General features: G+C 63.6%; 109 protein-coding genes and 1 pseudogene (1 of these 110 only partly in view). 65 read left to right on the plus strand and 45 right to left on the minus strand.

The annotated features are described in order from the left end of the window. Positions 1-148: 148 nt before the first annotated feature. Together AB7C87_RS03675 and AB7C87_RS03680 are read right to left on the minus strand one after the other, a co-directional pair. On the minus strand, positions 149-1,153 hold the full coding sequence (locus AB7C87_RS03675; protein WP_369728037.1) for a hypothetical protein: 1,005 nt from the start codon (positions 1,151-1,153) through the stop codon (positions 149-151). A gap of 135 nt (positions 1,154-1,288) precedes the next feature. Continuing rightward, positions 1,289-2,497, minus strand: coding sequence for an alpha/beta hydrolase family protein (locus AB7C87_RS03680; protein WP_369728038.1), 1,209 nt, complete (start codon positions 2,495-2,497; stop codon positions 1,289-1,291). Between the two features lie 91 nt (positions 2,498-2,588). On the opposite strand from AB7C87_RS03680, the gene AB7C87_RS03685 reads away from it, so the two are divergent. Beyond that, the gene (locus AB7C87_RS03685) at positions 2,589-2,921 is read left to right on the plus strand and encodes a GYD domain-containing protein (RefSeq protein WP_369728039.1); all 333 of its coding nucleotides are present in this window, start codon (positions 2,589-2,591) and stop codon (positions 2,919-2,921) included. Positions 2,922-3,199: 278 nt separating this feature from the next. Here the strand turns inward: AB7C87_RS03685 and AB7C87_RS03690 are convergent, their stop codons facing one another. After that, the gene (locus tag AB7C87_RS03690; RefSeq protein WP_369728040.1) at positions 3,200-4,183 is read right to left on the minus strand and encodes a beta-ribofuranosylaminobenzene 5'-phosphate synthase family protein; all 984 of its coding nucleotides are present in this window, start codon (positions 4,181-4,183) and stop codon (positions 3,200-3,202) included. A 205-nt stretch (positions 4,184-4,388) separates the two neighbouring features. Beyond that, positions 4,389-4,718: a hypothetical protein gene (locus AB7C87_RS03695; protein ID WP_369728041.1), complete on the minus strand. Its 330-nt coding sequence runs from the start codon at positions 4,716-4,718 to the stop codon at positions 4,389-4,391. A gap of 219 nt (positions 4,719-4,937) precedes the next feature. Here AB7C87_RS03695 and ilvD point away from each other — a divergent pair, with 219 nt between their 5' ends. After that, a complete protein-coding gene (ilvD, locus tag AB7C87_RS03700; protein WP_369728042.1) occupies positions 4,938-6,659 on the plus strand; it encodes a dihydroxy-acid dehydratase in 1,722 nt (573 codons plus the stop codon). A gap of 162 nt (positions 6,660-6,821) precedes the next feature. Further along, positions 6,822-6,989 carry a hypothetical protein gene (locus tag AB7C87_RS03705; RefSeq protein ID WP_369728043.1) on the plus strand — a complete coding sequence of 56 codons (168 nt, stop codon included), beginning with the start codon at positions 6,822-6,824 and terminating at the stop codon, positions 6,987-6,989. A gap of 142 nt (positions 6,990-7,131) precedes the next feature. On the opposite strand, the gene AB7C87_RS03710 is transcribed toward AB7C87_RS03705, so the two are convergent. The 3 genes from AB7C87_RS03710 to AB7C87_RS03720 all read right to left on the minus strand — a co-directional run bounded on the left by AB7C87_RS03710 (position 7,132) and on the right by AB7C87_RS03720 (position 9,745). Next, positions 7,132-8,514 carry a YncE family protein gene (locus AB7C87_RS03710; protein WP_369728044.1) on the minus strand — a complete coding sequence of 461 codons (1,383 nt, stop codon included), beginning with the start codon at positions 8,512-8,514 and terminating at the stop codon, positions 7,132-7,134. Positions 8,515-8,744: 230 nt separating this feature from the next. Then, positions 8,745-9,251 carry an FAD synthase family protein gene (locus AB7C87_RS03715; RefSeq protein WP_369728045.1) on the minus strand — a complete coding sequence of 169 codons (507 nt, stop codon included), beginning with the start codon at positions 9,249-9,251 and terminating at the stop codon, positions 8,745-8,747. Then, the gene (locus AB7C87_RS03720; protein ID WP_369728046.1) at positions 9,248-9,745 is read right to left on the minus strand and encodes a Mov34/MPN/PAD-1 family protein; all 498 of its coding nucleotides are present in this window, start codon (positions 9,743-9,745) and stop codon (positions 9,248-9,250) included. Before AB7C87_RS03720 ends, AB7C87_RS03715 begins: the two co-directional genes overlap by 4 nt. 234 nt (positions 9,746-9,979) lie before the next feature. Here AB7C87_RS03720 and han point away from each other — a divergent pair, with 234 nt between their 5' ends. Beyond that, on the plus strand, positions 9,980-11,884 hold the full coding sequence (gene han, locus AB7C87_RS03725; RefSeq protein ID WP_369728047.1) for a Hef-associated nuclease: 1,905 nt from the start codon (positions 9,980-9,982) through the stop codon (positions 11,882-11,884). Positions 11,885-12,105: 221 nt separating this feature from the next. On the opposite strand, the gene AB7C87_RS03730 is transcribed toward han, so the two are convergent. Then, entirely contained in the window at positions 12,106-12,429 is a 324-nt protein-coding gene (locus tag AB7C87_RS03730) for a ribbon-helix-helix protein (protein WP_369728048.1), read from the minus strand. 887 nt (positions 12,430-13,316) lie between these two features. On the opposite strand from AB7C87_RS03730, the gene AB7C87_RS03735 reads away from it, so the two are divergent. Beyond that, positions 13,317-13,805: a DUF8097 family protein gene (locus tag AB7C87_RS03735; protein ID WP_369728049.1), complete on the plus strand. Its 489-nt coding sequence runs from the start codon at positions 13,317-13,319 to the stop codon at positions 13,803-13,805. 18 nt (positions 13,806-13,823) lie between these two features. Here the strand turns inward: AB7C87_RS03735 and AB7C87_RS03740 are convergent, their stop codons facing one another. Continuing rightward, the gene (locus tag AB7C87_RS03740; RefSeq protein WP_369728050.1) at positions 13,824-14,576 is read right to left on the minus strand and encodes a tRNA-dihydrouridine synthase; all 753 of its coding nucleotides are present in this window, start codon (positions 14,574-14,576) and stop codon (positions 13,824-13,826) included. Continuing rightward, a complete protein-coding gene (gene cofD / locus AB7C87_RS03745; protein WP_369728051.1) occupies positions 14,576-15,568 on the minus strand; it encodes a 2-phospho-L-lactate transferase in 993 nt (330 codons plus the stop codon). The genes AB7C87_RS03740 and cofD overlap by 1 nt, the downstream gene beginning before the upstream one ends. 203 nt (positions 15,569-15,771) lie before the next feature. On the opposite strand from cofD, the gene dpsA reads away from it, so the two are divergent. From dpsA to ppc, 3 genes are all read left to right on the plus strand, one after another. Further along, complete coding sequence (gene dpsA / locus AB7C87_RS03750; RefSeq protein WP_369728052.1) at positions 15,772-16,317, plus strand: DNA starvation/stationary phase protection protein DpsA; 546 nt, start codon at positions 15,772-15,774, stop codon at positions 16,315-16,317. A 180-nt stretch (positions 16,318-16,497) separates the two neighbouring features. Continuing rightward, the gene (locus AB7C87_RS03755) at positions 16,498-17,691 is read left to right on the plus strand and encodes a pyridoxal phosphate-dependent aminotransferase (protein WP_369728053.1); all 1,194 of its coding nucleotides are present in this window, start codon (positions 16,498-16,500) and stop codon (positions 17,689-17,691) included. A gap of 139 nt (positions 17,692-17,830) precedes the next feature. Next, the gene (gene ppc, locus AB7C87_RS03760; RefSeq protein ID WP_369728054.1) at positions 17,831-20,521 is read left to right on the plus strand and encodes a phosphoenolpyruvate carboxylase; all 2,691 of its coding nucleotides are present in this window, start codon (positions 17,831-17,833) and stop codon (positions 20,519-20,521) included. Between the two features lie 121 nt (positions 20,522-20,642). On the opposite strand, the gene AB7C87_RS03765 is transcribed toward ppc, so the two are convergent. Continuing rightward, on the minus strand, positions 20,643-20,840 hold the full coding sequence (locus AB7C87_RS03765; protein WP_369728055.1) for a DUF5800 family protein: 198 nt from the start codon (positions 20,838-20,840) through the stop codon (positions 20,643-20,645). Positions 20,841-20,996: 156 nt separating this feature from the next. Between AB7C87_RS03765 and AB7C87_RS03770 the strand changes: the two genes are divergently transcribed. The 6 genes from AB7C87_RS03770 to AB7C87_RS03795 all read left to right on the plus strand — a co-directional run bounded on the left by AB7C87_RS03770 (position 20,997) and on the right by AB7C87_RS03795 (position 27,534). Beyond that, positions 20,997-21,854: a polymer-forming cytoskeletal protein gene (locus tag AB7C87_RS03770; RefSeq protein WP_369728056.1), complete on the plus strand. Its 858-nt coding sequence runs from the start codon at positions 20,997-20,999 to the stop codon at positions 21,852-21,854. Between the two features lie 238 nt (positions 21,855-22,092). After that, positions 22,093-22,959 carry an electron transfer flavoprotein subunit beta/FixA family protein gene (locus tag AB7C87_RS03775; RefSeq protein WP_369728057.1) on the plus strand — a complete coding sequence of 289 codons (867 nt, stop codon included), beginning with the start codon at positions 22,093-22,095 and terminating at the stop codon, positions 22,957-22,959. Between the two features lie 2 nt (positions 22,960-22,961). After that, the gene (locus AB7C87_RS03780) at positions 22,962-24,542 is read left to right on the plus strand and encodes an electron transfer flavoprotein subunit alpha/FixB family protein (RefSeq protein WP_369728058.1); all 1,581 of its coding nucleotides are present in this window, start codon (positions 22,962-22,964) and stop codon (positions 24,540-24,542) included. Next, a complete protein-coding gene (locus AB7C87_RS03785; protein ID WP_369728059.1) occupies positions 24,542-26,224 on the plus strand; it encodes an FAD-dependent monooxygenase in 1,683 nt (560 codons plus the stop codon). The genes AB7C87_RS03780 and AB7C87_RS03785 overlap by 1 nt, the downstream gene beginning before the upstream one ends. A gap of 28 nt (positions 26,225-26,252) precedes the next feature. Then, positions 26,253-26,630 (plus strand): DUF8055 family protein, encoded by a 378-nt coding sequence (locus AB7C87_RS03790; protein WP_369728060.1) that lies wholly within the window; start codon positions 26,253-26,255, stop codon positions 26,628-26,630. A gap of 97 nt (positions 26,631-26,727) precedes the next feature. Next, positions 26,728-27,534, plus strand: coding sequence for a helix-turn-helix transcriptional regulator (locus AB7C87_RS03795; protein WP_369728061.1), 807 nt, complete (start codon positions 26,728-26,730; stop codon positions 27,532-27,534). Here AB7C87_RS03795 and AB7C87_RS03800 read toward each other — a convergent pair. From AB7C87_RS03800 to AB7C87_RS03815, 4 genes are read right to left on the minus strand one after another with little or no spacing between them, the layout of a single operon-like run. Beyond that, a complete protein-coding gene (locus tag AB7C87_RS03800; RefSeq protein WP_369728062.1) occupies positions 27,528-28,439 on the minus strand; it encodes an ABC transporter ATP-binding protein in 912 nt (303 codons plus the stop codon). The two genes, AB7C87_RS03795 and AB7C87_RS03800, sit on opposite strands and share 7 nt — an antisense overlap. Positions 28,440-28,475: 36 nt before the next feature. Continuing rightward, positions 28,476-29,405, minus strand: a complete 930-nt coding sequence (locus AB7C87_RS03805; protein WP_369728063.1) for an ABC transporter permease — start codon at positions 29,403-29,405, stop codon at positions 28,476-28,478. Further along, complete coding sequence (locus AB7C87_RS03810) at positions 29,402-30,322, minus strand: ABC transporter permease (RefSeq protein ID WP_369728064.1); 921 nt, start codon at positions 30,320-30,322, stop codon at positions 29,402-29,404. The genes AB7C87_RS03805 and AB7C87_RS03810 overlap by 4 nt, the downstream gene beginning before the upstream one ends. A 56-nt stretch (positions 30,323-30,378) precedes the next feature. Beyond that, complete coding sequence (locus tag AB7C87_RS03815) at positions 30,379-31,101, minus strand: hypothetical protein (protein ID WP_369728065.1); 723 nt, start codon at positions 31,099-31,101, stop codon at positions 30,379-30,381. A 329-nt stretch (positions 31,102-31,430) separates the two neighbouring features. On the opposite strand from AB7C87_RS03815, the gene AB7C87_RS03820 reads away from it, so the two are divergent. Beyond that, positions 31,431-32,072, plus strand: a complete 642-nt coding sequence (locus AB7C87_RS03820; protein WP_369728066.1) for a helix-turn-helix domain-containing protein — start codon at positions 31,431-31,433, stop codon at positions 32,070-32,072. A 53-nt stretch (positions 32,073-32,125) separates the two neighbouring features. Then, the gene (locus AB7C87_RS03825) at positions 32,126-32,458 is read left to right on the plus strand and encodes a HalOD1 output domain-containing protein (protein ID WP_369728067.1); all 333 of its coding nucleotides are present in this window, start codon (positions 32,126-32,128) and stop codon (positions 32,456-32,458) included. Between the two features lie 29 nt (positions 32,459-32,487). On the opposite strand, the gene phoU is transcribed toward AB7C87_RS03825, so the two are convergent. The 5 genes from phoU to AB7C87_RS03850 all read right to left on the minus strand — a co-directional run bounded on the left by phoU (position 32,488) and on the right by AB7C87_RS03850 (position 35,936). Beyond that, on the minus strand, positions 32,488-33,159 hold the full coding sequence (gene phoU, locus AB7C87_RS03830) for a phosphate signaling complex protein PhoU (RefSeq protein WP_369728068.1): 672 nt from the start codon (positions 33,157-33,159) through the stop codon (positions 32,488-32,490). Positions 33,160-33,387: 228 nt separating this feature from the next. Continuing rightward, positions 33,388-34,932, minus strand: a complete 1,545-nt coding sequence (locus AB7C87_RS03835) for a replication factor C large subunit (protein ID WP_369728069.1) — start codon at positions 34,930-34,932, stop codon at positions 33,388-33,390. A 42-nt stretch (positions 34,933-34,974) separates the two neighbouring features. After that, positions 34,975-35,349 carry a type II toxin-antitoxin system VapC family toxin gene (locus AB7C87_RS03840; protein ID WP_369728070.1) on the minus strand — a complete coding sequence of 125 codons (375 nt, stop codon included), beginning with the start codon at positions 35,347-35,349 and terminating at the stop codon, positions 34,975-34,977. Then, a complete protein-coding gene (locus AB7C87_RS03845) occupies positions 35,350-35,580 on the minus strand; it encodes an AbrB/MazE/SpoVT family DNA-binding domain-containing protein (RefSeq protein ID WP_369728071.1) in 231 nt (76 codons plus the stop codon). A 218-nt stretch (positions 35,581-35,798) separates the two neighbouring features. Then, complete coding sequence (locus AB7C87_RS03850; protein WP_369728072.1) at positions 35,799-35,936, minus strand: hypothetical protein; 138 nt, start codon at positions 35,934-35,936, stop codon at positions 35,799-35,801. A gap of 139 nt (positions 35,937-36,075) precedes the next feature. On the opposite strand from AB7C87_RS03850, the gene AB7C87_RS03855 reads away from it, so the two are divergent. Then, positions 36,076-37,188, plus strand: coding sequence for a peptidase (locus AB7C87_RS03855; protein ID WP_369728073.1), 1,113 nt, complete (start codon positions 36,076-36,078; stop codon positions 37,186-37,188). A 110-nt stretch (positions 37,189-37,298) separates the two neighbouring features. Here AB7C87_RS03855 and AB7C87_RS03860 read toward each other — a convergent pair whose 3' ends face one another. Then, positions 37,299-37,571, minus strand: a complete 273-nt coding sequence (locus AB7C87_RS03860) for a DUF7521 family protein (protein WP_369728074.1) — start codon at positions 37,569-37,571, stop codon at positions 37,299-37,301. 33 nt (positions 37,572-37,604) lie between these two features. Continuing rightward, positions 37,605-37,955, minus strand: coding sequence for an ArsR/SmtB family transcription factor (locus tag AB7C87_RS03865; protein WP_369728075.1), 351 nt, complete (start codon positions 37,953-37,955; stop codon positions 37,605-37,607). A gap of 264 nt (positions 37,956-38,219) precedes the next feature. On the opposite strand from AB7C87_RS03865, the gene AB7C87_RS03870 reads away from it, so the two are divergent. After that, on the plus strand, positions 38,220-38,420 hold the full coding sequence (locus AB7C87_RS03870) for a DUF7835 family putative zinc beta-ribbon protein (RefSeq protein ID WP_369728076.1): 201 nt from the start codon (positions 38,220-38,222) through the stop codon (positions 38,418-38,420). 336 nt (positions 38,421-38,756) lie between these two features. Further along, positions 38,757-39,041: a hypothetical protein gene (locus tag AB7C87_RS03875; RefSeq protein ID WP_369728077.1), complete on the plus strand. Its 285-nt coding sequence runs from the start codon at positions 38,757-38,759 to the stop codon at positions 39,039-39,041. Between the two features lie 37 nt (positions 39,042-39,078). Here the strand turns inward: AB7C87_RS03875 and AB7C87_RS03880 are convergent, their stop codons facing one another. Continuing rightward, a complete protein-coding gene (locus AB7C87_RS03880; protein ID WP_369728078.1) occupies positions 39,079-39,732 on the minus strand; it encodes a metal-dependent hydrolase in 654 nt (217 codons plus the stop codon). 247 nt (positions 39,733-39,979) lie between these two features. On the opposite strand from AB7C87_RS03880, the gene AB7C87_RS03885 reads away from it, so the two are divergent. Both AB7C87_RS03885 and AB7C87_RS03890 read left to right on the plus strand, forming a co-directional pair. Next, positions 39,980-40,690, plus strand: a complete 711-nt coding sequence (locus tag AB7C87_RS03885) for a helix-turn-helix domain-containing protein (RefSeq protein WP_369728079.1) — start codon at positions 39,980-39,982, stop codon at positions 40,688-40,690. A 43-nt stretch (positions 40,691-40,733) separates the two neighbouring features. Continuing rightward, complete coding sequence (locus AB7C87_RS03890; protein WP_369728080.1) at positions 40,734-40,931, plus strand: hypothetical protein; 198 nt, start codon at positions 40,734-40,736, stop codon at positions 40,929-40,931. 107 nt (positions 40,932-41,038) lie between these two features. Here the strand turns inward: AB7C87_RS03890 and gcvH are convergent, their stop codons facing one another. The 3 genes from gcvH to AB7C87_RS03905 form a co-directional block, all read right to left on the minus strand. Next, positions 41,039-41,422, minus strand: coding sequence for a glycine cleavage system protein GcvH (gene gcvH, locus AB7C87_RS03895; RefSeq protein ID WP_369728081.1), 384 nt, complete (start codon positions 41,420-41,422; stop codon positions 41,039-41,041). A gap of 2 nt (positions 41,423-41,424) precedes the next feature. Beyond that, entirely contained in the window at positions 41,425-42,522 is a 1,098-nt protein-coding gene (gene gcvT / locus AB7C87_RS03900) for a glycine cleavage system aminomethyltransferase GcvT (RefSeq protein ID WP_369728082.1), read from the minus strand. 91 nt (positions 42,523-42,613) lie between these two features. Then, complete coding sequence (locus AB7C87_RS03905) at positions 42,614-44,815, minus strand: S8 family peptidase (RefSeq protein WP_369728083.1); 2,202 nt, start codon at positions 44,813-44,815, stop codon at positions 42,614-42,616. A gap of 262 nt (positions 44,816-45,077) precedes the next feature. Here AB7C87_RS03905 and AB7C87_RS03910 point away from each other — a divergent pair, with 262 nt between their 5' ends. The 7 genes from AB7C87_RS03910 (at position 45,078) to AB7C87_RS03940 (ending at position 54,178) form a co-directional block, all read left to right on the plus strand. After that, positions 45,078-45,548 (plus strand): NYN domain-containing protein, encoded by a 471-nt coding sequence (locus AB7C87_RS03910; protein ID WP_369728084.1) that lies wholly within the window; start codon positions 45,078-45,080, stop codon positions 45,546-45,548. Between the two features lie 96 nt (positions 45,549-45,644). Then, positions 45,645-46,475 carry an alpha/beta fold hydrolase gene (locus AB7C87_RS03915; protein WP_369728085.1) on the plus strand — a complete coding sequence of 277 codons (831 nt, stop codon included), beginning with the start codon at positions 45,645-45,647 and terminating at the stop codon, positions 46,473-46,475. Positions 46,476-46,565: 90 nt separating this feature from the next. Beyond that, a complete protein-coding gene (locus tag AB7C87_RS03920) occupies positions 46,566-47,417 on the plus strand; it encodes a TatD family hydrolase (RefSeq protein ID WP_369728086.1) in 852 nt (283 codons plus the stop codon). 76 nt (positions 47,418-47,493) lie between these two features. After that, a complete protein-coding gene (locus AB7C87_RS03925) occupies positions 47,494-48,072 on the plus strand; it encodes a DUF2150 family protein (protein WP_369728087.1) in 579 nt (192 codons plus the stop codon). Between the two features lie 89 nt (positions 48,073-48,161). After that, on the plus strand, positions 48,162-51,089 hold the full coding sequence (locus AB7C87_RS03930; RefSeq protein WP_369728088.1) for a DUF7827 domain-containing protein: 2,928 nt from the start codon (positions 48,162-48,164) through the stop codon (positions 51,087-51,089). Positions 51,090-51,138: 49 nt separating this feature from the next. Next, the gene (locus tag AB7C87_RS03935; RefSeq protein ID WP_369728089.1) at positions 51,139-53,523 is read left to right on the plus strand and encodes a hypothetical protein; all 2,385 of its coding nucleotides are present in this window, start codon (positions 51,139-51,141) and stop codon (positions 53,521-53,523) included. Positions 53,524-53,584: 61 nt separating this feature from the next. Beyond that, positions 53,585-54,178: a helix-turn-helix domain-containing protein gene (locus AB7C87_RS03940; protein ID WP_369728090.1), complete on the plus strand. Its 594-nt coding sequence runs from the start codon at positions 53,585-53,587 to the stop codon at positions 54,176-54,178. 166 nt (positions 54,179-54,344) lie between these two features. Here AB7C87_RS03940 and AB7C87_RS03945 read toward each other — a convergent pair whose 3' ends face one another. Continuing rightward, positions 54,345-55,454, minus strand: a complete 1,110-nt coding sequence (locus AB7C87_RS03945; RefSeq protein WP_369728091.1) for a M24 family metallopeptidase — start codon at positions 55,452-55,454, stop codon at positions 54,345-54,347. A 153-nt stretch (positions 55,455-55,607) separates the two neighbouring features. Between AB7C87_RS03945 and AB7C87_RS03950 the strand changes: the two genes are divergently transcribed. The 4 genes from AB7C87_RS03950 (at position 55,608) to AB7C87_RS03965 (ending at position 58,697) form a co-directional block, all read left to right on the plus strand. After that, positions 55,608-56,492, plus strand: coding sequence for a COX15/CtaA family protein (locus tag AB7C87_RS03950; protein ID WP_369728092.1), 885 nt, complete (start codon positions 55,608-55,610; stop codon positions 56,490-56,492). 65 nt (positions 56,493-56,557) lie between these two features. Then, complete coding sequence (locus AB7C87_RS03955; RefSeq protein WP_369728093.1) at positions 56,558-56,950, plus strand: CopG family ribbon-helix-helix protein; 393 nt, start codon at positions 56,558-56,560, stop codon at positions 56,948-56,950. Between the two features lie 217 nt (positions 56,951-57,167). Beyond that, positions 57,168-57,899: a helix-turn-helix domain-containing protein gene (locus tag AB7C87_RS03960; RefSeq protein WP_369728094.1), complete on the plus strand. Its 732-nt coding sequence runs from the start codon at positions 57,168-57,170 to the stop codon at positions 57,897-57,899. Positions 57,900-58,064: 165 nt separating this feature from the next. Further along, positions 58,065-58,697, plus strand: a complete 633-nt coding sequence (locus AB7C87_RS03965; RefSeq protein ID WP_369728095.1) for a uracil-DNA glycosylase family protein — start codon at positions 58,065-58,067, stop codon at positions 58,695-58,697. A 14-nt stretch (positions 58,698-58,711) separates the two neighbouring features. On the opposite strand, the gene AB7C87_RS03970 is transcribed toward AB7C87_RS03965, so the two are convergent. Both AB7C87_RS03970 and dinB read right to left on the minus strand, forming a co-directional pair. After that, positions 58,712-60,217 carry a DnaJ domain-containing protein gene (locus AB7C87_RS03970; protein WP_369728096.1) on the minus strand — a complete coding sequence of 502 codons (1,506 nt, stop codon included), beginning with the start codon at positions 60,215-60,217 and terminating at the stop codon, positions 58,712-58,714. 157 nt (positions 60,218-60,374) lie between these two features. Beyond that, positions 60,375-61,652, minus strand: a complete 1,278-nt coding sequence (gene dinB / locus AB7C87_RS03975) for a DNA polymerase IV (protein WP_369728097.1) — start codon at positions 61,650-61,652, stop codon at positions 60,375-60,377. A gap of 333 nt (positions 61,653-61,985) precedes the next feature. Between dinB and AB7C87_RS03980 the strand changes: the two genes are divergently transcribed. After that, positions 61,986-63,386 (plus strand): hypothetical protein, encoded by a 1,401-nt coding sequence (locus AB7C87_RS03980; RefSeq protein ID WP_369728098.1) that lies wholly within the window; start codon positions 61,986-61,988, stop codon positions 63,384-63,386. A gap of 146 nt (positions 63,387-63,532) precedes the next feature. On the opposite strand, the gene AB7C87_RS03985 is transcribed toward AB7C87_RS03980, so the two are convergent. The 4 genes from AB7C87_RS03985 to AB7C87_RS04000 all read right to left on the minus strand — a co-directional run bounded on the left by AB7C87_RS03985 (position 63,533) and on the right by AB7C87_RS04000 (position 66,167). Further along, positions 63,533-63,862: a transcription factor S gene (locus AB7C87_RS03985; protein WP_369728099.1), complete on the minus strand. Its 330-nt coding sequence runs from the start codon at positions 63,860-63,862 to the stop codon at positions 63,533-63,535. A 118-nt stretch (positions 63,863-63,980) separates the two neighbouring features. Further along, the gene (locus tag AB7C87_RS03990; RefSeq protein WP_369728100.1) at positions 63,981-64,403 is read right to left on the minus strand and encodes a DUF8135 domain-containing protein; all 423 of its coding nucleotides are present in this window, start codon (positions 64,401-64,403) and stop codon (positions 63,981-63,983) included. Continuing rightward, entirely contained in the window at positions 64,400-65,248 is an 849-nt protein-coding gene (locus AB7C87_RS03995; RefSeq protein ID WP_369728101.1) for a hypothetical protein, read from the minus strand. The genes AB7C87_RS03990 and AB7C87_RS03995 overlap by 4 nt, the downstream gene beginning before the upstream one ends. Before the next feature lie 82 nt (positions 65,249-65,330). Next, positions 65,331-66,167: an RAD55 family ATPase gene (locus AB7C87_RS04000; RefSeq protein WP_369728102.1), complete on the minus strand. Its 837-nt coding sequence runs from the start codon at positions 66,165-66,167 to the stop codon at positions 65,331-65,333. A 228-nt stretch (positions 66,168-66,395) separates the two neighbouring features. On the opposite strand from AB7C87_RS04000, the gene AB7C87_RS04005 reads away from it, so the two are divergent. Further along, positions 66,396-67,295: a polysaccharide deacetylase family protein gene (locus tag AB7C87_RS04005; RefSeq protein WP_369728103.1), complete on the plus strand. Its 900-nt coding sequence runs from the start codon at positions 66,396-66,398 to the stop codon at positions 67,293-67,295. Positions 67,296-67,384: 89 nt separating this feature from the next. Here AB7C87_RS04005 and AB7C87_RS04010 read toward each other — a convergent pair. Next, a pseudogene (locus AB7C87_RS04010) lies at positions 67,385-67,789 on the minus strand (hypothetical protein); the annotation flags it as partial. Between the two features lie 148 nt (positions 67,790-67,937). On the opposite strand from AB7C87_RS04010, the gene dnaJ reads away from it, so the two are divergent. The 9 genes from dnaJ to AB7C87_RS04055 all read left to right on the plus strand — a co-directional run bounded on the left by dnaJ (position 67,938) and on the right by AB7C87_RS04055 (position 75,852). Continuing rightward, complete coding sequence (gene dnaJ, locus AB7C87_RS04015) at positions 67,938-69,092, plus strand: molecular chaperone DnaJ (RefSeq protein WP_369728104.1); 1,155 nt, start codon at positions 67,938-67,940, stop codon at positions 69,090-69,092. 265 nt (positions 69,093-69,357) lie between these two features. Beyond that, positions 69,358-69,951 carry a DJ-1/PfpI family protein gene (locus tag AB7C87_RS04020; protein WP_369728105.1) on the plus strand — a complete coding sequence of 198 codons (594 nt, stop codon included), beginning with the start codon at positions 69,358-69,360 and terminating at the stop codon, positions 69,949-69,951. A gap of 250 nt (positions 69,952-70,201) precedes the next feature. After that, a complete protein-coding gene (locus tag AB7C87_RS04025; protein ID WP_369728106.1) occupies positions 70,202-70,978 on the plus strand; it encodes a hypothetical protein in 777 nt (258 codons plus the stop codon). A 183-nt stretch (positions 70,979-71,161) separates the two neighbouring features. After that, the gene (locus AB7C87_RS04030) at positions 71,162-71,746 is read left to right on the plus strand and encodes an NAD(P)/FAD-dependent oxidoreductase (protein ID WP_369728107.1); all 585 of its coding nucleotides are present in this window, start codon (positions 71,162-71,164) and stop codon (positions 71,744-71,746) included. Between the two features lie 189 nt (positions 71,747-71,935). Next, on the plus strand, positions 71,936-72,601 hold the full coding sequence (locus AB7C87_RS04035; RefSeq protein ID WP_369728108.1) for an HAD family hydrolase: 666 nt from the start codon (positions 71,936-71,938) through the stop codon (positions 72,599-72,601). A 134-nt stretch (positions 72,602-72,735) separates the two neighbouring features. After that, positions 72,736-73,116: a sensory rhodopsin transducer gene (locus AB7C87_RS04040; RefSeq protein ID WP_369728109.1), complete on the plus strand. Its 381-nt coding sequence runs from the start codon at positions 72,736-72,738 to the stop codon at positions 73,114-73,116. Further along, positions 73,113-74,369, plus strand: a complete 1,257-nt coding sequence (locus tag AB7C87_RS04045; protein WP_369728110.1) for a D-arabinono-1,4-lactone oxidase — start codon at positions 73,113-73,115, stop codon at positions 74,367-74,369. The genes AB7C87_RS04040 and AB7C87_RS04045 overlap by 4 nt, the downstream gene beginning before the upstream one ends. Next, complete coding sequence (locus AB7C87_RS04050) at positions 74,362-74,805, plus strand: sensory rhodopsin transducer (protein ID WP_369728111.1); 444 nt, start codon at positions 74,362-74,364, stop codon at positions 74,803-74,805. Before AB7C87_RS04045 ends, AB7C87_RS04050 begins: the two co-directional genes overlap by 8 nt. A gap of 126 nt (positions 74,806-74,931) precedes the next feature. Next, positions 74,932-75,852, plus strand: coding sequence for a DUF7983 family protein (locus tag AB7C87_RS04055; RefSeq protein ID WP_369728112.1), 921 nt, complete (start codon positions 74,932-74,934; stop codon positions 75,850-75,852). A 134-nt stretch (positions 75,853-75,986) separates the two neighbouring features. On the opposite strand, the gene AB7C87_RS04060 is transcribed toward AB7C87_RS04055, so the two are convergent. After that, a complete protein-coding gene (locus AB7C87_RS04060; RefSeq protein WP_369728113.1) occupies positions 75,987-77,219 on the minus strand; it encodes an RNA-guided endonuclease InsQ/TnpB family protein in 1,233 nt (410 codons plus the stop codon). A gap of 3 nt (positions 77,220-77,222) precedes the next feature. Continuing rightward, complete coding sequence (locus AB7C87_RS04065) at positions 77,223-77,372, minus strand: DUF2080 family transposase-associated protein (protein WP_369728114.1); 150 nt, start codon at positions 77,370-77,372, stop codon at positions 77,223-77,225. 355 nt (positions 77,373-77,727) lie between these two features. Here AB7C87_RS04065 and AB7C87_RS04070 point away from each other — a divergent pair, with 355 nt between their 5' ends. The 3 genes from AB7C87_RS04070 (at position 77,728) to AB7C87_RS04080 (ending at position 81,026) form a co-directional block, all read left to right on the plus strand. Further along, positions 77,728-78,330, plus strand: a complete 603-nt coding sequence (locus AB7C87_RS04070) for a GNAT family N-acetyltransferase (protein ID WP_369728115.1) — start codon at positions 77,728-77,730, stop codon at positions 78,328-78,330. A gap of 109 nt (positions 78,331-78,439) precedes the next feature. Further along, entirely contained in the window at positions 78,440-80,122 is a 1,683-nt protein-coding gene (locus tag AB7C87_RS04075) for an acyl-CoA mutase large subunit family protein (RefSeq protein ID WP_369728116.1), read from the plus strand. 34 nt (positions 80,123-80,156) lie between these two features. Beyond that, complete coding sequence (locus AB7C87_RS04080; protein ID WP_369728117.1) at positions 80,157-81,026, plus strand: aldo/keto reductase; 870 nt, start codon at positions 80,157-80,159, stop codon at positions 81,024-81,026. Positions 81,027-81,055: 29 nt separating this feature from the next. On the opposite strand, the gene AB7C87_RS04085 is transcribed toward AB7C87_RS04080, so the two are convergent. Beyond that, complete coding sequence (locus AB7C87_RS04085) at positions 81,056-81,370, minus strand: YbjQ family protein (protein ID WP_369728118.1); 315 nt, start codon at positions 81,368-81,370, stop codon at positions 81,056-81,058. A gap of 123 nt (positions 81,371-81,493) precedes the next feature. Here AB7C87_RS04085 and mce point away from each other — a divergent pair, with 123 nt between their 5' ends. From mce to AB7C87_RS04115, 6 genes are all read left to right on the plus strand, one after another. Further along, the gene (mce, locus tag AB7C87_RS04090; protein WP_369728119.1) at positions 81,494-81,877 is read left to right on the plus strand and encodes a methylmalonyl-CoA epimerase; all 384 of its coding nucleotides are present in this window, start codon (positions 81,494-81,496) and stop codon (positions 81,875-81,877) included. A gap of 334 nt (positions 81,878-82,211) precedes the next feature. Further along, positions 82,212-84,281: an ABC transporter substrate-binding protein gene (locus tag AB7C87_RS04095; RefSeq protein WP_369728120.1), complete on the plus strand. Its 2,070-nt coding sequence runs from the start codon at positions 82,212-82,214 to the stop codon at positions 84,279-84,281. Positions 84,282-84,297: 16 nt separating this feature from the next. Then, a complete protein-coding gene (locus tag AB7C87_RS04100) occupies positions 84,298-85,254 on the plus strand; it encodes an ABC transporter permease (protein ID WP_369728121.1) in 957 nt (318 codons plus the stop codon). A gap of 3 nt (positions 85,255-85,257) precedes the next feature. Continuing rightward, entirely contained in the window at positions 85,258-86,274 is a 1,017-nt protein-coding gene (locus tag AB7C87_RS04105) for an ABC transporter permease (RefSeq protein ID WP_369728122.1), read from the plus strand. Further along, positions 86,274-87,344 carry an ABC transporter ATP-binding protein gene (locus AB7C87_RS04110; protein ID WP_369728123.1) on the plus strand — a complete coding sequence of 357 codons (1,071 nt, stop codon included), beginning with the start codon at positions 86,274-86,276 and terminating at the stop codon, positions 87,342-87,344. Before AB7C87_RS04105 ends, AB7C87_RS04110 begins: the two co-directional genes overlap by 1 nt. Further along, positions 87,337-88,707, plus strand: a complete 1,371-nt coding sequence (locus AB7C87_RS04115) for an ABC transporter ATP-binding protein (protein WP_369728124.1) — start codon at positions 87,337-87,339, stop codon at positions 88,705-88,707. Before AB7C87_RS04110 ends, AB7C87_RS04115 begins: the two co-directional genes overlap by 8 nt. A gap of 106 nt (positions 88,708-88,813) precedes the next feature. Here the strand turns inward: AB7C87_RS04115 and AB7C87_RS04120 are convergent, their stop codons facing one another. Together AB7C87_RS04120 and AB7C87_RS04125 are read right to left on the minus strand one after the other, a co-directional pair. Further along, complete coding sequence (locus tag AB7C87_RS04120; protein WP_369728125.1) at positions 88,814-90,085, minus strand: ethylbenzene dehydrogenase-related protein; 1,272 nt, start codon at positions 90,083-90,085, stop codon at positions 88,814-88,816. Positions 90,086-90,301: 216 nt separating this feature from the next. Continuing rightward, positions 90,302-90,886: a DUF8054 domain-containing protein gene (locus AB7C87_RS04125; protein WP_369728126.1), complete on the minus strand. Its 585-nt coding sequence runs from the start codon at positions 90,884-90,886 to the stop codon at positions 90,302-90,304. Positions 90,887-91,105: 219 nt separating this feature from the next. Between AB7C87_RS04125 and AB7C87_RS04130 the strand changes: the two genes are divergently transcribed. Together AB7C87_RS04130 and AB7C87_RS04135 are read left to right on the plus strand one after the other, a co-directional pair. Next, a complete protein-coding gene (locus AB7C87_RS04130; RefSeq protein ID WP_369728127.1) occupies positions 91,106-91,657 on the plus strand; it encodes a DUF7974 family protein in 552 nt (183 codons plus the stop codon). A gap of 162 nt (positions 91,658-91,819) precedes the next feature. Further along, positions 91,820-92,509 (plus strand): helix-turn-helix domain-containing protein, encoded by a 690-nt coding sequence (locus AB7C87_RS04135; protein ID WP_369728128.1) that lies wholly within the window; start codon positions 91,820-91,822, stop codon positions 92,507-92,509. A gap of 393 nt (positions 92,510-92,902) precedes the next feature. On the opposite strand, the gene AB7C87_RS04140 is transcribed toward AB7C87_RS04135, so the two are convergent. Beyond that, positions 92,903-93,355, minus strand: coding sequence for a hypothetical protein (locus tag AB7C87_RS04140; RefSeq protein ID WP_369728129.1), 453 nt, complete (start codon positions 93,353-93,355; stop codon positions 92,903-92,905). A gap of 825 nt (positions 93,356-94,180) precedes the next feature. Continuing rightward, entirely contained in the window at positions 94,181-95,641 is a 1,461-nt protein-coding gene (gene xacF / locus AB7C87_RS04145) for a 2,5-dioxovalerate dehydrogenase (RefSeq protein WP_369728131.1), read from the minus strand. Between the two features lie 161 nt (positions 95,642-95,802). On the opposite strand from xacF, the gene AB7C87_RS04150 reads away from it, so the two are divergent. Next, positions 95,803-96,657, plus strand: a complete 855-nt coding sequence (locus tag AB7C87_RS04150) for an NAD-dependent epimerase/dehydratase family protein (protein ID WP_369728132.1) — start codon at positions 95,803-95,805, stop codon at positions 96,655-96,657. A 691-nt stretch (positions 96,658-97,348) separates the two neighbouring features. After that, positions 97,349-98,365, plus strand: coding sequence for a Gfo/Idh/MocA family protein (locus AB7C87_RS04155; protein ID WP_369728133.1), 1,017 nt, complete (start codon positions 97,349-97,351; stop codon positions 98,363-98,365). Positions 98,366-98,442: 77 nt separating this feature from the next. Here the strand turns inward: AB7C87_RS04155 and AB7C87_RS04160 are convergent, their stop codons facing one another. Then, positions 98,443-98,658 (minus strand): hypothetical protein, encoded by a 216-nt coding sequence (locus AB7C87_RS04160; RefSeq protein ID WP_369728134.1) that lies wholly within the window; start codon positions 98,656-98,658, stop codon positions 98,443-98,445. Positions 98,659-98,751: 93 nt separating this feature from the next. Here AB7C87_RS04160 and AB7C87_RS04165 point away from each other — a divergent pair, with 93 nt between their 5' ends. The 5 genes from AB7C87_RS04165 (at position 98,752) to AB7C87_RS04185 (ending at position 105,484) form a co-directional block, all read left to right on the plus strand. Further along, positions 98,752-100,581 carry an ABC transporter substrate-binding protein gene (locus AB7C87_RS04165; protein WP_369728135.1) on the plus strand — a complete coding sequence of 610 codons (1,830 nt, stop codon included), beginning with the start codon at positions 98,752-98,754 and terminating at the stop codon, positions 100,579-100,581. A 277-nt stretch (positions 100,582-100,858) separates the two neighbouring features. Further along, a complete protein-coding gene (locus tag AB7C87_RS04170; protein WP_369728136.1) occupies positions 100,859-101,854 on the plus strand; it encodes an ABC transporter permease in 996 nt (331 codons plus the stop codon). Next, entirely contained in the window at positions 101,841-102,896 is a 1,056-nt protein-coding gene (locus AB7C87_RS04175; protein ID WP_369728137.1) for an ABC transporter permease, read from the plus strand. The genes AB7C87_RS04170 and AB7C87_RS04175 overlap by 14 nt, the downstream gene beginning before the upstream one ends. 37 nt (positions 102,897-102,933) lie before the next feature. Beyond that, positions 102,934-105,183, plus strand: coding sequence for an ABC transporter ATP-binding protein (locus tag AB7C87_RS04180; protein ID WP_369728138.1), 2,250 nt, complete (start codon positions 102,934-102,936; stop codon positions 105,181-105,183). A gap of 70 nt (positions 105,184-105,253) precedes the next feature. After that, positions 105,254-105,484, plus strand: coding sequence for a hypothetical protein (locus AB7C87_RS04185; protein WP_369728139.1), 231 nt, complete (start codon positions 105,254-105,256; stop codon positions 105,482-105,484). 86 nt (positions 105,485-105,570) lie between these two features. Here AB7C87_RS04185 and AB7C87_RS04190 read toward each other — a convergent pair whose 3' ends face one another. Then, positions 105,571-107,190: a pectate lyase gene (locus tag AB7C87_RS04190; RefSeq protein WP_369728140.1), complete on the minus strand. Its 1,620-nt coding sequence runs from the start codon at positions 107,188-107,190 to the stop codon at positions 105,571-105,573. 143 nt (positions 107,191-107,333) lie between these two features. On the opposite strand from AB7C87_RS04190, the gene AB7C87_RS04195 reads away from it, so the two are divergent. Further along, positions 107,334-108,911: a glycoside hydrolase family 28 protein gene (locus AB7C87_RS04195; protein WP_369728141.1), complete on the plus strand. Its 1,578-nt coding sequence runs from the start codon at positions 107,334-107,336 to the stop codon at positions 108,909-108,911. Here AB7C87_RS04195 and AB7C87_RS04200 read toward each other — a convergent pair. Continuing rightward, complete coding sequence (locus AB7C87_RS04200; RefSeq protein ID WP_369728142.1) at positions 108,851-109,264, minus strand: hypothetical protein; 414 nt, start codon at positions 109,262-109,264, stop codon at positions 108,851-108,853. The two genes, AB7C87_RS04195 and AB7C87_RS04200, sit on opposite strands and share 61 nt — an antisense overlap. A gap of 495 nt (positions 109,265-109,759) precedes the next feature. Here AB7C87_RS04200 and AB7C87_RS04205 point away from each other — a divergent pair, with 495 nt between their 5' ends. Next, positions 109,760-111,646, plus strand: coding sequence for a DUF8034 domain-containing protein (locus AB7C87_RS04205; protein ID WP_369728143.1), 1,887 nt, complete (start codon positions 109,760-109,762; stop codon positions 111,644-111,646). Between the two features lie 136 nt (positions 111,647-111,782). Beyond that, on the plus strand, positions 111,783-112,223 hold the full coding sequence (locus tag AB7C87_RS04210) for a PPC domain-containing DNA-binding protein (protein WP_369728144.1): 441 nt from the start codon (positions 111,783-111,785) through the stop codon (positions 112,221-112,223). A 109-nt stretch (positions 112,224-112,332) separates the two neighbouring features. Here AB7C87_RS04210 and AB7C87_RS04215 read toward each other — a convergent pair whose 3' ends face one another. Beyond that, the gene (locus AB7C87_RS04215) at positions 112,333-113,469 is read right to left on the minus strand and encodes a mandelate racemase/muconate lactonizing enzyme family protein (protein WP_369728145.1); all 1,137 of its coding nucleotides are present in this window, start codon (positions 113,467-113,469) and stop codon (positions 112,333-112,335) included. A gap of 110 nt (positions 113,470-113,579) precedes the next feature. On the opposite strand from AB7C87_RS04215, the gene AB7C87_RS04220 reads away from it, so the two are divergent. Continuing rightward, positions 113,580-114,020: the start of a dihydrodipicolinate synthase family protein gene (locus AB7C87_RS04220; RefSeq protein WP_369728146.1), read on the plus strand. The gene runs 732 nt beyond the window's last position; the window shows 441 of its 1,173 coding nt (coding positions 1-441); it begins with the start codon at positions 113,580-113,582; its stop codon lies beyond the right edge, outside the window.

Genomic DNA, 114,020 nt, shown 5'->3' on the forward strand with positions numbered 1-114,020 from the left:
CGGAGCGAGGAGACCGTGTCGACAAAATTGAGATGGCAGTTTGAACCAGACGAGGCGCGCGCAGCGGAGCGAGCACGTCTCGGAAAGGTTCAAATCTGCCCCAACCCACCCACCCTTCCTCGTCGATACCCCGATACTCGGATCACGGTCAGGAGTCCTCCAAGACTGACGTCGTTTCGGGATTCGCACGTAACGCCGACGCGGATACGTAACGGTGGCCCTGAACAAACGCAACTGTCCGGTCGCTGCCCTTGGCCGTCTTGTCGTTTCTGACCGACCCCTCGAGGGTAATGCCGTCGTCTTCGTCGAGAAAGATGACCTTCTGATCGCTTTCGTATCTGTCGGCTCCATCGTCGCGAAGTCGGTCAACGATGTCGCGTAACGTCTTCCGCTGTCTCTTCGAGAGGGAGTCGACTGCTGCTACGCCCTTTGGTGTCAGTTCAACGCTCTCGATCGAGTTGACGATCTTCGGAATCTCCGGCTGGATCGCGCCGTCGGTGTAGAATGCGAGGTACCGAGCCGGTTTGAACGACCTCTGGGGCTGACAGAAGTAGAGACCGTATTCCTCGTACTCGGGCCAGGCTTTCCGTGCACCGACGACCAAAACTCGATCCTCCTTGCCGCTAACCAGCTCTTCCTCGTACAGGAATCGGACCATTTCCCGAAGGAGGAAGGCTTCCCGCTCCGTTGGAACCGCAAGCGACTGCTCTGTGTTGCCTCGATTGCGATCGAGGATCGACTCCGCCGCATCAACGACGCCATCGAAGCTGGTCCACACTACCCGGTCGTCGTCTAGTGCGGCTACCGCCCTCGGGAGTTCGTGATCAGGGGTCAACACGACGAGCCGTTCGGTGTCTGCGGCCTCCTCGCAGAGGTAGGAGAGATGCCCTCTGAGCTGATCTGTCCTCACCTCGTCTCGTCTCGTCTTCGTCTCGAACAGCAACGATGTCGAACTTCGGACTCCGGCGTCGGGGACCGATCCATCCCCGACGAGCTGGTTTTCGAACGTCACGAGCGAGATGTCTGACTCGTCCAAGAGGGCTTCGAGGAAGTCCTCCGCGAGTTGGTTGTTGACGTTTTCGAGAACGGCGATTAGCGTCGACGTCACTCGGTTTTCACCCTGCGTGTAGGTCGAGAACAGTGGGTTGGTCATAACCCACACACTCTCCTGGAGTGACAAGTGTGTACTCCATCGTAGGTGCGGTTCAACCGGACAGTGGTGCGGAGTGCATACTCGCTCGAGCGCCCCCATCATTTCACGGGCCGACGGTACGTTTGTCTGCTTTCGTCACGTCGCTCTGGCGTTAGACCGCTCGAGCGTCTCGTCCAGCCAGTCGAACATCCGCCGGTGAAACACCGACTGTCCCATCCCCTCACAGTGGCCGCCGGCCCCTTCCGCGTCGGTGAACTCGAGGAACTCCGTCGGCGCCGAGAGCGAGGAAGCGAGGTCTCGAGACTGAACCGCGAGTCGATCGGACTCGTTGGCGGTGACGAGCGTCGGACACCGAATCTGGTCGACGCGATCCTCGAGCGTGTACCGCTGAAGTTCGCGGACGTACTCGCCCAGCGAGTCGATGCCGTGGGCGGCCATTCGCGAGCCGAAGAACTCGAGGGCGTGTGGGTCCTCGAGGCGTTCGTCGAGCGCCGCGTCGGCGTCGGGGTCGCCCTCGAGGACGTCGTCGCGAAGCTCCTCGGGGACAAGCTGTCCCACGAGCGAGCCGAGGTCGACCATGCCGGGGTCCGCGACGAGCGCGGCGAGGCGGTGCTCGCCCGTCGCCGCCCGGGGAGCGAGGTAGCCGCCGAAGCTTCGGCCGACCAGCGCGAGACGGGAAGCGTCGACGTCGGTCCGTCTGGCGGCGTAGTCGACGACGGGACGAACCACGGTCTCGTACTCCGGACGGAAGTACAACCGCTTCTCGTAGAGCGTGCCACCCTGTCCCGGTCCCTCGAACAGCAGGCAGTTGTAGCCGCGGGCGACCGCGGGTGCCACAAGCATCGGATACGACTCCTCGACGGGGGAGTCGTAGCCGGGAAAGCCGATTACGGTCGGTCGGACCCGCCCCGATGCGTTCGGCGCGAAGAAGTAGCCGTCGAGGGTCGTCCCCTCGAACGGAACGTCGACGACCTCGCAATAACGGTCGAACAGTGAGGTCGCGTCCCGGAAACACTCGCGCTGTCGGCGCCAGGCTTCGTGCAACATCGGGTCGTCGAGATCGTGTCTGTGAAAGAAGTACGCCGACCGGTAGTACTCGGCCCCGCGGAGAAACGCCTCGCGTGCGCTCACCCGGTGATCCCTGTCGAGCGAGTGGTGTGCGGCGGTTTCGACTGCCTCGGCCGTCGCGAACCACTCGTCGTACCAGCTGTCGTACTCCCCGTCGTCGATTCGGTCGGCGGTGGCGAGACACTCGCCGACCTCCGCACAGCCGTAGACCGCCTTCGCGAGCGCGCGCTCGAGCTGGGCCTCGAACTCGTCGTCGTCGAACTGAGCGAACGACATGGCCTTCGGACCACGACGGCGCCAATAAATCTGACACGTGACGCGATCAGGATCACGATCGACTTACCCCGGAGAGGGTGTACGTCGGTGGATGGGATTTATCTTCGACGACGGTGGCAGTAGGCGTGCCATGTCGACGTACGTCACGCTCTGGCAGTTCACCCAGCACGGCGCCCAGGCGATCCGAGAGAGCCCGGATCGCATCGACCGACTCGAGGAGTTGTTCGACGAGATGGGCGGCGAACTCCTCGAGTTTCACATGCTGATGGGACAGTACGATACGATCACGATCAGCGAGTTTCCGGACGACGAGACGGCGTCGCAGGCGGTACTCGCCGTGACGGAGGAGGGAAACGTCAGCTCCGAGACGCTCAAGGCGTTCTCGCGCGAGGAGACGCGGGAACTGATCGACGGAATTCCGTAGCTCGAACGTTGGATAGCCGATCACGGCGGTCCAGTACTGATCGCGGTGTTTAGAGCCCACCGCGGCCATTTGTCGCACATCGAACCCATATAGCGCCGCTCGAGGTGGTCGGGAGGTGGTCGTTGGGAGGTGGTCGTTGGAGTGGTGGTCGTTGGAGTGGTGGTCGTCCGGAGACGATCGCCGGAGTGGTGGTTGTCGTGGTGACAACGGCCGGTCTGCAGACGGCGGCCGCCCACCGAAAAGTGGCCGTTTACGGTCGGCTACCGAATTGTGTCCGGTTACGGCTGGCTAGCCGTATGGACGTTCGCACCTTCGGTGGCGGGTGCCGAGAGGAGGACCCGCCCATCGAGTCCCCTGTCGGTGAGTGCGTTCTCGGCCGCCGCTCTCGCTTCCTCGGCGTGGTCCTCGTCGGTCACGCCGTAGACGACCGGCCCCCACGACGACTGGCCGACGCCCGAGAGGACGCGACAGCCCTCGAGCGCTTCGACGAGTTCGCCCGCTGGCGGGCGAAAGACGCCCCCCTGGGCGTCCGCGTACCAGCTTCCGTTCTTGCGTCCGATCTCGGCGACGGCCTCGCCGAACTCCTCGAGGCGTCCCTCCGCGGCGGCCGGAAGCAGTTTTCGCGTGACGACGCCCGCGATTTCGTCGGCGACGGCCGGATCAGCACGTTCGACGACGGCTCGCATACTTCGATCCTCGTCGTCGCCGCTTCGTCCCGGCTCGGCGTCGGGAACGACGACGACGAATCGCCACCCGGAGGGAAGGTCGTGGCGAGAAACCACGGGCGGAACCGTCCAGTCGCCTTCCGCTGGCGGCTCCGTCGTAAAGCGTGTCGTCGGGTGACCGGCGTCGACGACGAACCCGCCCGCTTCGAACGTCGCGACGCCGACGCCGCTTCGCCCGCCACGGCCCAGTCTGGGAGCACGCTCACGGATCCTGGGATCGAGACCGTGTGCTCGGGCCGTCCCCGCGAGGACGGCGAGGGCGAGCTGGGTGCCACTCCCCAGGCCGACGTGTCGCGGGAGGCGTTCCTCGAGGGAGATCGCGACGCCGGGGAGATCCAGTAATTCGATCGCGTGGCTTGCGTACTTGCGGACGAGCGGGTCTTTTGTCGCAATCTCGTCGGCGGGATCGGCGACGAGGGCCACCCGGGGCTCCTCGAGTCCGACGCCGATTCCGCCGTACAGCCGACGGCGGGCGAGCGAGAGGTTCTGGAACCCGACGTGAAGGCGTGCGCCCGCGGTGACGGTAGCGGTCGGCATCTTTGTTCGCCGGTTGGATCGCTCGAGGGAAGGGGGTTTCGACGTTGGCAACGACTGACGAAGTTACTGGAAAGAGATGCGACGGGCCGGTGGAGTCGACGGGATGGACGTCTCTGGGCACCTACGGACGTCAACACACCGTGCAGTCAGTTCGCCTCGGATGACCGTCGCGGGTCGAGAACGCGTCGGTCGACGGCTCTGAGAACTATCGTTCGGGAACGCCGTACTCGACGTGGACGGTTGGCGTGCTCGGAGACTCGGGGGCGGGAACGCCGTTCCAGTCGACGAGACTGACGTTCGCCATCTGTCCGGAGAATCTGAAGCGTCGCACGCCCACGTCGATCGTTCCTTCGGCGACGTGTTTCGAGACGATCGTCGCGTCCGCTAACGGATCGTCCGCCATCATCTCGATCTCGCCGTTGACGGCGATTTCGAACGACGAGGGAACCCCGCGACCGACGATGGTTACGAGATTGGGGAGGTGGTCGTCTTCGGTCGATGCTGTCTGGCTGTATACCGGATCGTCGCGTGCCATGCTTCGATGAGCCGGGTGGTTCGGTATAAGCTTTCTTGCTCGAGGAACAGTAGGATCGCGAGAAATAGAGCCGCTGATGTATAAATTTCGCAATAGACCGGGTTTTCCGAACGGACGACTATCCCCGGGTATTAGACGAACATGTTCGCCATATTCGGCCGTGACGGAGCGATCGGCCGGGAAGGGGTGACTTATAGTGCGCCGACGTAAGGTCCGACCATGAGCAGCGACGAGTTCGATTACGGAAAAGACGAGCAGTTGCCGAGCCACGAGGTAACACAGGGTGCCGAGAAAGCCCCTCATCGAGCGATGTTCCGTGCGATGGGATTCGACGACGAGGACTTCTCCTCGCCGATGATCGGCGTTGCCAACCCGGCAGCGGACATCACGCCGTGTAACGTGCATCTCGACGACGTCGCCGACGCGGCCCTCGAGGGCGTCGACGAGGCCGGCGGCATGCCGATCGAGTTCGGGACGATCACCATCTCCGACGCCATCTCGATGGGGACCGAGGGGATGAAGGCGTCGCTGATCTCTCGGGAAGTCATCGCCGATTCAGTTGAACTGGTGGCCTTCGGCGAGCGCATGGACGGTCTGGTGACGATCGGCGGCTGTGACAAGAACATGCCCGGGATGATGATGGCCGCCATCCGGACCGACCTCCCCTCGGTGTTCCTCTATGGCGGCTCGATCATGCCCGGCGAACACGACGGGCGGGAGGTCACGATCCAGAACGTCTTCGAGGGCGTCGGCGCCGTCTCCCAGGGTGAGATGAGCGAGGACGAACTCAGCGAGATGGAACACCACGCCTGTCCCGGTGCCGGGTCCTGCGGTGGCATGTTTACGGCGAATACGATGTCGTCGATCTCCGAGGCGATCGGCTTTGCGCCGCTCGGATCGGCTTCCCCGCCCGCCGAAGACGATGATCGGTACGACGTTGCCCACGAGAGCGGCGCACTCGCGGTCGAGGCGGTCGAGCGCGGTCTGCGACCCTCCGATTTCCTCTCGAGAGAATCCTTCGAGAACGCGATCGCCCTACAGGTGTCCGTCGGCGGATCGACCAACGCCGTCCTCCACCTCCTCGCGATGGCCGCGGAAGCCGGCGTCGACCTCGACGTCGAGGACTTCAACGAGATCAGCGCTCGAACACCGAAGATCGCCGACCTCCAGCCGGGCGGCGAGAAGGTGATGAACGACCTCCACGAGGTCGGCGGCGTGCCCGTCGTCCTCCGCGAGTTGCTCGAGGCCGACTTACTCCACGGTGACGCGCTGACCGTCACGGGCGAGACGATGGCCGAGGCGCTCGAACGCCTCGACCCGCCTCGAATCGAGAATCTCGACGCAGAGTTCCTTCACACCGTGGACGACCCCATCCACGAGCGCGGCGCGATCCGGATCCTCACGGGCAATCTCGCTCCCGAGGGTGCGGTGATCAAGATCACCGGTGAGGATCACCTCCGCCACGAGGGGCCGGTTCGGGTCTTCGAGGAAGAGGAGAACGCGATGGCGTACGTTCAGGAGGGCCGCGTCGAGTCCGGCGATGTCCTCTGTATTCGCAACGAAGGCCCCCGCGGCGGACCCGGCATGCGCGAGATGCTCGGCGTCACGAGCGCCGTCGCCGGACAGGGCCACGCCGAGGACGTCGCGCTGTTCACCGACGGGCGGTTCTCGGGAGCCACTCGAGGCTTCTCTATCGGCCACGTCGCCCCCGAGGCCTTCGTCGGCGGTCCGATCGCCGCCCTCGAGGACGGCGACGTCGTCACGATCGACATCGACGAACTCGAGCTCTCGGTCGACCTGACCGACGAGGAGATCCAGAGCCGGCTCGAGGAGTACGAACCCGAGCCAACGTACGACACCGGCGTCTTAGCGAAGTACGGTCGGGCGTTCGACTCCGCGGCCAACGGCGCCGTCACCAATCCGGGAGCGACTCGAGAATAGCGACGGTCGAACGGCCCCTTCTGTCGCAGGTTCGACTCGAGCACGTGATTGGGGCCTCGTTTTCGGGTCCATCGTCCGTTCGCCGCGGACGAGGCGAGGGGCCCCCTTCGATGTCCTGCACGACGCTTTCCCCCACATACCACAGAGAGTCGATAGAGACGAATGTACAAGTACTGCCTCGAGTGTGGGTGGCAGGTCAGTACGAGCGACGACCTCACAGAACGGGAGGCGTCGAAGATGGCTATCGAACACTTCGTCGAAACCGGCCACGCCGTCGAGTCACTCCGTCTTCCGCCGCCTGTCGTGCTCGAGGAGTACCGCAGGCGGTGAGAGGGTCAGGAGTACCGCAGGCGGTGAGTCCGTCTGCTGTAACCGTCCGCGAGACGTCTTGATATGCCGATTTACTGGTTTGTCGATCGGCCGCCGGTCGACGAGAAAAAAACCGTGGTCGTCGGACGACCCTGCCCGCGCCTTAGAACGGCGGCGAAGTCGGGATACCGGTCTCGAAGTCGTCGATCGGCCGGACGCCGATGCCGTGGAAATCGGGCGTCGAGATGTGGTCGTCGTCGATCTCGTCTTCGGAGTAGTCGTCGATCGGGTCGGGTTCGACGACGTCGACGATCTCCCGCGTCTCGGTGTCCAGCACGGAGAAACCGGGCGTCACGCCGGTCGCGGCGTGGGGGTCACCGGACTGCGGGGCAGGGCCGCGAAGGGTCACGAACATGTACTCGCCGTCGGGCGATGCCCACATGATGTCCGGTGCGTCGCGCTCGCCGGGTTCGTCGGACTGGTCAGGACCGTAGGCGTCGATCTCCTCGATGACCTCGTCCGTCTCGGGGTCGAGGATAACGCCGTCGTTCGTCTCGCGGTTGAGGACCCACAGTTCCTCGCCGTCGGGGGTGAACCAGAAGCCGTGAGCGTCGTTGCCGGCCGTGCTCGCGCCGTCGACGACGACCTCGTCCTCGGCCGTGTCGTAGACGTAGTAGTCGCCGACACCCTCGCCGTCGCTCGAGGGGAGGCCCGCGGTGAGGTAGAACTTCTCCTCGGAGGGATGTGGCATCGTTCCGCAGTTGGTCGGCAGTTCGTCCCCGGAGTACGCCCGGTCGACCGAGAAGTCATCGTGATCGACGATGATGAGCGCGCCGTCGTGGTAGCTCGGTCCGACGGTGTGAAGCGAGCGCCCGTCCTGGGCGTACTGATGACAGATCGGAGCACCCTCGTCGATGCCGGCGTCGACGATCGTGTCGTCCTCGCGAAGCTCGATGTAGTCGACGATTTCGAACTCCTCCGCGTCGAGGTCTGCGTCGACTCGGACGATCTTCGCGTCGCCGATGACGTCGACGTGGATGTACTCGTCGTCGGGCGAGAAGCCGGCGAAGTGAGAGCTCGGTCCGGTCTCGATGTTCCCGACGAGTTCGTGGTCTTCGGTCCGGAAGACGAGCGTCCGTGCACCGGCCGTACAGGCGACGGCGGCGTACTCGTAATCGGACGTGTAGTCGATCATGTGCGGAACGACGCCGTCGTCCGGCACGCCCTCGAGTTCGTTCAGATCGATCGTATCGGTGTGATCGAACTCGTCGTCGCCGTCTCCGGGCTGATAGAGATGGATGTTGTCCCGACCCTGATCGAGCGCCCAGACTTCGTACTGGAGCGTCTCGGGTTCCTCGGGTTCGTCGTCTTCGTCCCCGTCGTCGGTCTGTTCTTCCTGGTCGTACGTGCCGTCGTCGTCAGCACCCGCGTCGTCGTCCTGGGTGTCTACGTCGGTCTCTTCTTCGTCCGCACAGCCGGCGACCGCGATGACGCCGGCAACAGCACTCCCCGCGATGAATTTTCTGCGAGTCGGATCTGGCTTCATACCGACGTACTCGGGTCTAGGGGTTCAAAAGTTTGCGGGTTTCAGGCCGTCTCCCTGGCAAATTTGGCACTTACGGGAGATAGCGGCAATAGTTGACTGCGGTTTCTGAGCGGTCTCGAGAGATCCGTCGGAAGCTCCAGTTACCCGTCAAACGTTGGTGAATTATACGGGAAGAGTGAGCAAATATCTCCGCGTTCTACGTCGCCATTTCTCCCAATTCCGAAATGAGATTACAGGCGGCGCTCGAGTACCCGTTCGACGATCAGCCGAGTCGAGAGCAACTCCTCGTCGTCGCTGGGTTCGCGTCCGCTCGCGCGTTCGACCTCGCAATCGATGCCACGGCGCTCGAGTTCGGCCGCGATGGCGGACTCGTCGTGATACTGGTCGTGGCCCAGCGCGATCACGTCGGGGTCGATCTCCTCGATCGGAACGAAGATGTCCTCGCGGTGGCCAAGAATGGCCTCGTCGACGGCCTCGAGGGCCCCCACGACCTCCCGGCGTTGGGTGGCCGGACAGATCGGCGCTTCCTTGTGATCGACGTTCGTCGCACGCGAGACGATGACGTAGAGACGATCACCCATCGCGGCCGCCTCCTCGAGATAGTGGACGTGGCCGGGGTGGATGATATCGAACGTCCCCTGGGCGATGACCGTTCTCGTCGTCGGTTCTTCGTCCGGTTCGTTCGTCGGTTCCTCGAAGCTCTCGCCTGGTTCGTCTGCGGTGGTCCGGTTGGTCATCCGCGAAGCTCCTCGTCGATGTCCGCTTGGGTAAAATCGAAGAACTCCTCGTTGTCGGGAAGGTCGACGTCGAGTACGTTCAGATTCGTGGGCCGTCCCTGCGAGTCGAATGCCTTCCAGTCGGTTCGTCTGTACGGTGCGCCGACGATAATGTGGACGCTTCCGCGACCGAACGTCTCGAGGTCGGCGTCGCTGGGTCTGATCACGCCGTTCGGGTGGGAGTGAATACTCCCCAGCGCCTTTACGTCGTTCGGAATCTGGCTCGTCTTGACCGTCGCGCTGACGCTGTTGGACTCGGTTCCGGGCACCACCAGAATGTCGGTGATGATGAGCCCGTCCCGGTCGAGTCCCAGTCGGCTCGCCTCGGTCCCGCGAAGGAACCCCATGTACTCCGCCGGATGAGTCGCCTCGGAAGACTCGATGGCAAACTCGAGGGTTTCCTCGGCGATACCGAGGATCTCGTTCGAGCGAAACAGCGCGTCGAGCAGCCCCATACCCATACCTGTGGGCTTGCCGTTGCTAAACGTTCCGATACTCTGGTTTGCATCCGCTATAGTAGCCACTGAACATCACTGTACACCCGATCGCCAGACGGATCGGCGATCGGTGTGTACATCGTTTCAGTTGTTACTATGGCCTCGACGGAGAAGCGATGTGTCGTCTCGAGGCTCCTGCCGGAACCTCCTTGGCAAGGGTTATACGCGGCCACCACCAAACGCCGAACCAAGATGACACGTGAGTCCGCCGAGGAACTCGGCGAGGACGACGGGGGTTCCGTCGTCTACGATCTCGATGCTGATTGTACCGCCGACGACGTCGAGCAAGACACACCCTATCTGGCCGAAATCAACGGTATCGTCGACTACGGCGTCTTCGTCGACCTCTCCGAATCCGTCTCCGGTCTCGTCCACGAATCCGTCCTCGAGGGCACCTACCGCGTCGGCGACGAACTCGTCGTCGAACTCGAGGCCGTCCGCGACAACGGCGATATGGCGTTCGAACCCGCGGACGTCGACGAGTACGAACTCGAGGCGATCTCCCACGACTACGCACTGACGGGCACGAACCGTCTCGAGGCCAACGTCGGCGAGCAGATCCACCTCGAAGGCACCGTTATTCAGGTCAAACAGACCGGCGGGCCGACGATCTTCCACGTCGCCGACGAGTACGGCGTCGTCCCCTGTGCCGCCTTCGAGGAGGCCGGCGTCCGCGCGTACCCGTCGATCGAGATCGACGACGTCATCCGCGTCACCGGCACGCCCGAATACCGCGAGGGGTCGGTCCAGATCGAAGTCGACGGCCTCTCGAAACTCGAGGGCGAGGACGCCGACGAGGCACGCGAGCGAATCGAGGAGGCCCTCGATACCCGCGCAGAACCCCACGAGGTCGACCCGCTGATCGACTGGCCAGCTTTCGAGAAGCTTCGACCCAATCTCCGCGAGGTGGCGAAACTGCTTCGCCGAACCGTTCTCGAGGGTCGTCCCATCCGCGTCCGCCATCACGCCGACGGCGACGGCATGTGCGCCGCCGTCCCCGTCCAAATCGCCCTCGAACGCTTTATTTCGGACGTCCACGAGGACGACAACGCGCCGCGACACCTCATCAAGCGACTGCCCGCGAAGGCGCCGTTTTACGAGATGGAAGACGCCACGCGCGACCTGAACTTCGCACTCGAGGACCGCGAGAAACACGGCCAGCAGTTGCCCCTCCTGTTGATGCTCGACAACGGCTCGACGGCCGAAGACGTCCCGGCCTACGAGACGCTGTCTCACTACGACATCCCGATCGCCGTCGTCGACCACCACCACCCTGACCCCGAGGCCGTCGAACACTTACTCGACGCCCACGTCAACCCGTACCTCCACGACGAGGACTACCGGATCACGACGGGGATGTGCTGTGTCGAACTCGCGCGGATGATCTACCCAGACATCACGGACGAACTCCGTCACGTCCCCGCCGTCGCCGGCCTCTCGGACCGGTCGAAGGCCGACGCGATGAACGACTATCTCGAGCTCGCCGCCGAGGAGGGCTACGACGAGGAGCGCTTACAGGACGTCAGCGAGGCGCTCGACTACGCCGCCTTCTGGCTCCGGTACAACTCCGGCGACCAGCTCATCCAGGACCTCCTCCAGATCGACAACGGCGACGACGACCGCCACCGAGAGCTCGTCTCCTTTTTCGCCGACCGCGGCCGTGCGGAGGTCGACGAACAGCTCAAGGCCGCGATGCCCCACGTCGAACACGAGGACTTAGAGAACGGCGCCCACCTCTACCGGATCGACGTCGAGAACTACGCCCACCGCTTTACGTACCCCGCACCGGGGAAGACCACCGGCGAAATCCACGACCGCAAGATCGAGGAGACCGGCGACCCCGTCATCACCGTCGGCTACGGCCCCGACTTCGCCGTCCTCCGGTCCGACGGCGTCCGGCTGGACATCCCGCAGATGGTCTCCGAACTCGAGGATGAAGTGCCCGGCGGCGGCGTCTCCGGCGGCGGCCACCTCGTCGTCGGCTCGATCAAGTTCGTCAAGGGCAAACGCGAGGAAGTTATCGACGCCTTAGTCGAGAAGATGGAAGACGCAGAGATCGACGAAGCGCTCTCGAGTGCGGCCCCGATCGACGACTGATCGACTCGAGGGGTCTCCGTCACCGGCCGAGGCGGCTAAAACCGACCGATATTCGTGTGCCGACTTCTACACCGTCAGAGAGTTCAGTGACGACGATGGGATCTGCGGGGGCGTGCGCTGGATCAGGTGAGTCGTCGAAGGACGCACGGTCACTCGAGCCTGCCGACGCGGACGGGTCCACAAAAGCGCTCCCAACCGATTGCCCACTCGTCGAATTCCTCCTAGAACTGATACCGGCGCTCGTCGTCCATCGTCGGATACTGGTCCGCACCGGTCATCTCGTCGAAGGTCATCCCCGAGAGATACTCGTCGTAGGTGACGTCGAACCCCGAGCGCAGGTGAAAATCCATCTTCCCCGTCTCGACCGTCGTCTGAAACAGCATGTGGATCGCCCGTCGCACCAACTCGTCGGTCTCCTCGGGCTCGAGAGCCGTCTCGAGGACGGATAGCTCGTTTCGGGTCTCCCGGTCGAGCGAGACCGCGAGTTCGTCGTCGAAGTCCGTGTACGATTCTTCGATCTCCTCGGTTAGCTCCTCGAGGGTCATGGCGGAGTGCAAGCGGCCTCGGTGGAAAGTCCTTTCGTGCTCGCTCGAGCGCCCTGCCCGTCGTGTAACTATATATTTGAGAGACATATTATGATTACTAAAGGAGTTCAGAACTATGCCCCCTACACAATTTCAAGAGGATATCACAACACCACAAGGGTTGCTTGCACTGTTGATCGCGCTGATAGGCGTCAGTATTGCCGTTCTCAATCCCGGACTTACCGTGGTTCTACTGGTTCTGTTCCTGCTCGTCAATCTGTGGTTGCTGTATCTTGTATACAGGCTGGTAGTTGCAGTAGAGGGGTTCACATATCAGTCCTAATCCTTCGGCGCTTAACCTGTACTGAACACCGTATTCCTTGTAAGAAATAATGAAACGAAACGCACCGATTCGATCACTACAGGTGCATACTGAACGAGGTGTTCGAGTTGGATTGTGGTATAGTAGCCACTGAACGTCACTGCACACCCGATCGTCAGATAAATCGGCGATCGGTGTGTAAATCTTTCAGTTGTTACGATAATACGAAGAACTCTGCTATCGTGGACACGGGAAGTAGCCACATCCTCCCCAGCCGATTCGCTCACTGCGTTCGCTCATCCCTCGCACAGTTTCGGTCGAGCATCCTCCCGCTCGGTCGGCCACTCGACAGCGCGCGCCACCGCACGTGGTTGGTCAGATGCCCAACGGTAACGACACTGCCTGTACGTCCCGATCCGTCGGACAGTCACGGAGAGGGTATGCGAACCGTTCTGTGACACCCTCGACCGAGCTATAGTAACAACTGCAACTATTTACACACTGATCGCCGACACATCTGGCGATCAGGTGTGCAATGACTTGCAGTGGCTACTATATTACAAGCACATCGCCCGTACGATCGGGTATGTTCTCACGTCGAACGCGTGCCGTACTCGACCTGCTCGGGAACTTGTTCGTCCTCGCCCCCCTCACGTTCCTCCGACTCGAGTCGAGGAGGATCGAACGACTCCGACAGGACGGGGCGCTCGAGGGGATCGACAACGTCGAATCCGTCGACGAATCCCGCCTCGAGAACGCGAATCTCGATGCTAGAACGGCGTTCGCGCTCGGACTGGTCGAGGGGATGGAGGACGTGCGACTCAGGCACTGGTGGGCGCTCGTCGGCGCGGCCAGCGCGATCGGGTACCGGACGGTGTACGACCGCGATGTCGGCGGAATTCGGCGCTCGCTGGAACGGCGACTCCTCCTGCTCGCATCGATCTGGGCGATCTGGATCCGTCTCAGTCTCGGGAATCGCAGTGTCTCCCACAGCCTCGGCGTGGGCTCTTCGGTCGGCGCGGTCGCCTACCGGACGAGGTACGGGCTGCTGTCGGAGCCGCCGCCCGAGAACTGACCGAACGGGTCAGCGACCTTACTGTTCTGCCGCGATTCCGAACTGTCGGTCGACAGCCCGCCTGACGCGTTCGAGCACCCGCTCGTCGTCGCTCGGACGGCCGACGCTGACGGCGTCGGCACCGTACTCGACGTACTCGCGGACGGTTTCGTCGTCGCGGACGCCGTTGTTCGCGACGACGAACAGCTCCGTCGCCTCCGTAATCTCGGCGATCACCGACTCGGAGTCCATCGCGTCGACGTGGACGAACGCCGCGCCGGCGTTCTCGAGCGTGCGTGCGAGCGCGGGGAGGTCCACCTCTGGAACCTCCGCCCGGACCTTGACGCCGACCGTCGCGCCGGTCACAGTCGCCGTCTCCACGTACGTTCGAAGCCGGTCGGCGTCCCGCAGGAGCGTCTCGCCACAGCCGACCGCACAGAGTTCGTCCTGGCGACAGTGGGCGTTGATCTCGAGGAACGCCCCCCGATCTCGGCAGACCCGTGCCGCCTCCGCGATGGGTTCGGACGTCGCACTCCGGACGTTGAACGCCGGCTGAATCGCCGCGTCCTCGAGCGCGGCGAGTTCTCCGTCGAGGAACGCGATCGGATCGGACGGCAGGAACTCGTTTCTGTCGCGGTCGACGAGCGCTCGGGCGGCGGCTCTCGAGTCGTCGTCGATGGCGATTCCGCCGAGAAACGCGGCGCCGGCGTAGGCGGCGCCCGCCCGCGCCCAGTCGGCGTCGGATTCGCCGCTCAAACTGGCGAGCGCGAGCGGTGGGTCGATCCGGACCATCACTCGACGAGCTCGATCGCCTCGTCGACGGCTCGAACGACGCGTTTTGCGTCCTCGCTCGAGTCGATCCGGATGTCCGTTCGCACCGTCGGCCGGTCGAACTCGATCGCGTCGTCCTCGTCGACGACGAAGGCGTCGGCGAACGGGTAGGCGCTCGCCAGCCCCGCGGTGCTGGGCTCGGCGTTGACCGCCTCCATCAGCGGGCCGGCGGGTCCGGAGAAGGCGTCGTCACCGAGAAACGGCGAGACGGCGACGACCGTCGTCTGGGCGAGTGCGTCCGCGAACCCGGGCAGTGCGAGCATCGGCCCGATGCTCGTCACCGGGTTCGAAGGACCGATCACGACCGTGTCAGAAAGCGCCTCGAGGACGCCGGGTGCGGGTTGGGCCGACGAGGAGCCACGGAACTCGACGGTGTCGATCGCGGGTTCGCCGCGGTGGGCGACCCAGTACTCCTGAAAGTGCATCATTCCGTTTTCGGTGTGGATCAGACTCGCGATGGGATCGTCGCTCATCGGGAGGAGATCGATCTCGAGGCCGAACGCGGCGGCGAGCCGTTGGGTTGCCTCGCTCAGCGTGTAACCCTGATCGAGGAGACTGGTTCGCGTGATGTGGATCGCTCGATCGCGGTCGCCGATCGTCATGAACTCGGCGATGCCGGAAAAGCGCCGCCAGTTCGCCAGGTCGCGGCCGTCGGTCTGTTTCTCTTTCGGAAGATACTGCGGGCCGGTCGGGAGATCCGCCGCCGAAGCGAGATCTGTAAGCGCCGCGTTCGTCCGGTGGGTGTCGCCGTCGATCCCCCACCACGTCTCTCGATCGAGGACACCACCGCCCTGAAACAACAGCGTATCGACGTCCGGCGAGACGAACAGTCCCCCGAGTTCGATATCGTCGCCCGTATTGGCGACGATCGTGGTCTCCTCCGGCGAGAACACGGCACCAGCACCGTCTAACAGTTTCGGCGTTCCGGTGCCCCCGGAGAGGAAGGTTACCATACGATACACTTCTCGACCGAGGATACTTAATCGCTTGCGCCGAGCGGAAAGATGTTTCCGGTTTTACACGATAGCGGGGTACCATCGGGATCGGTGTTCGCCCCATCGAACACCAAAAGTAGAAATATTATTTACTGATTAGAAAATTTTGTTTTGTGATGGGGGAAGCTTTAAGTGGTTCGCGGGTGTACGAATGAACTACGATGAGCACCCAGAAAACCGTCCGACAGTCGGCTGACGTCGTCGAGGAGAACGAACTCCGACTCGACCAGGAGAAGGCCGAACAGATCGTCGACGCGTTGAACACGGAGTTGGCGAACTCGTACGTGTTGTACCACCAGCTCAAAAAGCACCACTGGGTCGTCGAGGGTGCCGAGTTCCTCCCGCTTCACGAGTTCCTCGAGGAAGCGTACGAACACGTCGAGGAGGGAGCAGACGTGATCGCCGAGCGCGCCCAGGCGCTGGGCGGCGTCCCCGTTTCCGGGCCGACGAACCAGGAGCGTCGCGCGACCGTCGAGTTCGAGGGCGAGGACGTCTACGACGTCCGAACGATGTTCCAAAACGACCTCGAGATGTACGGCGACATCATCGAATCGATGCGCGACAGCATCGAACTCGCGGATAACCTCGGTGATTATGCGACCGCCGAGATCCTCCGTGAAATCCTCGTCACCCTCGAGGAGGACGGCCACCACTTCGAACACTACCTCGAGGACGACACCCTCGTCCTCGAAGAAGCGACGAAGTAACCCGACTGCCGACAGCGACGTTTTTCGCCGACAACACGCCGTTTTTCCCGTCCGTCGACTGGACCGTGTCCTCGAATCCGATCCACCTGTGGTGAATGCAACTCGACGTCCGTGGCCGACCCGCGTCCCGTTGTCGGCTCCAGCAAACGCTTTCCGGCTGGCGACGGAACCCGACTATCGATGCACTCGAGCCCCCCGCACGGGGAACGTATTTCCGGGCGCGTCGCCGAAATCGAGCCACAGCAAATCCGGGTCATGTTCGACCTCGCGGCGGAGGCCGACGGCGACCTCGTCCACCTCGAGGTCGGCGAGCCGGACTTCGATACCCCCGAACACGTCGTCGAGGCAGCGTTCGAGGCGGCGAGACGCGGCGAGACGCGGTACACGGCGAACGCCGGCGTCCTCGAGCTTCGTCGCGCGCTGGCCGAAAAGCGCTCTCAGGAGACCGGCTCGGCGGTCGATCCCGACTCCGAACTGATCGTCACGAACGGCGGCGTCGAGGCGCTTCACCTCGCGATCCACGCGGTCGCCGATCCGGGCGACGAGGTCGTGATTCCGACGCCGACGTGGCCGAACCCGATCTCTCAGACCAGACTCGCCGACGCGGTCCCCGTCGAACTTCCGATGGCCGCGGCGGACGGCTTCGCGCCCGACGCCGGCCGCGTCGTCGAGGCGATCGGTCCGGACACCGCGGCGGTCGTGGTCACGTCGCCGTCGAACCCGACCGGGAAGCTGATGTCCGAGACGGCGATCGACCGGATCGCGACAGCCGCCGCCGAGCACGGGGCGTACGTCCTTGCCGACGAAGTCTATCGCGAACTCACCTACGGCGAGACGCCGCGGCCGGCGGCGAGCGTGACCGACCACGACGAGTGGGTACTCTCGATCGGCTCGTTCTCGAAGACGTACGCCATGACTGGCTGGCGCGTCGGCTGGCTCCACGGTCCCGCGGACGTCGTCGGCGACCTCGTGAAGATCCGCGAGAGCACGACCTCCTGTGTCAACACACCAGCCCAGTACGCCGCGATCGCCGCACTCACCGGGCCCAACGAGCCGATCGACGAGATGAAAACCGCGTTCCGCGAGCGACGGGACTACGTCGTCGACCGTCTCGAGTCGATCCCTCACGTCTCGGCCGATCGACCCGAGGGCGCGTTCTACGCGTTCGTCGACGTGAGCGCCCTCGAGGGCACGAGTATGGAGATCGCCCGGCGCTTGCTCTCGGAGTACGACGTCGTCACGGCACCCGGAACGGCCTTCGGCGACGGTGGCGAGGGCTACCTCCGGCTGAGCTTCGCGAACGATCGCGAGCGTCTCGCGCTCGGACTCGATCGCATCGAAACGATGGTTCGGAGAGAACTCGAGAGGGAGTGAATTTTAGCGTCCGTCGATACTACCCCACGACAACCGTGGTCATACGACCCCGAATTCGGGCGTAATCGTCACGGAAAACGATTATTATCGCCGTCTCGGTTCGCCGGGGTTTTTTACGGTCGGATCCGATGGCCGTGATATGAAACTTCACAACAGGGGTGTGCGACAGGACGTTCGCGAACTCGGCGCATTGCTCGGCGAGGTACTCGAGGGCCAGACCTCGCGTAAGGCGTTCGAGACGGTCGAAACCTGTCGGCGGGAAGCGATCGATTACCGGGCCGGCGAACTCGACTCCCGGGAGACGCTGGTCGCGGAACTCGAGGGGCTGTCGCCCCACCAGCAACGAATCGTCTCCCGTGCGTTCACGACGTACTTCGAGTTGATCAATCTCGCAGAGGAGCGAGAACGCGTCCGCTCGATCCGGACGGAATCCGACGAGGGAACCCTCGAGGATAGCCTCGAGACGGCGGCCGAGGAACTCGCGGAGGCCGATACCGAGACGGTCGAACAGGTCCTCGAGGACGTCCTGATCGAGCCGACGTTTACGGCTCACCCGACCGAGGCTCGCCGAAAGACGGTGAAATCGAAGCTTCGGCGGATCTCGACTCTACTCGAACGGCTCGACGAACAGCTGTTGACCGAGAAAGAACAGGACCAGATCTGGCGGGACATCGACGCCGAGGTGACGAGCCTCTGGCAGACGCCACAGGTGAGAAATCGCCAACCAGAAGTCGAAGACGAGGCGCGAAACGTCCAGTGGTACCTCGAGAACACTCTGTTCGACGTCGTCGGAGAGGTCTACGACGAGCTCGCTGACGCCATCGACGAGGAAGTCGGCGGGAATCTCGATATTCCGAAGCTGTTCGAGTTCCGCTCGTGGGCTGGAAGCGACCGTGACGGTAATCCCTACGTGACCCCCGAGGTGACCGCGAATACCCTCGAGCGCCAGCGCTCGGTGGTCCTCGAACGCTACCGCGAACAGCTCAAACGTCTCTCGGGCGTCCTCAGCCAGGACGGCAGTCGAATCGACGTCGGCGCCGAGTTCGAGGCTTCGCTCGAGGCCGACCGTGAGCGGCTTCCGGGAAGCGCCCGCACCGCCGAACAGCGATATCCGGGCGAACCCTACCGGCAGAAGCTCAAGCTGATGCGCGAGCGCCTCCAGCGCGTCGGCGACGTCCGCCCGGGCGGCTACGACACCGTCGACGAACTGCTCGACGACCTCGAGGTCATCGCGAAGAGCCTCCGGGCGAACGGCGGTGAGAGCGTCGTCGACGCCCACGTCGATCCGATCCGTCGCCAGGTCGCCACCTTCGGTTTCTCGCTCGCGAGCCTCGACCTCCGCGAACACCAGCAAAAACACACCGACGCCATCGCGGAGGCACTCGACGGAGAGGGACTCGATTACCACGCGCTCTCCGAAGACGAACGCGTGGAGTTTCTCACCGATGCGGTCTTGCAAGAGGAGAAAGTCATCGATCTGACGGAAACAGACGGTCTCTCCGACGCGTCGGCACGCGTCCTCACGCTGTTCGATTGTCTCGGCGACTGGCATACGGAGTACGGCGTCGAGGCGATCGACACCTACGCAATCTCGATGACCGACGAGCCGAGTCACGTCCTCGAGGTGTTGTTCTTAGCCGACCAGGCAGGTGTCGTCTCCTTGCCCGAACACTGCGGGCTCGACATCGTCCCGCTTCTCGAGACCGAGTACGCCCTCTCCGGCGCCCGACGGATCATGGGGACCTTATTCGAGAACGAGGCCTACTCGCAGGCGCTTTCGGCCCGCGGGCAAACCCAGGAGATCATGCTCGGTTACTCCGACTCGAACAAGGAAAACGGCTTCCTCGCGGCGAACTGGTCGCTGTACAAGAACCAGCGTCGACTCGCCGAGATCTGCGACGACTTCGACGTGAAGATGCGGCTGTTCCACGGCCGCGGCGGCTCGATCTCTCGCGGTGGCGGTCCGATGAACGAGGCGCTTCTCGCGTTGCCGAACTCCACCGTCACCGGACAGGTCAAGTTCACCGAGCAAGGTGAGGCGATCGCCGAGAAGTACGGCAACCCGCGAATCGCCGAGCGGAACATCGAGCAGATGTTGAACGCACAGCTTCGATCGCGACTGCACGCGATCGACCAGCCGGAAGAGGAGGTTCACGACGAGTGGGTCGAGGCGATGGAGACGATGGCGGACACCGCCCGCCGGGAGTACCGCGACTTACTCGAGACCGACGGCTTCGTCCGCTACTTCGAGCAGGCGACGCCGATCACCGTCATCGAGGATCTCGATCTCGGCTCGCGGCCGGCCTCGCGCTCGGGCGAGCGAACGGTCGAGGATCTCCGGGCGATCCCGTGGGTGTTCTCGTGGACCCAGTCGCGGTGTATCCTCCCGGGCTGGTACGCCGTCGCGACCGGGCTCGATGCGTACCTCGAGGACGGCGGCGACGTCGAGACCCTCCAGGAGATGTACGACGAGTGGCCGTTCTTCCGGACGACGCTCGACAACGCGGCGCTGTCGCTGTCCCGAACCGAACTCGAGATCGCGGCCCAGTACGCCGACCTGGCCGACGAGGAGCTTCGCGAGCGGTTCTTCCCCCGCGTCTCCGAGGAGTATGAGCGCGCGAGCGAGCTGATCCAGACGATCGGCCAGCGCGACGAGCTTCACACCCGCGACTGGCTCGGCGAGAACTTAGAGCGCCGAAACCCCTACGTCGACCCACTGAACGTCCTGCAGACGTACCTGCTCGATCGTACCCACCGAACGGACGTCGAGGAGCGAACGCTTCGCCTGACGGTCAAGGGGATCGCCGCCGGGATGAAAAACACCGGGTGATCGGGCGGTAGCCTCCGACTCGACGCCCATTCGAGCCGGTGAAACGCCCGACGTCCGGAAGGCGATATCGAAACGAACGGTGCGGAAGCCGGCTCGCCGGCACTCGTTACAGCAAACCGTCTCAGTCGAGAATGTCGCCGATTCGTCGCGGTTCGCCCTGCAGGTCCGGCTGTTCGGCGACGATCTTCAGGACTTCGTGGTCGGTGACGTCGTGGTAAGATTTTTCGGTCGCCTCCTCGATCAAATCCCGCTCGAGGCGAAATTCGGTTCCTTCGTAGACGACCTCGACGCCGTCGTCGTCGAACGCGAGCGTTGTCATGGCCGGCCGTATGCGGTGGGGGCCTAAAAGGGAGACGCTCTGGCGCTCCTCGAGTTTGGGCGTCGTGGTGTCGACTGTGGCTGTCGTCAGACGGGCGACAGACGGTCTCGAGCCAACGACGAAGTTTATTACGAGGGGGTCACATTGGATCCGAGTGTGGCCGTACGCAGGGACCCGCTGGACGAACTTGTCGTCCCCGACGGGACGGAAGCGAAAGAAGTCGCCCTCGAGACCGACGGAGACGTGCTCGTCGGCGCGCGCTCGACGATCGAGTTCGGCGTGCGCGGCCGAAACGTGATCGCCGGCGAGAGCGTCGAGTTCGGCGGCGAGATCGAAGCCGGCGCGGATTGTCGACTCGATATGTGGTGTGACGTCGCGGAGAACGTCCTCGTCGGCCAGGACGCCTACATCGGCGAGCGCGTCCACATCGGCGGACGGTTGAAAGTCGCCGGCGACCTCGATATCGGCGACGACGTCGACATCGAGGAGGGATTCGAGGCCAACGGCTGGATCGTCATCCGCAATCCGATGCCGACGATCGTTTTCCTGTTCGTCTACCTCAAGCACCTGCTTTTGATCGGCGAGGAAGACACCGCCCAGCGGCTCATCTCCGAGATGGTCGACGACGAAGCGGGTGAACCCGACGCCGAACCGCTGGTCATCCCGCGGAACGCGACCGTCGGCGACGAGGCCTGGCGCGTCTCGACGCCCGCGACGATCGGCGACGGCTGTCGACTCCACGGGAACGTCAGAGCCGAGACGATCGACGTCGGCGACGACTCGAACGTCTTTGGGAGCCTGCGGGCTCGAGGCGAGGTGTTCGTCGGCGACGGCACGCGAATTCACGGTGATTTGACGACGCGAAACGGCGACGTCGTCGTCGGCGAGGACGCCAGAATCCTCGGCGACGTCTCGTGTGGCGACCTCGAACTCGGCCCCGGCGCGGAAGTCGACGGCACGATCCGCGCGGACGGCGAGATCACGATGGGGACGACCGAACGCGACCGAGAGTGATCGTCCTGGCGGACCGCGACCCATCTCGCAATCGTACCCGCACTGCCTGACAGCAGACGGCCTCAGCCGAACCTGTTCGTGATTGGTCTCTCGGCTAAACCTGTCCGTCATCGATCTTCTCCGGCGCTCGATCCGTCGCTTCGGTTGGCGATTTTTACCCCTATTCTTAATAGATGTTGTCACGTTAGGGAAAGACAGGCATGAGAACGATAGACACATCACGAGGACGGAGGTGGCCATGCGATCGATCGCGCTGACCAAGGGTGTCCCCGACTTCTCGGAGGGGGCGGTCTCGTTCAACGAGGAAGGACACTTAGAGCGCGGGAAGACGCCGACGGTGATGAACCCGAACGACGCGTTCGCACTCGAGGCGGCGCTCCAGACGAGGGTCCGACACGGCGGCCACGTCAGCGCCATGAGCATGGGGCCGCCGGGATACGCTTCCGTGCTCGAGGAGGCGATGGAGGCGGTGTACGCCGACGACACGTACCTGCTTTCGGATCGCGAACTGGCGGCCTCCGATACGTGGGCGACGGCGATCACGCTCAGCGCCGCCCTCGAGAAGTACCAGGAAGAGGTCGACGACGTCGACCTCGTCTTCGCGGGGTTCAAGACGGCCGACGGCGAGACGGGCCAGACCGGCCCCCAGACCGCCTGGGCGATGGAGTGGCCGATCGTCACGCACGTGATCGCACTCGACATCGATCCGGACGAACGGATCCTGCGAGCGAAACGGCTCGTCGAGGGAGATATCGACGAGATCGAGACCGTCGAGGCGCCGCTTCCCTGTTTCGTCGTCACTGACCCCGAGTTCGAACCGACCTACCGGAAGGCTTCCCACCGATTGGCGCACAAACAGCTTCGGGCCGAAACCCAAGAGCGGGCGGCCGACCACGAAGACCAGCTCACGACGTGGGACCACGCCGATCTGAATCTCGATCCCGACTACATCGGACTCGACGGCTCGCCGACGATCGTCTCCTCGGTCGACCCGATCCCGAAAGCACCCTCCGAACGCGAGGCGACGATGATCGACGCCGGCGACGAGGGCGGAATGTCCGAACTGCTCGAGGAGATGCAGCCGTTCGCGGCCGGAGGTAACTGACGATGACGGAATTTGACCCGACCGAACACACGGTAGACGAACTGGACGATCACCTCGAGACGGTCGACGACGAGGCGGTCTTGCAGACGATTCTCGAGGCCGAACAAGCCGGACAGGACCGCAAGACGGCTCGCGAGGCAGTCCACCGCCGGCTCGAGGCGATCGGCGCCGTCGACGACGACCGTGAGGGCGTCGAGGAGGGAACCGAGACCGAAGGCGAGTACGAGGAGACGCGAGAGGACGTCGGGGAAGATGCGGAAGGCGAGGAGAAAGCGGACGAAGGCGAGATGGCGGCCGAGGAAGCCGAGGCCGATGCCGAGTCAGAGGACGAGGAGGACGACGGCCTCTCCCACCCGACCCGCGACAAAAAACACGTCCGCGCGCTCGCCGACGGGCGCTACGAGGACATGTGGGTCTTCTGTGAGACCCAACAAGGGGAGTTGCTCGAGGTCTCGAAGGAGATGCTCGGGAAAGCACGCGAGTTGATGGACGGGTTCGCCGAGGAACACGACGAGGAACGCGTCGTCGCGTTCCTGATGGGCGACGACTGCGAGGAACTCGCCCAAGAGTGTATCGCCTACGGCGCCGACGTCGCGCTCTATCACGACGACTCGCGTCTCGAGCGGTTTCTCCACAAACCGTACACCGAGATTTCGGCACACATGGCCCGCGGCGAGGGGACGGTCGAGAGCACGGACTGGCGCGAGTACGACAAACCGCGGTACGTCCTATTCCCGGCGACGAACAACGGTCGGGACCTCTCGGCGAAGGTCCAGGCGGAACTCGACTCCGGGCTCGCCTCTGACTGTTCGGACCTGTTCATCCAGGAAGAGAAGGTTTCGAACCCGGTGAAGACGGGCGAACCCGGCGTGAAGAAGACCTTCGAGAAGGTGCTTCACATGAAACGACCCGACTTCTCGGGCTTCGAGTACTCGACGATCCTCTGTCTCGACAACCCCGGACGGGAGTTCCACCCGCAGGGCGCCTCGATAATTCCGGGCAGTTTCGACCCCATCGAGCCCGACGACGAGCGGGAGGGGCTCGTGATCGAACACGACATGGAACTCGAGGAGGAGTGGTTCCGCGTCGAAATCACCGAGTACGACCAGCTCGAAGCCGGGATCGATCTGACGGACCACGAGGTAATCGTCTGTCTCGGGCGGGGTATCGCCGACGATCCGACCGAGGGAATGGAACTCGGCCTCGATCTGGTCGACGCCTTCGAGGACGCCGAACTCGGGATCACGCGGGGTATCGTCACCTCGTCCTACCAGTTCGAGGGCCACGTCGAAGAGTACGCAAAAGAGGAACGCCAGATCGGCGAAACCGGCCAGGTCGTCGCGCCGGCTCTCTACATCGCCGCGGGCGTCTCCGGGGCGGTCCAGCACAAAGTCGGAATGGACGAATCGGACACCATCGTCGCGATCAACACCGACACCGACGCTCGCATTCGAGACTTCAGCGACTACTTCGTCGAGGGCGACCTCTTTTCGGTCCTCCCGCGGCTGACCGACGCCGTCGAATCGGGCGAGATCGAACTCGAGGCAATCGCGGACGGAAGCGGCGACGGAGGTGACGACTGATGGCGGCCGACTCGAGCGAACGCGAACACTACGAGGCGGTCGTCGTCGGCTGTGGACCCGGTGGCGCGGCCGCGGCCGCACGGCTCGCCGACCACGGCATCGAGACGCTCGTCCTGGAGCGCGGCACGGAGGCGGGCTCGAAGAACGTCTCCGGTGGCCTGATCTACGCCGAGGACTCGGCACCGTACACGATCGACGATCTCTTCGACGGCTTCCGCGAGGAGGCCGCCGAACGGCCGGTCACCGACTACCGGATCCACAACGTCGCAGGTAACAGCGTCAAAACGTACGATCTCACGGACCTCCACGAACACGACACCGACTGGTGTGACGCGGTGCTCCGTCGGAAGATGGATTCCTGGCTCGAAGACCGCGTCCACGAGAAGACGAGCGAGACGGGCGGCGGCGTGCTGACGAACGTCCGTGTGAACGGTCTCCTCAGAGAAGACGGCGAGATTGTCGGCGTCACCTGTGACGAACTCGACCCGATCGAGGCGGACCTGATCGTCGCGGCCGACGGCGTCAACTCCGAACTCGCCCGCGACGCCGGGCTGATGGACTGGGAGGAGCCCGACGAGTGGTTCCAGGGCGTCAAAGCCACCGTCGAGATGGATCCCGATGTGATCGACGACCGGTTCGGGCTCGAGCCCGACGAGGGGGTTGCCCACCTCTTCTCGGGCGATCTCTTCTCCGACGTCCGCGGCGGCGGCTTCCTCTATACGAACGAGGACAGCCTATCGATCGGCACCGTCTTCCACTTGGATAGCCTCGTCGAACAGCGCGCGGAACCCCACGAACTGCTCGACGCGTTGCTCACCCATCCGTTACTCGCCACCTGGCTCGGCGACGAGTACGACGAGCGCGAGTACGCGGCGAAACTCGTCCCCGATTCGAAGAAGGTGGCCCACCGCGAACCCCACCAGGGTCGGCTCGTCCTCGTCGGCGACGCCGGCGGACAGATGCAGGCCCAGGGGCCGATCATCAAGGGAATGAACCACGCCGTCACGGCCGGCGCGCTCGCGGCCGACGCCTTCGCCGTCACCCGGGGCAACGCAGACCCTGCCGCGGCCGGGCGACGGTACGCACAGATGCTCGAGGACTCCGGAACGATGGACAAACTCCGCCCCCGTCGGTACGACCTCGCGCGAACCGTCGGCGAACGCGACCTCGTGACGAGCGTCGTCGACACCGTCCTCGAGTCGCCGGTCGGTTCGGTCGCGGTCGGCAATCCGATCTCGAATCGCCTGCTCAAGCGAGCGTACAACTCACCGTTTCTCGTCTCGATGCTTCCAGACACCGCCACGGGATACGTCACGCTCCCGAGTGTCATCGGCGAGACCCAGGGGCGGACGATCCACTGGGAGAACGAGGTCGAGCCGCCGACGCTCGAGGAGCGGATCGGCGACCTCACCTACGATACGGACGTCGGCAACCCCCACATCGAACTCCTCGACGAGTCCTACGAGGCAAGCGGCGCGGCGGTCGCCGCCTGCCCGGTCAGCGCCGAGGACTTCGGCGGCGGCTGTTACCGCTCGGAGACCGTCCAGACGAACGGCACTGAGGAGACGCTCGTCAGCCTCGACACCCAGCCCTGCGTCGAGTGTGGCACCTGCGCGATCGTCGCCGACACCGAGTGGGAACACCCCCGCGGGGGCAAGGGCGTCGAGTACCGGGAGGGATGAACGGACGACCTGTCGTTCACACCCGATCGTGACCGCAAGTCGATACGGCCCCCGGATCGCCGCCCTCGAGCGCCGGGCCGAACGCGACCGGAAACGACTCGAGTCCGAAGACGAGCGGCCGGAACCCAACGACGCACCCTCCTACCTTCGGGAGGGTGTTGGGAGAGCGATCTGGCTCTACGTCGAGGGCCGAACCGGCGGACGGATGGTTCGTTTCTCGCCCGCGGAGTTGGACGCACTCGAGCGCGCGATGAACGCCTGGCTCGAGTGTTACACCCGGTGTTACGGCGTCGAACTCGAGGCGAACTTCTCGATTCGCGAGGCGGCCGAACTGTTACTCGAGACGCGAAACGTAGACGACGTCGGTCAGTTGCTCACGGGCGTTCCGTCGCGGGAATCGGAGTGATTTGATCGTCGCCCTATTGGAATAATTTTATTGATAATGATTGAATTAGCCTGGCAAATCCGCACGGTTATGGTATTGAAAATTAAACACTTCTCCGATGCCCTCCAATAGCGACTGCTTGTTACCGACCATTTCGAAACGATCGTCTATCATGGCGCTGATCTGTGATGGAACGACCGAAAAACGAGAGTTAGCAGCATCCGTTTCGGTTTCCCGTCCGACACTTGACCGTGCTATTCGAGAACTCGAAGAGGAGGGATTGGTCCTCCGCCAGGGCACCGATTGTCGGCCGACATTGTTGGGCCGACTTGCGATGGAACTTTATCACGACGTGGATGCGAAATTCGACAGTTTGCAGCGGGCCACTCCGCTATTCGAGTCACTCTCTGCAGATATTTCGATCGAGATGCTCGTTATTGAGGACGCAAACGTGTATCTGAATCGTAGCGATGGTCCACACAGATCCTACAAGGCGCTCGAATCACGAATCACACAGGCAGATACTATTCGTGGAATGCTGACCGTCGCTTTGCCGTCCTTCGTGGATCTGGTTTGCTCACAGATACTTGAGAACGGCACAACCATCGAGGTCATCATTGATTCCGGCCTCTGTACGACTCTTCACGAACACTACTCCGACCAACTCACTGACAGTGCCCGTCGGGAGGACATCTCCCTCTATACGATCGATAGGGAATTACCGTTCAATCTGTTGTTGATCGATGAGACGGATGTTTTCGTTTCGGTCTTTACGGATGAAGGGGCGCCACTTGGTATGATCCGAAACGAAACACCTGATGCCCAAGAGTGGGCACGTATCCAACTGCAGAAACACAAAGCGAACGCAGGTCGATTTTCAGTAGACGACAGGGTTGCTACCGACAGCGTCGACGCCGATTACTGAGCGTCGGTGTACGAGACGAAAATGTCTTCGACGGACGGCTCTCGGATCGAGAAACGGTCGACGTCGCTCGAGGAAGCGAGGTGTTGAACGACGGGAAGACGAGCCTCGGGTGAGTCCGTACGAACCGAAATTTGGTCCCTAGCGGAGTCCACCGCAGTAACCCCGTCGATCTCCGCAAGCCGGTCGAGGCGTGAATCGTCAATCTCTGTTGGAGAGAGTGGGAAACGAAGCGTCGATTGAACGCCCGCCCGCTCGCGGAGCCCATCGATCGTCCCTTCCGCGAGTAGTCGCCCCTCGTCGAGGATGCCGATCCGGTCACAGACGAACTCGACCTGGCCGAGAACGTGACTCGAGAAGAACACGGTAGCACCACGTTCGTTTTCCTCGTAAACGATCTCTCGAATCCGTCGAGCACCGTGAGGATCGAGTCCCGAAAACGGTTCGTCGAGGATCAAGAGGTCGGGCTCACCGACCAGTGCCATCGCCAGCGCGAGACGCTGTTGCATTCCTCGCGAGTAATCGCTCGCTCGCTGATCGCCAGCATCCGCGAGTCCGACCCGCTCGAGAAGCGTGGCCGGGTCGTCGTCGGCGGATTTCGAGTCGATAACGTACTCGAGATGGGCGCGACCGGTCAACCGATCGTACACCTGAAATCGATCCGGGAGTATTCCAACGCGTCGGTGGACCTCAACGACGTCGTCCCGTGGATCGAAACCAAGGACGCGTACGTCGCCGCTGGTCGGACGTACGAAGTCCATCAGAACGTCGATCGTGGTCGACTTGCCGGCCCCGTTCGGTCCGAGAAAGCCGTAGACTTCGCCGTCAGCGACGCTGAGTGTCAATGCGTCGAGGGCAGTCGTCGTTCCGTACCGTTTCGTGAGCTCGTGGATTTCGATTGCAGTCATGCTGGCAGTGGTCGTGTTCTTCGATCGTTCGCTGTACTATCGCGTGAGGTCCGTTCGTTCGAAGCGATACGTTGCGATGGTGAACATCACCACCGTCCACGAAATCCAGATGACGACGCCACCCCATTCACTGAGATAGAATGGCGCATCGGAGCCGACAGTCGTCTCGACAGCAAGAGGCTGGCTCAAATGGGTTCCCCCCTCGACGAGATAAACGTAGGACTCGGCGGAGTTTTCCAGCCCGAGTGCCCAGTTCGTCAGGAGGTTGTAACTTCCATCAGGAGTGGATCGCTGGATCAGAAGTGCGGGGACAGGATCCGACGCGGAAACGAACGGGAGTCCACTGACGGCAGCGTATGCGAGGTTCCAGACCATACCTGACCAGAGTTGACAGAGGAAAAGCGCGTATACAAATCCGATGCCGACCGCCGTCGTGGTCGTCCGGACTGCCGCCGACAGAGAGACGACCAACGCGACCGTTACGAACACATACACCATCGAAATTGCCCACATGCCACTCATCGGGAGAACCGGAACGAAATCGAACCGAATCGTCCCGACGATCCAGACGACTACGATGGCGGCCGTACACGCTAGCCCGAGACCTATTGACCGACCGACGATCGTTCCAACGAGAACGTCCCGACGTTCCAGAGGCATTCCAGCGGTAAACGCGATGCTCCCCGTTTCCCGCTGTCCGACGACCGATCGGTAGCACGTAAAAACCGCGGCGTACGGTAATACGAGCGATACGGCCGTCTGGAGGTCTGCGACGACTTCCGTGGGACCGAGTGCGGACGTTACCGTCTCCGATTGGCCGGTCGCCCAACTGTGAAAGAGGACGATCAACAGTCCGAAGAGCCACGTGCCCCACGACCGAGCGAGAAGGTTCGCTTCGCGACGAGCCAACGGAAGCCAGTTCGGACGTTCGACTCGCAGGAGATGTTCGGTAACGGTCAATTTCACGTGAGATCCCTCCGAGCGAAGAAGACGTATCCAATCACTCCCGGAACGACGATCCACGCCGCCAGAATGACCAGTGCAAACGACTCGTGGAGGTACCAGGGAACGTGCTGGCCCTCGAATGTGTTGTCGACGACGAACACATACCAAATGGAACCGCTTGACTGTGCCTCATAGAGTGCCGAATTCGGAAACCCATCCGAGTTCGCGGTCCCTAGTGACCAGTTGATCAGCGTATTCGTCGCACCGGTTGGTGTCGCTCGGTGAATTCCGAACAGTGGGCCGGACGCTGGTGGATCAGTTGGAACCACCGAACGTCCCGACAAGAACGTATAGAGACGAATTGCGAGACCCTCGTGCCAGAAAAAATCCAACAGGAGAAAATAAACGCCCAGAAGCACTGCAATTACCCGCCTCGGGTGTACAATCACCGCCGAAACGGAGATGGAAATTGTAACGAGCGTGAACACGTACAGTACAACCAGAGAGAGGGTAACGAGAAAGCTGGAGATAGCGAATCCCCCGTATCGTAGCGATTCGACGACAAATACGACGATGGACGCCGACGCGACGAGCGTCGCAATGCCGACCGTTCGGCCGACGATCTTCCCGGCAAATAGCTCACCCCGAGTGAGCGGCATGGCAGCCGTCGTTACGAGTTGCCCATTGAGCCGTTTCTCTGCAATCGCCCGGTAGCTCAAGAGTATCGTGCCGATTGCGACAACTAGACCCGCGCCGTGCAGATAGGTGACAACGTATGCTGCTCCGAGTTGGGACTGGATTATATTGTGTCTCCCACTTGGTGTGAGATATAGTATCAAATAATATTCTCCGACGAGAGCGACGGCGAACAACCATGCTCGCTTACTCGTCACCAAGGGTATCGCCTCATATCGGAGTAAGGTTTTCTGAGCGTTCATTAACACATATATAAAAATCTCCGACTTCAATTACATAAAAGCATGTCGGATGGTCGTTACAATTCTATAATCTGTTTATTAACAGTTTCGATAGTTCCGTCAGCGTGGCCACGAAGGTCGATTACAGTCGCTTCTCTTCTGACTTCGACACCGGGTTCGTGCCTGTACTCGTGAACACGACTTGAGACCACCTCGTCACCTAATACGTTGAGGTGACTGGATCGAAGCCCTTCGTGATACCATGCGGGTGCCGGGGCAGTACCTGATGAATCGTTGTCCTCATTTCTAATACCACTGCCATTATACTCGAACTCAAGAGTGTGTTCGGTCTCATGAACTGTGTAATCACCAATGTCCCGATGATAATCATCGCCACCGCTTACTTTTTCCCAATCGGAGAGCGTAACATTCTCCCAATCGGATGCCGTAATCTCGTCGGAGTTGTACAGTTCTTCGCGCTTCTCGATGACCTCCTCCAACGACGTGTCGGTCACGAGCGGTTCACGAAGGACCTCCATGACGAGGTCGAACTCGTCGTCCGAAAGCCGTTCGTAGGCGTTATGCACCTGCTCGGCATTCTGAGCAGTTCTGTACAGTCGTTCGAGAAATCTCTCTGCCGAGGCACTATCAGAAACGGTCACAGCCTCGGGAGCGGCCGTTCCCGATTCGGCAGCACCGCTACTCGAGAAACCGGCGATTCCGAACACGGCAACACCAGTCGTTTTGAGGGCCGTTCGTCGGTCTACAGTCCGTTTTGATCGAGTGTTCTCTGGGTTCATCGTACGACCCATTTCGAGAGACGATGCAAATTCTATTCACATTACTTGATTTTCACTATTTCGAACTATTTCGAGCAATCAGGCTGTGAGTCGTATTCGGTCGTTGATTCGTGACTCAGATGGCAACCACGCAATCGATCTACGATACCCATCGTCTGTTCCGATCACCGGCGAGAAACGAAGTGTCGCTGACGAAAACCGGCAAATTGCTGATTTCGGCGATTTGTGTGATGTGTTCTACTGGCCGATCGGCACCTCCCTCGAAACGGAGGAGCGACTCGATAATCGTTAGGGGAAACAGTCAGGGGACTGGATAGGGTATCGAACCCGTGACCCTCATCGTCGAGTTCGAACTGGACACGCCGATCCTCCGGATCGCCTCGGACGCGATCGACCGCATTCGACTCGAGGAGGTGTACGAAACCGAGTCCGGCGATTCCAAACTTCTGTTCTGTGCGTTCGGATCGGAGTTCGACCGGTTCGAGTCCGCGCTCGCGGATGACCCGACCGTTCGGGAGTTTACCGGTATCGAGGAGGCGCTGGACCGACAGCTGTACAGCGTCGTCCTCACGGAGCAGGCGACGGAGCGACTGACCTACCCCGTCGCCGCCGAGTACGACGTCTCGGTCCTCGAGATCGTCATCTCCGCCGAGACGGTCGTTCGTGCACGCGTCCCGTCCCGGGAAGCGCTCTCCGCCTATCGCGAGCGCTGTCTCGAGAAAGGCGTCGGGTTCCAGGTTCGCCGCCTCTACCGGGAACAGAACGTCGAGGCCGGACGTTACGGGCTCACGGACCCCCAACACGAAGCGCTCCGTCTCGCCCTCGAAGCGGGCTACTTCGACGTTCCGCGCGAGACGACGCTGTCGGAACTGGCCACCGATCTCGAGGTATCCTCGCAGGCGCTGTCTGCACGCCTCCGTCGCGGCCAGGCGTCGGTCCTCGAGCGTGCGCTGAGAGACGACCCCACTTAAGCCGTTGACCACTCAATGTGGTTCCTTTCCGGCGTCAGCGGCGTTCGATAAGTATGAACACAAACCAGCGCACCTCGGACCAGCACCCGACCACCGGAGCGACGGACCACGACACCGAGCCGTTCGTCCACCATGGTGAGCCGGATCGACCGCTCAGCGAAACCATCACCATTGCGGTCGCCGAGAAAACGGGACTCGACGACCCGATTGCCGTCGCCAGTGAGTTCGGACCCCTGTACGACTCGATCGATCCCGCCGCACTCGACGGGCTGTTCGAATCCACGCCGACGAGCGACCGCTCCGCTGGAACGATCACGTTCACGTACGCCAGCCACGCCGTCGAAGTCGATACGAGCGGTCGGGTACGCCTGTCTCGATTCGAGTAGACGCCCCGCGAACCGGTCGGGAGAGAAGATCAGTAGATCAGTTCGTCGTCGTTCTCGACCATGTAGAGCGTCCGCGCGGCGATGTTGACCGCGTGATCGCCGACGCGCTCGAGATCCCGGATCGTAAGCAGGAGTCGTGAGACGTCCTGGAGCAGGCGTTCGACCTCGTCGGGCGACTCGAGTTCGCGCTCGATCAGGTCCCGGACGACGATCTCGCTCGCACGTTCGGCGAAGTGATCGAGATCGTCGTCGCGGGCGGCGAGTTCCCGGCAAGCCTCGACGTCCTCGGTGTCGTAGGCCTGCATCGCGTCGTCGACCATCGCGAGCGTCAACGTCCCCATCTCCTGGACGTCGACGTCCGGAAAGAGGTCGTGTTCGGCTTCCAGGGTGTACTCGCCGAGGTTGACAGCGAGGTCGCCGATCCGTTCTAAGTCGGTGATGATCTTGAACGAGGCGGCGATGAACCGAAGATCGGAAGCGACGGGCTGTTGGAGTGCGAGCAGTTCGATACAGTCCTGCTCGAGGTCGAGGTACATTCGGTTGATCTCGCCGTCGCCGGTGATCACCTCGTGGGCGAGATCCCCGTCTTTCTGTTCTAAGGCGTCGAGCCCCATGCGAAGTCGTTCCATCACGACCTCGCTCATGTAAAGGATATCCTCGCGGAGTTCCGCGAGCTTCTCCTGATAGGATTTTCTGGCCATAGTTCAGCCACCCGTCCGGGTGGAGATATAGCTTGTGCCAACTGCAATATGGACGTCTCCGAACGAGCGTGTGGAGTGCTGTCCCGCTGTCCCGACCATCCGGCCCAACCGCTTGTCGTCGCGGTTGGGGCGGGGACACCGGGACAGCAAACCGTATTACGGATCACCACGGCAGAGCCGACACCGAGAGATGACGGACCCTCTCACTCGAGTTCCCCGGCGAACGAATTAGAAAAAGTCGTTCAGGCCGGACTGTCCGTCGCCGGTCTCGTCGGCCTCATCGCGTTGGTCCGTTTCGTCCTCGCCGGCCGTTTCGTCCGACGCCGGCTCGACGTCCGTCTCCGACGTATCGTCGTCGTCAGCCGTCGACGTGAGCGTCGCCTGCCCGTTCGGCTCCGCGTCCTCGGTCCCGGAGCCGTCCTCCGGGTCGGCGTCGTCGACCTGGTTGGCGCCGTCATCGCCCGCGTCGAAAAACGCGGAACCGGAGTGTTCGACCGCCTCCTCCTCGAGTTGCTCTTCGGCGTCCGCGACGATCGACTGGACCTTGTTGGTGTTTTTCCCACTGCCGGTGACGAACGAGACCTCCGACTCGTCTAGCTCGTAGATCGCGGCCATCCGAGTGGTGAGCTCGCGGTTTCGGCAGTGGTGAGTCATCGCCGAGAGGTACGGGAGGACTTCCCGTCGCGCGGTCGCCACGCTCGTCCCCTCGCGCTCGGCGATGCGTTCGGCGATCGCGTCGCGGGTGTTTCGCGTCCCCTTCGTGCGCCCGAGTTTCGACCAGTAACTCGGCGGCCCGTAGCGAGTCCAGCCGCCTTTCTCCTCGCGACGGGAAGCGGCGACACCCGCGGTCATGTTGTCCGTCGCGTACCGCCAGAACGAGTAGTCCTGGGTCGCCCGAACCCGACCGAGCCAGCGGTCGGCGTTCGAGAGGTAACCGTAGGCGTCGGCGAGTTCTTCGCCCGCGTAGTCTTTCGGAACGTTGTCTTCGATCCAGTTGAGCAACTCGTCGGGCGTCTCGTCGACGTCGTACGACGCCCGCAGTGCCCCCTCGGCGTCTTCTTCCTTGATGAGCGCATCGAGGAAGTCGAAGATCCCCTCGGTCCGGTCGCGCTGGCCCGTCACGACGTCGTCGACGGTCAACCGCTCGGCTTGCTCTGCGACCGCCTGCAGGTCGTTGACCGCCGACCGGAGATCGCCGCTGGTCGACTCCGCGATCTTCTCTAAGGCATCCTCCTCGTACTCGACGCCCTCACGGCGGCAGATGTCTCGCAACACGGGGACGATCGAGCGCTTCGAGACGTCTCGAAACTCGATCGTCTCGCAGGCCTTGCGAAGTGATTGGCTCATATCGTAGAACTCGTTGGCCACGAGGACGACCGGCTGGTTGGCCTCCTTGACGACGCGGGTAACCTCTCGAGAGCCGCCGTAGTCGGCGTTGCCGTGGAAGTTGTCGGCCTCGTCTAAGATGACGAGTCGACGCCCCGACCCGCCGCCGGTGAGCGTTCCGCTCTTTGCGGCCTCGCCGGCGACCCGTTCGATCACGTCGGCCCCGCGGCTGTCGCTGGCGTTGAGTTCCATCACCGGCCAGCCCATGTCGTTCGCGAGCGCGTGCGCGGCGGAGGTCTTCCCGATCCCGGGACTCCCGTGGACGATCACCGCCTCCCGATGGTCGTCCCACGTCTTCGCCCACTCCTCGAGTTTGTCGCGGGCCTTGTTGTTCCCCCGGACCTCCGACAGCGTCGTCGGCCGGTACGTCTCGGTCCAGTCACTCATTGTCGGTGGTAGGTGAAAGGCGCGTTTAGTGGTTGCGGAGCGTTACTCCTCGGCGACTGTCTTCAGGTCGAGACGAGACGTAACGTTTGCATACGTATCGTCACTCGAGACGATAGTATCGCCGTTGGATTCGACGAGGTGAAGTGCGTCGAACGGTGTGAATCCGTGGTCTTCCACGTACGTCGCCGCTGTTATGACGGTTTCTACGTCACCGCGTACTTCGACGAGACTGGCCGCGTTCGAAACGACGCGTTCGGTATCACGGTCCTCCCGGTAGGCAACCATCAGGAGTTCGATGAGCGTGAACTGTGAGGTCCACAACTCCTCACGGTGGTCCCGGTACACCGACTCGGCGGCCTCACCAAGCCAGTCATCACCTTTAATCAGTGCGAGAAGAAAATCGGTTTCAGCATACATTTATCGTCCGGCCTCGTCAAGCGCCGCTTTACGTGCTTCTTCACGAAGTTCGTCAGCCGACTTCTCGACGTCCGCGAACTCGTCCCTGAGTGCCTCGAGCGGGTCGTCGGCGACCGGAACCAGTTTGACACCGTCGGGAAGCTGAACGACGTGATATCGGTCCCCGTATCGCTCTCGAACCTCCTTCGGGAGCGTGAGACGACCGCGGTCGTCAAGCGCTACGTCTGACATACTTCGATGTATGGTGGGCAAGAGTAAAAGCATTCCCCGATATATGGAGATGCCCATTCATCGTCCACTTGTCGGAGCCTGTCTCTGTAGTCCACTCGACCGACGGTGCATATTCGACGTTCTCAGTACATCGAATCCACATCGTATTTGCTCGACTTCTCGGTCCAGTCACTCATTGTCGGTGGGAGGTGAAAGGCGCGTTTAGTGGTTGCGGAGCGTCACTCGGCATCGATTCCCTTCAGGTCCAGATAGGACGTGACGTCTGAATACGTCTCGTCGCTCGAGCGGATTACGCCATCGCCACCGTCGGCTTCGATTGCTGACCGTCCGGCCTCCTCGAGCGCCTCGGTAGCCACGAGTGGATCGTACGACGCGAGGTCACAAAACAACGAGTTCCGACGAACGTGGGTCGAAGACTGGACACGGTGTCGGTGAACGTCCGTGCGGACCGCTCGAGCAAAATACATATATTTCCACAGTTTCCACCGTCCGGATATGTCCCTCCCGCTTACCATCGCCCTCTGGATCGTGCTCGCGGTCGGTGTCGGAATCGCCGCGGGTATCGCCGCCGTCGTCGGCCATCTCTCGGGTCGACTCGCCCGAGGCTGGACCGACGAGTCCGCCGCTCGAGCGGCCAACGTCGTCACGTTAGGGTCGGCGTTCGTCGCCGGCCTCGTCATCTGGCTCGTCGTCGGGGCGAGTGCGGACGTCGAGTCCGTGATCTCGCCGGAATCCGCGGTCGTCGCGGCGGTCGTCGCTGCTGTCGCTGGCGGCGTGACCGCCGGCGTCGTCGGTGCCGCGGCGATCACCGGATTCGCCCGTCCTCGGCCAGACCTACCCGGCGTCGGCGAGCCCGCGACCGTCCGACGACAGTACGCGCGATACCTCTCGGTGCTGTTTCTTCTCGTTCTCTTGCTGGTCGCCGCACTCGAGCCGGCGATCCGGGCCGGCCCTCTCGCGATCGGCGGCGTCGTCGCGGCGGTCGGCGTCGGCCTCTGGGTTCTCGGTCCGTTCCTGCTCGTGGTGAGTTCCAGCACTCGCGCGCCGACCGACGCGGAACGCGAACGTCTCAAGCGGGTGCTCGGAGCCGCCGAGTTCCACCCGCGGAGCGTCCGCATTCTCGAGGGCGGTGACGAGTACGTCTCAGTTCGACTGCTGGGTGCACCGGGCGGACGGACGCTGTTCGTCTCGAGCGGTGCGCTCGAAGCCGTAGACGACGAGACGGTGTGTGCGATGGTGACGACGCGGCGCGCGCAGGCGGCCTACTACCACCCCCTCGCCGTCGTGGCAGTGCTCGTGGCCGTGACGGTGCCAGCCGTCGCGACGGTGACCGGCGATCTGCCGGTTCCCGTCGGTCTGGCGATTTCCGCGGTCTTCGTCCTGGGCGGATTGTGGGCGATACGCCGTCTTCGGTTGGCCGCCGACGACCGCGCCGCGGAACGCGTCGGCGCCGAGGGACTCGCCACGGCGTTCGAACGCGCGGCCGACGCGGCGGGATTCGACCTCGAGGGAAATCCCGGTCGAAACTGGCTTTCGACCGCTCCGGCGTTTTCGACCCGAATCGAGCGCCTCCGTGCTCGGAGTGAGGCGGCGTCGGATCGGGAGTAATCACGTAGGGCGCGGGGTCGTCCGCGTACGGACCGTCGCGTTCGACGGCTACTCGAGCGGAGACGTTTGGCGGCGAGACGGCGCGGATAGCGGTCGAGCCGGGGGCGGCGTCACCGGTAGAGCGAGAGGTAGAGCATCCCGAATCCGACGATGAAGGGAACCGTTTCGGCGATGTGAAACGCCGTCAGCGGTTCGGACAACTGCGAGACGATCGTCGTCAGCCCGACGCCCATACTGAGAAACGCGAAGCCGATGAACGCCGACTCGAGTCGCTTCGATTGGTTCCGTCGATACGATTGAAAACTGATGAGAGTCAGCCCGAGGGCGAGAGCGAAGACGACCATCTGCATCAGCATCAACAGGACTTCTATCAATTCATTCATACTGACACCCGTTCGGCAACGTTCGCATCGCCCCTACTTAACACCAAGTTCGTCCCAGAGCTGGGTAAATCGATCCGGGAGGTTCTCCTTTCGAAAGATACGGACGTCGTACTCGTCGTCTTCGAGGGATATCACCGTACTGTCGAAGTTACACCGGTACTCCTTGTAGTGGTTCCCGTCGTCTGCGACGAGCGTTCGTTCCTTGACGAGATCGTGTTCCTGGAGAACGTCGAGACGTCGATAGATCGTGGGTTGAGAGAGGTCGAGCCGATCGGCCAGCTCCTTTGCGGAGCCAGGTTCGCGGCTGATCGAGGCGAGCACGGTGCGCGCGTGCTCGTCCCCGATCGTATTGAGGACCTCTTCGATGGGAGTTTCATCCACCATGTATATTTGATACTGGAATCCTCATGCAAAAGGTTTTCCGGGTTGGTGAAATAATCGCCCCGTCTTGCGATTTCGTTGACGGTTTCTGATTCAATCTGCGTCGTGGATACGGCTATCCAACAGACCTACCCGAATGCCGCTTCCCGTCGGCGAACATCTCAACGAGTCTGGCGTTTTCAAATCGAGAAAATACCTTTATATATCCATTATCCGCCGACGAAGTCACTGACGGTGATATATGGTGGGTAGGTGTAATACGTAGATATGGCAACGACTGATGGCGTCTCAAACGGGATGACCGAACCATGTGAAGTGTGCGAGATGGATACGTTACACGAAGTGACGGTCCAGCTCATAACCGAAGGCGGTGAGGGGGAAAACGCGCGGTACTCCCGCGAACCTTACCGCGTTCGAGAGTGCCAGCGGTGTGGGAACCGCGAGAGCCAGCGGATGAACAACGCCTAATAGGGATTGTTGTAAGTCAGTTCCGCCGCGCCCCGTCCTGCGGTCGCGCCGGGAGATCGTTACAGCATTCCGTACGAGTATCGACTCGCGGACGGCCGGCGGCCCCCTGTCGACGGCCCAACGGCCTACTGCCGTCGTCGTCCGCACGAAACGCTCCATTGTACCCCTCGGCCGACGCGCTCACGCGCCATCGGCCGTTTTCCATTCCGTCGAACGCCCCGTTAGCGACGCCCTTGAGCGTCGGTACGCTCGAGTCGGTTCGAACTCATCGCTTGCGTTCGATCGAGTCCGGTCGGAACGTTGATACGCGAGCGAGCCGAACGCGTTATCGAACCGATGGTGAGCAAATCCACGGCCAACCGCGTGGCGTTCGTCGGTCGAGACGGCGTTCGGCGCCTCTGGTCGCTCCTGCTCGTAGTCACGATGGGCCTGTGCGCGGTCGTCTTTCTCCGGGTCGAACCCGCGTTCTCGCTTCTGTACGGGGTCGTCGCCGTGCTCTCGGCCGCGGGGTTCGCATCCGGCCGGTTCCGAACGTTCGTCGACGAGAATCGGTGGACAGTGTTCGGATCGCTCCTGTTGTTCGTCGGAATCGTTCTCGCCACAGTCGCCATCTCGAGTTAGGTGCCGACCGTCGGTCCGACTGTCGCCGAGCCACGTCCTACTCCTCGTTTCGCAGGTCCTCGGCGATCCGGAAGAGCACGGTTCCGATGCCGGCGACGGTGAGGACGAACCGTTCGCCCGTCCCCGCGATGGGGAAGATACGCTCGACGTCCTCGGGTGGCTCGTCCCGTGTGGGGTCGAACCCGGTCGAGTAGTGCATGTCCTCGGTCGTCCCCCGAGTCGTCGACTCGGCGACCCCGCCGGTGCTCGAGTCGAACTCGACGAACGTCTGGACGATTCCGCGCTGATTGGTGACGATCAGCTTTCCGGAGAGGTCGTAGAACCGGTCGTGGACCGGCCAGAAGAGGTTGACGCCGTTGAAGAAAGCGTCGAGCAGAATGTGTGCGAACAACACCGCGACGAGGGTCACCCACGCGACTCGATAGCCGTATGCACCCCATCGGTTCAACACGTACGATTCCTCGCGGAATTTGACGTCCCAGAGGAGGAGTACACCCGGAACCACGACGATCCAGACGTTGTGTAACGCCGCCCGATGCGCCCCCGGTACGTAGATCCCGATCACCGTATCGAGGTCGATCAACGCCGTCGCCCCCATCACGACGAGGATCGCCTTCGTGTCGAACCGATCACCCAGTAACGCAACCCCGAGCAGGCCCGCGACTGCGACGTGGACCACTGTCGATGGCATACCAGCCGTCTCGAATCGAGACGGCTTGATACTGCCGGACAGAACTACGTGAAGCCGGTCGCATACGTGCGGCCGTTCCGCGTCAGAACGGCCGCGAATTCGCGACCGGCATCGTATTGAGTTCTGTCCCGGCGTCGTACGGTATATTGAGTTCTGTCCGGTAGTATGACCGTTTGCTCGAGTCGCGTCGGCGTTCGACTGGTAACGCTTCGGTAGCTACTTGGGTCGACCGCGCAACCGCTCCATCATGAGCGGACGTGGACCGAAACGAGAACTCGCCGAGAAGATCGCCGGCGAAATCACACTCAGCGACGATCCCGGTGCGACGCTTCGCAAGTGGCGGACCGACTTCGACGTCTCCCAGACCGATCTGGCCGCCGAACTCGAGGTCTCCTCGTCGGTGATCTCCGACTACGAGAGCGGTCGACGGGAGAGTCCCGGAATCGGCGTCGTGAAACGGCTCGTCGACGGCCTGCTCGCGATCGACGAGCGCCGCGGCGGCGATCGCATCCGCCAGTACGGCCGCGTCCTCTCGGCGGGGTTCGAAAGCGACGTCGTCCTCGATCTCCGCGAGTACGCGACGTCGATCCACCTCTCCCGGCTGTACGACGAGATCGGCGCGAGCGAGGTCGCCTCCGGCAGTACCGATCGGATCAGCGGCCACACCGTCATCGACAGCATCGAGGCGATCACCCGCCTCTCGAGCGAGGAGTTCTTTCGGCTGTACGGCCAGAGTACGAATCGCGTCCTCGTCTTTACGAACGTCACCCGCGGCGAGGGCGTCGGCATCGCACTCAGGGTGTTGAACCCGACGCCCAACGCCGTGATTCTCCACGGAATCGAAGAAGAAGAGCTGTGGGAGTACGCCCGCGACTTAGCCCGGATCGACGACTACTCGCTTGCGGTGACGAACGAACCGCTCGAGGAGGTCCTCGAACGTCTGGTCACCCTCGAGTGAGCGCCCGGGAACGGAGAATCGATACGAAACCGACGAGACACCGATGAAATCGACGATGCTCGGGACCCGGCTGGATCGCACGGAACGGCGTACGCTCGGACTGTTCGTCGTCTACGTGCTCTCGCTTGCGGTCGTTTACGCGGTCGGCGACATTCGGCTCTGGCTCGCGTGGGCCACCGGGGCGATCGCCCTGGTCGGGCTGGTGATGATCGCCTACAACCGCTCCACACCCACCGAGTAACGACCACGCAGGTACTGGACCGAGACGATCAGTTGCCCGCGACCAGCCACAGGATGGCAAAGCCGACGTCGGCGACGGGTTCGCCCATCCCGTCTCGTCCCGCGAGCTCAGGCGATCTGGTCCTCGTACTCCTCGGCGGAGAGCAACGCCTCGAGTTCGCCCGCGTCGTCGGGATCGATCTCGAGCATCCACCCCTCGCCGAATGGGTCGTCGTTGACGAGTTCCGGCGAGTCGAACAGCGCCTCGTTGACGGAGACGACCTCGCCGCCGACGGGCGCATAGAGGTCCGAGACCGCCTTGATCGACTCGATGACGCCGAACTCCGTTTCCCGTGTCAGCGAATCGCCCTCGTCGGGGAGTTCGACGAAGACCACGTCGCCCAGTTCGTCCTGGGCGAAGTCCGTGATCCCGACGCGGACGACGTCGTCCGCTTCGTGTGCCCACTCGTGCGATTCCAGATACCGTCGGTCTTCGGGTACGTCGAATGTCATTGTTATACTGTCTCGATGAAGGGTGTGATTTCGACTCGCGTCTTTTTCGATTGGCCGCGGACGACCACCTGCAAGGTCGTTCCTGGCTCTGCGTACTCCGTCGGCACGTAGCCCAGCCCGATCGGTTGCGCTAACGACGGGCTCATCGTCCCGCTGGTCACGGTTCCGACGACGCGACCCTCGGTGTTCGTGATGTCGTAGCCGTGACGAGGGACGCCCCGATCGATCAACTGGAAGCCGACCAGTTGCTCCTCGAGTCCCGCCTCCGTCGCCCGCTCGAGGGCGTCGCGGCCGACGAACTCGGTCTCGAGGGCGACCGTGAAGCCGATGCCGATCTCGTAGGGGGTTCGCGGATTCGACTCGTGATCGAACTCCTGGCCCGCGAGGACGAGCCCGGCCTCGATCCGGAGGGTATCCCGGGCACCGAGCCCACAGGGTTGGCAGTCGAACAACGACCAGACGCGCCCAGATTCGCCTTCCGGAACGAGCAGTTCGAAGCCGTCCTCGCCGGTGTAACCGGTGCGAGCCACCCAGCAGTCGACGCCGTCGACGGCCGTTTCCGTGGCCTCGAACCGGCCGAGTTCCGTCACCGGCTCCTCTGTGACCGCGTCGACGAGTTCGGGGGCGTTCGGTCCCTGAACCGCGAACATGGCGTACTCGTCTGTTCGGTTGTCGACGGTCGCCTCGAGATCCCACTCGTTTCGGTAGCTCACCCAGCGTTCGTGGGTCGCCTCGTCGGTTCCGGCGTTCGGAACGAACAGGTAGGTGTCCTCACCGTCCTCGTCGGGCAACCGGTAGACCACGGTGTCGTCGAGGACGATACCCTCCTCGTCGGTGATCGCCGCGTACTGGGCGTCGCCGACGTCCAGCCTCGTGACGTCGTTCGTCGTGAGCCGTTGCATCAACGCCGTCGCGTCCGGGCCGGTGACGTGAATCTGCCCCATGTGCGAGACGTCGAAGATTCCCGCGTCCTCGCGGACGGCCGCGTGCTCGGTCCGAATCGAATCGAACTCGACGGGCATGTCCCAGCCGCCGAACTCGGTGAACTTCGCACCGCGTTCGTCGTGGATCCCACGCAACGGCGGCGTCTGAAGCGGCATACTCGGCTCCACACCCCGGGTACAGTAATGTCTTTTGTCGCCGCGTCGGTCCAACGTGTCGGAAAGACGAGCGGTTTGCAGGGAACCGTCCCTATTGCCCGCGTTCCTCGATCGTCAACGTGTACTCCCCGCCGCCGTCGACGGCTCGGACGAGAATTCTGATCGGGTCGTCGCCCTCGAGGTCGACGGTGACCGCTTCGTCGGCCCCCGACCCCGTCGAGGATTCGTCGTAACTCGTCCGAGAGGGCTGGCTCCCGTCGGTTGTCACGTAGAGATCGAAATCAGCGTCCCTCGGACCCTCGAGCGTGACGGTTCCGCTACAGGGGCTGGCCGTCCGGAGATCGTACCGCCAGGCGTCCCGGTCGACCCACCAGAGCCGTCGCAGGCTTCCCTCGGCTCGAGCGGTCCGCGTCTCCGCACCGCAGTGACTCTCCGATTCGTCTTCGTCGTCCCCGTCCTCGCGGTCGTTATCGTCGTCTCCGTCGTCCCCGTCCTCGCGGTCGTTATCGTCGTCTCCGTCGTCCCCGTCCTCGCGGTCGTTATCGTCGTCTCCGTCGTCCCCGTCCTCGCGGTCGTTATCGTCGTCTCCGTCGTCTCCGTCGTCTCCGTCGTCATCGTCGTTTCCACCAGTTTCCTCGATGACTTCTTCGGGTGAGCGTTCCTCGCCGTCGAGTTCGATCCACATTCCCTCGGGCTGTTCGACGTCGACAGAGGTAACGGGGCCGTCGACGCGGAACGCGTCGCCGAAGCCACCGCCGGTGACGCCGCCCGCGTGCCAGACGCCGTCTTCCTCCTCAATGAAGTCCTCCGCGACGTACGTCCCACCCTCGATGTGACGGCCGGATGGACTCTCGTACGGCGCCTCGGCGAACTCAACGGGTCCTTCAGCCGTGAACTCGTAGCCGGCGGATCTGGCGTCGGGTTCGGTGATGAACGCCAGGAGACGTCCCGCCGACTCCTCATCGTCGCCGTCGTCGGTCTCCCCTTCGTCGCCGTCTGATTCGTCTTCGTCGCCCGGTTCGTCGTCGCCGTCGGTCTCCCCTTCGTCGCTCGATTCGTCTTCGTCGTCACGCTCGTATCCTTCGGGAACCGTGTTCACCGCGGCGTTCGCGTCGATACGACCGTGTCCCTGCCGGGAACTCGAGAGACCGACGTCGGTGGCCGTCCGGCGCAGGTGATCGCGCAGTTGGGAAACCGACAGGTCGGGATATGCGGACAGGACCAAGCCGGCGACGCCGGAGACGACGGGCGTCGCCATCGACGTTCCCGATGCCCGCGAGTACCTGTCGTTGAGATCCGTCGAGAGGACGCGACTCCCGGGCGCGGCGAGTTCGATCGCGGAGCCACGGTTGGAGTACGAGGCGAAACGGCCGTTCGAATCGAGCGCCGAGACGGCGATCACGGAGTCGTACGCCGCGGGATAGAGGACGCGTCCGCCGTTGTTTCCGGCACCGGCGACGAGCAGACAGCCCCGGCTGACCGCGTACTCGCAAGCGTTCTCGAGCGTGTGCCAGTCGCTCGAACTGCCGAGTGAGAGATTGATCACGTCCACACCCTGGTCGGTGGACCACTGGATCGCGTCGGCGATGTCCGCAAGCGAACCGCGTCCGGTCTCGTCGAGCGCGCGGGCGCTCAGGAACGAACAGTTGCTGATGCCGGCGTGACCGGTTCCGTTGTCGGTTACACCGTTCGCGATTCCGGCCACGAGCGTCCCGTGGTTCTCCCGGCTCGAGGCGGGATACGGCCTCCGCATGTTCCCGACGAAGACCTCACCGACCCGGTCGTCGGCGTTCGCCGCCAGATTCTCGTGGTCGTGTTCGACGGCCTGATCAACGATCGAAATGACGACGTCGTCGTCCCCGAGCGTCTCCTCCCAGGCACCCTCACAGCCGACCTGCTGTGGCGCGTGTTGGCTTCCGTAGTGGGGGTCGTTCGGGGGAGAGAGCGTTTCGATCGTCGCGTTTTCCTCGGCGTACTCGATCTCGTCGATCCGATCGAGGCTCTCCTGAATCCGCCGTTTGGCACGTTCTGGCGTCCGTTCTGGGAGCGTGACGGTAACGTATCCGAGCGCCTCGTTCGAGTGAACGACCGTCCCGTCGGAAAGCGCCCGCTCGACCGTTCGCTCGGGGTCCCGCGCGGCCGCGGAAACGCCGACCAACAACTCCGTCCTCGGCGAATCGGGCTCTCGATCGGTGGATGCACTCGCCAGCCCCGAGGACCCCAAAAATGCACCGAGAGCGGTCGTCTTCAAAATAGATCGGCGATCCGGCGTCGGGATGTCGTCCTGTGACATGCAGTAACAGTCACCAGTGACTGAAATTAGTAAAATATTCCCGAACTCGAAGTTGTTTTTGCCGAATTATTTTTTGGATTTCCGTGTCGGTCAATAACAACGTTGGAGATATAGCGTGTCAGTGTGAAGGTCTCTGTTAATGTGTCGCATCCCGAGGCGATGAACTCGAGTCCAGTTTTCGACGCTCGCGGAGGGTCACGCTTGCCAGCGGCGGCCGGACCGTTTCGCTACACATATCCGCCGGGGCGGGTATCGCACAGATATGTTCGATTCCGCCCGCGCTCGTCTCGCCGATTTCGGATCCGCCGGAACAGGCGGTGAGCCGAGCGTCGGGCTGTTCGTCGACGGGCCGAACGTGTTCCGCGACGAGTTCGACGTCGACCTGGACGACCTCCGAGACGTCGCCCGCGACCTCGGCCGCGTCGGCGTCATCCGCCTCTACCTCGACGAGCACGCGACGCCGGGGCTCATTCAGGCGGCCGAAGCACGCGGCTTCGAAGTCGTCATCACGAGCGGCGACGTCGACGTCAAACTCGCCGTCGACGCAACTGCACTCGCAAGCGACGGCGCGATCGACCGACTCGCGATCGCCTCGCGAGATACGGATTTCAAACCAGTACTGGAGTACGCGGGCGCGGTCGGTATCGAAACCGTCGCGGTGGCCCCCGGTTCCCACGGTCGCTCCGACGCCCTCCAGAACGCGGCCGACGAGGCGATCACGCTCGAGGCGTGATGCTCGGGTGGAGATGACGCAGTCACAGGAGTTTCCCCTATCAGGAGAGGGTCCGACTCCCGCACGCTTTTCGTTTCGGGAGACGTTCAAATCCGTATGACCGACGCGGATGGACTCGAAGGCTGGATTGCGAACGATCTCGAGTCGAACGGGATCCGACTGCGCTACTACCGAAGCGGCGGCGACGGCCCGCCGCTGGTGGTCGCCCACGGCATCACGAGTAGCGCCCGCGCGACGCTCCCCCTCCTCGAGGGACTCGCGGGGCAGTACGACGTGATCGCCTACGACGCACGCGGCCACGGCCGCTCGGGAGCCCCGAAGAAGGGCTACGCCGTCGCCGACCAGGTGGACGATCTCGTCGGGCTCGTCGACGGACTCTCGCTCGAGGAACCGATCCTCTACGGCCACTCGATGGGCGGGACCACGGTCGCCGCCGCGGCAGCGAGGCGACCGGATCTGCCGCGGGCGGCGATCCTCGAGGACCCAGCGCTTATGCTGGTCCACGACGCCGACTCCGGAGAAACGGCCGATGTGGTCGATCCGCTCCGGAATCGAATCGTCGATCAGTCGGCATCCTCGTCCGAGGAACTGCTCGAGTCCGATCCCGAACTCCGGGAACTGGTCGCGGCGGGGCGGGAAGGGCTCGCGAGACGGCTCGCGGACGCCTACCTCGCGGTCGATCCGAGCGTCGAGAACGTCCTCGAAGCCGGCCAGCCCGACCCGGACGCGGTGTTCCCCGAAATGGCCGTACCGACGCTCGTCCTCAAGGCCGACGCCGCGCCGCCGGTTCGGCAAGCCGACCGCGAGATCGCCTCACAACTGCCCGACGGTGACCTCGTCCACGTCGACGGCGCCGGCCACTGCGTGCTTCGTGACGAGTACGATCGTACGCTCGAGGTGGTTCGAGGGTTCCTCGAGGGCCGGTGACGCCGGGTGGGGTGACGAACGCGTTCCGCGTCCCGATACCCACTCGAAGCATTCGACGACCTTTCCTGACCGCCGCCGTTACGGGACGGTATGATCGACGACGAGACGCCGGTGCTCGACAACCACCTCCACCTCGATCCGGACAACCACCGCGGGATCGACGCGGTCAGGGACTTCGCCCGGCTGGGCGGTACGCACCTGCTCGTGGTCAACAAGCCCTCCTGGCACCTCGAGGTCGAGGCCGAGGCCGGCGAGGAGTTTCGGCCGGTGTTCGAGCGGACGATCGAGATCGTCGAGGACGCCACCGAGGAACTCGAGGGGCGGGCTTGGCCGGTGCTCGGCGTCCATCCCGGGCTGATCTCGCGACTGGTCGACGACCGCGGCTACGATCCGGACGAGGCCCGCGAGATCATGCACGGCGGGATCGACGTCGCCGCGGAGTACGTCGCACGCGGGGAGGCGCTTGCGCTGAAGTCGGGTCGACCCCACTACGAGGTAAGCGAGGCCGTCTGGGAGGCCTCGAACGCGGTCATGCGCCACGCGTTCGAACGCGGCGCGGAACTCGACTGTGCGGTCCAGCTTCACGCCGAGGCCGGCGAGGAGATGACCGAAGTCGCCGAGTGGGCCAAAGCGGCCGGCCTCCCCGCCCACAAAGTAGTCAAACACTACGCGGGCGGCCGCCTCGAGGGGCCAGTACCGAGCGTAATGAGCGAGAAAGATCGCCTCGAGGTCGCGGCCGAGCGCGGCGAGCCGTTCCTGATGGAGACCGACTACGTCGACGATCCGGATCGGCCGGGCGCCGTCCTCGGCCCGAAGACCGTCCCGCGTCGCGTCGCCTGGATGCTCGAGAACGGTCTGGACGAGGCAGTTCGAATTGCCCACATCGAAACGCCGAAGATGGTGTACGGGATCGACACCGTGGAGACGCTGGAACGGGCCTAAACGCGGGAGTTCGGGTTCAGTCGGATCGTCGTACAGGTAGAGAAAGGCATTTCAAGCGGCCGGTGTAGGTGTTCGTATGAGCAATCCGCCGACCGAGTTCTACTCGGAGGAACGTTGGCAAAACTGGATCGATCGCATCAAAGACGAAGAGATCGATCCGGAAGACGAATCGTCGGCTCGGCTGCTGTTGAACTTGCAGGACGATACCGCGATCGCCATCGCGAAGATCGTCGCGGCTTACGACGACGGCGAACTCGAGGCCGAACAGGCGCTGTCGGAGATCGACGACGTCCGCGAAATCGTCTTGGGGGAGGTCGACATCGAGGACGAAGAGAAGCTCATTCTGGTCGACGGCGTACAGACGAGTCTCGTCTGCGTCTTCTTTGCGGCCGAAGAGTACGTCGCGGGCGGGCCCGCTGAGGACGGAAGCGTGGCCGACTACCTCGGCGCCGCGGCGGACGCCGAAGCGGAAGAGGAACTCGACGCGGCACTCGGCTACGCGGCACAGGCCGGGACGCTGATCGTCGACGGGGAGGAACTCGACATGGAGGTGGCTGAAGGGCTCGAGTACGGGCTCGTCACCGAGTGGATCAACGGTCTCGACAGTCTCCAGAGCGCGATGAGCGACCCCGAAGTCGTCGAAGAGGACGAGTGAGCCTCCAGACGCGCGAGTGACCGCCGGCACAAACCAGAACGTTTTCCGTTCGACGTGCAGACGGGGTAGATACTTCACCGGACCAGCTCATGATACGCGTCTCTCCCCCGGAATACTGTCGTTCGATCCTTTTGATCGTCGTTCTCTCGTGTGTCGTCGCCGGCGGCGTCCTCGCCGTCACCGCCTCGGTCGGGGCGACCGAACCGGTCGTCCTCGAGGAGGGCGAGGACTTCGTCTACGAGGGCCAGGACGTCAGGATCGACGTCGCCGATCGGTTCGACGTCTCCGAGGGGGATGAGCTGTACGTCTACGAACTCGACGGCGGTGATATCGAGACGGTCGCGGAGCGTCCGACGGTCGACGACGACGGCACGATCTTACTCGAGACGAGCGAGATCGACGAGGACGGGCCGCAGTTCGCGATCACGCCCGACTCGGGACTGGACGGCGACGAGATCGTACTGACGATCGACGAACAGGAGTTCGACGTCGAGTGGGCGAGCGAAACGGTGACGAGCGGAACCAACGCCGTCGCCCTCGAAGTCGACAGCACTCGTGCGGGCGGCTACAACGTGACGATCAGCGCCGACGACTTCGAGTACGAGGAACTTCGTGCGACGTTCGTCCACGAGGGCAGTGACGTCGAGGAGGTGACCGATCCGGCCCACCTCCCGCTCGAGGAACTCGGCTACGACCGGGACGACGGCGACGACGTGGCGGACCTTCGCGGCGACGACTACATCACGCTGAACGTGGCCGACTCCGAGGCGTTCAGGGACGACGACGAGATCGTCGCGAACCTCATGAGTCTGGACGAGCAAGAGGGACTCCCCGACGAGGGCGAATACGAGTTCGACGTCGTGGTCACGGATACGGGCGTCGAGGACAGTTCGACCCTCGAAATCGGCGAGACCGCGGCGTCGTTCGACGAGAACATGTACGTTCGGCCGGCCGGCGACCTCCTCGAGATCACCGTCGAACTCGAGGCGGCCGAGGAGGCGTGGCTCCAACTCGGCGACGAGAACGTTGGCTTCGTCGACGTGTTGTACGTCACGGACGACTCCGACGACGACGAGGTGACGTTTACGATGAACACGCGCCTCGCCGGCGTCGACCACGGCGCGGTCGACGGGCTCGGACCGACGGACGCGGATGCGGTCTACTACTCCGAGGACGACGTCGTGGAGAGCTACATTCACCACGAGACGGTCGCCGGCGAGGAGACCCGCGTCTCGGATGCGAGTTTCTACGACGGATCGAACCTCGAAGAGGCATCCCAGCTGTCGTTTTCGGAGTATCTCGAACGCCTCGGGACGATCGACGCCGGCCAGGAGCCCACCGAACAGATCGACCGGCCGATCCAGCCCGGAAATTACGATCTGGTGGTCGATAGAGGGCAGAACTTCGTCGTCGAGGACGGCGAATCGAGCGCGGACGACGCCATCGGCTCGGCGGAGCTGGGACTGATTCAGCCGTCGATCGGGGACGTCGACACGTGGACCGCACCGCAAGCGGAGGCAAACGCGGAGGGCGACATCGAGGAGCTGTCGGACGTGCTGGCGGAACGCGCTACGGTCGCGATCGGGGACCGTGCGGTCGCCCGGTTCGAGGCGACCGGGATCACCGGTGCGCTGGCGACGATCGACTACGCCGAGAACGGCAACGACATCACGGACGGGGTGGAATCGGGATTCTCGGCGAGCGTGCTCGCCGAACTCGCGAGCGACGAGACCGACTGGCTCGGCGAGGGCGTCGAGTTCACCTTCGACGGCCCCGACGTTCCCAATCAGGAACCCAACGCCGTTGCGCTCGAGGACGCCGCGAACACCGAGACGTACGTCCTCGCATCGCCGCCCGAATCGGACGACGACGACGGCGAACTCTACGTCGTCGTCGACACCGAAGACGGGTTCGTCCAAGATGTCGACGATGGGGACGAGTTCACCGTCTCCCTCGAGTACGAGGGGAGCGAGAACCGGTACCAGTTCGACGGCGAGAGCGGGTCACTCGGTGGTGCGGATGGCGACGCGGACGCCCCCGCCTACCCGTACTTCTCCTCGGAGCGGACGGAGAGCGCCGCGACGACCCTTACGTTCGAGCGGGCGTCGATAACGTTCGACCGGACGAACGATGGTCTCATCGCCCTCCCGATGGATTCGGACGGGAACGTGACGGGAACGACCAACGTCGCGCCGGGAACCGAGGCGACGCTCAACGTCCGGAGTGGGCCACCCGAGGAGGTCGCATCCGACGGGGACTCGAGTTACCTCGACCGCCAGTCGATTACGGTCGAGGAACGGGGCTCGTTCGCGACCAATCCGGGTTTCGACGAGTACGGCTCGTTCGAGGTGAGTCCGGCCGTCGGTAATCGGACCGAGGGGGAACGAGCGTACGTCGAGTTCCGCCTCTGGGGTGAGATCGTCGCCGAGGGGAATGCCGTCTTCGCGGACCTGGCGGGCGACCGTCCGGCGTACTTCGAGCCGACGATCGACGTACCAGCGTCGGTCTCCGCGGGGGAGACGTTCGACCTGAACGCGACGATCCGAAACGCGGGCGACGAAGACGGCACCCTCGAGGTGCGGACGACGGCCGGATCGGTCGTCGAGTCGAACGACGAGATCGAACTCGGTCCCGGCCAGAACGAGACGATCGAAGAAATCGTCGAGGTGACGAACGAGACCGAGGAACTCCTCGTCACGGTCAGCACGCAAGACGAGGTCGCATTCGCGACGGTGGCCGTCGACGGCGCCGGCGAGTCTGCGTCGAACGCGAGTGACGAACTCGACGAGGCGAACGAGACCGACGACGAGACCGACGCCTCGGGGGCGTTCGACGACGACGGAGTCGGCTGGGACGACTCGAGCGACGAGGCTGATTCCGGTGGGGACGACTCCTCGAGCGACGACGAATCGCCCGGCTTCGGCCCGATCGCCGTGGGGGTCGCCCTCGCCGCGTCGCTGGCACTGCTGGCGGCGCGACTCGGCGGCGAGAGAGAAGGGCGGAATCGGTCGTCCTGACGCCGGGGGCCAGCAGAGGTATACGTCGGTACGATTATTCGATATCATGATGCGTCGCGGGGGCGACCGGGCCGTCACGGTCCAGATCGGGGCAGTGTTGCTGCTCGCGATCCTCTTTTCGGCGCTGGCGCTCTACCAGGTCAACGCGGTCCCCGCGGAGAACGAAGTCGTCGAGATCGAGCACAATCAGGACGTCCACGACGAGATGCAGGATCTCCGAAACGCCGTTCGCACGGTCGGCGCGGGCGGAGGCTCCCAGCCCACCGCGGTGAGTCTCGGCACCCAGTATCCGACGCGGACGCTGACGGCGAACCCGCCCGCCCCACGGGGAACGCTCGAGACGAACGAGCCGGAATCGCTGGAGATCGAGAACGCGGCGGTGAGCGACCGCGTCGGCGAGCACGACGAGAGCGAACTCGAGGCGCTCGTCCTCGGAAGCCACGAAACCAGCACGCTCTCGTACGAACCGGGGTACAACGAGTACCGGAACGCGCCGACGACACGGATCGAACACTCGCTCGCGTTCAACGACTTCGGGGATGCGGCGGTCGTTCTGCGGGGGACCGACCAGCGACTCGTCGACGACGACTCGATTACGATCGTCTTACTCGAGGGGAACCTCTCGGCGACCGCGGCGGGGTCTGTGACCGTCGATCCCGTCGCCGACGGGCCGACGGATCCGGTTCCGATCGAGCGCGCGTCGACGGAGCCGATCGCGATCACGCTCCCGACCGAGACGCCGACGGCGTGGAACGAGACGTTCGCGGACGATCCGGCCGTCGACGTCGACTCCTACGACGACGGGGCCGGCACGCTCACGATCGAACTCGCGGACGACGAGTACGACCTTCGGGTCTCGAGGGTGGCCGTCGGCGACGGCGACGCGGGAAGCGAGTTCGGCGCCGTCGAGGCCGCGCAGTCGTCGGGCGAGGGAAGTGAGGTTCTGCCCGGACCTCGAGTCGACGCCGAGATGGAGGACAACGACGACGAGGTCGACAAAGACGACGATGCGAACGTCACGGTCGAACTCGACAATCGCGGCGTGCCGGGTGATCCGGACGAACGCCGCGGCGGCGTTGCCCTTCTCGAAGCCGACTGGATACTCGAGGGGGAATCCCAGGGTGAGACGGTCGAACTGACCGACCCGCCGTCTGACGGATCGCTAAGCAACAACGTCGAGTTGATCGACCCGCCGGACGGCGGAAACGAGATGTCGTCTGCCGAGATTTTGATCCGGGTCGACACCAGCGGACTCGAGGTCGGCGAGGAGTACACGGTGTCCGTCGGTGCACACGATACGCGCGGCGTGAGCGAGCAAGCGCGTGGAACTGCGTCGTTCGAAGTGATCGGCGGTGATGACGGAGGTGATGGAGGCGACGACGACGGGGATGACGACGATGGTGACGATGGAGGCGACGACAACGGGGATGGCGATGATGGAGGCGACGACAACGGGGATGACGACGATGGTGACGACGGGGACGATGGCGACGACGATGACGGTGCACAACCACCCAGCGGTGCCGTTGCTTACGACGACGAAAGCGAGACCGGGCAGTACGAGGACGGCGAGAAGAGCTTCACCGCCGAAGAGCTAGAATCGTTCGATAATGGATCCGTCGACCTCGTCGTCTTCCGGGATGCAACGTCGTCGGTCGATGGATTCGATATCTCGGCGAACAGCGTTACCGTCGAACCGGGCGTGACACTCGACACCGGGTCCGGGTGGCACGGCATCGCCGTGGAGGCCGACGAATCGCTTACCGCGTCGGGAGCGACGTTCCAGGCAGACAGCCCGGTAACCCTCGAGTCCGACGGCGATATCGACGTCGTCGATACAGGGATTTCCACGGATAGCGGCGGCGCAACCATCGACGTGGAAGCGGCGGGTTCGCTCACCGCAACGGGTTCGGAGATCGAATCTTCGAGCCCGGTGACCCTCGAATCCGACGACGACGTCGATCTCACCGATGCAACGATCTCGACGGATAGCGGCGGTGCGACCATCGACGTGGAAGCGGCGGGTTCGCTTCCCGCACCAGGCGCGAGTATCGAGTCCTCGAGTTCGGTGACCCTCGAGTCCGACGACGATATCGACCTCTCGAGCGCGGAAATCGCGACCGACGACAACGGTGCAGACATCACGATTTCGGCGGACGGAGACGTCGACGTCACTGATGGGGAAATCTCGACTGACGGCAACGGCGCCGACATCACGATTACGGCAGAAGGCAATGTCGAGGCGATAGCGGGGGTAATCACGACTGGTGGCAACGGCGCAGACATCACGATTTCGGCGGACGGTGAGATCGACATCACCGACGGAGAAATCTCGACAGACGGCAGCGGTGCGGACATCACGATTTCGGCGGAGGGAGAGATCGAGGACGATGGCGCGGACATCCAGGCTGGCGGCTCGGTGGAAATGGGCTGAGCCACTGGTGGCCGCTACAAAGCTTTAACCCCGCGCGAAACTTTGTTCCTCACGAGAGGTCATGGATCCGGACGATACCGACGACCACCGGGGGCGTGGAGACGACGGGGAGTACCGGGCACACGACGTAGACGACGTCTTCGAGAACGAGGAGCGAACCACGGCCGACGAGGTCGACCAGCGGATCGTCGACTTGCTCTCGTGGATCCTCGATACGGAGACGCGAGCCAAGATCTACATCTACCTGCTGGCGAACCCCGGAAGCACCTCCGAGGAGGTCGCGAAAGGAACCGGTCTCTATCCGAGCACGGTCCGGGAAGCGCTCGCGGAACTCCACGAAGAAGACCGCGTCACGCGTGAGAAACGCGCCAGCGAGGGCGCCGGAAACAACCCCTACGAGTACACCGCGATCCAGCCGAGTGAACTCGTCGGCGGCGTCGCCGATCAGGTCCAACAGGAACTCAACACGATCTTCACGCTCGATCGCGTCCTCGAGCGCCGGAGCGAACCCGAACCGGCGTTCGACGAGGGCGTCGAGCCGGTGACGATCACCGTCGACGACGTCTCGCCCCTCGAGGACGACTCGTCCGGCGCCGATACCGACGAAACGGTGGACGACGAAGACGAGACGAACGCCGACGACGACCCCGTCTGAACGTCTCCAGTTTCGAGGAGTGACCAGCCTCGAACCGTTTGTTCCCGGTCGATTGCTTCAGTTGCCGTCCGGACGTCTCTTCGATACCGACCGATTCTTCGCCGGAGACAGCCGACCCGATCAATCCCCGTCTTCGGACCCGATCAATCCCCGTCTTCGGACCCGATCAATCCCCGTCTTCGAGCACCAGCGGTTTCGGCCGCTCGAGCGTGAGTCCCCGATCGACGGCCTCGACGCTCGCCGTCGGCCAGTCGCCGGATCGAGTCAACACCTCGAGTTCGCCGTCGTCGACGAGGACGGTGTCCTCGCTTTTCGCGCCCTGAACCGTCGGATTCCAGGCGTACGCCATCGGCTCGAGGACGGGGTCGTCGCCCTCGGGGGTCGCGATCCACTCCCGACCGGCGAAGCCCGCCGCGCCACCCTGGTGGTGGAGTTCCCACTCGCCGTCGTAGCCGACGCCGGCGTAGGCGTCCTGAATCGCCCCGAACACGTCGCCCGCGTTCCCACCGGTGTCTGCGACGTCACGGGTGGCCGCGAGCGCCGTCGTCTCGACGCGAGCGGCGGCCTCGTGGCGCTCCTCGAGCCATGCAGGTGGATCGAACGCGACGGTCCGGGTGCAACTCGCGTGGAGGCCGTCGCGCTGTGCCGTCACCGAGACGAGCGCGTAGTCGCCGAGTTCGGCCGTCGTCGGCGTGTAGTGGCGATACCGCTGTGCGCGCTCGGCGCCGCCGACGAGAACGACCGGCGCCTCGACCTCCCGCGCCGAAAGCGAGACGAGCAGAGCCGAGGCGACCTCGTGTTCGGTGTCGTCGGCACGGAGCTGTCGACAGACCGATTCGACGGCGACTGCGGTGTCACGGCCGAGTTCGCGGTACCGGTCGCGGTCGCGTTCGGTCAGCGGCTGGCGGATCGACGCCGGATCGACCTCCTCGAGGCCGGGGACGTCGACGTCCGCGGCCGCACGTTCGTCGGATCCGACGCGGGCACCGATCGCCTCGGCGAGCGACGAGGTGTACCACGGGAACCGCTCGAGCGTGACGTCGACCGACTCGAGGTCGGGGAGTTCCTCGTCGGCGATCCGATCGGCCTCGATGTTGTCGGTCAGGATCGTCACGGTCTCGCCGTCGTAGCTGACGGCGGCGACGCCCGCGTCGCCCTCGCGGTCGACGACGTTGTTCCCGCCGGTGAGCCAGGCGAAGGAGTTCGGCCGTGCGAACCAGATCGAGTCGAGATCGTGGCCCTCGAGGAACGCCTCGAGGCGTTCGCGTTTGTCCATGTCGGGTGCTGGGGGAGGCCGACCCTTGATACTGTCGGACACTGTGAGTGGGGGGGAAACCGACGAGAGAGAGTTCAACGAGACGATTCCAGCGAACTGAGAACGACTCGGGACACCTAAATACGGCAGGTCCTAACCTCGGATCGAACGATCGTGTCGTCAGAACGTCCATCCGGCGGTTCGCGGTTCCGTCAGCTAATCGCTCGAGTCGGCTTCCCACACCTGCTCGCGACGACGCTCGCGCTGGTCGCCGCGACGATCCTGCTTGGAGTTGCGGCGAAGGCGACCGGCTCGGGGTTGGCCTGTGAGGCCAACTGGCCCCAGTGTGACGCCGGACCGTTCAACCTGTTTCCGGCGAACCTCCCGAGTTTCTACGAGTGGTTCCACCGATTCGTCGCGATGTTCGCCGGCTTTGCGATCATCGGCTCCGCGCTGGCGGCCTGGCGAAATCCGAGCATCGACACGCGCGTCGCCGCGCTCGTGGTCCTCGGAATGGTCTTGACGCCGATTCAGGTCGTCCTCGGGCGCGAGACGGTCCTCCAGTACGAGATGACGATCCTCTCGTTGCACTTCTGGACGGCGGTGCTCATCTTCGCGCTGTTCGTCGTCGCGACTGTCCTCGTCTGGGAGTCGTCGCTGACGACGAATCACATCACGGGCGCGCTCGCTCTCGGGGCCGTCGCGTTGCCGCTTCACGTCGCGTTGAGCCCGCTCGTCCTCACGGACATCACCGAGTACTCTCCGTCCGTCCAGATGGCTCAGTACGGCGTGACGCTCGCGTTGCTCGCCGCCGCCATCGTCGCGGTCATGGTCGGCCGACGGCGGCTCTCGGATCGACGGCTCCTCGGGCTCCTGGTCGGCGCGGGGGGGCTCGCACTCGTCGTCGTCTTCCTCGGGAGGCGTGCCGTGATGACGCTCAACCCCGTACTCGACGATCTGTACCTCGTTTCGGCCGCGGTTCTCATGGTTGCCTTTCTCGTCGGCATCTGGGCTACCAGATCGGCCTCGAGTCGCCAGTCGAATTCACTCACCCGATAACGACCGAACGCCTTCGACTCGGTTCGATCGCCGAAGCTTTCTCTCCGTCGCCCGAACGGGGCCGTATGCGAACGAGCCTCAACGTGCCCGAGGAGATGCTCGCGGAGTTCGATCGAACCTGGCAGGCCGAAGGGCTTGACTCCCGCTCGCGTGCGCTCCGGGAGGCGATTCAGGAGTACGTCGAGTCCCACCATCGACTCGAGCGCGCACGCGGAGAGGTCGCGGCGACGGTCGTCTTCGATTACGTCCACGACGAGATCATCGAGGACCTCCACGAGATCCAACACGAGTTTCAAGCCGAGATCGACACGACCTGTCACGTCCACCACGGCGAGTGGTGTCTCGAGACCGTGTTCTGTCACGGCTCGGCCGACCAGATCCGCTCGCTCGTCTACCGGTTGAAGGATTTCGATGCGGTCAGGCGCGTCTCGGTGACGCTTCTCCGAACCGATCCGTAGCCGATCACCGCCGCGCCGTGACCGCGGTCGAATCCGCGACCCCATGTAAACGGCTTCGATATCTAACCGTCTACTTCTTGTAAATATCGGGGAATGTATTATCGGACGAATCGGCTATGTACCGCTGTACCCGAGGTCCACCGCGAACGCAGGCGAGGAGAACTGCGGCCGAAACGGATGCCCGCCACCATCACCGAGGCGGCCCGAGGAGCGACCAATGAGCATCATCGCGACAGTCACCATCCCGGCGACGGAGTTTCCCCTTGGCTCGTCGCTCGATCCGAAACTCGACGCGACGCTTTCGGTCGAAACGACGGTCCCAACGAGCGAAGGCGTGATCCCGTATCTCTGGGTACCCGCAACCGACGGCGGATCGATCGTCAAAGGCCTCGAGTCCGAGTCGAACGTCGCGTCGATGTCGGTCGTCGACGAGATGGGCGGAAACGTCCTCCTCAAAGTCGAGTGGGCGAATCAGGTCAACGGCTTACTCGAGTCGATCCAACACAGCGACGCGATCGTCACGAACGCCGTTGGGACACACGAACGCTGGACGTTTCGGCTTCGGTTCCCGGCCTACGAAGATCTCTCCCGGTTCTACACGGATTGCGTCGATCAGGACATCTCGCTCGATCTCGTCCAACTCCACGAAGCGGTCAGTCCGGAGAGCGAACTCCGTTTCGGACTGACGAGCGCCCAGCGCGACCTCGTCATCGCCGCCTACGAGGCGGGGTACTTCGACGTGCCGCGACAGACGACGCTCGTCGAACTGGGCGAACAACTCGAGGTCTCCGATTCGGCCGTCTCCCAGCGTCTCCGACGCGGGCTCGCGACGCTGATCGGTTCGACGCTCGCCGTCTGCCCTGACGCCGTCGACGGCGACTCTCTCGAAGACGAGTCAGTCACGGCGGCCGAGACGACCGCGGAGTCGGACGACGCCCCGGAGCCGTAGTAGCGACGGGGTGGGGGCCCGCCCCCGGCTTGCTTGACAACAACCACGAGAGCGATGGCCCACCCCCCGACTTGCCTGGCAACAACCACGAGAGCGATGGCCCGGCCCCCGGCTTGCCTGGCGACAACCGCGACCGTTATCACCGATCGGCCTGTTCGCACAGTCGTGAAGAACGTCACCGATAGGACGAGCAACCCGTTCGGCTTTCGTCCACCGTTCGATCGAACCGGCCCAGACGAGCAAACGGCCGTGTTCGGGTACGGTGACGCCAACGCCGACTTTCACGTCATTGGCGATCATCCCGGCGTTCACGGCGGCAAACGAACCGGCGTCCCCTTTACCGAAACGGAGTCCGGACTCGCGATCCAGGACGTCTTTCGTGAGACCGGATTCGTCGACGGTCCCGAACGGGAACCCGTCCTCGAAAACCTGTACTGCAACTACGTCCACATGTGCTGTCTCCCGGACGGCCACGAGCCGACCCCGGCGGAGTACGACGAACTGGAGCGGTTTTTCGACGCCGAACTCCGCGCGATCAACGCCCACATTCTCCTCCCGATCGGCGCACACGCCACGGACCACGTCCTCCGCGAGTACACGACTCAGCGAGGGCGTCTCGAACTCGACATGGCGGAGCTCCACGCGCGTGAAATCCGCGGGCGCGGCTTCATGGTCGTCCCCATCAGAGAGCCCTCGGCGTGGGGAGACGACGATCGGGAGACGCTCGTCGAACGCCTCGAGGCGATCCTCGAAAGCGATTATCGCCAGACGAAAGGCGTCGCGACGCTGGTCGGATAGCGGTCGACCCCGCGTCAGCGGTCGAAGTGCTTTCTGACGGTCGCCCGAAGCGGCAATCCGAGCGCGCCGACGAGTGGGAGCACGACGAACGCGACCAGTTCGATCGGGAGCGTCTCGTAACCGGCCGCGGACGTGGCAAACCCGCCCGCGGGGGCGAGAACCGGGAGAATGTACAGGTACGACGGCGTCCAGCCCGGCCCGCGCCTCGTGTGATAGACGACGACGCCGAACAGGAACGGCATGAGGATCGTCCCCGCCAGTAACGGACCGCCGATCAGCCCCGTCGAAACGGCGAGTGCGACGGAGACGAGTATCGTCTCGTCCATCGAGATCGGTGCCCAGAGGCGCTCGCGGCGGATCGGTCGCGTCAGAACGACCGCCGCGACGGCGGCGACGACGACGCCGGCGAGTGCGAGATACCACTGGGAAGACGCGAGCGCAGGTGCGACGGGTTCGACCGTCACGACGAACGAAAGCGGCGTCTCGAGTCCGTATCGCCCGCTCGAGAGGACGGTCCAGAGGCCGCCGGCGCTCGCGCCGGCGGCGGCGAGTTCGTGGCGGAGACTTCCCACGGCGGACTCGTTGGCCAGCGCGAACTGTCCGAGCCCGGCCGCGTAAACGAGCACCGAGAGCCAGATCAACGGGAGGGCGAAGTTCTGCCGGCGCCACCAACGGACGACGGGGTTCGCGGTCGTCGACGTCGAATCGGCGCTCGCGCCGCCAGCGTCGCGACTGGAACGAGACGCTCGTCGACCGGTCCTGGAACCACCGGTGCGGTGACTCCGCGTCGTTCCCCCGTCGGTCGAACTGACGCCGCGTCCGGACGCCTCCGACCCGCCAGATTCGGCCGTCCCCGTCTCAGCGGTATCGGCTGTCCCCGCTCCACCAGTGTCGGCCGCTTTCGCTCCCTCGGCGTCGGTCGTTTTCCGTGCTCCGGTGCTCGCCGTTTTTCGTCCACCGCTGTCGGTCGTTTTCGCTCCCTCGGTGTCGGCCGCCTCCGCCGACGCGCTGTCGCCTCCGGATCCGACGCCCGACTGACCCGCTGACGGACCGGATCGCGACCGCGACGTCCCAGTGGAGTCGGAGGCCGACTCCGAATCGGCACTCGAGGAGGCGCCGGTCCCGGCCGAGTCACTCGAGGTGGTTCCGGTCGTCCGCCCGCCATCGCCGGGGCCGTCGTCGGTCTGCGCTCGCCGCTCATCGGAGCCATCACCTTCCTCTTCGTCCTCTTCCGTGTCGGTCGACGAGGAGTCGGTATCCGCCCAGACGTCGGGCGAGGGAATCCCGCTCGTTCGCTTCGCGACGTACGTCTCGTGTCCCAATCGGTCGTAGGCTCGCCGCTCGACCGGATCGCCGAGGATGTCGTTGGCCTTCTTGACCGCGGTAAACTGCGAGCGAGCCCGGTCGTCGTCGTTGACGTCCGGGTGATAGATTCTGACCTTCTCGCGGTAGGCATCCTTGATCTCCTCGGCGGAAGCGTCGGGAGGAATCTCGAGAAGATCGTAGAAGTCTGCTGTCATGACGGATCGGGAACCTCAGTCTACTCCTGAATTATAAGCGAGGGGTTATAATTTCGATGTTCTGTCGGACGCCGTCGGCGAGCGACGTGACGGATCGACAATCGTTTTCTCTCGAGCCGTGGTGGGTCGGTCGATCACCGACCGCGAACGTCCGAACTCACGAGAAGTCGGTCAGCGACGACTGCCCGTCGGTCGTCGGTCGCGTCGGCCCTCCGTCGTCAGATCCGGACTCCTCGGACTCCGGTTCGCTCGTCGTCTGCTCCGTCGACGTCACCTCCCAGCCCTCGAGGCTTGCCTGATCAGTCGCGGCAAACTCGAGGTTCGAAACCCTGACGCCGAGTTTTCTGACGGGGTCGGACTCGAACTCCGCGAACAGTTGCCGCGCGATTCGATCGACCAGGTCGGGGTCGTCGACCGGTCCGGGGAGCGAACGCTCGCGCGTGTTGACGTCGTACGGCGGGAGGACCGCCTTGACGCCGACGGTCCGGTAGAGCGCTCCCTCGCGGCGTGCGCGGTCGGCGACGGCCGAGGCGAGCGTCTCGATCTGTTCGTACTTGGGATCCGGCTCCCTGACGGGGTCTGCGAACGCGGATTCCCGCGAGAAACTCTTTGGCTCGTCCTTGGGTTCGACCCGGCGGTCGTCTTCGCCGCGGGCGCGGTCGTACAGTTCGCGGCCGCGCTCGCCGAAGCGGTCGGCCAGCGGACCGGGATCCGTCGCCGCGACGTCACCCGCCGTCTCGAGGCCCATCTCGCGGAGTTCTCGCGCCGTCACGGGGCCGACGCCGTGGAGTAGGTCGACCTCGAGAGGGGCGAGGAACTCCCGAATCTCGCCGGGTCGGACGACGGTGAGCCCGTCGGGTTTGTCGAAATCGCTCGCGATCTTGGCCGCGCTCATCGTCGGCGCGACGCCGACGCTTACGGTGACGCCGACCTCCCGACGGATCCGGTCTTTGACGTGGCGGGCGAAGCCGTCGGCGACCTCCCACGCCGTCCGATCGGTGACGTCGAGGTACGCCTCGTCGATGCTCACCTCGCGGACGACGTCCGCACAGTCGTGGAGAATCTCGCGAACGTCAGCGGCGACCGACTCGTAATAGTCCATATCTACCGGACGATAGTAGCCGGTCTCTGACCGCTCGAGATCCCGGTCGTCGTCGCGCTCGAGGGTCGCGCGCCGGGGGAGGCGCTCGAGGGCGGTCGAGATCGCCTGTGCGCTCTCGACGCCGAACGCCCGGGCTTCGTAGCTCGCGGTCGCGACGGCGCCGATCGAGTCGCCGGGTTCGTACCCCATGCCGACGACGACGGGTTCCCCGCGGAGGTCGGGTTCGCGCAGTCGCTCACAGGAGGCGTAAAAACAGTCGGCGTCGACGTGACAGACGATCCGGTCAACGCTCTCGGAGCGCTCGATCCCGGGCAACTGCGGGTCGTTCGCCATCGTCTCGAGTCGATTGGGCCGACGCGCTGTTGAACGTTGCGTCCGATCGTTCGCCGTCGCCGATCGGCTGTCGTCTCTGAGACGGTTTACTGTACGTCATTTCCGGCACAACCGCGGCCCGTACGGCGGTTGCGCGGTACATCGGTACAGCAATCCGTACGGAGCCTATCGGTTCTCGTTCGAGCCGACACGCGGTCCACAGGTAACGAATTCGGGTGACGAACTGATCGCGGACCGCCCGCAACCGAACCGACGTGTCGAGACAGCAATCCGGCCGACGAACAGTAGGCCGGACGAACAACATTTATTACTGATTCGTTACTTCGAGAAGATATGGGTGAGTTACTGGAGACGGACGGGCTACGGCGGCGGGCGTTCCTGGTCGGATCGAGTGGTGCCGTCGCGGGATTAGCTGGGTGTCTCAGCGATCGACTCGATCAGGGTGACGGCGGCGGTAACGGCGGCGGTAACGGTGGCGGAAACGGCGACGACGACGACGCGGAAGAAGAAGAGGAGATGGCGGAGGCCGACGATCTCGAGCCGCCCGAACCCGACTTCGTCGTCGGCTCGAGTGCCGAGGCGGACTACGAGACGTTACAGGACGCCTACGACTCGCTCGACTCCGGCGACGTCATCGGCATCGAGTCGGGGAAGTACACGTTCCAGCCGGAGGTCGAGTACGCGGACGTCGAGGGCGAGTTCCTGACCAAGACCTACACCTACGTCGGGGTGTCCGACGAGGATACGGTGATCGAGATCCTCATGCCGGAGGCCGAATCGTTCACCGTCCGCGGAACGCTTCACTTCCTGTTGGGCGACGGCCCGCCGGGATTCTGGAACGCGACTCTCGAGATTCCCGACGAGATCGAGTACTCGCGTTTGCTCGAGTACGACGAGTACGACGAGGACGTCGATGACGAGTACGAAGACGAGGCGAAAGAGGCATACGAGGAGTCACAGATCGATGCGAACTACTGCACCGTCAACGGATCGCTCGGCGGTCCGACGACCGCTCACGAGAGCGTCTTCAACGACGAACTCGTCCACGAACTGTCGGCCACCGACTGCCGGTTCTACGACGACGTCCGCGGACCCTCTATCAGGGCCCAGAACTGTCGATTCTACAACGATCTCCGGAGCAACTCCGGCTGGGTCGTCAGCAGTACGGTCGAGGGGACGGTGGGCCTGAACAACATGCTTTTGCGCGGGTGTGAGGTGAGCCAGGGCGTCAACGTCACCGGAAGCGGCGACGTCGAGAACTGCGTCGTCAACTCGAAGCCTGACTCGAACCTGGCGATCGACATCAGAAGCGAGTACTCGGCGACCGTCACCGAGTCTGAGATCAACGGCTCGGTTCGATCGAACGAGGACGGCGCCTTCATCGACCGGTTCGAACTCAACCGGTTCGAGTCGTCCTCGACGTACATCATCGACGGCGCACCGGCAACCGAGATCTTCCTGAACGTCTTCGAGGGCGGCGACGTTCGAATCACGACCGACACCGGCGATCTGAACTCCTTCCCCGCCGAAGAACTCACCATGTACGACCCCGAGCGCCAACTGGGCAACTACTACGCCGAGTGGGATGGTGTCGACGAGGCCGACGAGGGCGTTCTCGAGACGCGGACGCTTCCCGGCGAGGACGGGGAGATGGACCGATTCCCGCTCGCGAACGACGATATCGAGGCCTACGTCGCGGCCATCGAGGAAGAAGAGGAAGAAGACGACGACTGAGACGGTCTGTTACGACTAATAGGACGACTGTACGATTTGCCGGAAACACCACAGACGAGCCGTGATTTCGGCAGTAGGGGTTTACAGTAGACCGTCTGATCTACAGGAGAACGTGTGCGGTCTTCGGACGACGGTCAGGAGCTCGATCAGTTGTACTCGCGCCAGCGGTAGCCACACTCGGTACACTTGAAAAATCGCGTCGGCGGTTCGTCGGCCGATGCCGTCTGTTTGATCGTATACCACGCCTCCTCGGTTCCACACTCGTCACAGATAACGTCCGTCGCTTTCGGCTTCCCCTCGAAGTTGGCCTCCTCGTCCGCTTCGATCACGTCGTCGTGAATCTGGGATTCCGTCGTCACGAACTCGTTTTCGAGCGCCTGATCCCGCTCGCTCGAGGCGTCGCAATCGTCGTTCGTACACACCATGCGCTCTCCGCGGGCTTTCATCATCGAGCCACAGTCGTCACAAAACTGCATACGCGTTCGATACTATCGTCGGAAACAAAAGCACTCCCGTCGCGGCCGGCTCCATCGTGTTGCCAGCACCCCGTTCGTTCGAGCCTGGTCTCCCGAGCGTCGTCTCGCTACCGTCGTCTCACCGACTCGAGACGTCACCGCCTCGTTCGAGGCGTTCGTTTTCGCGGACGATCGGACAATCGACGATCCGGAACGTCTCGACCGACGGCATTCCGAGGATGTCGGCCTCCTCGTGTCCACAGCCGACCGCTGGCGGCTGATCGAAGTGGTCACACTGGTGACAGTAGGCGTGTTTGTCGACGACCCGAACGTCTCGGCCGGAATCGGACGCCGCCCCGCTCACGCCCTCCTCGAGCCGTCGCCAGAGTCGGTCGCCGTCGATCCCAGAGACGTCTTCGCGCGCGAATAGGTCGTCGAACTCGGCGCTGGAATCTGCGTCTACGTCACCGTCGAACTTGGCCCCAGAGTCGGTATCGTGTTCACTCGAGCGCTCCGAGACGGTCGCGGCGAGATCGGAAAGCGGGTCGTCGCGATCGGTCATGAGTGATCGGACGGGGTCGGGTTCCCCTTGTCGCTTGGCGCCGGTTGTTCCGAGTCTCCGGATTCGGTGACCGAGTCCGCCGATTCGTCGGACGGCTGGTCGTCGGGAGCCGAGCGTTTCGATGCCGGATCGCCCACGACCAGCCTGTCGGATCCGAACACCGAACTGTTCTCGGCGACGTCCGCGATCGGGCTCTCACAGTGAGGGCACTCGCGGGCGTTCAACAGGGCGATATCGACGCTCGAGTCGCAGTCTTCACAGGTCGCGGTTCGGATCCCCAGACGGTTCGCCCGCACCCGAAGGCGCTCGAGCCCATCCGTATGGCGGTTTCCGTCGGATCGGTCGCGCACCGCCGCGAGAGTTCGTGCGAGAACGGTCGAGCGCTCTTCGAGATCGTCGGTTCGCCCGAGTAGATGTTCGAGAACCTGCTCGAAGTTGTCGAATCCCGTCTCGAGACGGTACTCGAGTTCGTCGAGATCGTCGTGAAGATCGCCGATCTCCTCGTCCGTGACGTGTGAGTCGTGTTCGTGATCCGCCGGCGCTTTGTCGTCGGTCTCGCGTTTGACCTGGACGACGCGCGATCTGACGTCCTCGAGGAGTTCCGTAAACTCCGCTCGCTGGGCATCGAGCTGTCCCTCGAACTCCTCGAGGTCGGTCTGAGAGACCGGGGAGACGTCGGTTTCGTCGCCGGCGTCGGTGGCGACGACGTGTGCGGCCGCCATCAACCGGCGACAGACCTCCGCGCGGGTCTCGTCTCGTCGGCGAGCTTCGGCGGTGAGCCAGTCGTCGACCTCGCCCGGAACGGTAAACGAGACGGCGCCGTGTTCGTGGTTCTCGCCGGCCATACGTTCCGATTACGGCGGATCGACTGATAAGGATTGTTGCCGATTCGAGCGACGGCCCGACGGCACACGCGCTCGCGGCCGATCACCGTATCTTTCTGACGGTGCTGATATCGAAGCCGGCGTCGTGAGTTTCGGTTTCGAACCGAGCCACGTTCTCGTCTTCGAGTCGCGAGAGCACGCTCCGGAACTGTTCGACGACGAGCGTCCGTGCGCGCTCTGAGCCCCCGCTCTCCCACTCGAAACGAAGCGTCCCGTCTGTGGCCTCTTTCAGCCGGCCGAGCTGTGTCGGCGCGAGCGTATCGGCGTTGACGAGCAACAGGAGTACGCCGTTCCACCGGTGAGAGGCTCGAGCCAGTCCCTTCACCGCAACTACTAGCTCTTCCCAGCCGAGCTGGTCGTCGACGGAGACGACGAGGTCGGTAATCGAGTCGACGACGACGAGGTTTCCCGACGCGTGAGCGGTCAGATAGTCGCCAAACGCCTCGAAGACGTTGCTGTCGCCGGTGTACTCCCCGAGGTCGGTGAGGTCTGCCGGCCGGTCGGTGTACCACTCGGTCGGAACCGGCGTCAGCTGAAAGTACTCCCGCGCCAGGTCGACGAACTCGACGTCGGCCATCCCTTCGGTGACGATCTCGTCGTCGATCACGACCGACATCTCGTCGACGACCGCTTCCCGACTGTCGGTAAAGGAGACGTAGTGGACTTCTTCCGGAGCCATCGTCCCCGGCTCGAGGTCGCCGTAATGGAGGTCGAACAGCTCGGAGTCGGCGGCTGCGAGCCCGTTGATCACCGCGCTGGTGTAACAAAACTCTCGGGCGCCCGCACCGGAGTCCCCCGCGAGCAAGACGACGCTCCCGGTCGGCGCACCCCCGCCGATCAGCCGGTCGAGCCGCGAGATACCAAGCGGGATCCGCTCCATACCACTCGGTTCGGAGCGAACCGCTTACCTGTTGTGGCAGGTCGGCACAACTTCGACTGGTCGACTGTTGTGGCAGGTCGGCGCAACTTCGACTGGTCGACTGTTGTGGCAGGTCGGCGCCACTGCGACTGTCCGAGTGACCGATCGTGCGACCGTTTCGTCGCTCCCAGTGAACGTCTCTCCGAACGCGACAATGCTCTTTAGTGCTCGTCGATGTCGGGACCACGCATGGGTGATATTGACGTTGCGATCGGCGTCGACGCGGACTGCGTCGCCGGCTGGCTCGGATCGTACGGCGGAGAGGACTCCCGAGCGGACCTCTCGCGGGGGCTCTCCGCAGGAAGCGAGGGCATTCCGCGAATGCTCACGCTGTTCGACGAGATGGACGTCGACACGTCGTGGTACGTCCCCGGTCACACGATCGAGACGTTCCCCGAGGAGGTCGAGGCCATCGCGGCGGACGGACACGAACTCGGCGTCCACGGTTACACCCACGAGAACCCGACGGACCTCTCACGGGATCAGGAGGACGCGATCCTCGAGGCGTCGATCGACCTGATCGAGGACGTGACCGGGTCGGAGCCGGTCGGCCACCGGGCTAGCTGGTGGGAGTTCAGCGAGAACACCGCCGACCTGGTCGAAAAACACGGGTTTCTGTACGACAGCAGTCTCATGGAACGCCAGTTCGAGCCGGGCTGGATGCGCAACGGCGATAGCTGGGAAAAGATCGACTACGACAAGGATCCCGAGACGTGGATGGAGCCCTACCAGTACGGCGATGAGACCGACGTCGTCGAGATTCCTATCAGCTGGTACAGAGACGACATCCCGCCGATGCTCTTTATCAAACAGCCGATCTACCACGCAGGGTACACAGATCCCGAGATGATGTACGAACAGTACTACAAACGACAGTTCGACTTCCTCTACGAGAGACGCGGTGCGGGGGTGTATACGTTCACGATACATCCGGACATCCACGGCCTCCCCCACATGATCCCCCTGTTCGAGGAGTTCATCCGATACGTCAAGAGCCACGAACGGGCACAGTTTCTCACCCTCGAGGAGGTCGCCCGAAAGTTCGAGGACGACCCGTCGATCTACGAGAGCGAGGGTGCGTACGTCTAGCCGTCCCCGTTCGCGACTGATTCTTCGCCACCGGGGCCCCGTCCACTGGCGTTCGATTCCACGTGACGGGGGCCGTTATCAGCCGATTCCTCGAGCGCCCCGGCGTCGTCCAGCCAGGCGTCGACGATCGCCGTGTGGACCGTCCGAAGGTCGGCGTCCTGGATCGTGCCCGCCGCCTCGAACAGTTCGCGGGCGGTCGCGACGGTTTCGGGTTCGGCCGCCAGGTGGGTGAGGACGAACGCGTCGGGATCGACCGCCCTCGCCGCGTCGAAGTTGGCGGCGTCGTAAAGCGGTGCGAACTCGGCGACGACCTCGGAGACGAGCGCGTCGGTCGCGTCCGCGCCCGGATCGCCCACCGGAACGCCGGACGCCGCGGGGTCGAAGTACTCCTCGAGGGAGACGACGCCGGCCCGTTCGTACAGGTGGTCCCCGAGGCGGTCGCAGACGGGCCTCGAGACGTAGAGGCCGACGAGCGTGTACCGATCTTCGGTCATGCGTGACGATTGGGGCCACATCCCCTCAAACGTACGGTGTTTCTTTCACCGGATCCGTTGCTGGGAGATTGCGCCACGCCCCGTCGAACCGGGGTTCGCTCGGGAACGGTCGTTTGAAGTGGATCAACCGATTACCGTGTGACAACGAATGAGCGAGGATTTCTACGACGTTCTCGGCGTGAGCTCCGACGCCTCCGCCGAGGAGATCAAACAGGCCTACCGGGAGAAGGCGACGGAGTACCATCCGGACGTCAGCGACGATCCGGACGCCGAGGAGAAGTTCAAGAAGATCCAGAAAGCGAAACAGGTCCTGACCGACGAGGAGAAACGCCAAGCCTACGATCGGATGGGCCACGACCGCTACGAGCAGGCCGAAAAGCACGGCTACGACGCCGGAGCGGGCGGCGCCGGCGGCATGGGTGGCGACCCGTTCGGCGGGATGGGTGGTGGCGGCATGGGCGGCGGTCTCGGCGACATCTTCGAGCAAGTCTTCGGCGGCGGCGGTCGCGGACGCCGACGCCCGCGAAAGGGCCAGGACCTCCGGACCGGCCTCGAGATCACCCTCGAGGAAGCGTTCGACGGCGCGGAAAAGCAGTTCACGATCGAACGACCGGAAATCTGCGAGGCGTGTGACGGCGAGGGCCACCCGCCGGAGGCCGACGCGAGGACCTGTCCCGAGTGTCAGGGCCGTGGCCAGGTGACCCAGGTCCAGCAGACGCCACTCGGTCGTGTCCAACAGACCACGACGTGTCCCCGCTGTGAGGGAGAGGGGAAACTGTACTCCGAGACCTGTAGCGAGTGTCACGGCGAGGGCTACGTCCGCAACGAGGCGACGCTGACCGTCGAAATCCCACCCGGCATCCAGGACGGCCAGACGCTCCGAATGGAAGGCGAGGGTGCACCAAGCCCCGAGGGCGGGCGCCACGGCGACCTCCTCATCGACGTCGCGATCCGCGACCACGAGGAGTTCGAACGCGAGGGTGACGACCTGCGCTTCCGGCTTCCGATCTCGTTCCCACAGGCAACGTTCGGGGACGACGTCGAGGTGCCGACGCTCGACGGCGCGGCGGAGTTCGAGATTCCGCGTGGTACTCAAAGCGGCGAGGTCTTCCGCCTCGAGGGGAAGGGCATGCCCCGCCTGCGCGGGCGCGGTCAGGGCGACCTCTTCGTACAGGTCCAGATCGTCACGCCCCAGTCGCTCAACGACGAGCAACAGGAGGCGCTCGAGGCGTTCGCCGAAGCCGGCGGCGACGAGATCGAGGTCAAAGAGGGGTTCTTCGAGAAGATCAAGCGAGCGTTCTGAGCGGCGGGCCTCCTCACTCTCGTCTGTGCTCGTCGATCCGATCGAGGCGACTCTGTGCGGTCGTCGACACCGAATTTCAGGTTCTCGCACTCTCGTTTCCGGGCGCCGTCGTGATCACTGGGCGCCGTCGTGGTCCGAACCCCTCACATGCGCACCCACGAGACGGTCGTCTGGGGCCGAGGTGTGTGAATCTCTCGGGGATCGAATCCTGTGAACCGGGATACAATTAAGTCCGTCCTCGTTGAGCGAACCCGTGGTGTTTCCGATGGCAGAACAACAGATCCTGCTCCTCGCGGGCGATTACGTCGAAGACTACGAGGTCATGGTACCGTTTCAGGCGCTCGAGATGATCGGACACGACGTCCACGCGGTGTGTCCCGAAAAGGAAGCCGGCGACGTCTGTCCGACGGCGATCCACGACTTCGAGGGCGATCAGACCTACACCGAAAAGCCGGGTCACAACTTCGAACTGACCCACGACTTCGACGCGGTCGACCCGGCGGAGTACGACGCGCTCGTTATTCCCGGCGGGCGCGCCCCGGAGTATCTCCGAACGTACGACGACGTCCTCGAGATCGTTCAACACTTCTTCGAGGCCGAGAAACCCGTCGCGGCGCTGTGTCACGGCGTTCAGTTGCTCGCCGCCGCGGACGTCCTCGAGGGCCGAACCTGTACCGGCTACCCGGCACTCGAGACCGACGTTCGCCTCGGCGGTGCGGAGTGGGCCGACGGCGTCACCCGCGACGAAACCCTCGTGACGGGACAGGCCTGGCCCGACCACCCCGAGTGGCTCGCCGAGTTCCTCGAGGTGCTCGGGACGAACATCGATCACGCCGAACCGGCCGCCGCGGACGATTGAGACAGTCCGACGCGGACGATTGGGACGACCCATCGTGGATCGAGACAATCCGTCGTGGGTCGAGACAGCCCGTCACGTTTTGTTACTGATGGGATCCCGGGTCACGGTCGCACCCGACTGACTGACAGCAGACCGTACGACGGCGAAACCCGAGGCGAGTGACGCGCGGTACCCGACGTGCGACGGGTTTTCACCGGTCCACGCCGACTCGAGTCGGCGTGTTTTTTGTTCCGCGAGACCACCTCGAGGTATGACCGTCGCGACAGTCGACGACCTGCTCGCCCGCGAACGCCGCGACGACCGCACGGCGCTGATCGACGCGACGGGCCGGTCGTTCGACGTCCACTGGCTCTGTACGACATCCTGGAAGGCCGGTAACTTCCTGCGACACGCCGGCGTCCGCGAGGGCGTCACCGTCGGCGTCGTCGGCGAGGGCCCGCTCGCGCTGTTGGCCTTCCTCGGGACGACGTTACTCGAGGGCCGGACCCGGTTCGATCCTCCCGCGGATCTCGCGGGGGACGACGAGTTCCGGGCCCTCGTCGCACCCGTAGAGGACATCGAGTCCGGCCGATACGACCTTCCGCGGGGCGCTCAGCGTGTCGGCTACGGTGACTCCCCCGACGAGCCGGGAGTCCACCATTTCGACGCCGGGCTCTGGAGCGAGAACCCCTCCTTCCCGCCGCTGTCGATCGATCCCGATACCGAGATCCTGACCGACGGCGACCGAACCGTGAGCCACGGCGACGTCCTCGAGGCCGCACGCGCGGTCGTCGATGAGGTGGGCCTCGAGACGGGTGACCGAGTCGTGATTCGGGAATCGCTCACGGATCCGCGCGTCGTCACGGCGGGCGTGATCGCGCCGCTTCTCGCCGACGGCGTGGTCGTCCTGACCGGCACCGACGGTCCTTCCGCCGGGAGCGCGAGCTGTTCGGGCGACGTCGAGGGCGAACCGCGGGGCGAGTACGTCGTCTCGAGCGCGACGGACACCCAGACGGGGTCGATCGATCCGGTCGAGGTTTCGTTCTGAGCGTTGCCGGCGCCCACTGTATCGTGACGTCCGGCGCGCACTGAATCGTGACACCCAACACCCACTGTATTGTGACGTCCAACGCCCACTGGCTGGTGGCGGGTAGCCGGCGGTTTCGAACGTGAACTTTCGCGACCGCGTCGGTGGCGAACGTTTATCTCGGCCGTCGTGGACGTCCACGCCATGCCTGACGTAGCGATCGTCGGCGGCGGTCCTGCGGGTCTGAGCGCGGCGCTGTTCACCGCGAAAAACGGCCTCGAGACGGTCGTCTTCGACACCGACAAGACGTGGATGCACAAGGCGCACCTGTTCAACTACCCCGGAATACGGAGTATTAGCGGCGACGAGTTCGTGGAACTCACGCGCGGACAGGTCAGCGACAGGGGCGCGGACGTCCGCGTCGGCGAGGAGGTGATCGACGTCGAGCCGACCGACGAGGGCGGCGAGCGCGGCTTCTGGATCGAAACCGACGACGGCGAGTACGACGCGGAGTACCTCGTCCTCGCGACGGGCGCGGACCGATCGATCGCGGAGGACCTCCAGTGCGCGTTCGACGACGACGGCACCGTCGACGTCGACCTCGACATGGAGACGAGCGTCGAGAATCTCTTTGCAACGGGAGCGATGGTCAGAGCCGAGGAGTGGCAGGCCGTCATCGCCGCCGGGGACGGCGGATCGGCGGCGCTTTCGATCCTCAGCACCGAGAAGGGCGAACACTTCCACGACTTCGATACCCCGGCGGACGTCCCGGATCTCGGTTCGGAGTAGTCGCTGTGGGCGCCTCGAGGCGGTCGTTGGCCGACGCAGTGCGATCGCGTCGATGGCGACGTGTCGAGAAATGCCGCCGCTTCGAGGGTACCGCGGGTCGACTCGTCCGGCATCGTGTGACTGTCCACCATCCCAAACGTCTCCGATGAGTGTAACTTTTAGTTCTCGGACGTGTAGGCGTTCACAACGATGCAGTATGACGCGATCCTGTTCGATTTCGACGGCGTTCTCGTCGAGACGCCCTCCTCTCGGCGGATGACCGTCGCCCTCGAGCGAGCGTACGAGAAACTCGGCCGTCGCGGCCCGACCGCCGAGACGTTCCAGGAGATCCTTCGGGGAGACTTCGACTCGATCGCGACTCGCTGTCGCGCCCTCGAGATCGACACGGACGACTTCTGTACGCAGGCCGCCCGAGAACTGGTGGCCGCACAGATCGCCGAAGTCGAGCGGGGGCTTCGATCGGCGTACGACGACGTCGTCGCCGTCCGCTCGCTCGAGCGACCGCTCGGGATCGTCAGCGACAACCACCCGACCGTGATCGCGACGCTACTCGAGCGGTTCGGCCTCGAGTCGCTGTTCGACGCGTTTTACGGCTGTCGGCTGACGCCCGATGGGCTAGCCCGTCGAAAACCCGACCCGCGAAACATCGAAGATGCCATGGACGCCCTCGAGGCGGAGTCGGCGCTGTACGTCGGCGATCGGACGGTCGACGTACAGGCGGCACACAACGCGGGAATCGACGCGGCGTTGCTCTCGCGGGAGGACGCGGCGAAACCGGATGCGGAGCGTCCCACAGAGTGTGAGCCGACGTATCGATTGACGTCGCTCGCAGCGCTTCCGACGATCGTTCGGTGAGCGTGGGTTCTCCGGGTCGCGAGCGTCGCTCGAGGGAATCGATCACGATCCTCTCGAAGCCGACCGTCGAGTGACTTGTATAGACAGGCGAACGCTTCACGCCGGTGTGAGTGGGAGAGCGTTCGTGATCGACCGTGACCGGTAAGACGACCTGGGCCATCCCGGAAGGGTACATTCCCGAGGGGAGCACCGGCCCGGAGCCCGAAATGATCAGCCACGAGACCGTCTGCATCCTCAACACGACCGACGGCGACGCCACTGTCGAGCTTACGGTCTACTTCACCGACCGCGAACCAGCGGGTCCGTACGAGGAGACGGTCCCCGCGGGGCGGACGAAACACGTCCGGTTCAACGACCTCGAGGATCCCGAGGAGATTCCGACCGGGACGCCGTTCGCGAGCGTCGTCGAATCCGACGTTCCCGTCGTCTGTCAGCACACGCGCCTCGACTCGAGACAGGCCGAAAATGCCCTCCTGAGTACGATCGCCTACCCCGGCACCGGTGAGTCGGGATGACCGCGGATTCGGAGGGCGGGGAGTGGTCGAACTGGTCGGGAAGCCTGCGATTTTCGCCCGACGAGATCGCCACGCCCGAAAGCGAGTCGGAACTGCAGGAACTCGTCTCGCGGTCCGCCGAGGTCGGCGAGACGGTCCGCGTCGTCGGCAGCGGCCACTCCTCGACGCCGATCGTCGAGAGCGAGGACGTCCTCGTCAGCCTCGAGGAACTCTCGGGACTGGTCTCACACGACCGGGACGCGACGGAGGCGACGCTCGCGGGCGGGACGACCCTCGAGGAAGCCGGTGAAGAACTCCAGCAGGTCGACCTCGCCTTCCCCAATCTGGGCGACGTGAGCCTGCAGATGGTCGCGGGCGCGTTCGGGACGGGAACGCACGGCTCCGGGACGGCCTACGGGAACCTCGCGGACAGGCTCATCGGCGGTCGGATGGTCACCGCCGACGGAAGCGTTCGGGAGTTCGGCGTCGAGGACGACCCCGAGTTGCTCAGCGCCGCCCGCGTCTCGCTGGGCGCACTCGGCATCTTCACCGAGATGCGTCTGGACCTCCAGACCGCGTACAAACTCGAGCGCCGGGAGTACTGTACTACCGTCGAGGACTGCTGGGAGCACGTCGACGACCTGACCACGGAAAATCGAAACTTCGACTTCTACTGGTACCCCCGCTCGGACGAGGTGAAACTCCGACTGCTCAACGCCCCCGGCGGCGGAACGCCCCACGCCGACCTCGAGTACGCCACGCTCGTCACGCGCGAGACCGACTGGTGGCAGGAGATCATCCCCCAGCACAACGCGCTGGGACGGCTCTACGACGAGATGGAGTACGCCGTCCCCGCCGACGTCGGCACGGAGTGTTTCCTCGAGGTGCGCGATCGAATCCGCGAGGAGTGGCGCGGCGACGTCGGCTGGCGGGTGCTCTTTCGGACCGTCGCCGCCGACGACACCATGCTCTCGAACGAGTACGGCCGCGAGACCGTCACCATCTCGCTGTTGCAAAACGCCGAACTCGAGTTTCGGGACTACTTCGCCGACATCGAGGAAATCTTCCTCGGCTACGACGGTCGACCCCATTGGGGGAAAAAACACAGCTTGCGGGCCGGCGAACTCGCCGAGCGCTACCCCGAGTGGGACCGCTTCCAGGAGATTCGCCGCGAACTGGATCCCGACGGCGTCTTCTTGAACGACTACCTCGAGGCGTTACTCGAGGACGAGTCGATCGATCGCGGCGACTTCCGGAGAGACGACGATGGATGACCGGAGCCGCGAGGACGACGCCGACGAACGGCGGGCCGCGACCGACGGTGGCTCGAGCGAGCCGATCGGCCGCACGGAGTGGACGTTCCCCGGCGGCCACGTCCCCGTCGAGAGCACGGGCTCGGAGCCGGAGATGGTGAGCCACGAGAAGCTGTGCGTACTCAACGCCGGCGGCAAGATGGCCCGCCTCGAGATCACGCTCCACTACGCGGACGGGCGCGAGGCGGGGCCGTACCTGCTCGCGGTCGCCCCCGAGCGGGTTCGTCACGTCAGGATCAACGACCTGATCGACCCCTACGCGCCGCCGCTGGGCCGGGAGTACGGGTTCGCCCTCGAGTCCAACGTCCCGGTCGTCGTCCAGGCGACGCGCCAGGACACTCGGCGGGCAGAAAACGCGACGCTGTCGACGATCGCCTACGGCGACGACGGGCGCTAAGACTACCGCTCGTCGCCGCGTGAAGGTCCCCATTCGTCGCCGCGCAGTAAGGCACCGGTTCGTCGCCGATCGGAATCGGCGAGTGCCTGCCGCCGGTTTTTGCCCTCGAGTGGTGGAAGCCGTCACATGGACCACGAACGCTGGACCGACCTCCGCAGCGCCTGCGAGGAACTCGAGTCGGGAGCGGAACTCGAGACGCCGGTTTCTGGACGACGGTTCGAGCCTATCGATACGAACGACGATCGCATCGTCGTGCGATTCGCCGACAGCGGCGAGGAGCGCCCGCTCTGGCGCGAGCAGTTCGACGTCCTCGTCGATCAACTCGAGGGAAACAGCGTCGCGGTCGAGGACCTCCAGCCCGGTATCGAACCGTACGCCGTGATCGCCACGCTCTCGGGATCGTTCGCCGCGACCGACGACGAAATCGTCGCCGACGACGACGCCGTTGTGGGGGAGAGCCCGTTTCTGGTTTCCGCCGCGGAGGCGCGAACCCCGCCCGAACGCGTCCACGACGACGCGCTGTTGCTCGCCGCGTTCCTCGAGCGGATCGACGACCGGGAGTTCCCGTCGCTCGAGACAGGAACGTTGACCGACCTGTACGTCCTCGCGTCGGACGTCGAGCGAGGCACAGACCGGCTTCGCCGATCCGTTCGAGACCAGTTGCTCGAGCGACTGGGACCGAACCAGGAGCTTCACGGCCGGTACGGCACCGTCCGGCGGACGGTCCGGGAGCGGCGCCGACCGACCGACGACGAGGCGGTGTTCGACGTCCTCGACGAGCGCGACATCCCCCGCGAGTGGGTCCTCGGCGTCGATCCGGAGAAACTCGACGTCGTCGTCTCGGTGACCGACCTCCCCGCCGATGAGGTGTACGACGTCGACGAGAGCGTCTACGTCCAGAAGACCGGCATCGACGAGGACGAGAAGTACTCCCGACTGCAGGGAATCGCCGACCGGATCGACGAACTCGAGGGGGCCGAAGGAACGGCGCTTCGAGCAGAGTTAGACGAGATCGAGGACCGGCTCGAGGAGGCGCTGTCGGCCTGAAAACGAGATAGTTCCGACACCAACACCGGCTTTTCGGATCGCGGGCGTCACGTCGCAGTAGTGACTTCCTCCCCACCCTACTCGCTCACGGCTCGCGCCGTTCGCTCCTTGAGGGTAGCGTGAGACCGACGGTCTCACGGACCATGCGAACGGGCGCTTCGCGCCCGTGAGCAGATGGGGCTTCCTGTTTCCACGACGCGCTTTGCAGGAACCGAACCGGTCCCCGTAGGGAGCGCAGTCTCCGCAGGCGTTGATTCGGGACAGCCCGTCCCTACTTGCTTCAGTCCACGTACCAAGATGTTGTAGGCCGCGTTCCAGTCCCGATCGGCGGTGAACCCGCACGATGGGCAGGAGTGTTCGCGGACCCACAGCGGCTTGTCGGTCTCGACACCGCAGGCCGCGCACTCTTTGGTCGTTCCGGCCGGATCGACAGCAACGAAGTGCGTGCCTTCGCGTTCGCACTTGTATTCGAGCATCCGCAGAAACGTTCCCCACGCCGCCCCGGCACGGTTGCGGCTGTTCGACGGGAGTTCCATCAACCCCTTGGCGTCGAGGTCTTCGACGGCCACAAGGTCGTACTCTCGAGCGTAGTGGTTCGAGAGCTTGTGCAAGAAGTCCCGACGTTTCCGTTGCAGATCGGCGTGACGTTTGGCGACGGAACGCTGTTGCTTGCGGTAGTTCGCCGATCCGTGCTCTTTGCGTGAGAGTTTCCGTTGCTCGCGTTCGAGCCGGTCGCGTTCGTCGGACAAGTCGGGGCGTTTGATGGCTGTTCCGTCGGTGTCGTGAGCGTACTTCAGGATACCCACATCGATCCCGACGCACTTCTCGAGCGTATCCGGTTTCGACGGTGCATCGTCTTCGGTTTCGATCCCGAGCACGGCGAACCACTCGCCGGTCGGTTCCTGCTTGACGACGACCTCTTTGATCGTAGCGTCGTCGGGAATGTCGCGGTGGTAGACCATCGGAATATCGCCAATTTTGGAAAGAGAAAGCACAGTACGGCCACTCGTGTTGTTGAGTTCGAAGCCGGTTTGACTGTACTTGATCGAGCGGTATTCCTGCGGGGCCTTCCACTTGAGTTCGCCGACGCGGTATCCGTTGTCCTTCCGCGCTTTCAGCGTCGAGAGATTGTCGTACAAGCGCTGCACGACCTTCTGCAGCACCTTCGAATGGATTTGTTTCAGGTCGGTCCACCAGTCCTTGAGGTCGGGGAGCACCGACTGCTCGGAGTAGGCCGATGTGTCGTCCTTTCGGTTGAGCCGGTGCAGAAAGTGGTTGTAGACCTGTCGGCAGGTATCGACAGTCCACGCTAACCGCTCGTGGAGTTCGTCGGTCGGCTTGAGCCGATACCTGTAGTTGTATCGCATGGTTTACTCGTCTTCGTCGTTTGGATCGGTCACGCGGACGACTTTGACAGTGGCACCTCGCCATCGCTTGGGAACGAGTACGTGAGCACCGTTTCCGGTTGGTTTGACTTCGGCTTCGTGGACTTCGTGTCCTTCGACCTCGTACCGATCCATTACCAATGTTTAAACTACGTAGAAACATAAAGCTGCCGGTAGCGTGGGCCTGCGCACCTGCTGTAGAACAGTCCAAAAAACACGAGCGGCGTTGACGAGACGCTTCGCGTCTCGTTCGCACACCAGAAATCTCCGATTTCTGGGGGCGCTGTATCCCCTCCCTGCTCGCGCCTTCGGCACTCGCTGAGGAAGGGGCATTAGCGCCTATTTCCTGGTAAGTGGAGGACGAACGCCCCGAATCGAAACGAACGACGTTCTCGACGGGTCGGGAATCGACGGACGCGACGCCCGTCGGCGACGCCACCGTGCAGGCGACCCGCAAACCCTTTTGCCCACACGTCCCCTACGTCGAAGTATGTACGTGCGGGACGCGAAAAACAGAGAGGAGGTCTGGTTGCTCGACCACATCGAGTCGATGGGGCTCGACGACACGGCGTTCCGCTCGCGCGATTACGTCGTCGCGATCGACGAGAACTCCGGCGAGAAGGCCGGCTTCGGTCGTATCCGCGTCCACAAGTTCGACCCCGACTCGGACGCCGACGAAGACCGCGAGGTCTGTGAACTGACCAGTATCGGCGTCCTCGAGGGGTGGCGCGGCCAGGGCGTCGGCGCCCACGTCGTCGAGCGTCTGCTCGAGTACGCGAGCGACGAGGGGTTCGAGACCGTCTACACGCTGACGGGCGAGGGAGGCTACCTCGCGCAGTTTGGCTTTCGGCGGATCGACGAATCGAAACTGCCGAAACCGCTTCGAGAGCGCCTCGAGGAGAAACGAGACGGCGTCGATCCCAACGCGAAACCGCTCGCGATCGACGTCGCTGAGTTCCGTATGCCCGAACGGCTTCGAGAGGCGTTCAAGCGGGCACCCGACGGTCGCGACGAAGCCTCGAGCGACGAGGCGGCCGAGGACTTCGGCATCGATTCCGAATCGGCGACCTACAAGTACGATACCGGCCGCTGAGGCGGACCACAACACTCCGTACGAGTGGCGTATCACCCGCTCGAGAGCAAATCCCGTCGCACGGGCGCTTCGCCAACCTTCAAGCCCTGCCATCCCCTCCGTACCGACAATGTTCGACCCCGACGAACTGGAGGAGATCCGCGCGGGTCACGAGCAGTGGCACGAGGAGTCCGTCGAACCGGTGACCGACCGGTTCGGCGAGCGAAACGAGACGTTCACCACGGACACGGGGGGCCAGGAAGTCGATCGGCTGTATACGCCTTCGGACGTCGCCGACGTCGATTACCGGGACGACCTCGGTTATCCCGGCGAGGCGCCGTACACCCGCGGCGTCTACTCGACGGGCTATCGCGGTCGACTGTGGACGATGCGCCAGTACGCCGGCTTCTCGACGCCCGAGGACACGAACGAGCGCTATCACTACCTGCTCGACCAGGGCCAGACCGGCCTCTCGATGGCGTTCGACCTGCCGACGCAGATGGGCTACGACTCGGACGACGAGATGGCCGCCGGTGAAGTCGGTAAAGCCGGCGTCGCGATCGATTCGCTCTCTGATATGGAGACCGTCTTCGACGGCATTCCCCTCGACGAGGTGTCGACGTCGATGACGATCAACGCGCCCGCGTCCGTGTTGCTCGCGATGTATATCGCGGTCGGTGACCGGCAGGGCGTCGACCGCGAGCAGTTGCGCGGGACGATCCAGAACGACCTCTTAAAGGAGTACATCGCGCGCAACACCTACATCTATCCGCCGGAGCCGTCGATGCGGATCATCACCGACATCTTCGAGTTCTGTGCCGCGGAGACGCCGAAGTTCAACACGATCTCGATCTCCGGGTATCACATCCGCGAGGCCGGTTCGACCGCGGCCCAGGAACTCGCATTCACCCTTGGCAACGGGATCGAGTACGTCGAGGCGGCGATCGACGCCGGACTCGACGTCGACGAGTTCGCGCCACAGCTTTCGTTTTTCTTCAACGGTCACAACAACATCTTCGAAGAGGTCGCGAAGTTCCGTGCCGCCAGACGGATGTGGCACGACATCATGGAAGAACGGTTCGACGCGCAAAACCCCAAATCGAAGCAACTGAAGTTCCACACCCAGACTGCGGGCTCGATGCTGACCGCCCAGCAGATCGAGAACAACGTCGTCCGCGTCGCCTACCAGGCGCTTGCGGCCGTGTTGGGTGGCACCCAGAGTCTCCACACCAACGGCAAGGACGAGGCACTCGCGCTCCCGACCGAGCAGTCGGTTCGAACCGCGCTCCGAACCCAGCAGATTCTCGCCCACGAATCCGGCGCCGCCGACACGGTCGACCCGCTCGCCGGAAGCTACTACGTCGAGTCGCTTACCGACGACGTCGAGGACGAAGCCTACGACATCCTCGAGGCGGTCGACGACCGCGGCGGCATGCTCGAGGCCGCCGATCAGCAGTGGGTCCAGCGCCAGATCCAGGATACGGCGTTCGACCGCCAGAAGGAGATCGAATCGGGCGAGCGGATCATCGTCGGCGTCAACGAGTTCGAGGTCGACGAAGAGCCCGAGATGGACGTCCAGGAAGTCACCGAGGAAGACCAGCAACGCCAGATCGACCACCTCGAGTCCGTTCGCGAGGAGCGCGACGACGAAGCCGTGGAGGCGACCCTCGAGGCCCTTCGAGAGGACGCTCGCGGCGAAGAGAACCTGATGCCCGCGATCATCGACGCCGTGAAGGCGTACGCGACGGTCGGCGAGATCTGTACCGTCCTCCGCGAGGAGTTCGGCGAGTACCAGCCCGGAACCGCGATCTGAGATCGGGCTCAGGCGCGAACCGACGTGCTCCAGCATGGGCTTGAAGACTCGAGGCGACGACGGTCGACCCGTGACCTCCGAGTTTCCGATCGATCCGGTAACTGCAGGCGACGCCGAGATTCCCCGCCTCGGCTTCGGTACCGCGCGGATGACGGGCGACGAGTGTCGACACGCGGTCGAAACGGCTCTCGATGTCGGCTACCGCCACGTCGACACCGCACAGATGTACGACAACGAGGCGGCCGTCGGCGACGCGCTCGAGGCGAGCGACGTCGCTCGCGAGGACGTCTTCGTCGTCACGAAAGTCCACCCAAGCAACGCGGCAGCCGACGACGTTCTCGAGTCGACGGGGGAGAGCCTCGACCGTCTCGGACTGTCAACGGTGGACCTGCTCTTACTCCACGCGCCGAGCGATCACGCCCCGCTCGAGGAGACGCTGGGTGCGATGAGCGACCTTCAGAACGACGGAGCGGTTTCTCACGTCGGCGTGAGCAACTTCTCGGCCGATCAACTCGAGCGAGCGATCGAGGTATCGGACGTGCCGATCGTCGCGAACCAGGTGAACTGTCACCCCTACCATCGTCAGGACGATCTGCTCGAGTACTGCGTCGACCACGACGTCTGCCTGACGGCGTACAGCCCACTCGCGGAGGGGGCGGTCGCCGGTGACGACCAGCTGGCCGATATCGGCGAACCGTACGACAAGTCGGCGGTGCAGGTTGCGTTACGCTGGCTCGTCCAACAGCCGTCGGTCTCGGCGATCCCCAAGGCCTCGAGTCGCGAGCACATCGAGGCGAACGCGGCCGTCTTCGACTTCGAACTGACCGACGACGAGATGGACGCGGTCTCCGAGGTCAGCGGGGGCCTGTGGACCCGACTGGTCGACAGACTTGGCCTCGAATGATCGATACGATCGCGCCCGTCGGCGCGTCATCACCGAAGACGGACCGCCGTCCCGTAGGCCATCACTTCCGAGCCGCCGTCGGTGATCTGTGAGGTCTCGAGGCGGACGTTGACGACGGCGTCGGCACCCATCTCCTCGGTGTGATCTTCCATACGTGTGATAGCTTCGTCACGGGCTTTCGAGAGGAGATCCGAGTACGCCTTGAGTTCGCCGCCGAAGATATTTCGGATCCCCTGCGTGAAGTCCTGGCCAGCGTTTTTCGCTTCGACCGTGTTTCCGCGTGCGATTCCGAGTACGTCGACGATTTCACCGTCCGGGACGGTTTCCGTATTCGTGATGTACATCTCACAGGTTTTGTACACTGGACCCTCATATGTTTTCTGTGACAGGTGTCGACGATCACGAAGCCGGGCCCGCCAGCCGTCCCGACCCCGACGGTATTTGATCCGGCCCGATCAACGTCAGATATGCACTTCGATCACGCCGGCATCGCGACGGACGACGCGACGGAACTCGCCGAGCTGTACGGAACCCTGTTTGGTCTCGAGATCGCCCACGAAGAGGAGTTCGACGGCATGCGGGTCGTCTTTCTGGACTGTGGGAACGGCTACTTCGAGTTGCTCGAGCCCCTCGAGGAGGGGACGATCGCACGGTATCTCGAAGAGCAGGGGTCGGGCATCCACCACCTCGCGCTGGCGACCGACGACGTCGAGGCCGCCCTCGAGCGCACTCGCGAACATGGCGTCGCCCTCGTCGACGAGGAGCCGCGACCGGGCGCCTGGGGTCACTCGGTCGCGTTCTTACATCCCCGCGATACGGGCGGTATCTTGCTCGAGTTCGTCGAACACTGATACGGACTGCTGAAAGTCGATACCGGCGAAACCCGAACGGGTCGTCGTTTCGCCGATAACCAGTTACAGCCATCCGGACGAAACGATAGTAGCCACTGAAACCCAGTGTCCACCTAGTCCGAGTTCTCGGGCAGAACCGACGTTCTGACGCCGATTCTATCCCGGTATTGTGAGTAGTCGCCAAATAGCTTCGGTTATTACTGTTGTTGAATTGGACAATTATACGGAATGTTGAAAAACAAGAATTCCTAATAAATACTTTTTGATCGTGGCAACATATACATCGGACGTTGCGTGTTTGAGAAAAGACAACACGGGGCAAAGGGTCTGGACCATGAGTTCATCAGCTACCGATCGACGTAAATCGGAGGCGGCGACGATCGACCGCCGTCGTCTCCTTCAGGGAATCGCAGCGACAGGTATCGCCGCCGGTGCCGGTTGTGCTGGGGAAGACGAAGAGGACGACGACGAGACGATCGAAGACGACGAAGGGACACAGGACGACGAGGACGACGCCGCACTCGAGGACGTACAGGACGGTGGCCGGCTGGAGCTAGCGATCGAACGTCCTGGAATGGATCACGTCGACTACGTCATGTCGACGCTCGCCGACGATTCGATCATCTACAACGCCATCTACGACGACGTCTACGAGATGTCCCTCGAGGGCGAGTTACACAACTGGATGGCCGAGGAGTACGAACTGGTCGAAGCACAGGACGTCGACGAACTGGACTACGAACCGTACATGCGGGAACTCGAGATCGAAGACGTCGAGGAGGACGAAGACACCGGCGAGTTCGAGCCCGCCCTCGAGGAGGTCGACTGGCCGAACACGGTGTTGATCCATCATCCCGAGGACATGGCCGCGGTCGCCGAGGGCGAGCTCGAAGCCGGAGACTCCGTTCGCGCGCTGACGCGGGAAGAAGCCGGGGAAGCCGTCGAAGACGGCGTCTACGGAACGCACCTCCGCGGTCGATTCCACGAGGGAATCGAGTTCCACGACGGGACGGAGCTGACGGCCGGCGACCTGATCGGATCCTACGACCGCCACGTCGACAGCATGCTCCACGGGCAGGTCGTCGACGCCTTCCTCCATGCCGACGCGCCGGAGGGCGAGAACGGCTACGAGTTCGAGCTGTACCACCAGCTTCCGGACGCCGGGGCCGAACTCGAGGCGCCGGTGACGATCTTCCCCGAGGATCAACACGACGTTCCGCCGGGAGAACTCGAGCCCGAAGAGTGGGTCGGAACGGGACCGTACGAGATCGTCGAGTACGACGAGGGAGAACAGGTACTACTCGAGCGAATGGACAACTACTGGCTCGAAGAGGTCGGCCTCGACGGCAAGGAGTGGTGGGACGGCCCCGAGGACTTCCCCGAAGCGCCGGTCATCGACGAGATCAACGTCCGCTTCGTTCCCGAGGAGGGGACCCGCGTCGCCGGTCTCCAGGACGGCTCGGTTGATCTCGCGTACGAACTCCCGGCCGTCGAGCGGGATGCGTTCGACGACAATCCGGATTTCACCGTCGACTCCCAGCCGGCGACGGGGTTCAAGTTCATGACGTTCCCGATGGAGGAGACGGACACGGGTGGGGCCTTCGCGAACCAGGAGGTCCGACAGGCCGTCGCCAACCTGATTCCTCGCCAGCAGATCGTCGACGTCGTCGACGCCGGGTGGGGCGAACCCGGCCTGGTTCCGATCCCGGAGCCCCCTTCGGCACTCGCCACGCAGGGAACCTACGAGGAACTCACCGAGTCCGACTGGGCGTTGCCGGCAGATCCCGACCACGAGGCGGCCGAAGAGATGATCGAAGAGAGCCCGCTCGAGGCGCCGATCGACATCGTCATCGAGACGAACGCGGACGACGAGACCAGACAGGACAAGGTGACGCTCATCGTCGACGAGTTGAACGCGAGCGGGCTGTTCGACGCCACGATGGAGACGCCCGCCGACATCGGAGACTGGACGGTGACGATGCTCGAGGTCGACGGTTCGCGCTTCGATTACTCGGAGCGAAACGCCGCGACCGTGATCGGTCTGGCGGGCACCTGGGAGCCCCACGGCTACAACGAAGCCATACACGACCCCGACAACCACAACATCTGTTGCAACTGGTTCTTCCCGGCGGGGACGTTCGACTGGATGGACGACTACCGGGCCTGTCGGTTCTCCGTTGACGCCGCCGAGGACGACGACACCCGCCGCGAGATGTACGACGAGATCTGGCCGACGATCGTCGAGGAGTCCGCGACGACGATGGTGGACTTCTCACTCGAGACGGCCGTCGCGGGACCCGACGTCGAGGGGTTCAACGTGTACGTCGACCGCCGCCAGCACGTGGAGTGGTCGCTTCACGCGCCGTACGACGAACAGCTCACGTGGCTCGATCGGGCCGAGTGACCGGTTCGTACCAGCTATGGGTCTTCGACGCTTTATCGTCCACCGCCTGCTCGTCTCGATCCCGGTACTGTTCGGCGTTTCGATCATCACGTTCTCGCTGGTTCACCTCACGCCGACGGACGTGGTGGACCTCCTCATCGGACTGAATCCCGACGTGCAACCGGGCCAGGAGGAACAGCTCCGTCGCGAACTGGGGTTCGACCGTCCGGTTTACATCCAGTACGTCGACTGGTTGACGGACGTTTTACGTGGCGATTTCGGCGAGGTCTATACAATGGGAGGTGACGCCGGCGAACTCATTTGGGGTCGGCTTCCGGAGACGATCGCGCTCGGCGTCTTCGGCTGGCTGTTCGCACTCCTCATCGCGATCCCCGCGGGGATCTACGCCGCCGCGAAACGAGGTCAGGTCGCCGACGATGCCAGCCGCTTCGTCGCCCTCGCCGGCATCTCGATTCCGAACTTCTGGCTGGGGCTGATGTTGATCGCCATCTTCGCCGTCCAGATCGACCTCTGGCCGGTGTTGAATCCACAGGAGCCGTTGCTCTCCCGGTCGATGCTCTGGTGGTTGATCCTTCCAGGCGTTACCATCGGAACGGCCGCCTCCGCGAACGTCATGCGGATCATGCGAACGTCGATGGCCGAGGAACTGGGCAAGGAGTACGTCACGGCCGCACGGGCGAAGGGACTCCCCGAGCGGACCGTCCTCCTCAAACACGTGCTTCGCAACTCGCTGATCTCGGTCGTGACGGTCGCCGCGTTCCTCACGGCCAACATCGTCGCCGGGGCGGTCGTCGTCGAAGTCGTCTTCGGCTGGCCCGGGCTCGGCCACCTGTTCGTCGAAGCGATCTACGTCCGAGAGGTGAACCTCATCATGGGGATCACCCTGCTCACCGGCGCGGCGATCATCCTCGCGAACCTGCTTGCGGACATCGTCTACGCGATCCTCGACCCACGAATCAGAGACGAGTACTGAACCATGTCAACAGAGAGAGGACGTATCAAGATCGACGGCTTTCACGGCGAACGCTCCCGCGACCTCGAGTCGGATCCCGCGGTCGGCGACGAGGTCGAACGGGACGTCGAGAGCCGATGGTACAGGGTCGCCAGACAGATCGTCCGCGACAGACTCGCGTTGATCGGTGCCGTCGTCGTCGTGCTCATGGTCGTCTCGGCCGTCTTCGCGCGACCGATCGAGGCGTGGGGGTACACCGTCCAGCCGTTCGCGCTGGCTCCGTTCGACCCGACGAGTACGGGCGTCGGCGCACCCTACCAGTCGCCGTCCCTGGGCCACCCGATGGGGACCGACCGGCTCGGCCGCGATATCCTGTCGCGAGTGATGTACGGCGCCCGCTTTAGCGTCTCGATCGGTCTGATCGTGACGGCGCTTGCCGCCTCGTTCGGGATCGTCTACGGCGGCATCTCGGGATACTTTGGCGGGACGGTCGACGACGTGTTGATGCGCATCGTCGACATGGTGTTTGCCTTCCCCGGACTCGTCCTCGCGCTGGTCATCATTGCCATGATCGGGCGAGGGTACTGGGAACTCGTCGCGGCGTTCGCTCTCCCCGGATGGGCGATCTACGCCCGACTGATCCGCGGCGAGATCTTGAAGGTGAAACAAAACGAGTACGTCCTCGCGGCCAAGGCGCTGGGCGCCCGCGACCGCACCGTCCTCTCGCGTCACGTCATTCCGAACGCCATCGCGCCGGTGATCGTCCAAGCCACGCTCAGCATCGGAACCGTCGTTATCGGCGTCGCCGCCCTCGGATTCCTCGGTCTCGGATTCACCGCCGACACGCCCGAGTGGGGGACGATGCTCGAGATCGAACGCGATACGATCGTCTCGGCCGGCGGCGAGTGGCGGTGGTGGGCGACGTTCTTCCCGGGCATCATGATCTTCATCTTCGTGATGGCCATGAACATGATCGGCGACGCGATCAACGACGCACTCGACGCACAGGCGAGCGAGACGACACAGATGGGGGGTGGCTGATGGCGTTGCTGGAAGTCAAGGACCTTACGGTTACCTTCTACACCCCGGAGGGAGTCGTCAGAGCCGTCGAGGACCTCTCGTTTACGATCGAACGCGGCGAGAAATTCGGTGTCGTCGGCGAGAGCGGCGCCGGCAAGAGCGTGAGCGGACTCTCCGTGCTCCGGCTGATCGAATCGCCGGGTCGGATCGAACGCGGCGAGATCCTTCTCGAGGGCGAAGACGTCCTCGAGATGGACGACGACGAACTCAGGAGCGTTCGGGGGAATCGGATCGCCATGATCTTCCAGGACGCCCAGACGGCGTTGAACCCGGTCTATACGATCGGCGAGCAGATCGCAGAAGCGATGCGATACCACCTCGGCTACGACGACGAGGAGGCTCGAGCCGAGACGATCGATCTGCTCGATACCGTCGGCATTCCCGATGCCGAGTCGCGTTACGGCGACTATCCCCACGAGTTCTCCGGCGGCATGCAACAGCGAGTGGTTATCGCGATGGCGCTGTCGTGTGACCCCGATCTGTTGATCGCCGACGAGCCGACCACCGCACTCGACGTGATGACCGAGGCCAAGATCCTCGAGGAACTCGAGGACCTCGCCGAGGAGTTCGACACCGCGGTTCAGCTCATCACGCACGACCTCGGCGTCATCGCGGAATTTTGCGACCGCGTGATGGTTATGTACGCCGGCCAGTCGGTCGAGCTGGCATCCGTCGACGAGCTGTTCTACGACCCGAAACACCCCTACACCGTCGGATTGATGGCATCGATTCCTCGGATTGGAGCCGGCGACGATCGTCTCCAGACGATCTCCGGGAGTATGCCCGACCTGATCGAGGTGCCGTCCGGCTGTCGCTTCCATCCCCGCTGTCCGTACGCCGAGGAGATCTGTCGGCGAAAGGAGCCGCCACTCGCCGAGCCGAAAACCGGCCGTGAAGCCGATCCGGACTCGGATCGAGCGGCGCGGTGTCTCGAGTACACCGGCGATCTCTCGGAGGGGCTGTCGTTTACCGTCGACGTCGAGGAGACGGCCGATCCGGGTCGACCCCACTCGGGTGAGTCCGATGACTGACGGCGACCCGATCCTCGAGACGACGGGCCTGACGAAACACTACGAATCCGAGGGAAGTTTCGTCGATACCCTCCTCGGTCGGTCGGATCTGGTCAGAGCGGTCGAGGGGGTCGACCTCGAGCTGTATCCCGGCGAAACGCTCGGAATCGTCGGCGAGAGCGGCTGTGGCAAGACGACGCTCGGACGCGCCTTGCTCAGACTCGTCGAGCCGACGTCGGGATCGATCACCTACAGGTCAGAGACCGACGAGGGAACGACCCGAGAGATCGAACTGACTGATCTCTCCTCGTCCGATCTCCGCGATCTCAGAACGCACCTCCAGTACATCTTCCAGGATCCCTTCTCGAGTCTCAACCCCCGGTTGACGGTCGGTGACATCGTCGGCGAACCGCTCGATATCCACGGTATCGCCGACGACGAGCGCCGAACCCAGCGCATCTACGACCTCCTCGAGACGGTCGGCCTGAACGCGAGTCACGCCCACCGCTACCCACACGAGTTCTCCGGCGGCCAGCGCCAGCGCATCGGAATCGCCCGCGCGCTCGCCGTCGACCCGGAGGTGATCGTCTGTGACGAGCCGGTTAGCGCCCTGGACGTCAGCGTTCAGGCCCAGATCCTGAACCTCCTCGAGGAGTTACAAACCGAGTTCGACCTCTCGTACGTCTTCATCGCCCACGACCTGAGCGTCGTCGAACACATCGCCGACCGCGTCGGCGTGATGTACCTCGGTGAGATGGCGGAGGTGGGCGAGACGCGGGAACTGTTCGCCGACCCCAAACATCCGTACACCGAGGCGTTGCTCTCGGTCATTCCCGAGCCGGATCCACAGTGGGTGGGCGAGAAGATCCTGCTCGAGGGGCAGGTGCCGTCGCCGATCGATCCGCCGTCGGGCTGTCGGTTTCACACGCGCTGTCATCGAGTGATTCCACCCGAGGAGTTCGATCTCGAGCAGTCCGTGTGGCGGTCGGTGCTGGACCTCAAACTCGCCGCCAGGGAGGCGACGTCGACGACCGAACTGGTCAGTCTGGGCCGCCAGGGAACGATTCGACCCGACCTCGAGGACGAAGACGTCGACACGCTCGCGGACGTCGTCCGATCGGCGTTCGAGATTCCCGCGACGCTCTCGGATCCGGAGGCCGAACGGCTGACCGCGGAGGCGATCCGGACGCTCCACGCCGCCGATCCCGACGCGATGGCCGACGCGCTCGAGGAGGCGTTCGTCTCGCCGTGTGAGACGGTCCGTCCCGACCTGCTCGCGGTCGACGGCACCCAGGAGGTCGCGTGTTTGCTCCACGACGATCGGACCGGGGACACACTCGAGACGCCGGCGGACGACGGAAGCGAGGCGGCCGCCGACGACTGATCGGCGTCACAGACGGTTCTCGAGGAGGTGTTTCGACCGGCGCTTCGTAAACAGCGTGCTCGATGACTTCCTCGCCGCCGACGCTGGGAGTCACTCGAGACCGGTCTCACTCGAGGAACGATTCCGGATCCTTCTCGTAGAGTTCCCACATCGTCACGTCCGCATTTCGGATCGCCTCGTGGCGCGGGTGAGAATCACTCGTGAGATCGGACCACTCGAGGATGCCGGGGAAGATCAGCGGGATCGTGTGGGTGGAAACGTCGTCCCAGTCGGGTTCGTCGCCGGTGAACACCTCCGCGACGAGTTCGGCCGTTTCGGTGGTGTGGCGATCGCCGGCGACGGTCGGTTCGACGCCGAGTCCCAGTTTGTAGGGGTAGGCTACCCAGTGCCAGCGCTTTCCAGCACCGTGGTGAACGGCTGGTGTCCAGGTGTAAACCCCTCCGGGAACCAACTGTTTCGTATCTGCAGGGTGATCGGTCTCGAGGTCACGCCACATCTCGACGGTCCACGAACCGTCCTCCCAGATTCCGGATCCCCGCCAGTCCGCAGCGCTCCCGTGCGGTTCTCGAAGCGGACGGCGTGGGATCATCGCCCCCTCCCACTCTGCGATACTCGGATCGAATTCGACTGCATCCTCCAGTTCTAATGCGTACGTTCCGTCCTGTTGATCCGGGAACGTCCCATCTCGAATCTCGCTGTAATCGAGCGCACCACGTTCGACGACGTCGGGGTCCCACATGTACTCGGGCCCGTCCGTCGGATTCCACTCCTGTGTCGTGTACGTGTTCTGTCCCTGGTCGCTGTGTCGATATTCGAGGACGTGGTGGTCGGTTCCGTATCCTTTCGGATTGCTTCGGTGGGCACGCCACATCGGAAGATCGAGGAAGACGCCGTCTCGCTTGAGCGCCTCGAGTTCACCCTCCGGTCTGATCCGTCGCCAGTCGTTTTCCCACCACTCTCCTTCACACGCCTGCGGGATGTACTTTCGAACGTCGGTCTTCCCGAGACCGTCGTCACCGAGGTGTTCGTGCTCCCGAACGGCCCGTTCGGAGGCCTCACTCGGCAGAGATCGCATTCCGGTGTGAGCAGTCAACCAGCCACCGAACTCCTCGAACCCCTCGACGGAGCCGTCGTCGAGCAGGAAACTGATGCGGTCTTCGTAGAAGCCGGCGTGGTCGGGATGATCGCCCGCGCCCATCCAGGGAGACGGGTTCGCGAACCGCCTCCACTCGCCGTTACGGTAGACGAGCATGTCGTGGACCCAGCCGCCAGGGTTTGGCTGATCCCAGCGGAATCGAAAGTAGATCTGCGCTGAATTGAACGCGATCTGGGTGTCGAGTCGCTTCAACGTCTGCTCCGGACGCCAGTGATCAGTCATCGCCGGTTTACCTCCCGGTGTTCGACCGCCGTCGTCCGACGATCACATCCGCTCTGGTGGGTGTGGCATTCGAACGCTGTTGATTCGTCGCCATTGATCGGGTCTCATTCAGTATCGCGAGTGAACTCATAACTAGCTACGGGTGCGCCAGATCGAGTGCAACGAAAAACGCCGTCGGTAGCGAGAATTCCGCAGTGCTTTGGACGCCGATCCGTCTTACTCCCCGCTCGAGACGGCCGGCCCGACGGTCGATCGATCGGCGGTGAACTCGAGAAACCGGCGACCGCAATCGCCACACCGAACCGTCAACACCTGCCGGTCGCTACAGCACGACCGCACCGGCCCGTCGCTGAACTCGATCGTTCCGGAGCAGAAAAAGCAGTCGTCCTGAAACGACCGAAGCGACTGGAGGATGCGGTATCGCTGTCTGGGCGGGACGTCAGCCCACCGATAGGTCGCCTCGCGTATCGATGCATCCGTCGCGGCGTCGAAGACGAGGGCGTCCGACGAGGGCCAGTTTCGGATCGTATTCCGGATCCGAAACGCCGTGTACGGACGGCTCGGAACGGTCACCTGCTCCTCGTCGACGCCGAAGATCTCCGCGACGATCGCCTCGTCGATGCCACGCGCTCGGAACGTCTCGAGGTGGTCCCGGACGTCGGCCTCGAACGCGGCCGTAAACCTGAGTTGTTCGTCACCGTCGGACGGCCGGATCGCGTCGATCGACCGGAGGAACGCCTCGGGATCGACGGCGTGTTCGCGACGGTATCTGATCCGCTCCTCGGTCGATTTGTCGGCCATGGTGTGCGAACAGGTAACGATATCCTCACACTATAGCGTTGCGTCGATTCTCTGCTCGCTCGAGTCGAGTTCGTTCGTAATCGCCGATTTCGACTCGGACCGAATCGAACTGGGTCGACGCCGGTCGAATCGGTCGAGATTAGCTGGACCCAATCCGTCGTTTCGGGATCGACGGTGACCGAACGCTTTTGCCACTGAGTCGGGTGCTAGCAGTAATCAATGCGTCGGATCTACGATTCGGGAGCGTTACACCGAGACGACGACGAGCCCCACGCGCCGGCCGAGGGCGAAGATCGAACGCCACAGGCGGTCCGGTGGCTTCCCGGGGCGGCGGTGAGTCGACTGTTCGTTCCCGACTGGCTCCGGTATCGTGCGATTTCGGTCGACGTGGAGACGCCACGCGAGGAGTACAGCGTGGGCGAGTCGGTTTCCATCCACGTCACGATGTCGAACGCGATGCCGTTCCCGATCACGATCCGGACCGCGTCGCCAGTCCGGTGGACGTGGTCGGTCGACGGGGCACTCGAGGCGTCCAGAGTCCCGCAGTCCGATCCGCCGGACGATCCCCACAGCTTTCGGTTCGGCCGGGGCGAACGCAAGCGGTTTACGCGGCGGTGGAACGGCATGTTCCGCGTCTCTAATTCCGAGTGGGAGCCGGCCACCCCTGGCGAATACGCGATTTCCGCCGCGGTGAACGTGGACGATCCGGCGGCCGGCGGGCTCGCGGACGAAACCACCGTTCGACTGACGCCGTCGGATCGATCGCCGTAACTCGAGCGTAACCCAACGAGACCCGCGATCGCCAACTGGTCGGACCGGACAAACGTTAGCAGGCTGGAGGGTCAACTTCGGACGACACTCATCCCGATTGGGTGGCGGGAAAGGCTACCGGAAACCCAATCCGTCTATACCGTTCCGTGGTGGATTCGGGTGATGACCACGGTCGTCGAACTCGAGGTTTCAGCCGATCGTCTCGCTTTCGAGCGGACGTTCGATCGCGTGCCGACGTTCGAGTTTCGGATCGCCGGAATGATCGGTGGCTCCTCGCCACTCGTGCGGGCGTCGGGGGCGGATCGACGAACGCTCCAGCGGGCGCTCGAGGCCGATCCCTCCATCGACGTGATTGCGAGCCTGACGACCGCGACCGAACCCGACTCGATCCGGGCGAGCGACGATCAGGACGGCTGTCTGTTCCGTCTCGAGTTCGAAGACGGCGTCAAGCTGTTTCAGGAGATCGTCACTGACAACGATGGTGCGATCTTGACCGCCCGCGGCGGGGACGACGCCTGGTCGGTACAGCTTCTCTTTCACGACCGAGAGGCGGTGTCGGACGCCTACGACCTGTTCGGACAGTACGAGTTCGACGTGGACGTGACGCGCGTGACCGGCATCGACGACCTGGCCCGCGCCCGGACGCCGTTGACGGAGACGCAGTACGAGACGATCCGTGTGGCACACGATCTGGGGTATTTCGCCGTCCCTCGCGAAGTGACCCTCGAAGAACTCGCCACGGAGTTGGGAATCTCACACCAGGCGCTCTCCGAACGCCTTCGACGGAGCCACGAGGCGCTCATCAGCGCGGAGCTCTCCGAAGGCATCACGCGGACGAAGATCGATCCGTGATCGTCACCACCCGAGATGCCCTCACTTGGCACTCGTGAAAATCGAGTTCTCCTCGAGATGTACTTTTCGAATATGTTCGATTATCCACCAAGTTTTGGATGTTCGTCTACCTAATGAGGAGAGATTGTCGAATCTGCCCCAACAAGTAGCTTTATTATTAGACAGTGCGACAAACCATTCGTCGGTGCTGTAACCGACCCCGTGACGCACTGCCAGACGACTACCCCTGTAAGCGCCGGTGGATCACTCGTGCTCGTACCGACGCTTGCGGCCACTCGTGGCTGTGTGGCCGCTCCTGTGATCCTTTTGTACCGTCCTCGAGACTCGAAGCGTCTCGCAATCGGAGACAGTGCCGAGAACACCGATAAGAAGAGGAAACCAACGCGGTGACCGTCAATCAGCGCGAGAATGCGTCGGAAGAACGAACGTGTCGTCGACCTCCTCCAGAAGGCGATGTGCGTAGAACGCGACGGAGAAATCCTGCGGACTCGGGATCGAACAGCCGAGAATCCCGATCGCCACGGCTACCGAGACCGGCGATTCGAGCGAGACGAGATCGAACCCCACGAGTCCGAAGACGAGAGCGGCGAGTGCGAGCGGTGCGAGCGCCGATATGCGGAATATCCACGGAGACTCATCGCCGGTCGGATATGGCCGAACCAGCGCCCACGGGCAACTGGCAAGCATCCCTAACGCGCCGCCGGTACGATCCGGACCGTAAACGACGGTGTACTCGACGCGTGCCAGTCGAAGTACGAGCGCGTGTAACCCCTCGTGTGCAACCAGACCGACGAATACCGCGAGAACGAGACTGACTCCAGCAACCACCACGTTCGCCTCGATCATTGGTCCATCCGAGTGTACACCTGTTCCGTCCTCGTTCCCATCCCATCCAATCTGCTGTCTCGATCGTCCGGCACGGACGGGGACCATCGCGGGTGTGCCGGTACTGCCCGACAGCGAATTGCACTACGCCGTCTCGTACGGACTGCGACGAGTCGCTACCGACCGATCGCACGACGGCAGTCGACCGGAAATCGGTCGTCACAGACCGTCTCACTCGACGCAGTGGATCGAACGACCGGCGAACGGAAGTCCTCGTGGCTTCATCCGTGGATACATTAAGTACCCATTACCGACCGACCGTCGCCGGAGTGGGGTCCCGCCTCGGACCGCAGTCGCTCGCTCGAGTCGTGAGCGGACGCGGGTGGTGGGCCTTACCCGAACCGGCGGCGGATGGACCATCTCAAAGATAACAGAGTTCGTATATGAAATATGATTGAAAAAATATTATTGAACCACTACTGGTGTCCCAGGCATGATACTCATATCCAGGAAATTTCCCACAGTACGGCATAGTAGCGATTTTAGAGTTCGATTTCGTGCGGCCTACGGATCCAACCGTATTCTCTATCGAAAGACGCCATATTGTCTCTCAATGGACCCATTTCCGGCGATTTCACGATCAGCCCCGAACCGACCCAAAAGTGATGGCAAAAGTATATTATATAGGTAATATACCTTATCTTTTGGCCGTCCGGCTAGCTGTCGGTCGAGTATCGTCGCTCGAGTACCGCCGGAATCGTCACGGATCGATCGAGGAGCGGTGATCGGTTGGGAATCGGTGAAGCGATTTCCCCGTTCGCACTCGAGTGAAAGTGTCCCGGCCGTTCAACGACCACCGTAGTTCATGTACACCGTCTTGATCGAGGTGAAAAAGTCGAGACCCGCATCGCCCTGTTCGCGATACGTGTTCGTCGAGGAGCCCTTGTAGCCGCCGAAGGGGACGTGCAGTTCGAGGCCAGTCGTCTTCTCGTTGACCTTGGCGACGCCGGCTTCGACCCGCTCGACGAACCGGTTGGCCTGACCCAGGTCGTGAGTAACGATGCTCGCGGAGAGGCCGTACTCGACGTCGTTCGCGACCGCGACGGCCGCGTCGAAATCCCCGACCGGCAGGACCGCGACCACCGGTCCGAACACCTCCTCCTGGGCGATCCGCATCTCGCTTTCGACGTCCGAAAACACCGTCGGCTCGACGTAGTAGCCGTCGTCGTACTCGCCACCGGTGAGTCTCGACCCCCCGGCCTCGAGCGTCGCACCGTCCTCGCGGGCGACGTCGACGTACTCGAGGGTCGACTCGAGTTCGCTCGCGTTCACGTGTGGACCCATATCGGGATCCTCGAGTCCGGGCCCGACGTCGAGCGACGCCGCGTAGTCGGTAAGCGCCTCGAGGAACTCGTCGTAAACCTCCTCGTGGACGATGGCACGCGAGCAGGCGGTACAGGACTGTCCCGTCGTCCCGAAGGCGCCGACGCCGACGATTTCGGCGGCCGTCTCGAGGTCGGCACTCGGCATGACGACCGTCGGGTTCTTGCCGCCCATCTCACACTGCACCCGAGTCAGGTCGGTCGCCGCCGCCCGAGCGACGGCGGTGCCGACGGTCGTACTCCCAGTAAACGAGACGGCGTCGACGTCCTCGTGTTCGGCCAGCGGCGTTCCGACCTCGCGGCCGGAGCCGGTCACGAGGTTCGCGACGCCATCGGGGATTCCCGCCGTCTCGAGGCATTCGAAGAGGATTCTACTCGAGTTCGGCGCGGCCGAGGCGGGTTTGATCACGAGCGTGTTTCCGGTCGCGAGCGCGGGCGCGATCTTCCAGGCGGGGATCGCGATCGGGTAGTTCCAGGGGGTGATCAGCCCGACGGTGCCGAGGGGCTCTCGCTTCGTATATAACTCCGTCGCCGGTCCGCTGGCGGCCTTCGCTGTCCCGCCGAGGTCGCGCGCTTTCTGTCCGTAGTATCGGAAGATGTCGATCGCACGCTGGACCTCGCCGGCCGCCTCGCTTCGCGTCTTTCCTTCCTCGCGGACGAGCGTTTCGGTCGCTTCCGTCTTTCGGTCCTCGAGGGCGTCACCGGTGGCCGTGAGGACGGACCCGCGTTCGGGGCCGGGCGTCCGACGCCACGACTCCTGTGCGCCGACTGCGGCGTCGACCGCCGTCTCGACGTCGATACGCGAGGAGTCCTGGTAGGCACCGACTATCTCGTCCGCGTTCGCGGGGTTTCGGACGTCGAACGTCCCGCCACGTTCCGATTCGATCCACTGACCGTCGACGTAGTTGTCGTACTCCGTCGGCATACAGGCGGGTGGTTCACTGTCATCGTATACAACTATTGTGGATCCGGCGACAACACCTCGCGACGTCAGTGTCTGGGTCGCCGACGCACTCGAGTACGATTTCGTCGCCGCTATGGTCGACCGACCAAAGTACCTATGACCTTCTGTGAGAATCGCCTCGTATGGACGTTCTGATGACTGGCTCGTACGGCCGATGTGGAACCGCCATCATCGACCACCTCCACGACGACCCCGCCTACGAGTTTACCTACCTGAACCGATCCGACCGACCCGACGATCACGAGTACGGCGGCTACGAGACGATCGTCGCCGATATCGCGGACGCCGCGGCCCTAGAACGGGCCGCCGAGGGAACCGACGCGATGATCCACCTCGCGGGGTATCCGGACACCGACGGCACCTGGGAGGACGTTCTCGAGCCGAACGTGATCGGAATGGTGAACGCACTCGAGGCCGCCCGGAAGGCCGAACTCGAGACCGTCGTCTTCGGCTCGACCAACCACGTCATGGGGATGTACGAACTCGAGACCGCACCGGAGCTGTACTTCGGGGCGGACGCCCCGTTTCGGTTGACAGCCGACGATCCGGTTCGGCCCGACTCCTACTACGGCGCCTCGAAAAGCTTCGGCGAGGATCTGGGGCGGTACTACGTCGAATCGTTCGAGTATCCAAAACGGTTCCACGCGCTTCGAATCTGTACGGTCAACATGCCGGAGTACGACCATCCCTACGGCGACGCCGAGGCGCGCGTCGACGATGGGGTCTTCGAACGCGAAAGCGAGGAGTATCGCCAGTGGGTCGCACGGATGAAGGGGATGTGGCAGTCACGCCGGGACTTCGCACACATGATCGACTGCTGTCTCCAGGCAGACGAAGAAGGCTTCGACATCTTCAGCGGCGTCAGCGACAACGACAGGCGCTGGTACAGCATCGAACACGCGCGGAACGCGATCGGCTACGATCCACAGGACAACGCCGAAACCTGGGATGAACCTCCCGAGGGCCGTGGTCGGTGAAACGATAGTAGCCGCCAGTTCGCAAGCGAGAGTGCGTCGACGGAAAACGACTCCTATCGCACCTCCTTGTCCTTCATCCCGTCTCGACCGTCGAAAACTGCACAGTTTTGTCGGTGACGGCCGCCACCGGTCGATCTCCACGAGTCCTCGACTCGCAGGCCTCTCCGAACGACGTCGCCAGCGACGCCGATTCGTCACCCATATTGTTCCCCTGTGAGGAACAGATGGTGGGGAGACAACCCTTCGGTCGTCCACGATCCGTTCGCTCGCTTCGATCGTCGCTCGAGGTGGCCGGCGACCTGCTCTCTCTCGAGGCGATGCGCTCGGCGTATTCGGCCCCACGACGACGGAATTGACGGAGACGATGAAGATCGTATACAATCGTACCACTGTAATAACACTGTGTTCCCCAAGAGGGAACGAGTGGGGCGAAACTCGGCCGTTCGACCGGGAGCATTCGCGAAAGATCGGAACGGCGTCGATAAATGGATAGTTCGTATACGGTCCGTTCGTCAGAAACGGCTCTGGGTGAGACACGCGGACGAAATTGCCGGTACGTGACGGCATCGTTCCCCGTGGGGGAACGTCTTGGGTCGAACTCGAGAACATAATCGGCTCGACGAGAGATGACTCCCCTGTCGATTACAGGAGAATTTATAACTGCGCGCTTCGTCGGTCGTCGATACCAGAAATGGACAACGCGATTCGATACGGCGTCGTCGGCTGTGCTGGAATGGGAACGAACCACGCCGATGCGATCGAGGAGATCGACGGTGCGACGCTCGTCGCCTGTGCGGACGTCGACGAGGGGATCGCACGATCGTTCGCGGAGACGTACGATACCGCCTGGTACACGGACCCGGCGGAGATGGCACGCGACGCAGAACTCGACGCCGCGAGCGTCTGTACGCCAAACGGAACCCACCTCGAAATCGTCACGGCACTCGCCGAGGCCGGGGTCGACGTTCTCTGTGAGAAGCCCCTGGAGATCACGCCCGAGCGGACGAACGAGTTGGTCGACGTCTGCGAGCGAGCTGACGTCACGGCCGGCTGTATCTTCCAGCGACGGACCTGTGGCGGTCCACGATTGGCTCGAGAGGCGCTTGCGGACGGGCGCCTCGGTGAGCTCGTCCTCGGTGAGGTCCAGGTGAAATGGTACCGTGAACCGTCGTACTACGACGACGTCGGATGGCACGGAACCGCCGATGTCGACGGTGGAATCCTCCACACCCAGGCGCTTCACGGCATCGACTTGCTCCAGTGGGCGACGGGCGGAATCGAACGCGTCGCCGCGAAATCCGAAGCCCGCCACCACGACATCGAGGTTCCGGACACCGTCGTCGTCAGCGTCGAGTTCGCCGACGGAGGCTACGGGCAGATCACTGGATCGACCGCCGTCTACCCACAGGAGCCGATCACGTTGCGAGTACACGGAACCGAAGGCTCGATAGCGTGGTACGAGGACGAACTCGAGTCCTTCGAGACGATCGACGGCGACGACGCGACGGCCGAACCGTTCCACCTGGGGACGGGTATTCCGGCACAAGTGCGTGACTTCGTCGAGGCGATCGAGGAAAACCGCGAACCAATGGTTCCGCTCCCCGAGGCGCGAAAGACGAACGACGTCGTGTTCGCCATCGAAGCGGCGATCGAACGCGAGGAGTGGGTCGACGTCGCGGCCGTTCGCGACGAGAGAAGCGGTCCCTGACCTTCCGGTCTAACATTCGTGATCCGTTCCGGGCTAAACCTCCGTGATCAGGTCCCGGTTGGAGGCGATCGAACCGATCAGGAGTCGACGGCCGACCGCGAGAACGGATCCCACTCGAGGTGGAGGATGACGAGGCTGGCGACGAACGTAAGGACGACCGGAGCGAGCGTGAGTTGCGCGACGACGTACGAGCCGGTTCCAGACTCGAGATACGGATACGAAAACCCGAGAAGTAAGAGAAAGAGGATATCGATCGTCACGATCGTTTTACAGACCGACTGCATGAGCGTCATACCCCGGTTTGGTGGCCGGCGCTGATAAGTGTATGTCCCTCGGTCTCAATCACCATAACCTTTATTGTAAATCACTCCACAGGCATAAGTGGAATGCCAACCGATGCGAATCGCACCTCGAGAGCGTCGAGACGGGACGTTATCCGGCTCGGTGCGCTCGGGACCGCGGCAATGGTTGCAGGGTGTAGTAGTCAAGAACCGGAAGATGAGGAAGGCCTCAACGGGGACGAAGACGCGATTCGGTTCCGGACCGACGACCGCGATTACGCGGCCCCGGAGGACCGTCACTTCAACCCGTTCAACCCGTCCGGAACGGCCGCGTGGTATCCGGGTCGTCTGGTCTTCGACAAGATGGCGGTCTACTCCGCGCCCGCCGACGAGATCTTCCCGATGATCGTCGAAGACTACAGCAAGCCCGACGACGACACGCTCGAGGTGGAGATCAGGGACGACTGGGTCTGGCACAACGGCGATCCGGTCGTCGTCGAGGACTGGACGATGCAAGTCGAGATCAACAACGCGTTGATCCACGAGGGCGAAGTCGATATCGACGATCCGGACGCTGGCCCGTTCGTCCAGGACATCGAAGTCGTCGACGACCACTTCGCACGACTCTCGCTCCGTGACCCGCTGTCCGAACACTTCACGGCCATTCAGGCGCTCGCGCGCCCTCCCGGGGAGATTCACCACGGCGTCTTTACGAAACACGACGACGACACCTGGAGCGAGTGGCACGAGCAGATCGTCCACGGCGACGGCGACGAACGAATGAGCGGTATCGAAGACGCCATCACGACGCCGTACCCAGAAATCACCGATCACCCCATCGGAAACGGCCCCTTCGAAGTCGCGACCATCGGCGACGACGAGATCGTCTGTGAAGTGTTCGACGACCACCCGTACGCCGATGATATCGAGATCGACGAGTTCTCGATTCACCACTTCGAGGACCCGATTCAGGCCTACCTGCAGGAGAACGTCGACGCCTCCCACAGCGGCTGGCCCGCGCCGCCGGACCTGCAAGAACAGATGCCCCCGGGATCGGAACTCATCTCCGAGGACCTCTCGCACAACAACCTGATCACGTTCAACTGCGGCTACGACGTGGACGTCTGGGATACGCCGTTCGAGAGCCGGGAGGTTCGCCAGGCTGTTGCCCACGTCTTCGACAAGGAAGGGCTGGCAACGCTGGCCGAGGGCACCGAAATCGAGGTCTTCGAGTTCCCCCCGTGTCGTGTCCCACACGGCGCGCTCCAGGAGGGTGTCGTCGACGTAAGCGACTTCACCGAGTACGGCCAGAACGACACCGAGACGGCGACCGAACTGCTCGAAGGCGAGGGGTACTCCCTCGAGGACGGCACCTGGTATACACCCGACGACGAGGTGTTCGAAATCTCGATCCTCGGCGGCTTCGACAACGTCGTCATCCAGACGCTCGTCGCCAACCTGAACGACTTTGGAATCGAGACGGTCCAGGAGGAAGTCGACGACGCGACGTTCGACGAGCGGCGGATGGCCGGCGAGTACGACATCATCCCCGACGGGTCGTCGGCGGACAGCATCTCCGAGATGTGGTCGCTCGACCTCTGGGACTGGATCAGCGATCTCACCCACCACAGCCCGGAGATGACCATCCCGATGCCGGTCGGCGATCCGACGGGATCGGACGGCGAGCAGACGATCAATGTCGCCGAACACCTGACCGAGTGGCGAATCACGAACGACGAACAGTACCACCGAGAGCTAATGTGGGCCTGGAACCAGCACATCCCCCAGGCCGAGATGGGCTTCGAGCCCTCGAACGGCGTGCTCAACACGGGTAACGGCTGGGAGCTAGACGCCAGACACGAGATCAAACACGGACTCGACACCGTGTTGTTCGACGTCCACTCGCTCCCGGACGGCGTGTTGAGACGGGAGTGAATCGGAGACTACCTCTAACCGGCATCGCTCGAGGCGCCGTCCGGCGAGCACACACCACACCGTCTCCGCTGACCGGGCTCACCGAGTGCGACCGACGTTACCTCGAGTGCCACTGGTCAGACTTCGAGCCATCGCCGTCCGCGGCGGCGGCCCACGACCGCGAAACGTGCTGGTTCTCGGGCGCCCAGCGGATATTCTGTCGACGGTCGACTGACTCGAATGGCGGTCAGTTGATACCCATACGTTTATAAGATATTGCCTCAGTAGTACGGTACGTATGGATTGGAGAGTTCGGCGAATAGGCCAGGCACTGTTTACGGTGTGGGGGGTGATAACGATCTCCTTCGTTCTCGTGCGGACGATGCCGGGGAACCCGATGTCCGCGATGGTCGTACGGTACGAAGAACAGGGAATTTCGCCGGCACAGGCACGGCATCTCGTGGAGCTTCGACTCAATATTAATCCGCAGGAACCGATTCCGATCGCGTATCTCAACTATATGGCGTCGACGTTACAGGGAGACCTCGGTCAGTCGTTGTACTACGACAGACCGGTGGCGGAAATTCTCGCGACCGCGTTGCCGTGGACGCTGTTCGTGTTGAGCTGGGCGATGTTCATCAGTTTCTTCGTCGGCATCGCCCTGGGTGCGTTGATGGCCTACTGGGAGGGGGGGCGGTTGGACGTCGGGTTGACCGGCTACGCGACGGTGATGGGATCGATCCCGTTCTACGTGCTCGCGATCTTGTTGCTGGTGGTTTTCGGCTACCGGTACGGTGTTTTCCCGACCGGCGGCCGACAACCGACGGGTATCGAACCGGGATTCAACTGGCCGTACATACGGGGCGTGATACACCACGCGGCGTTGCCGGTGATCTCACTGCTTGTGGTCTCGGGAGCCGCATCGCTGAGTATGCGCGGAAACAGCATTCGAGTGCTCGGCGAGGATTACCTTCGCGTCGCCCGTCTCCGAGGATTACCGGACTCGACGATCGCTGTCCAGTACGTCGCCCGGAACGCGATCTTACCGATGTATACGGGTCTGATGATCAGTATCGGTAGCATGTTCGGCGGCTCGATAATTCTCGAGGAGGTGTTCGCCTATCGTGGCGTTGGCTACTACATGATGTCGGCGGTCGACCAGCGCGACTACCCGCTGATGATGGGGGCGTTTACCATCATCACGATCGCCGTCGTCATCGCCCTGCTGTTTGCAGACCTGACGTACTCGAAGATCGATCCGCGTGCAGGAGGTGAAGGTCGTGAAGGATTCTAACGGGATCGGCGACGATCGCTCGACCGCCACCGACGGCGGCACCACCAGATCGCCGTTCGAAGCGATCTCGGACGTCGAGGAGACGCGTCGTGATCGGTACCGGAAGCGATACGAGACGTACGTCTACGCCCCGCTTTCGATCATCTGGGACGACTGGCGTGCCCGAATCGGCATCGCCATAATCGCGTTCTACGTCCTCGTCGGCACGCTCGGCGTCTACCTCATCGAGCCGACGTCGAATCTCGACGGCTCCGCGTTCATCCAGCCGTTCGAAACCTGGGAACACCCACTCGGAACCGATCGTATGGGGCGTGATCTGCTCGCCGATGCGGTCCACTCGACCCGACCGATGCTGATTATGATGATCTCGGGCGGGCTGTTCACCGTCTCGCTCGGAACCGCCATCGGTGCGGTCGCCGGCTACAAGGGCGGAATCACCGACACCGTCCTCAACTCGATCACCGACGTGTTCATCAACATTCCCGGATTGCCGCTCGTGATCGTGCTCTCGGTCATGTTCGAACCCCGCCATCCGGTTATGGTCGGCATCCTGCTGAGCGTCGCGGCCTGGGCGGGGCTCGCGAGGGCGATCCGATCGCAAGTGCTTACGATACGGATGGAATCGTTCACCGAATCGGCCCGCGCGATGGACATCCCAACCTCGCGGATCATCCGGAAAGACGTTCTCCCGCATCTCATGCCGTATCTCGTCATCAACCTGATGAACGCGATCCGGAACATCATCTTCTCGGCCGTCGGGCTATACTTCCTCGGCGTACTGCCGTTCGAGGACCAAAACTGGGGAATCACGCTCTATGCGGCGTACGACCAGGGCGCACACTACCGACCGGGTGCGATTCACTGGCTGTTGATCCCGATGGTCGCGATCATCGGGATCTCGATCGGGTTGATACTGCTCGGCCAGTCGCTCGACCGCGTGTTCAACCCGCGCGTCAGAGCCCGCCACGAAAACGGCGGCGGAGAGGTCGATCCCGAGGAGGACGTGGACACAGACAACACCGGAATGATCAAACAAGTGTAACGAAACCGTTATGACGATTTCACACAACGACTCCGACATGGTCGAACCAGGGGCAACGAACACCGACCGAACCGCCGCGGACGACGCGGTCCTCGAGGTGCGAAACGCCACCGTCCGGTTCGGGATGGAACGGGGCGAGTCTCGAGTCTTGGACGACGTGAGCATCGATATCAGTCGCAACGAAATCCTCGGCGTCGTCGGGGAAAGCGGAAGCGGGAAGTCGATGTTCGCGTCCGCGTTTCTCGACGCGGTCGTCGATCCCGGCATCCTCAGCGGCGAGATCACCTACTACCCCGAGTCGGGGGAGCCGGTCGACGTCCTCGACCTCTCGAAGAAGGAACTGAACCAGTTCCGCTGGGAGGAGATCGCGATGGTCTTCCAGGGGGCGATGAGTTCGTTCAATCCCGTCCGAAGGGTCGAGACGCACTTCGTCGAGACGCTGAGCGCCCACGGCTACGACGTCTCCGAAGGGTTAGAACGGACGCGAACGTTGCTCTCGGATCTCTACATGGACCCCGAACGGGTACTCAACTCCTATCCGCACGAACTCAGCGGCGGGATGAAACAGCGCGTCCTGATCGCGCTCAGCCTGGTGCTCGAGCCGGAAGTCCTCGTGATGGACGAGCCGACGGCGGCACTCGACTTGCTGATGCAACGGTCGATCATCTCGCTCATCGAGGAGATCAAAGAGAAGTACGATCTGACGATCGTCTTCATCACCCACGACCTCCCGCTGGTGGTCGACCTCGCCGACCGGATCGGCGTCCTCTACGCCTTCGAGTTCATCGAGATCGGCCCGGCGGACGAACTGCTCGAGACGGCCGCACACCCCTACACGCGGGCGCTTCTCAGATCGACGCCGAACCTCACGGCGCCCATCGAGGCGATGCGTCCGATCCAGGGGAGCGCCCCCGACCCGGTGAACGTTCCGGCGGGCTGTTCGTATCACACCCGCTGTCCGCTTTCAGATGGGCTCTGTGAGTCCGAGGATCCGGAAGCGTATCGCGTCGACGGGAACCACGACGTCCACTGTCACCACTGGGAACGAGCGAGCGAGGAGATACCCATCTCCGAGGAGTACGACGAGTCGGACCTCGAGCGCTGGGAGTCCGAATCGACCGTGCGGAGGCGATCCCGTGAGGCCAACGGCGAACCGGTCGTCTCGCTCACGGACGTCGAGGTTCACTTCGAGTCGAACCAAAGCGAGGGGTTGATGAGCATCTTCGCGGATCCCGAGATCGTCAAGGCGGTCGACGGCGTCTCCGTCGACATCTACGAGAACGACGTCGTCGTCCTCGTCGGCGAGAGCGGCTGTGGCAAGACGACACTCGGCAAGACCGCCGTCGGACTCGAAGAGCCCACGGGCGGTGCCGTCGAGTACCGGGGACAGGACGTCTGGGAGGCAAAGCGGGGCGAAGGAGACGTCTCCATCCCCTTCGAGGAGATTCGTCGGTCGCTCCAGGTCGTCCACCAGGATCCCGGAGCCGCGTTGAACTCCTACCGGCGGGTCGCCTCCAGCCTCGAGGAGCCGCTGATTCGCTGGTACGACGACCTCGATGGCAACGACCGACGCCAGCGAATCCTGAGCATGCTCGAGCACGTGGGGATGTCGCCGCCGGAAGACTACATCGAGCGCTACCCCCACCAGCTCTCGGGGGGCGAGCAACAGCGGGTTGCGCTGATCCGGGCGATGTTGATGAATCCCGACGTGATTCTGGCCGACGAGCCGGTAAGCGCACTCGACGTCTCGCTTCGCGTCGAAATGATGGATTTGATGCTCGAGTTACAGGACACGTTCGACACCTCCTACCTGTTCATCTCTCACGACCTCTCGAACGCACGATACATCACCGAGAAGACCGACGGCCTGATCGGGGTCGTCTACCTGGGCAAGCTCGTCGAGATTGGCACGCCTGACCAGATCATCAACGATCCACAACACCCCTACACGCAGGCGCTTTGCTGGGCGACGCCGGAGCTGATGACCGACGACGAACGAAACGAGGAGTCGCCGATGCGAAAGATCGACATCCCGGACCCGACGGATCCGCCGTCGGGCTGTCGGTACCACACCCGCTGTCCCGAAGCACGAGAGGTCTGCCGGAGAGACGAGCCGGAGATGGTCGACACGTCCGGGGACGACGGCTACCGACGGACCGCCTGCTTCCGGACGCTCGAGGATCACGAGTACTGGCGGAGCGAATCGATCGTCGACGAGGAAGGGGCGGCCGCCGCCGTCGAATCGGCCGTCGACGGCGACGAACTGACTGCCGAGGAGAGCGGATAGTCCGCCGTTCTCCCTCAAGATCACGGAACAAAGGACGATAGTTTATACTCCTCCGATACGAACGTCGACCATGGCAATCGAGACGTTCAGGAACGCGCCACCAGTCGAGAAGCTTTCCCGGGCCGTACGAACCGTGCTCAGCTCCGTCACGTTGACCACCGCCTCGGCCGGCGCGATCCTCATTTTCGTCGGCTTCCTGCTTCAGGAGGGCGTCCTCGCCGCGTTGTTACCGATCTGGGGAGCGGGGCTGATGATCGTCGGCCTCTCGGCGTACCTGCTCATCTGGTGGAGCAGGCAGTGATCGTCGGCGAAGCCGGTCGACACGCTCTCGTGGAAGCGATGATCGTCTAAAATCTGCCCGACAGCGTTAGAATCTGCCCGGCAACGTTAGAATCCACCCGACGACGTTCCGCGCGTCCCTACCGGCGTCGGCAGATTCGCCGAATCATCCCCCTCGAGCAGAGCCGCGAGCCAGAGCAGGGCCAGCGGAACCGGGTCGTCGAGCAGAACGCGTCCGTGCTCGTCCGTAAACGCACCCGCGTCGGAATTCCGACGGCTCTCGAGGAGGCGACGGCCGAGGATTGTCGCCGCGTCGAGATACGCCGAGCAACCGGTCGCACGGTGGAACTCGAGGAGCGCGCACAGCGTCTCGTGACGGACGGGAATCTCGTCCGCTCGGGGAGTAAGCGTCGGCTCTTGGTCGACGTCACGTCCGCCCGCGTCGTCGTTACGGTCTGTGCGCACGTCGCGTTCGATATCACCACCAACCGATCCGACGTCGCCGAGACCGAGTCCGCGAGCCATCTCGTGGGCGGCCCGGAAACAGTGCTCGTCACCGGCGATTCGAAACGCGCTCGCGTACGTCCAGAGGAACTCGGGCCCACACTCGATCGGGTCGATTATCCGCCCCTTCGGCCCGAAGTAGCCCTCCCGACGAATCACGAACCCCTCGAGGCTGAGGCCGTCGGTGAGCATCGGCTCGAAGACGTTCTCGGCCGGTCGATACGCCTCCCGGTGCCAGGCGCGCAGTTCCTCGACGGCCCACCGGGTGAACTCGGCGCCGCGTTCGCCGAGGCGGTCGCCGAGTGCTAACTGGCGACGCTGGACGATCGGCCGCGGCCGAAACAGCGTCCCCTCGTAGACGAGGTGGTCGCCGGGAACGTAGGGCGCGAACTGGTACTGAGCGCGGTCGCCGCGGACGCTCGGGCCGTTGCAATAACTCGGATGCTGGCTGAACTGGTAGCCGCTGATGCCCGGCTCCTGGCGGGTCTCGACGTACCGCCGGGCGAGGCGCTTGCTCCAGCGAAGCGGTTCGTCGTCGCCGGTCAGCGCCGCCAGGAGTCCAGCCGCGTAGTAGAGGTCGCTCCCGGTGTTGACGAACGTGAGCCCGTCACCCCAGAAGAAGACGTCACCGCCCTCGTAGTCGTGATCCCACGCGCCGCCGCCCGAATCGGCCCGGCTCCGGGCGACCGAGTCGTCCCACGAGCCGTGACGGTTGAAATCGAGCATCGACCAGTCCGTCACGTGGGCGTTCCAGAACGCCTCCACGAAGCGGTCGGTCGCGTCCGGATCGACCGATCGAAGGAACTCGTAGAACGGATACTCGAACTTGAGTTCGTGGTATCCCTTGCTGTGGACGACCGCGTCCGCCTCGAGGTCGTAGGCGGCGTGGCCGCCCCAGTTGAGGAGGCCGGCCGAGTCGACGAGTTCGTCGAACGCCCACGAGACGAGTTCGGCGGCCGCCTCGCGGTACCGATCGGTTCCGGTGATTCGACCGAGCGCGACGAGCGTCCGGAGGAACTCCTGTTGGAACGCGAGGTTCGAGAGTCGCCGGCCGTCGCCGACGTCGCGCCCGTCGTAGGGGAGCGCCTCACCGGTCTCGGGATCGACGGCGTCCGCGAGAAGCGGCGTCCGTCGCTCGCCGTACTCGTCTCGGCCGTCCTCGAGAACCGTATCGACGTGTGCGGCGACCGCATCGACGATCTCGGTAGCGAGTGCTGTCGACATCGTGATTCCCCGTTGGCGCGGATTCACTTGGTCGTTTGGGCGGGAAATTCAGTTGATCGTTCGAGCGGGAACCGCCCCGACGAACGCTCGAGTGAGTCGGAGACGTCACAACGTTTATCTATTCGGTCGAAGATAGCCCAACGATGGCAGAACGTCAGACGAGTCGATACGACGTCCACGAGTTCGGCGCGACAGGCGACGGCGAGACGCTCGACACCGAGGCGATCCAGGAGGCGCTCGAGGCGTGTGCCGGCTCCGGCGGCACGGTCGCCGTCCCGCCCGGCGAGTACCTGACCGGCCCGCTCCGGGTCGGCGACCTGACGACGCTTCACCTCGAGGCGGGTGCGACGGTCCGCTTCGTCGGAGACTACACCGAGTTCCCGACCGCAGAGAGCCGGTGGGAAGGGTGGGACCAGGTCGGCTTTCACCCGTGTCTGCTGGTCGACGCCGCGGAAACGGTCGAGATCACGGGTCGCGGAACGATCGACGGCTCGGGCGAGTACTGGTGGCAGTTCCGGGATCGGCCGCGGTCTGCGTACCCCGACGGGCTCAGAGAACGCCTCGAGGAGTTCGACGAACGAAACGAGCACAAAGACGACGTGAGTTCGTTTACGCTTCGGCCGCCGTTGCTCCAGGTGTACGACTCGAAAAACGTCAGCGTCTCGGGCGTCACCCTCCGGAATTCGCCGTTCTGGAACACCCACGTCGTCTACTCCGAGGACGTGACGATTACCGACGTCGTGATCGAGAATCCGGCCGACGCGCCCAACGGCGACGGGATCGACGTCGACTCCTCGAGTCACGTTCGGATCAGCGATACGTTCATCAACGCCGGCGACGACGCGATCTGCATCAAATCCGGCAAGGACGAGCAGGGTCGAGCGGTCGGTGAACCCGCTCGAAACATCACCGTCGCGAACTGCACGGTCGAGGCCGGCCACGGCGGCGTCGTCATCGGCAGCGAGATGTCGGGGGACGTCCGGGACGTCACCGTCACCGGCTGTACGTTCACCGACACCGACCGCGGCATCCGGATCAAGACCCAACGGGGCCGAGGTGGCGTCGTCGAAGATTTGCGGTTCGATACGCTCGTCATGCGCCGCGTCGCCTGTCCGTTCGTGATCAACGGCTACTACTTCACGCCGATCGACAGCGAGCCCGAACCCGTCGACGGGACGACGCCGCTGGTTCGCAACGTTCACTTCTCGAATATCACCGCGAGAGAGGTCGAGTCGGCCGGCTTCCTCGCCGGGCTCCCCGAACGTCGATTCGGCGAGATCACCTTCGAGGACGTCCGAATCGACGCGACCCGGTCGCTCGAGGCGACCGACCTCGATCCCGCGATGGCCGACGGCTACGAGCAACGACACGGCTTCTTCTGTAAATCAATCTCGGAGGTCTCGTTCTCGAACGTCGCCCTCAGAACCCCCGACTCGACGGCGTTCCGGTTCGAGGAAACCGACCTGGTGTCAATCGACGGACTCGAGGTCGAGCGGAGTGACGTCGAGGAGGCGGCCCCGACGGAGGAAACGGCCGCACCGGCGATCGAGATCGAGAACGCGACCGAAACGCGAATCCGCGGCTGTGACTCGCCGAGTAACGGGGAGACGTTCCTCTCTATCGGCGGCGACGCGAGTCGACGCCTTTCGCTTGCCGGGAACTACGGCGATCTCGGCTCCGCCGTCGACGTCGACGCCGACTGCGACGTCACACTCGAGTGATCGATACGGCGCCCGCCGTCGCCCGCGGGCAAATCGCTACTCGAGTCACCCTCCGTGAAAAATCGCTTCGCGCTCGGGGAAACTCGGCGCTTCTCGCCAGTGATATCGACCGTCGCACGCTCTCGAACGTCGGTCGACGAGTGGCCGACGCGAAGTTCGTACTCGCCGGTGGTGTACTCGAGCGCGTCGACGGCTTTCCGAGGATCGAACGCGCCGTCGAAGAGAAGCTTCGAGACAGGAGATCGATCCGAGTTGTGCGACCGTCCCTCGAGAGTCGTTCGCTCGAGCAGATCCTCGACGCTCCGGTCGACCGACAGCGTCGGATCTCGATACCGGTATAGTAACAACTGCAACGAGGTACACACTGATCGCCGAACCGTCTGGCGATCAGGTGTGCAATGACGTGCAGTGGCTACTATAGGTGTGCTCCGATGCCATACGGGAACGCGTGCGGTGATCGACAAAAGCAGTTCGGACGACGGCCCGCGTTCGACGGCGATCGCCACCCGCCAACTGGGGCCGTCGGTTCGCCAGCGCCGAACGAACCCCGCACAACGGCGGATTGGGCGTCGAATCCGCCACAGACGGGGTCCGTAGGAAACGGGCCGGTCCGGATGCCTCGGAAGGAAAGTCGACGATTCGAGCGTTAGGGCAGTTGTGGCGCCGTTATTCGGAGACCCATTACACGAGTACCCGTGTAAATACTCGAGGTTTTCGTTCCCCACAGGGGAACAGTATGGACGACCAGACCAGCGATCCGTCCGTTCGATCCGGGGACCAGATCTCCCGGGGAATTCGATCGCCCGGGAGACCAAACGTTGATGTGGAATCGCCCGCTCCTCGAGTGCATGCTCGAACTGGAAGCGCGAGTCTCGATCAGGCAGCGGCCCGAGTGGGCGATGGTTCAACGGGAGTTGCTCGACGTGATGGCGAGTGCGGTGGACCGATTCGTCGACGATTACGTCGGCGAGGGCGGCGAACCGCTGTGGCCCCCCGAAGACCACGTCGGTGCCGACGGGTTCGACGACCTTTTGGAGGGGTTTTACAACTGGCCGCTGGTGTACGCGATGGGCGGCGACGACCGATTTCTCGAACACGCCCGTTCGGTCTACGAGGGGGCGCTGGAACGCGGGCGCGAGACGGAGACGCCGTTTGGCCACCCAATGGTCGTCGACGACTTCGAACATTGTCGCGACTGGTTTCACCTCGGCGAGGCGAACCAGTTTACGTACAACCTGGGATTGGCCGCCCCCGAGGACGACGTCGTCGTCGAACGCGCCGAACGGTTCGCGGGGCTCTACCTCGCCGATTCGGACGCGAACAACTACGACGGCGAGAAGCGTCTCGTACGAGGACCGATGAACGGCGGCGCAGGCCCCGAGTACGCCGACTTCTCCGCGTACGACCACCACTCCTACGGCGCGGACTACCGGTGGGCCAGACACGGGCTTCCCTGGCGCGACCTCGAGTTCGAGCGCGCGACGGATCTGCTCGATCCCGAGAACGAGTCGCGGCTGTTCGCGGTCCTGAACGAGCGGTGTTCGACCGGCGACATTCCGCTGAACCTGAACGCGACGAGCCTGCTGACGAACGCCTATCTCCACACCGGCGACGATCGCTACCGCGAGTGGGTTCTCGAGTACCTCGAGGCCTGGCGCGAACGCACTGCGGAGAACGACGGCGTGATCCCGGACAACGTCGGCCGCTCGGGCGAAATCGGCGAGCCGGCAGGCGAGTGGTACGGCGGCTACTACGGCTGGTCGTGGGGCGGTTGGCACTACGTCGGTATCGGGCCGACGGTCGCCGCCGAGAACGCCGTGTTGCTCACCGGCGATCGCGAACACCTCGCGTTCCCCCGGTCACAACTCGACGTCCTGATCGACAACGCGGTCACGGTCTCCGAGGACTCGGTCCACGAGACGCTGTACATCCCGCACAAGTACGGCGATCCCGGCGACTACCACTACGACGCGACGGGCGTGCTCACCGAGGACGACGGCGAGGTGCTGTGGAGCGACGGCTGGTACGAGTTCAAACCCCACAGCGACGACCCCTACGCCGTCCACCTGTGGTGCGTCTCGATGGACGAAGACGACCGGGAGCGCGTTCGCCGTCTCCGCGACTGGGGGAAACGCGACTGGACGTTCGTCGACCCTCGACCCGCGGACAAACACGGTGCCGGCCACGAGTACGCTTGGCTGGCCTACCTCGAGGGGGAGTTTCCCGATTATCCGACGCGCGTTCTCGAGGGGAGCCTCGAGCGGGTCCGGTCGCGTCAGGCGGAGATGTGCGCCGAGGGAGGGCAACCCGCCGAACTCGACGAGGACTACCTCCGCGACCGGAACCCGGTTTTCCACCGGGGACTGCTCCAGACGACGATGGGGTCGCCCCAGCCGGTGTACTACGGCGGGCTGGTCATGGCGCAGGTTCGTCACTTCGATCCCGAACGGCGGCGGCCAGGGCTACCCGAGGGCGTCGGCGCGCTCGTCTCCCGAGTCGACGCCGACGGGATCGACCTAACGCTCGTCAACGGTGGCGGCCGGAATCGGGAGGTGATCGTCCAGGCCGGCGCGTACGGCGAACACGAGTTCGCGACGGTCGAGTACGACGGCGAGAGGCGAACCGCCGGGACGAACGCGCTCTCGATCTCGCTCCCGGCCGGCTCTCGTCTCTCGCTGTCGGCCGCCCTCGAGCGATACGTGAACGATCCGACGTACGATCTGCCGTGGTCCTGACGCAGGCGCGGCGCTTCTCGATGCTGTGGTCCGATCCGAGGCCGTCGTTTCCCGAACGACTCGGGGCAGTCGTCTGTGACCGTTCCGACGGATCAAGATTTATCTCTCAGGCGGTCTCACTCCACACAGAGTTCCAATGGAGAGCTTCGAAGCAGACGACGGCCACGTCTTCGTCCGACTGGACCGGGGCGACCGCGCACTCGAGTCCATCCGCGAGGTCTGTGCCGACCGCGAGATCGATACCGGGGTCGTCGTCTCCGGCATCGGGACGTTCAGTTCGCTCAACATCCACTACGTGAATCGGACCGACCTCCCCGACGAGCAGGCGGATCGAAACGTCGACCTCGAACTCGAGGGCGCCTGGGAGGTGACGAACGTCGACGGGATCGTCGCCGACGGCGAACCGCATCTGCACGTGACGGCGTTCGACGGCGAGCGGACCGTCGGCGGCCACCTGGAGGAGGGCTGTGAGATAAACGTCCTCGGAGAGTTCACGATCCGCCGGGTGGAGGGCCTCCCGCTCGAGCGCCGGCCGAACGACCGGAACGTCTCGCAACTTACGCGGCGGGACGAGTAACCGTCCCCGGTCGGCGACAAACGCACTCCGCTGGCCTCCCGCTCGAGTGTCTGATTATGCGTCCGACCGATGCGACTACGCCTCCGACCGATACCGCTCGAGTGCCCGACTACGCCTCCGACCGATACCGCTCGAGCGCTTGCTCGTCGATCGAGATGCCGAGACCCGGTTCCTGGGGAACCTCGAGTCGCCCGCCGGTCGGATCCAGCGGCGTCTCGAGCAGGTCGTCCCGGAGGGGGTTCTCGCTCCGGTCGAACTCGAGGACCATCGGCTCCGGGACGTTCCGGCTGTGGGGGTAGTCGGAGACGCTCGCGGCGAACTGGACCGCGGCGGCCGTCCCGACCGCGCTGTTCCAGACGTGGGGCCTGACGGCGACGTTCTCGGTCGAGGCCATGTCGGCGATCAGTCGCGCCTCCGAGAAGCCGCCACACCGGCCGAGGTTCGGCTGGACGACGTCGACCGTTCGGTCGTCGACGAGTTCCTTGAACGCGAACCGACCGTAGTGGGCTTCGCCGGCCGCGATCGGCGTATCGATCCGGCGTTTCACCTCCCGGTAGCCCGAGGCGTTCTCCGGGGGGACCGGCTCCTCGATCCACGCCACGTCGTAGTCGGCGATCGCGTTCGCCGTCTCGATGGCCTGATGGGGCCGGTAGTTCCCGTTCATGTCGACCATCAGACGGCCCTCGTCGCCGAGGATCTCACGGGCGACGCGGACGCGCTCGACGTCGTCGTCGCGACCGGCGCCGATTTTGATCTTCGCCGCCGTAAACCCCTCCTCGACCGCCTCCCGGATCGGCTCCTCGAGCGGTCTCTCTTCTTCGGTAAAGTACATCGTGGAGGCGTAGGGGACGAGCGACTCACACTCCGTGCCGCCGAGCAACCGGTAGACCGGGCGTTCGACCGCCTTGCCGACGATGTCCCAGCAGGCGACGTCGATCCCGCTGAGCGCGCTCTGGACGAAGACGTCGCCACCGAAGTGATACGGGTCCGTGTACGACCGGTCGACGAGCGACTGGACGGCGAAGGGATCCAACCCGACGACGTCGTCCGCGAACAGTTCCTCGACCGTCGCCTCCACGATCCGGCCAGGGGCGAACGCCTCGCCCCAGCCCTCGAGGCCGGTGTCGGTTTCCAGTCGCACGAGCGTCGTCTTCCGCGTTCGTCCGAAGCCGCGCGCGTCGCCGAGACTGCGCCCCTCCGGAAGCGAGTGCCGGAGCGGAATCGTTTCGATCGTCGTGATCTCCATGCTTCGACGGGTGAGCGCCGACGAAATATAGCTTGTGCTGAAGCTGTCGTTTCGGGGCCGAACGCGTGGCGACTCGAGACGGCGACCATCCAGACCCGACCGACCGGACGATGAGCCATTCGGACGACGACCGACCGGACGCCCCATCCGAACGATCGTCGACCAGACGACGAACCAGCTACAGAGCGGCCGACCAGGAACCAGCCACAGAGCGGCCGACCAGACGACGAACCGACCGCACGCCGACCGACCGAAAATCCGGCCGAACGACGAACGGACGCGATCCCTGTGGCGAGCAACGGGGCTACACTTACAACGGCCGACTTCGTACCGGTTGGTACGTTATGGACACCGGTAGCTTGAGAGCGCAGTTTCGAGACGTCGCGTTCACGACCGCCGTTCCGTTCGAGGAAGGAAGTCTCGCTGTCCGCCACGACGCCCTCGCACAGAACCTCTCCGCGCAGTTCGACGCCGGCGCACGGCTGTTCGTCGCCTGCGGAAACACCGGCGAGTACGACTCGCTGACCGACGAGGAGCGAATCGCCGTCGTC

The sequence above is a fragment of the Natrarchaeobius versutus genome (assembly GCF_041205745.1).
GTDB lineage: Archaea > Halobacteriota > Halobacteria > Halobacteriales > Natrialbaceae > Natrarchaeobius > Natrarchaeobius versutus.

Coding starts and splice junctions, on each gene's coding strand:
- AB7C87_RS03675 (WP_369728037.1), bottom strand. CDS start 1,153: ATGACCAACCCACTGTTCTCGACCTACACGCAGGGTGAAAACCGAGTG.
- AB7C87_RS03680 (WP_369728038.1), bottom strand. CDS start 2,497: ATGTCGTTCGCTCAGTTCGACGACGACGAGTTCGAGGCCCAGCTCGAG.
- AB7C87_RS03685 (WP_369728039.1), top strand. CDS start 2,589: ATGGGATTTATCTTCGACGACGGTGGCAGTAGGCGTGCCATGTCGACG.
- AB7C87_RS03690 (WP_369728040.1), bottom strand. CDS start 4,183: ATGCCGACCGCTACCGTCACCGCGGGCGCACGCCTTCACGTCGGGTTC.
- AB7C87_RS03695 (WP_369728041.1), bottom strand. CDS start 4,718: ATGGCACGCGACGATCCGGTATACAGCCAGACAGCATCGACCGAAGAC.
- ilvD (WP_369728042.1), top strand. CDS start 4,938: ATGAGCAGCGACGAGTTCGATTACGGAAAAGACGAGCAGTTGCCGAGC.
- AB7C87_RS03705 (WP_369728043.1), top strand. CDS start 6,822: ATGTACAAGTACTGCCTCGAGTGTGGGTGGCAGGTCAGTACGAGCGAC.
- AB7C87_RS03710 (WP_369728044.1), bottom strand. CDS start 8,514: ATGAAGCCAGATCCGACTCGCAGAAAATTCATCGCGGGGAGTGCTGTT.
- AB7C87_RS03715 (WP_369728045.1), bottom strand. CDS start 9,251: ATGACCAACCGGACCACCGCAGACGAACCAGGCGAGAGCTTCGAGGAA.
- AB7C87_RS03720 (WP_369728046.1), bottom strand. CDS start 9,745: ATGGGGCTGCTCGACGCGCTGTTTCGCTCGAACGAGATCCTCGGTATC.
- han (WP_369728047.1), top strand. CDS start 9,980: ATGACACGTGAGTCCGCCGAGGAACTCGGCGAGGACGACGGGGGTTCC.
- AB7C87_RS03730 (WP_369728048.1), bottom strand. CDS start 12,429: ATGACCCTCGAGGAGCTAACCGAGGAGATCGAAGAATCGTACACGGAC.
- AB7C87_RS03735 (WP_369728049.1), top strand. CDS start 13,317: ATGTTCTCACGTCGAACGCGTGCCGTACTCGACCTGCTCGGGAACTTG.
- AB7C87_RS03740 (WP_369728050.1), bottom strand. CDS start 14,576: ATGGTCCGGATCGACCCACCGCTCGCGCTCGCCAGTTTGAGCGGCGAA.
- cofD (WP_369728051.1), bottom strand. CDS start 15,568: ATGGTAACCTTCCTCTCCGGGGGCACCGGAACGCCGAAACTGTTAGAC.
- dpsA (WP_369728052.1), top strand. CDS start 15,772: ATGAGCACCCAGAAAACCGTCCGACAGTCGGCTGACGTCGTCGAGGAG.
- AB7C87_RS03755 (WP_369728053.1), top strand. CDS start 16,498: ATGCACTCGAGCCCCCCGCACGGGGAACGTATTTCCGGGCGCGTCGCC.
- ppc (WP_369728054.1), top strand. CDS start 17,831: ATGAAACTTCACAACAGGGGTGTGCGACAGGACGTTCGCGAACTCGGC.
- AB7C87_RS03765 (WP_369728055.1), bottom strand. CDS start 20,840: ATGACAACGCTCGCGTTCGACGACGACGGCGTCGAGGTCGTCTACGAA.
- AB7C87_RS03775 (WP_369728057.1), top strand. CDS start 22,093: ATGCGATCGATCGCGCTGACCAAGGGTGTCCCCGACTTCTCGGAGGGG.
- AB7C87_RS03780 (WP_369728058.1), top strand. CDS start 22,962: ATGACGGAATTTGACCCGACCGAACACACGGTAGACGAACTGGACGAT.
- AB7C87_RS03785 (WP_369728059.1), top strand. CDS start 24,542: ATGGCGGCCGACTCGAGCGAACGCGAACACTACGAGGCGGTCGTCGTC.
- AB7C87_RS03795 (WP_369728061.1), top strand. CDS start 26,728: ATGCCCTCCAATAGCGACTGCTTGTTACCGACCATTTCGAAACGATCG.
- AB7C87_RS03800 (WP_369728062.1), bottom strand. CDS start 28,439: ATGACTGCAATCGAAATCCACGAGCTCACGAAACGGTACGGAACGACG.
- AB7C87_RS03810 (WP_369728064.1), bottom strand. CDS start 30,322: ATGAACGCTCAGAAAACCTTACTCCGATATGAGGCGATACCCTTGGTG.
- AB7C87_RS03815 (WP_369728065.1), bottom strand. CDS start 31,101: ATGAACCCAGAGAACACTCGATCAAAACGGACTGTAGACCGACGAACG.
- AB7C87_RS03825 (WP_369728067.1), top strand. CDS start 32,126: ATGAACACAAACCAGCGCACCTCGGACCAGCACCCGACCACCGGAGCG.
- phoU (WP_369728068.1), bottom strand. CDS start 33,159: ATGGCCAGAAAATCCTATCAGGAGAAGCTCGCGGAACTCCGCGAGGAT.
- AB7C87_RS03835 (WP_369728069.1), bottom strand. CDS start 34,932: ATGAGTGACTGGACCGAGACGTACCGGCCGACGACGCTGTCGGAGGTC.
- AB7C87_RS03840 (WP_369728070.1), bottom strand. CDS start 35,349: ATGTATGCTGAAACCGATTTTCTTCTCGCACTGATTAAAGGTGATGAC.
- AB7C87_RS03845 (WP_369728071.1), bottom strand. CDS start 35,580: ATGTCAGACGTAGCGCTTGACGACCGCGGTCGTCTCACGCTCCCGAAG.
- AB7C87_RS03855 (WP_369728073.1), top strand. CDS start 36,076: ATGTCCCTCCCGCTTACCATCGCCCTCTGGATCGTGCTCGCGGTCGGT.
- AB7C87_RS03860 (WP_369728074.1), bottom strand. CDS start 37,571: ATGAATGAATTGATAGAAGTCCTGTTGATGCTGATGCAGATGGTCGTC.
- AB7C87_RS03865 (WP_369728075.1), bottom strand. CDS start 37,955: ATGGTGGATGAAACTCCCATCGAAGAGGTCCTCAATACGATCGGGGAC.
- AB7C87_RS03870 (WP_369728076.1), top strand. CDS start 38,220: ATGGCAACGACTGATGGCGTCTCAAACGGGATGACCGAACCATGTGAA.
- AB7C87_RS03875 (WP_369728077.1), top strand. CDS start 38,757: ATGGTGAGCAAATCCACGGCCAACCGCGTGGCGTTCGTCGGTCGAGAC.
- AB7C87_RS03880 (WP_369728078.1), bottom strand. CDS start 39,732: ATGCCATCGACAGTGGTCCACGTCGCAGTCGCGGGCCTGCTCGGGGTT.
- AB7C87_RS03885 (WP_369728079.1), top strand. CDS start 39,980: ATGAGCGGACGTGGACCGAAACGAGAACTCGCCGAGAAGATCGCCGGC.
- AB7C87_RS03890 (WP_369728080.1), top strand. CDS start 40,734: ATGAAATCGACGATGCTCGGGACCCGGCTGGATCGCACGGAACGGCGT.
- gcvH (WP_369728081.1), bottom strand. CDS start 41,422: ATGACATTCGACGTACCCGAAGACCGACGGTATCTGGAATCGCACGAG.
- gcvT (WP_369728082.1), bottom strand. CDS start 42,522: ATGCCGCTTCAGACGCCGCCGTTGCGTGGGATCCACGACGAACGCGGT.
- AB7C87_RS03905 (WP_369728083.1), bottom strand. CDS start 44,815: ATGTCACAGGACGACATCCCGACGCCGGATCGCCGATCTATTTTGAAG.
- AB7C87_RS03910 (WP_369728084.1), top strand. CDS start 45,078: ATGTTCGATTCCGCCCGCGCTCGTCTCGCCGATTTCGGATCCGCCGGA.
- AB7C87_RS03915 (WP_369728085.1), top strand. CDS start 45,645: ATGACCGACGCGGATGGACTCGAAGGCTGGATTGCGAACGATCTCGAG.
- AB7C87_RS03920 (WP_369728086.1), top strand. CDS start 46,566: ATGATCGACGACGAGACGCCGGTGCTCGACAACCACCTCCACCTCGAT.
- AB7C87_RS03925 (WP_369728087.1), top strand. CDS start 47,494: ATGAGCAATCCGCCGACCGAGTTCTACTCGGAGGAACGTTGGCAAAAC.
- AB7C87_RS03930 (WP_369728088.1), top strand. CDS start 48,162: ATGATACGCGTCTCTCCCCCGGAATACTGTCGTTCGATCCTTTTGATC.
- AB7C87_RS03935 (WP_369728089.1), top strand. CDS start 51,139: ATGCGTCGCGGGGGCGACCGGGCCGTCACGGTCCAGATCGGGGCAGTG.
- AB7C87_RS03940 (WP_369728090.1), top strand. CDS start 53,585: ATGGATCCGGACGATACCGACGACCACCGGGGGCGTGGAGACGACGGG.
- AB7C87_RS03945 (WP_369728091.1), bottom strand. CDS start 55,454: ATGGACAAACGCGAACGCCTCGAGGCGTTCCTCGAGGGCCACGATCTC.
- AB7C87_RS03955 (WP_369728093.1), top strand. CDS start 56,558: ATGCGAACGAGCCTCAACGTGCCCGAGGAGATGCTCGCGGAGTTCGAT.
- AB7C87_RS03960 (WP_369728094.1), top strand. CDS start 57,168: ATGAGCATCATCGCGACAGTCACCATCCCGGCGACGGAGTTTCCCCTT.
- AB7C87_RS03970 (WP_369728096.1), bottom strand. CDS start 60,217: ATGACAGCAGACTTCTACGATCTTCTCGAGATTCCTCCCGACGCTTCC.
- dinB (WP_369728097.1), bottom strand. CDS start 61,652: ATGGCGAACGACCCGCAGTTGCCCGGGATCGAGCGCTCCGAGAGCGTT.
- AB7C87_RS03980 (WP_369728098.1), top strand. CDS start 61,986: ATGGGTGAGTTACTGGAGACGGACGGGCTACGGCGGCGGGCGTTCCTG.
- AB7C87_RS03985 (WP_369728099.1), bottom strand. CDS start 63,862: ATGCAGTTTTGTGACGACTGTGGCTCGATGATGAAAGCCCGCGGAGAG.
- AB7C87_RS03990 (WP_369728100.1), bottom strand. CDS start 64,403: ATGACCGATCGCGACGACCCGCTTTCCGATCTCGCCGCGACCGTCTCG.
- AB7C87_RS03995 (WP_369728101.1), bottom strand. CDS start 65,248: ATGGCCGGCGAGAACCACGAACACGGCGCCGTCTCGTTTACCGTTCCG.
- AB7C87_RS04000 (WP_369728102.1), bottom strand. CDS start 66,167: ATGGAGCGGATCCCGCTTGGTATCTCGCGGCTCGACCGGCTGATCGGC.
- AB7C87_RS04005 (WP_369728103.1), top strand. CDS start 66,396: ATGGGTGATATTGACGTTGCGATCGGCGTCGACGCGGACTGCGTCGCC.
- dnaJ (WP_369728104.1), top strand. CDS start 67,938: ATGAGCGAGGATTTCTACGACGTTCTCGGCGTGAGCTCCGACGCCTCC.
- AB7C87_RS04020 (WP_369728105.1), top strand. CDS start 69,358: ATGGCAGAACAACAGATCCTGCTCCTCGCGGGCGATTACGTCGAAGAC.
- AB7C87_RS04025 (WP_369728106.1), top strand. CDS start 70,202: ATGACCGTCGCGACAGTCGACGACCTGCTCGCCCGCGAACGCCGCGAC.
- AB7C87_RS04030 (WP_369728107.1), top strand. CDS start 71,162: ATGCCTGACGTAGCGATCGTCGGCGGCGGTCCTGCGGGTCTGAGCGCG.
- AB7C87_RS04035 (WP_369728108.1), top strand. CDS start 71,936: ATGCAGTATGACGCGATCCTGTTCGATTTCGACGGCGTTCTCGTCGAG.
- AB7C87_RS04045 (WP_369728110.1), top strand. CDS start 73,113: ATGACCGCGGATTCGGAGGGCGGGGAGTGGTCGAACTGGTCGGGAAGC.
- AB7C87_RS04050 (WP_369728111.1), top strand. CDS start 74,362: ATGGATGACCGGAGCCGCGAGGACGACGCCGACGAACGGCGGGCCGCG.
- AB7C87_RS04055 (WP_369728112.1), top strand. CDS start 74,932: ATGGACCACGAACGCTGGACCGACCTCCGCAGCGCCTGCGAGGAACTC.
- AB7C87_RS04060 (WP_369728113.1), bottom strand. CDS start 77,219: ATGCGATACAACTACAGGTATCGGCTCAAGCCGACCGACGAACTCCAC.
- AB7C87_RS04065 (WP_369728114.1), bottom strand. CDS start 77,372: ATGGATCGGTACGAGGTCGAAGGACACGAAGTCCACGAAGCCGAAGTC.
- AB7C87_RS04070 (WP_369728115.1), top strand. CDS start 77,728: ATGTACGTGCGGGACGCGAAAAACAGAGAGGAGGTCTGGTTGCTCGAC.
- AB7C87_RS04075 (WP_369728116.1), top strand. CDS start 78,440: ATGTTCGACCCCGACGAACTGGAGGAGATCCGCGCGGGTCACGAGCAG.
- AB7C87_RS04080 (WP_369728117.1), top strand. CDS start 80,157: ATGGGCTTGAAGACTCGAGGCGACGACGGTCGACCCGTGACCTCCGAG.
- AB7C87_RS04085 (WP_369728118.1), bottom strand. CDS start 81,370: ATGTACATCACGAATACGGAAACCGTCCCGGACGGTGAAATCGTCGAC.
- mce (WP_369728119.1), top strand. CDS start 81,494: ATGCACTTCGATCACGCCGGCATCGCGACGGACGACGCGACGGAACTC.
- AB7C87_RS04095 (WP_369728120.1), top strand. CDS start 82,212: ATGAGTTCATCAGCTACCGATCGACGTAAATCGGAGGCGGCGACGATC.
- AB7C87_RS04100 (WP_369728121.1), top strand. CDS start 84,298: ATGGGTCTTCGACGCTTTATCGTCCACCGCCTGCTCGTCTCGATCCCG.
- AB7C87_RS04105 (WP_369728122.1), top strand. CDS start 85,258: ATGTCAACAGAGAGAGGACGTATCAAGATCGACGGCTTTCACGGCGAA.
- AB7C87_RS04110 (WP_369728123.1), top strand. CDS start 86,274: ATGGCGTTGCTGGAAGTCAAGGACCTTACGGTTACCTTCTACACCCCG.
- AB7C87_RS04115 (WP_369728124.1), top strand. CDS start 87,337: ATGACTGACGGCGACCCGATCCTCGAGACGACGGGCCTGACGAAACAC.
- AB7C87_RS04120 (WP_369728125.1), bottom strand. CDS start 90,085: ATGACTGATCACTGGCGTCCGGAGCAGACGTTGAAGCGACTCGACACC.
- AB7C87_RS04125 (WP_369728126.1), bottom strand. CDS start 90,886: ATGGCCGACAAATCGACCGAGGAGCGGATCAGATACCGTCGCGAACAC.
- AB7C87_RS04130 (WP_369728127.1), top strand. CDS start 91,106: ATGCGTCGGATCTACGATTCGGGAGCGTTACACCGAGACGACGACGAG.
- AB7C87_RS04135 (WP_369728128.1), top strand. CDS start 91,820: ATGACCACGGTCGTCGAACTCGAGGTTTCAGCCGATCGTCTCGCTTTC.
- AB7C87_RS04140 (WP_369728129.1), bottom strand. CDS start 93,355: ATGATCGAGGCGAACGTGGTGGTTGCTGGAGTCAGTCTCGTTCTCGCG.
- xacF (WP_369728131.1), bottom strand. CDS start 95,641: ATGCCGACGGAGTACGACAACTACGTCGACGGTCAGTGGATCGAATCG.
- AB7C87_RS04150 (WP_369728132.1), top strand. CDS start 95,803: ATGGACGTTCTGATGACTGGCTCGTACGGCCGATGTGGAACCGCCATC.
- AB7C87_RS04155 (WP_369728133.1), top strand. CDS start 97,349: ATGGACAACGCGATTCGATACGGCGTCGTCGGCTGTGCTGGAATGGGA.
- AB7C87_RS04160 (WP_369728134.1), bottom strand. CDS start 98,658: ATGACGCTCATGCAGTCGGTCTGTAAAACGATCGTGACGATCGATATC.
- AB7C87_RS04165 (WP_369728135.1), top strand. CDS start 98,752: ATGCCAACCGATGCGAATCGCACCTCGAGAGCGTCGAGACGGGACGTT.
- AB7C87_RS04170 (WP_369728136.1), top strand. CDS start 100,859: ATGGATTGGAGAGTTCGGCGAATAGGCCAGGCACTGTTTACGGTGTGG.
- AB7C87_RS04180 (WP_369728138.1), top strand. CDS start 102,934: ATGGTCGAACCAGGGGCAACGAACACCGACCGAACCGCCGCGGACGAC.
- AB7C87_RS04185 (WP_369728139.1), top strand. CDS start 105,254: ATGGCAATCGAGACGTTCAGGAACGCGCCACCAGTCGAGAAGCTTTCC.
- AB7C87_RS04190 (WP_369728140.1), bottom strand. CDS start 107,190: ATGTCGACAGCACTCGCTACCGAGATCGTCGATGCGGTCGCCGCACAC.
- AB7C87_RS04195 (WP_369728141.1), top strand. CDS start 107,334: ATGGCAGAACGTCAGACGAGTCGATACGACGTCCACGAGTTCGGCGCG.
- AB7C87_RS04205 (WP_369728143.1), top strand. CDS start 109,760: ATGCTCGAACTGGAAGCGCGAGTCTCGATCAGGCAGCGGCCCGAGTGG.
- AB7C87_RS04210 (WP_369728144.1), top strand. CDS start 111,783: ATGGAGAGCTTCGAAGCAGACGACGGCCACGTCTTCGTCCGACTGGAC.
- AB7C87_RS04215 (WP_369728145.1), bottom strand. CDS start 113,469: ATGGAGATCACGACGATCGAAACGATTCCGCTCCGGCACTCGCTTCCG.